Below are 115,343 nucleotides of genomic sequence, written 5' to 3'. Positions count from 1 at the left end.
ACTTTGGAAGATGGAATTGCCACGCTGGGAAACAGGCTTGCTGAAAGTCTTGCAGACATTGGACAAGGTTTAGCGGACGGACTGACCCAGGTACTTATTATCGTCCCGACCTTTCTGCTTGTTTTCATATTTATATTTATCGCCTTTTATTTCATTGGGAAAGACTGGGAGAATATATTTAAAAATATTTATACCGCCACACCCGCCCCTCTCGTAAAAAAAGCTAAAGCATTCAAGATTATGTTTCAGTACAGAGTTTTCGGGTTTATTCAGGCACAGCTTATACTTATGATGGTCGCCTCCATCGTTGTCCTGATCGGCCTCGCTGTGTTAAGAGTCGAGCATGCTCTCACCATTGCTATGATTGTAGGGATAGCTGAAATTTTACCCTATCTCGGATCAGGAACAATTTTAATACCATGGTTTCTTTACATGTTTTTCACTGGAAATATAAGCATGGGTATCGGTTTAGCTGTCGTTTACGGAGTAACTGTCGTTATCAGGCAGTCGATTGAACCTAAGATCTTATCTTCCAGTATGAACTTAAATGCTCTGGCTGTTTTAATTTCGCTATTTGTCGGTTTCCAGATATTTGGAGTCGTAGGAGTATTTCTCGGTCCGCTGCTTCTGGTGATCATCGTCATTCTCAAAGACATCGGCATTGTTAAAGACTTGCTTATTTTTATAAGAGAAGGGTTTAAGGAAGAAGACCCCCCTCTCAGGTTTCCCGGAAAAAATAATTAACTTTTCAACGGCAAGCTTGTCTTTCGCGACAAGCTTGCCTTTTTGCTTAGCTGAACTCCTTGGCCAGGCAGAGAAATTAGAAGAGAAAAAGAAAAGCTTCCCCCGCCTGAAGTGAGGGAAGCTCATATATTAATGGAGACGCTTAGCGCGCTCCGTATTATTACAGCTTGCGGTATAATAGAAATAGAGTAACTATTAGTGCTGTTTAAAGATTGTCTGCCTGCAGGTATTAGCGGTCATGTGAAACCATGTCGTTCCTCTGGTAATGCTGGGACGACCTTTCCGCTTCTGCAATGCGGAATTCTTCTATAAACGTATACAAGATCCTAATCTCTGTTTCTGACAGATCATCTATTAACCGAAGGATATCTTTTTTCGTGACATTCATTGATGTCCCCTCCTTCTTCTCAGGAAGTCTGTTTCTATTATAAGTTTTACCCCAAAATTATCGCTTTCAATCACGAATTTTGTAAAAACCTCTAAATTTATATATCTGAATTATGGTGATTAGTAATAATACAACAGCTGCCGATAAAGCAAAAACAGCGATGCTTGGATATTCATTCCAACGTTCAACCGCGATACCTGTAAATGCCCACACAAATACTAAAGGAAAAACTGTTTCTCCTTGTGACCATATAAACCAGACAGCTAATCCCACCGCTACAATGAGAAGAGTATTCGTCCAGGTTTGCGGTGAAAACAGCAGGCCATCTTCAAAACCTAAAGCATTAAAAAAGATTCCTGTATTAACTATAGTAGCGACTGATACCCATCCAATATAAACGGAAAAGGGAAGCCTCATCCAAATAGTAGTGCCTGAGACAGCAAAAACTCTCCGGTAAATGACTATTAGATTGATTAATAATGCCGCCATAACAAACATCGTTGTAATATAGAACTCGTAATGAAACAGAAACAGCCAGGAGCTGTTTAATATTCCGTTGACAAGAAAAGCATAGCCGACAGAATGATAAGCCTGTACATCTCCTTTTTTAATTGAAAAGAAGGGCCTGATTACCCAAATTGCCAGCAGAATATAAATAACACTCCATATACTGAACACATAGCCGGCAGGTGTAAAGAGAACATTTACCCGTTCTGACAACTGGCCTGTCGTCAGATTGTTAAATGGCAAACTATTAGACAAAGCATTAATAATAACGACCCCAATCAAGGTCAAAAGGTTGATCCATTTGAATACTTTCAGTGTATGCTCGCTGCTCATCGGACATGTCTCCTTTATGTAAATTCTTACAGGAATTTTACCCTTTACATGACCCTTTCAACCTTCCGTCTCATTTTCTTCTTAAGCAGAATGTAAGAGAAAAGAAAAAACCCAGCAGAAAGGGAGCCTTTCTGACCAGGTTTTAATAGTAACAGACAGTTACTCGGTTACTTTTTACTTTTCTCCGCTTCTATTTCTTCCACTTTTACAGATAATTCTTCCCATCGTTCCATCGCAAGCTCCAATTCCTCTTCTACTGCCTTCTGATCGTTAAACAAATCCCTTGCCTTATCAAAATCGCTGCCTGCATTTTCTATATCATGGCCGATCGTTTCAAGTTTTTCTTCCAGGCCAGCAATACGGTCTTCAATCGTCTGCCATTCCTGCTGTTCTTTATAAGAGAGTTTTTTAGGCTTTGGCTGCGGCTGCTTCCCATCAGCACTTGATATTTTATTGCTCTCCCCGGCATGCTTCGGCTGCTGAACAGTTTTTTCTTTCTCAGTCTCAAGCCAGCTGCTGTAAGTGCCAATATAACGGTCAATGATGCAATTCCCTTTAAATACAAGCAGTTTATCAACAACACGGTCGAGGAAATACCGGTCGTGGGAGACAGTTATAACCACACCAGGGAACTGATCCAGATAGTCTTCGAGGACTGAAAGTGTCTGTGTATCCAAATCATTTGTAGGCTCATCAAGAAATAAGACATTCGGTTCTTCCATTAATACTTTAAGCAAATACAGCCGTCTTCTTTCCCCGCCTGACAGCCTGCGGATATGAGTAAACTGCATCGCTCTGGAAAATAAGAACCTTTCAAGCATCTGTTCGGCTGTAATAACCTGTCCGTCTGCTGTATGAACCACTTCAGCTGTCTGTTTGATATAATCGATCATTCTAAGACTGTCATCCATTTTTTCATGGTCCTGGGTGTAATAGCCGATTTTCACCGTCTCACCTGTATGGATCTCCCCTGCATCAGGTTCAATACGCCCGGCCATCATGTTAAGGAGCGTCGTTTTCCCGATTCCGTTAGGGCCTATAATTCCGAGACGCTCCCCGGGAACCACTAAATAATCTAACCGGTCAATTAGTTTCTGCTTCCCAAAAGACTTGGATACGTGTTCAAGTTCTATCACTTTTTTACCCAGACGCGCGGAACCGATAGAAAAGTCCACTTCTCCTGCCTTAGCATCAGGTTTGTCATCCTGTATAGCTTCAACCCGCTGTTTTCTCGCTTTTTGCTTAGTTGTTCTGGCCTTTGCGCCCCGTTTTAACCAGGCCAGTTCCCTGCGGAGCAGATTCTGCCTTTTAGATTCCTGCTGTTCCTCTTCTATCTCTCTTTTTGCTTTATTTTCTAAAAATAATTCGTAATTTCCATCGTACTGGTATAACTTGCCGCGGTCCAATTCAAAAATTCTTTTTGTGACGCGGTTAAGGAAATACCTGTCATGGGTGATAAGCATGATCGCTCCTGGATATTGGGCAAGGAACCCCTCCAGCCATTCAATAGTCAGATTGTCCAAATGGTTGGTAGGCTCATCTAGGAGCAGCAAATCTACAGGCTGAATGAGCGCTTTTGCAATAGCGACCCTCTTTCTCTGTCCACCTGATAAATGTGCCACTTTTTTTGAGAACTCGCTGATTCCGAGTTTAGTAAGGACCGTTTTTGCCAGTGTGTTAGCTTCCCAGGCTCCCAGTTCATCCATTTTTTGCTGCAGCACGGTCAGTTTTTTCTGCGCCTTTTCGTCAGCAGGATCTTTCTCGAGTGCCAACAGACCTTCTTCATAATCTCTCATGACTTTCATCACCGGAGCATCGCCGTAATAGACTTGTTCCAGCACGGTCAGTTCATCATCAAGTTCAGGTTCCTGAGGCAGATATTCCATAGAGAAATCATTAGCGTGAATGATCTCTCCTGATTCTTTCCCTTCTATACCTGCCAGCACTTTCAACAACGTGGACTTGCCGGTGCCGTTCACACCTATAAGACCGATTCTTTCTTTTTTTTCAATTGAAAATAATATATGGTCAAATAATGTTTTTTCCCCATATGTTTTATATAATCCTTCTGCTCTGAACATACTCATTGATTAATCATCCTTCGCTAAATTACTCTTCTACCCATTGTATATGAAAAAAACCTGCGGGGACAGGTTCAGGCTGCTTGAAGCTATGGTAAAATAGATATAATCCCAATGAAACATTTCGTCCCGATCAGCCGTATATCGTATAGCATGGCAATTATTGTTACATATTTAATGAGGTGAAAAAAGATGATACAAATGATTATTTTGAGTCTGCTGCTCTCCTTGCTGTTCCTTCCCCTTCAGCCTGTCTGGTGGAAAATGGCTTATTTCCGAAGATGGTTTCCTTTGCGTTTGGCAGCCGGCTTTATTTATGGACTTATATTATTTTATGGCGGTTTACTGGATCAAAGCGCAACTGCTATAATCTCCGCCTACATTCCCGTAATAGGCCTCGGACTGATTGTAGATAATACTCTCGTTTTTATGTTTGTAAAAACTTTCAGGAAGCAACAGGCCTCAACTGGTGCCGCCATCGGGCTTGTCATTCTGGTAGGTTTTAGTGTTTTCTGGGTCCTTCAGCCTTTATTCCTTGCAGAGGCCAAGTTTTCAATGGCAGATGGTGAAGAGGTAACGGCTGATGAAATGGAGCCGGTTAATGAAGAACACATTCCGGTTGTTTCAAGAAGATATGCTGAATACCGTTCTGATGTCTTAATGGGCCAACTGGATAATCCTGCTTTTTATAATTTGGGGTCTACAAGGATTCAGCGGGTAAATGAGTCACTTTACTGGATTACACCTATCGAGTATGACGGTTTCTTCCGTTGGTACCGCAGTAACCATGCTCCCGGGTATATTATGGTCAGCGCAGAGAATCCCAGGGAAGAACCGGAATTGGTTTTAACAGAAATGACTTACGTCCCGTCTGGCTTTTTCCATGAAAATCTTGAAAGGCACGTACGCAGCCAGCATCCGGATGTCGTAATGCTCGATACGACCTTCGAAATCGATAGCGAAGGAAATCCATATTATATTGTCAGTTTTGGGCATTATACTGAGTTTCGCCGTGTTGCAGATGTAGACGGCGTCATCATCGTAGATCCGGCTTCCGGCGAAACAGAAATGTTCGAAAAAAACGAGGTGCCGGAGTGGGTTAACAGAGTTTATCCTCCTCATATAGCCGAAGAACGGAACGATTGGTTTGGAATCTATAAGCAAGGAATGGTTAACCGGTTCTTCGGAAGGGAAGGGTTAACCCAGCCTACGAGATGGGGCGATGTGGATGCTGTCACAGGTGTGGTAAATGAGGACCTTCAGCTGAGCTGGTTTACAGATCATATGAGGCTGCAAAGTGAAGGACAGGAAGCTTCCCGTTCGATGGTCGGCTTCACCATGTTTGACACCCGGACAGGTGAGTTAAGGTATTTCCGGGACGCAAGCGGATCTCTAAACGGAAGAACGGCAATGGATTTAGCCGAAAGAACCTTCCGCCGCGATGACTATATTGGCGGAACCCCTTCTTTATACAATATTTACGGTCAGTACACCTGGGTCGTCCCTTTGATGGACCGGAATAATGTTCATAGACAGACGATGCTTGTAAACGCCAGGGACGAAAATATTTACGGGTATGGCGAGTCGAAACGGGAAGCCTTCGGCGCCTACCAGCTTGAACTCTCTTCCAGAGTTGACGACGACGTGGTGCCAGGCGAGTACACGGAGATGGTTGAACTGACGGCTGAAGTCGAACGCGTTTATAAATGGGACCGGGAGGACAACGTGACCGTCAGGATTCTTCTTGAAGGGGAAGACCGCATCTTCACTGTTAATGCCTCCTCTTATCCGCGCGCCGTGTTTATTGAACCGGGTGATGAAATTTCGATCTCGTTCATAGATACAGGTGAAGCTGTACAGGCTATTGAAGAATTGGATTATTAACTGTAGACAGATGATATTCAGGAAAAAAGCCGCTGGCATAAATAGTTCGGTTGTGAAGTAGAAAAATTGAATTCACAAGGTAAATATCAAGGTAAATCGCATATTTTCAGACAACAAAATTACACAGAAAAACGCAGAGGTTTTAACATCCTCTGCGTTTTTAAGCGTTGCCCGCGGAAAGCGCCCACCTGAAGTGATGAAATCACTCGTTACATACTTAGCTATTAAAAAAGGCTGTTGAGAAGACTTTCTCAACAGCCTGAGAAAACCCCTGAGAGGCGTTTTCTTAAAATTCAACTTCGATATCCACTGGTTCACCAACATCTTCCCAATCCATATCCATAGGTGCACTCCAAGTAATACGAACGCTTTCCACATCTTCAGCTTGGGAATTTTCTAAAATAAAGAAGAAGCTGCCATCATGTCTAGTACCAGCCATTAGCTCTCCATCGATATGATCTGACATCCACATATCTGACTCTATCTGTTCGCCAGTGCTTGTAGACATAGTAGCTTGGCCAGAAAAGAATGTGATGTCTTCGTCGGCAGTATTTTCAACCACTAAATCCATTTGAATATATTCAAGGTGATCAGTCTCCATAAAGTCTGCTAGGTCATCAGTAAGTTCTCCTGAAGCTGTATTTAATTGTTCGATTTCCATAACGATCGGTCCAGTTTCGATTGTATCAATTTGGTCCTGACGAGCGTGAAGAGTAAAGGTTCCACCATCTGTTTCGATGGTATCTCCAACCTGTGTTTCCCAGGATTCATCAGCGATATCATCTGCAGCTTCTTCAGCCTCATCTTCATCCTCGTTACTATTATTTTCGTTCAAGTTATTTTCTTCATTTTCTTCCTCATTATGATTTTCATTGGTGTTTTCATTGTTATTGAGATTCTCATCGTTATTAACTTCTTCAGCAGCATTGTTGTTATCATTATTTTCTAGTTCGGTATTTGTGTTTTCATCTCCACAAGCTACTACTAATAAAGTAGATAGTGAAAGTGCTGTTAATAATTTCTTCATAATTGATTTCCCCTTTTTATCTTTATATTTATATGTAAATTAGCATGGCTAATTAACACTATAATAAATGAATAATCTACATCATAATACAAATTTATACAATGAAAAGTCAAAAAAAAGAGAAGCTTACTTCTCTTTATTCTGTTTCTTAAGTATAAAAGGAGGTCGCACACCATGACAATCTCTTTTTTGTATTTTAATAAATAAAGTATATTATTAATAACACAATGCTACATGGTGTATAAGTAAGAGCCATGCTGTATAATCTATTTTTTCTTAGTACCTCTTCTCCCTCAGCTAACCCCCATAAAAATCTGAAGTTAAGTTTGAAACACATTTTCTTTGTATCAGAGTTAATTTGAACGATTAGAGGGGATGGGGGAGAACTCACTTTTGTGGTAAATAATACAATTATACAATAACACACAAAAGAAATGGTGTAGTTCACCGTTTGGTTGAAGTGTAATTTTTAAATTCTTAAAATATGGATTTTGTACAAAAAAGGTTGCTCAATATCTGGAACAACCTTTTAACCATGTTTATTTTTAATGATCAACTTATTTAATCAACTTTTTCGCCAGTCACCTATTTAATTTTTGCTTTAATGCAAGGGCTTTTTCCCGACGTTCTTTAAATTTGATTATTTTAATCTCCTCAAGATTTTCTGGTTGGAAGCGCTCAATGGCTTCATCAATAATTGCATTTCATTGTCATAACCTTTGAGCTTGCGATGCGATAGACCATGGCATACGAATTATATAAGGCGGGTGCATTGTAGCCGTTGTAACGCGCTTTATCGAATAATTCAATGGCTAGCTCAACGTTGCCATTTTTTCGCTCTCTGTCGCCTTTTTCAAAGTATGGGATCCCTTCATCAGGTTAAGAGCATATTTTCAAGAGCTTTTACATTAATATCAGATGCCTCTATTCCTACGTCGCCTTTTATATTCGTATTTTTAAGGTGAATATTTTCTTTGTAGATATTTTTAAAAGTGTTTGCCATGACTTCTTTGGAGTAAACCTTAGTTAGATGATCGTTACTTTCAGGGGCATTTTTAGCAAGGTAGGATTGAACATCTATTAAGTGATCCCTTAAATTGTTATACACGCCATCCCCTAAATCAATACGATCAGCCCTTTCTATGTGTAAGCCGTTATCCTCTGGCAGCACAAAATTAACTCTCGTTTTATCATAGCCAATCGACTTAAAGCTAAGTTGAAGTGGGAGAAAACCGTATACGCTGTCAATTCATCCTGAAATTCTTTTATTTGACCGCCTCTCTCTTCCTTACCCCATTAAAAAATCCCCTGCCGGTAAAAGGCAGGGGATTGCTTAATTATTTTTTCTTTTTAAAGGCAAGGGATTTCACTTTGGCGTCAGGCTTTCCTCCGCCTCCACCACGGCCGCGGCGGTCGCGGTCTGATCTCTTTCTTGCTGATGAATTTCGGTTATAGGACTTCTGCCCTTTAGGGCCACCTTGACCGCCCTGTCCGCCGCTGTTACGGCGTTTACTCCTAACAGGTGATTCGCCAGTCAGGCTTACAGGAGTCTGGTCCGGCTCTTTTGTCATTGTTTTTAAAGCGGCAGCCACCAGTGTCTCTGGATCATGTTCTGCAAGCATAGCCCGCGCTGCTCCCATAAGGTGTTCAAAATCACCTTTACGCAGGGATTCCTGCAAATGGTTCACAGAACGGTCCTGCCGTCCGGCCAGTGCCTCTTCATAAGTCGGCATAGACTGCTGCTTCATTTTTTTCTTCGTGTTTTTCTCAATGACTTTTAAATGATCACGCTCTTTAGGGGTTACAAAGCTGAAAGCTATTCCGCTCTTCCCTGCACGGCCTGTCCGGCCGATACGGTGAACATAACTCTCTGAATCCTGAGGCAGATCAAAGTTAAATACGTGAGACACATTGTTAACGTCCAACCCTCTGGCAGCTACATCTGTAGCAACAAGGATATCAATCGCTCCACGTTTAAACTTCCGGATGACCGCATCACGGCGCTCCTGTTTCATATCCCCATGAAGCCCCTCAGCGGCAAACCCGCGGATACCTAATGATTCAGCTACTTCATCAACTCTCCGCTTCGTACGTCCGAATACGATCGCAAGCTCCGGCGGATCGATGTCAAGCATGTGGCATAAAGCGTCAAACTTTTGTTTTTCGTGAACAACTACGTACCGCTGTTCAATATTTTCAACTGTCATTTCTTTTGACTTAATTGCCACAGTAACCGGATCAGCCATAAAGGTAGTGACCACGTTTTTAAGACGCTTAGGCATAGTTGCCGAGAACAGCATCGTACGGCGGTCTTCAGGAACCTCTTTCAGAATGGTCTCGATATCTTCAATGAAACCCATGCTGAGCATTTCATCGGCTTCGTCGAGTACCACCGTATTCATATATTCCGGACGAATCGTTTTCCGGCGCATATGATCCATAAACCGGCCAGGTGTTCCAACAATAATCTGGGGGCGTTTTTTCAGCCCGCGGATTTGTTTAGAAATTTCCTGCCCGCCGTAAATAGCAAGGGAAGTAATTCCTTTTCCTTGTCCCAGTTTATTCAGTTCTTCACTGACCTGGATCGCTAATTCGCGTGTCGGAGCCAGCACAAGGCCCTGCGGGTGGCGCTGGTCTGGCATGACAGATTCAAGAAGAGGTATGCCGAATGCCACCGTCTTACCGGTCCCTGTCTGGGCCTGCCCGATTACATCCCGGCCATTTTTGGCTACAGGAATAACCTCAGACTGAATAGGTGTCGCTTCCGTAAACCCCATCTTTTCAATTGATTTTAAAATGGGTTCTTCAATGTTCAAATCTTTAAATAGTGCCAAGTTTATTAATCTCCTTTTTGTTCATACTTTATCGTTATGGCAAACGCCATAATCCGCTTAGTTAAAAATCATCTGGGTAACTTACCTTTACAGGGAGCACCGTCTGACTGGATACTCTTATGATTAATGCCGTCTTTTAAAAATAATCAGTTATTATTATACTAACCACTTTATTTCAATAAGAAACATCGTCAACCGGAGCTTCAATATAAAACTGCTCAGGAGGCCCCTTCACTTTTCTTATCTGACAACAAAAAACCAGCTCATTCGTTTAAACGGAACAAGCTGGTCTAGTTATCCACGTTTTTAGCTTTTTACGAAAAGAATGAATCTCTTTTTTTTAGATATAATTTATAATCAACTTTTCCACTTTATCATACTTTACGCAAATTAACCAATGTTTTATTGCTTTCCTGACGAATCCGCGTATTTCAAGTCAAGCAAATCCTCAATGTCTTCTTTCCCGAGAGATGAAATCATCGTCTCTCCCGGCTGAATGACCCGGTCCAGTAAATCACGCTTTTTCTCCTGTAATTTATGAATTTTCTCTTCAATTGTTCCAGTAGTGATCATCTTAGTTACCTGGACGACTCGTTTTTGTCCAAACCGGTAAACTCTGTCCGCTGCCTGTTCTTCAACCGCCGGGTTCCACCAGGAATCAAACAGAATAACTGTATCTCCTCCTGTTAAATTCAGCCCTGTTCCACCGGCTTTTAAGGACACAAGAAACAGGTTTTTCTCGCCTTCATTGAACCGGTCAGCGAGGGTGACCCGTTCTTTGCCGGGAGTCGCCCCGTCTAAATAAAAATAGTCCCATCCAGCTTCAGCAAGCCTTTCTTTCATGATCGACAGCATCTGGGTAAACTGGCTGAAAAGAACAATCCTTTTACCGGAATCACGTGCTTCTTCCAGATATTCCATAAGGCGTTCAAGTTTCCCTGAGCCCCCTTTATAATCATCAAGAAACATTCCCGGGTGGCAGCAGATCTGCCGGAGTCTCGTTAAGCCCGCCAGGATCTTCATTCGGTTTTCCTGAAGTGTATCTGACTGGATCGCCTCACTGGCTTCAGACTGAAGCATTTGCAATTGTCCCAGATAGACTGCTTTTTGGTTTCCGGTTAAATGTGTATACTCCACCGATTCAATTTTGTCAGGCAGTTCAGCCAGCACGTCTTGCTTCATCCGCCTTAAAACGAATGGTTTCACTCTTTTGGCAATACGGTTTTCATCCATATGTTTATACACCTGTCTGTTTTTAAAAAGTCCCGGCTGAACGATGGAGAATATCGAATGCAGTTCATCCAGGGAATTTTCTATCGGAGTGCCGCTCAAGGCGAAGCTTTTTACTGAATGAATCATTCGGACGGCCTTCGCTGTAAGCGTCCCTTGATTTTTAACATATTGCGCTTCATCAAGCACCATTGTTGAAAAAGTTTTAGTTTTATAGTGGTCAACATCACGCCTGATTAATGGGTAGGATGTGATCCACACATCACAGTCTTCTGCAGAGTTCAGAATCTCCTCCCGTTCTGCAGAGGGGCCTGAAATGACGGCAGAAGTTAAGTTTGGCGCAAACCGCTCAATTTCTTTTTGCCAGTTATAAACCACACTTGACGGGCAAATAATTAACGCGGGATCTTCGGCCGTCCCATTTTCTTTAGCGGCATGCAAGTAGGCAATTGTCTGCAGCGTTTTTCCTAACCCCATGTCATCCGCCAGTATACCTCCGAATCCGTAATAAGAAAGAGACATCAGCCACTGGAAGCCCCGTTTCTGGTAATCGCGCAACGTGTTTTCCAAATGGGATGGGATCGGAAAATCCAGTTCTTCCGGGTCTGTCAGCCTTTCAACCAGTTTTTTAAATGCCCGGTCTTTCTTCAGCTGAACCTCACTCATCTCTTCCAGCTGAAAAGCACGGTACAAAGGATGCCGGGAACGGGATGACGCATCTTTCGCTGACACGTCAAGGTTTTCCAACAGCTGTTTCATACCTTTAAATTCATCGTTTTCCAAGTGTAAATAGGCCCCGGATGAGAGCCGGTAATATTTTTTATTAGCGAGGAGACTTTGAATGACTGAATTCAATTCTTCCTCCGGTATGCCGTCTACTTCAAAGGCGACCTCCAGAAGATTCAGCTTTTCGTCCGTTTCCACTTTTACGGCAGGACGTTCAGCCGGCTGATGGACGATATTCCTTAATTCAGGTGTGGCGTAGACGTGGAACAGTTCAGAAAGGCGCGGAACGTCTTCCGCCGCAAAATCCAGAATCTGTTCCATCTCATCAAGAAACAGTTCGTTACCATTAAATTTAAAAGGGATGTCTTCAATAAATGACAATAAATAATATTCTTTTTCCATATCCCTTACAATTAATTGGTCTCCTTCACTCGTACTTGGCTGAAAAGGAGACATTTTTACATCCCCGTACTGGAAAGTAACTTCTGCTGTGACTCGCCCTTCCTTATAATCTAAATAAAGCATTGGAACAAGCGGAGACATCTGGATATTTTTACGAATAGAGTGACTGAGAGAAACCTCACCGAGTTCATTCAGACGTGGCAGCACCACCGAGGCAAACGTTTCAAGCTGGCTCTGATCCAGCAGCAGCTCAGCCGGTTCTTCCAGCACCATTTGAAAAAAAATCGCATCAAAGGCTTCCAACTGGGGGCCTTTTAGCTGGTAAAATGTGCCCTGCATGTAAAGCAGCCCGTACTTCTTACCGAAGTAATGGGCAAGATCAGCCCCTGTCCATGTCATTCTGTAAATTCCCGAGCGTTCTCCGTCTTCTTCCACCTCAAACTGAAGCACAGGCGCTGCTTCAGTCAGTTCAATAGCGTTTCTCGAAGAAAAGCCATCTTCGACGATGACCGTTCGATGCTGCAGGAGAGACAGAAATTCAACTGCATATGACGGCGGGATAGTGAATGAACGCTGAGGAGCTACGACACGGCGCCGGTAAGAAAAAGACAGGCTGTCAGAAGCGCCGTGTTTCATTTCAATTATCCGGGACATGAGCCGGAAAATTTCAATGTCCTCTTTTTTAAAGTAATAATCAGACGGATGATAAGTGAACAGCTTTGAAAACTTTATCGCTTCATCCTCTTCCACAGCTCTCAGTAATTCCGGAATGTCTTTTACAATATAAAGCCTCCTCGGTCCTACTTTAAGTTCAATGTCAATAGAGCCGGAAAAACGCTCACTGAACGTGGACTGAAGATTCATTACATACTCCACTTCCAGCGGCTCCCGCTCGTGATAGGTTTCCTGCTGTTTCACGTACAATTGTTCAAAAGAATCAATAAACCGGTTTGTTTTATTTATCTCTGTTTCAGGCAAAGTCTCCTTAACCTGGGAGACAGTTGAATTTTCAGCAGGCGTGCCATTCCCCTCGTCCTTTGTTGAGTTTCTGATACTGAATAAGAGAGCAACAAGATGCTTGCATGGCCCCGGATAAGCCTCATAAGCAGGGCAGGAACACTTGAAGCCGGTAATTTCATATTCATTGTTATAGTTCACCCCGGCCTCATAATCTGACTGTCCTTTAACTAAGGCCTGGTAGGTTCCCGTCCCATTTTTCAAGTTACGGACAGCATTTTTTAAATAATAATTTTCACCTTTATAGAAAGCATTGTCATATTGGCACTCGCGGTATATATCTTTATAAGTTAGCTTTTTCAGGTTCAAACTTTTCACCTGCTTTTTAATTTAATTATCTTTTCATGCGGAAAAACACTATCCCTTCATTTTAACAAACTTTTGTGTTTAAATCGAAATGAGAAAGAATCATTTAGAAAAAATTGGATTTTATAAAAGCCTGTATGTTCCATCTGTTTTAACTTTTTTAATATCATTATAAAAGTTTACCCGCGCCAAATTAAAAATATGGAACTTTCCGGTTATTTCTTCGTACCAGTTTATAGAGACGTTAATCATATTGGAGGAAATATAATGATTATTAGAAAACTGACCTTGCTGGCAGGCCTTTCATTACTTTTTACAGCTTGCACTGATGAAACAAGCACAGATGAAACACCTTTTGAAGACGAAGCGTTGAAAGACGCAGTCGCTGAGGAAGCGGGCGGCAATGGCTTATCAGAGAATGACCTGTCTGATATCCAGTCGCTGGATGCAAGCGGTGCTGGAATAACCAGCCTTGAAGGCATCGGATCTCTCCCGAATTTACGAGACTTTAACCTTTCTCATAATGACATTAATGACTTTTCTCCCCTCCTCTCGCTGGAAAATCTTGAAAACCTTCATGCCGGAGATCTTTTCATTACGGTCGAATCTGAAGGTTCAAAGTTAGAGGTTCTTGAAGAGTTAGAGGAAAACGGAGTAGAAATTGAAGGAAGGACCCGGCTGGCGTTTGAGGATACTTATGACGGCCCGTCCAAAGGAGTCTTTTACCGTGTGGAGGAAAACGGCCAGACCGTTTATTTATTTGGTTCCGTTCATGTAGGAGATGAAGAGATGTATCCACTCCATAACGATATTGAAGAGGCCTTCCAGGAAGCTGATTACCTAGCTGTCGAAATTGATACCGCGGATGTAAATGAAATGGAAGCCTCCCAGGTGATGATGGAGCACGGGACGTATACAGACGGCACTTCGCTCTCAGATGTTGTAGACGATGAGATTTATGAGGAAGCCGCCGACCGCCTTGCCGCCTACGGCCTGAATGAAGCGATGATTAATCAGTTTAAACCGTGGTTTGTTTCCATGATGCTGTCTGATCTCGCATTGGAAGAGACGGATTACAGAAGTGAAGAAGGCATTGATATGCATTTTATCGAGCGCGCCCATGAAAGCGGCTTGCCGGTGATCAGTCTTGAATCAATAGAAAGCCAGATTGAATCGCTCAGTTCAGCTCCAGAAGAAGAGCAAGTTGAAAGTTTGGAAGAAATGGTTAAACAATTCGATATCTATGAAGAAGAGTTAGAGACAATGATTAATGTCTGGAAGGCAGGAAACACAGATATCTTCGCTCAGCTCCGGGAAATGGACGGTGATACCGACCAGCTCGCTATGGATGAACGCGACGAGGATATGACTGCCCAAATTGAAGAATTTCTTTCAGACGACAGCGGCGACACGTATTTTGTAGTCGTAGGTGCCCTCCACCTTGCCGGCGAAAACAGTATTCCAGACCTCTTAACTGAACGGGGATATTCTGTGGAAGCCCCTGAAGACTTTCAATAATTGAATAACGGCCTGCTTCCTAAAGGCTGAAAAGAATAAGGGTGAGCACAATTTGAAACTAACCAGCAACCTGAAAGACGAGGCTGGGACAAAAGAATAGTAATCATAATGTAAGCCGAACAAAATTATCGAATTTTGTTCGGCTTTCTTTAAGAGAAAAGGAGTAATTTCAGTCCGCCAGTCGGACTCTTGCCCAGGGGCTTGTCTTCAGCTAAATTCAACTCAGCCTGGAGCTTCGTTGAATTGGATCTTCAGCCTTACCCCCTGTGGCGTCGCCTCCTTCTGTCCTTCAAACAAAAAGCAGAGGCTATTTAATAATTGGTAAAACTAAAAGTAACCAACCTTATAAGATGTCTGATAAAAATTATTGTTCGTCCTTTACAAACTTGTCTTTAGTTTTGTTCCAAACTCGTATCTTAAATTTCTTTCCGCACAAGAAGCTGCCCTTTTAGACAGCTTTCCGTTTACTTCCTATATACTTTTACACAGCTGCGTCCTTCTTCTTTTGCTGAGTAGAGTGCCCGGTCCGCTTCCCGTACAAGTTCTTCCGGGTTGCCGGCTGGATCAGGAAAGACCGCGGAAACACCGAGACTCACCGTAATAAAACTGGATACAGTCGATTGGGCATGAGGCAGTTTTAAATCTAATACTGTTTTGTGGACGATATCTGCCACTCTCAAAGCCTCTTTTTCAGAGTATCCTGGAAGAATAATAGAAAATTCTTCACCGCCGTATCGTGCCAGAGTCAGAGTTTCATGCTCCAGCCTTTTATTAATTGCTGCTGTTATAACTTTCAGGCAGTCATCGCCTTCCTGGTGCCCGTAGTAATCGTTATATTTCTTAAAGTTGTCCAAATCAAACATAACGAGAGACAGCGGCAGGCCGGCTTCTTCACACTCTGTCCAGGCCGTTTGAAGCTGTTCATCGAAATAACGGCGGTTAGGAAGCCCTGTCAGCCCATCAGATTCCGACAGTTTTTTGAGAAGTTGATTGGCCTTGGTCAACTTACACTCCGTATTTTTTTTATGAGTAATATCTATGATAGAAAAAACCACTTGTTCCGGTTCGCCTTTATGATCGAACAGCGGAGCAGCATTTACAGAAAGAATTTTCCTCTGATTATTATTTGTCTGGATAGTGAGAATATAATCGCGCACCCGTTTTTTCGATGCCATGACTAAAGAAAAGGGCAGATCTTCACTCTTAATCGCATGTCCGTCTATCGTTTTAATTTTCCAAAGCGCACTGTCAAATTGACGCTTAGTAACCTCACTTTCATTGAGAGTTAATATCTCTTCCGCCATTTCATTCGCAAAAATAATTCTGCCCTGAACATCAGCAATCGTGACACCTGAAGGAACGGTCTGAAGAATCTGGGTCAGCCTTTCTTCGCTTTCCATCAGGCGTTTCTCGTAAAACTTCTGTTCTGAAATATTTTGGAACTGGGAAATAAAATAGTACGTTTCCCCTTTATCGTTGTGGACGGCCGAGACGTTCAACAGTACCCAGATTACTGCCCCGTTTTTACAAATATATTTTTTCTCCAGACGTGCCGAATTTTTCTTTCCTGATATAAGCTGTTGAAGCGTCCTCACACTCTCCCTAAGGTCGTCAGGATGTGTCAGCTCCTGAAACGTTTTATGTGTCATTTCATCTTCTGAGTAGCCGAACATGTTACAAAGCTCAGAATTAGCTTCCATAAACTGCCCTTCTGTTGAAACGAGCGCCATCCCAATGGATGAAAAATGGAAAGCTTTTTCAAATAACCGGCAGCTGTCTAAATCTGATCTCATAAAAAACCATTCCCCCTGCTCCCGACGTAGGTATTTATCATTAATTATATATACCTATTCCCTATTTTCAATTTTTAAAGAGTCATTAAATGATAATTTTTATTCTCTAACAAAATGAAAAAGATAGCAGAAACCCGCCAGATTTATCGTCTGACGGGTTTTATGACGGATGTAAGCTTGTTACTCCGGACGGTCCAGTTCAAAAATTTTACCCAGCGGCGCATATTGTTTGCCGCCTAACCTGGCAATTGGTTTAAGTTTTTTCGTATTAACGGTTCCGTCTTCGTAAAGCTGATCATCCACATAGTAACTGACAATCCGGCCGATAATAAAGTCTGTTGCAGAATCCCCTTCTTCGAATACAAGATGCTTTTCCAACGTGCATTCTAAGCGTATCCTGCTTTCCTTAATTGACGGAACTCCCACTTTGCTGCTGACGATCGGTTCAAGCCCCACCTTCTCAACTTCACTCTGGTCAGAAGGCAGGTTCATTGACGTGTCATTCACTTGTTTAACGTTCTCTTCATCTGTAATGTGAACGACAAACTCACCCACTTGCAAAATGTTTCTGGAAGTATCCTTCTGCTGGCCGTTCTTTCTTCCGATTGAAACGGACAAAAGGGGCGGCTGCGCTGAAATAACGTTAAAATAACTGAATGGCGCGGCGTTTAACACTCCTTTTTCAGACATGGAAGAGATAAAGGCGACCGGTCTGGGGGTAACAGAAGACGTCAGAAACCGGTAATTTTCTTTTTTTGATAAGTCTTTAGGATCGATAATTGCCATGTTAATGATCACTCTCCTCTTATGTGTTTACGATACCACTCTTTCGCATTGTCAATTTCCGTTCTCGTCAGCTGATGTCCTTGATTCTCCCAGAATAACTCCACTCTTGCGCCCGCTTCTTCTAAATGTTTCTTTAATTCTTCTGTTTCTTCAGGCGGACAGATCGGGTCGTTCGAACCTGCACCGATATACACCGGAAAACCATCCATTGGCGGAAGGTCTATTCCCCTTCTCGGAACCATCGGATGCAGAAGAACAGCCCCCTTTAATGGCTCATTATAATGGTACAGCAGGCTGGCTGCAATGTTGGCTCCATTGGAATAACCTACAGCAGTGAGCTGGTTACGGTCGAACCCGTGCTCCATGGCTGCCTCGTTTATAAAGTTATAAAGTTCTTTAGTTCTGTAAACTAAATCTTCTTCATCAAATACCCCTTCACGGATACGCCGGAAGAACCGGTTCATACCGTTTTCATCCACATTCCCGCGCACACTTAACACAGAAGCGCCGGGGTCGATCATCTCTGCAACAGGCAGGAGATCATTCTCATCTCCTCCGGTCCCGTGAAGCAATAACAATGTCTGATTATTTCCTTCTTTTCCTTTATGAAAAATATGTTTCACCGTTCCACACTCCTTCATGATTAAGTTAATTTTAGCAGTTTAAGTGATTCTTTAAGTTTGTTCTTGTTCTTTCAAAAAGTAAGTGACTATATTATAGGTGATTTAAAGCTGAGTTTCAAAATATGTGATTTATGACTTGCGGGCAAATAGTATTTTTCCCCCTGGAGTACTCCCCCGGAAGGATTTATTATATTATCTGTTCAATACTCCAGCCTTTTCCTGTACACTAAATAAAGGCTGGATTTATAGTACGTTTTTGGAGGAAAAATTATGCTGCAAGAGGCTAAACAACGACTGAAAGAACATTACGGATATGATGAATTCCGTGACGGTCAGAAAGAAATACTTGAAAAGGTGTTTCATAATAAAAATACGATGGGAGTCATGCCTACCGGAGGAGGAAAGTCGATCTGCTATCAGATCCCTTCTCTTCTTTTTCCGGGAGTCACGCTGGTCATCTCCCCTTTGATCTCTTTGATGAAAGACCAGGTAGATGAACTGCAGGAAGCAGGCATTGAAGCCACATTTATAAACAGTTCCCTTAGTTACGAAGAAGTACGTGAACGGATACAGGGAATCAGGCAGGGTGTTTACCGTCTTGTCTATGTTGCCCCGGAAAGGCTGGAATCTGCAGTTTTTTTAAATATGCTTCAGTCTCTCCCTGTGTCTTTGCTTGCAGTGGATGAAGCTCACTGTTTATCCCAGTGGGGCCATGATTTCAGACCCAGTTACATGAGAATACCCGATCTTGTCTCCCAACTGAACGGAAATCCTGTCGTCCTTGCCCTGACAGCAACCGCCACTCCTGAAGTCAGCAGGGATATCAGCAGTGCCTTGGCCATTAATTCAGAGAATGTGGTACAGACAGGATTTGCAAGAGAAAACTTGTCTTTTCACGTCATAAAAGGAATGGACCGCGACATTTATATAAAAGATTATATAAAGCAAAACGGCACTCATTCAGGAATTATATACGCTGCGACCAGAAAAGAGGTTGAAAGGCTCCATGACCAGCTTAGCAGGCTTGGCGTCTCGGTTGGCAAATACCACGGAGGGCTGACAGCAGATCAGCGCAGAGACATGCAGGAATCATTTGTTTACGATGACACTCAGGTGATGGTCGCAACGAACGCATTCGGTATGGGGATTAACAAATCCAATGTACGGTTCGTTATTCACGCCCAGATGCCCCGCAATATTGAAAGCTACTATCAGGAAGCCGGTCGTGCCGGGCGGGACGGGGAGCCGAGTGAGTGTATTCTTCTCTTTACTCCGCAGGATATCCGTATTCAACAATTCCTTATCGAACAGTCCAATATGGATGAGGAACGAAAAGAACAGGAGCACGCCAAGCTCCAGGCAATGGTAAATTATTGTCATACGGAAAAATGCCTGCAAGCCTATATTCTGCACTATTTCGGGGATGAAGACACTACGGCTTGCGGCCGCTGCTCAGAGTGTGCTGATGACAGAGAGTCTGTCGACGTGACAAGGGAAGCTCAAATGGTTTTTTCATGTATAAAAAGAATGAACGAACGGTTCGGAAAAACGATGGTCACGCAGGTATTAGTCGGCTCAACTAACAAAAAAGTAAAAGATTTCTCCTTTCATAAACTGTCAACCTACGGACTTATGAAAGACCGGACACAAAAAGAAGTCAGCCAGTTTATTGATTACCTTGCTGCCGCCCAGTATTTAAAAATGAGCGGTGGCACCTATCCTGTTCTGCAGCTGACTGAAAATGTGCTGCCGGTCCTGAAAGGAGAAACAAAAGTTAAGAAAAAGCAAGCACGCAAACCACGTGTTATTTCAAAACAGCACCCGCTCTTTGAAACACTTCGCGAGCTCAGATTATATTTGGCAAAACAGCATGAAGTCGCCCCATATATGGTTTTTTCAGACCAGACTTTAAATGATATCTGCGCAAAACTCCCTGAGTCTGAAGACGAACTGCTTGAAGTAAAAGGAGTAGGCCAGGCAAAAGTTGAAACTTACGGAGAGCCTTTCCTGAGAGCCGTCTTTGAATATCTGGATGAGCACCCTGAAGAAAAAAAGAGATTTAAAAGAGCAGCTGCTTCGGTTTCGGAAACGCCTGCCGACGGCATCGGTGTACCAAAAGATAAAACACCCAGCTACTTAAAAACACTGGAACTTTTCGAATCAGGACGCACAGTGGAAGAGATTGCAGAGCTGCGTGGCATAGGCGAACCCACTGTCAAAAACCATCTGCTGCAAGCTGCCGACGAAGGCAAAGATGTTAATTTTAACAGCCTGGTAGACCGCGAACATTTATCCATGGTAGAAGAGGCCGTCGACCGGGTCGGCTTAGAAGACGGATTAAAACCAATCAAAGAAGCACTTCCCGAAGAAGTAGACTACTTTACAATTAAAGTATTTGTGCAGGATTATTTATTAAGGAAGTAATAAGGTTCGGGATGGGTAGGGAGTGTCGGGCAGGTCCGTTACACCTACCTCATTCCCTACACTTTTTTCTTCTTTTTACTCTCTTATACTCCTGTTTTCTTCCTGATCCATCTGTTGGTGCTACACTGGTTGCACCTACCTCACTTCCTGCGTTTTTTTCTTCTTTTTACTCCTCTATCCTCCTGTTTTCTTCCTGATACATGTGTTGGTGCTACACCCGTTGCACCAACCTCACTCCCTATACTTTTTTCTTCTTCTTACTCCCTCATCCTCCTGTTTTCTTCCTGATCCATCTGTTGGTGCTACACTGGTTGCACCTACCTCACTTCCTGCGTTTTTTTCTTCTTTTTACTCCCTCATCCTCTTTTTTTCTTCCTGATACATGTGTTGGTGCTACTCTGGTAGCACCAACCTCACTTCCTGCGTTTTTTTCTTCTTTATACTCCCTCATCCTCCTGTTTTCTTCCTGATACATGTGTTGGTGCTACACTGGTACCACCTACCTCACTCCCTATACTTTTTTCTTCTTCTTACTCCCTCATCCTCTTTTTTTCTTCCTGATACATGTGTTGGTGCTACACTGGTACCACCTACCTCACTCCCTATACTTTTTTCTTCTTCTTACTCCCTCATCCTCCTGTTTTCTTCCTGATACATGTGTTGGTGCTACACTCGTAGCACCTACCTCACTCCCAACACTTTTTTCTTCATTTTACTCCTCTATCCTCCTGTTTTCTTCCTGATACCTGTGTTGGTGCTACACTAGTAGCACCAACCTCAATTCCAACACTTTTTTCTTCTTTTTACTCCTCTATCCTCCTGTTTTCTTCCTGATACATCTGTAGGTGCTACACTGGTAGCACCAACCCTCACTTCCTGCACTTCTTTCTTCTTTTTCCCCCTGCTTTTTCCACAAAAAGCCCCTCATGCTTTTGCATGAGGGGGCAATAAAGTCTATTTTTATAAGAACATGACGAACAGGAAGCCTAACGCTACGGCGACTACACTGGTGACAAGTCCCGGGAGCATAAAGCTGTGATTAAGGACGTATTTTCCTATTTTTGTAGTGCCTGTCCGGTCGAAACTGATTGCTGCGATGATTGGCCCGTAGTTAGGGATAAAGAAGTACCCGTTGACTGCAGGGAACATGGCAATCAGGAAAAGCGGGTTGATGCCAAGACTCAATCCAAGTGGCATAAGGGCTCTGACTGTTGCAGCCTGGCTGTTTAATAAGATTGACATAATAAACAGGGCTAAGGCAAAGATCCACGGGGCTGCGGACACCATGCCCTGGACTGCCGGCTCAATCGTATCCATGTTGGCTTGGAAGAAGGTATCCCCCATCCATGCGATCCCGAAAATGGCGACAACAGCGACAATACCTGCACGGAAAACTGTTCCGCCGGCTACATTTTGCACGTCTGCTTTACAGATGAGAATAATAAGTGCTGCGACTGTAAGCATGATAATCTGAATAGCGAAAGGCATTGACAGCTGTTCGATTTCGCCTTCAACGTTCCATGCTGGACGCATTTCTGGAAAACTTCCTAAGAGAACGATTAATACTGCCCCGAACATAAACAGGGCAACGGACAGTTTTGAAAGACCGGTGATCACCATTTTTTCACGCTCATTTTTAATCGGTGCCAGTCCTTCTTCTAAGCGGCGATTGTATTCAGGGTCTTCATCGAGCTCCGCACCGCGTTTTCTAATGGTAAAAGCCGCTACCATGATACCAATAAATGTAGCCGGGATTGTTACTCCAAGAATCTGAAGGAGGGTAATATCGTAGGGTGACAGTAAAGCGAGCAATGCGACGGTAGCTGCTGATATCGGGCTCGCTGTGATCGCCTGCTGGGAGGCAATAACGGCAATGGACATCGGCCGTTCAGGCCGGACTTTTGACTCCTGGGCCACCTCAGATATAACCGGCAATAACGTATACGCGACATGGCCTGTACCTGCGAAGAAAGTGAAGAAATACGTCACTACAGGGGCCATAAAGGTGATCCTGCCTGGATTTCGCCGTAAAGCTTTTTCTGCAAGAGTGACTAAAAAATTCATCCCTCCTGCCGCCTGCAGGGCTCCCGCTGCCGTAATAACGGCTACGATCATTAGCATGACATCAATTGGCGGAGCCGTGGGCTGCAACCCAAAACCGAATGTCAGTATGGCGAGACCTACGCCCCCCATAACCCCGAGGCCGATCCCCCCGATTCTTGCACCTATAAAAATAGCAATAATAACAACTAAAAACTGTAACCAGAACAACTGACTCACCTTTTCTCTTTAAGTTTGATTTCTAAGATGTTTCGATCATACAACTGTCAGCGATAAAAATGTTGCAAATGCTCATATCTTCACAAAGTTTTCAGAGATTTTGCAATATATCCCTGACGTTCAGATCAGCTTTCCTTCACTGTCATAGATTTTTTTCTGATAGTGAAAATTAGGTGATACAAATTCATCATTATATTCATTATGAAAAATATGTGTTGTCGCGGGGGATACAGGCGGGATCAGCCAGCTCCATTTTCCTGTAAGCGGCCTTCCGGCTTCGGCTTCACGTCTTTCAAAGGTTTTAAACTGGTCAGCAGCTGTGTGATGATCCACAATACTGACCCCATTTTTTTGGAAAGAGTAAAGCACAGCGCGGTTTAACTCAACGAGGGCCCGATCCTTCCATAAAGAAGAAGCTTTAGACAAATCCAGGCCAATTTTTTTGGCGACTTCCGGAAGCTTATGATAGCGGCTTTCATCTGCAAAATTTCTCGCACCGATTTCCGTGCCCATATACCAGCCGTTAAAAGGCACAGCAGGATACTCCAGACCGCCGATTTCAACGAGCATATCGGAAATGGCAGGGACTGCATACCATTCCAATTCTAATTCGTTTATTTCCGCGATGTCAGGGTGGGTGATCGGTACTCGGAGAATGTCTTTTTCCTTCAGTTCACGCCATGAGATTGTACCGTCTTCCAGTTTTATGACGAGTGGAAGGACATCGAAAGGCGTCCCCTCTCCCTGCCAGCCCAGTGACTGGCACAGCTTTGTAAAAGGCACAGAAGCTGGATCTCCTGTCACTGTTTCTCCCTTTTCATACCCAGCATATCTGATGAGCTGATGATTTAACAGTGTAACAGGGGCGGCCCCATTTTTTCTAGGAGCAAAGAAGGTCATAGCAGGTCTTATTTTCCCATTATTGGTTGCAAAGCGGAGATGACTCTCTAATGCTTCAAATACATCTTCTTCATGGCGTAAATCTCGTGCATCCATGACTGTGAGCGTATCCCAGAATAAACGGCCGATACATTTATTCGCATTTCGCCATGCCATTTTTGCCCCGTGTTCCAGCTCAGTAAATGTATGTGTGTAATGGTTTGTCTCCCATATTTCTGTTTTAATTTCTTTCAGCCTGCCCTCTATGTCTTCTTCTTTGTTTAATTCTTTATAACAGAGCGAAATAAAAGCTTTTGCCTTCTCATATAACTGATTCACGCGGCTCCCACCTTCATGATTAATTGGAATCTTTTGTCCATCCATTCTTCATATGATAGTATATAACTAACATAAAATAAAATGTTTTAACCACTGGGGGTGCCGTCTGGCTGAGACAGGCTATGTCCTGATCCCTTTGAACCTGATCTGGGTGATACCAGCGTAGGAAAGTGGAACAAAGCTGGCAACGGAAATATTCTGGCGCTGTTCCATTTTGGACAGCGTCTTTTTGTTTTTTTAAAAAAGAAGAAAGGTGGATGATTATGTTACCAGTACAGCATTTACGGGAGAAAATCCGGGAGACTTCCCCGCTTATTCATAACATCACCAATATGGTAGTGACAAACTTTACAGCAAACGGCCTTTACGCACTCGGGGCAAGCCCTGTCATGGCATATGCGGAAGAAGAAGTTGAAGATATGGCACGGGCGGCCCAGGCGCTAGTATTGAATATCGGGACACTGACTCAGACGGAAGTCGATGCCATGCTTCTCGCCGGTAAGGCTGCTAATAAAGCCGGAACCCCGGTCATTCTTGATCCGGTCGGCGTCGGAGCCACCCCTTTCCGGACGAGAACAGCAAAGCAGCTGCTGAGTGAACTGGATATTTCAATTGTCCGGGGAAATGCGGGTGAAATAGCTAATCTTTCTGAGAACGAGGTAGAAATGAGAGGGGTCGATTCCACTGCGAACCTGGAGAATAAAGCTGAGACAGCGAAACATACAGCTGAAACGTGGAATTGCGTAGTGGCATTAACTGGGGAAACAGACATCGTTACTGACGGAACACAAACGTACACTTTGACTAACGGCCATCCCCTCCAGTCAAAAGTGACTGGTGCAGGATGCCTGCTGAGTGCAGTAACAGGGGCTTTTGCTGCTGTTCATGACTCTCCTCTGGAAGCTGCTGCAGCGGCCGTAAGCTTTTACGGGATCGCAGCCGAAGTGGCTGCTTCAAAAGAGGAAAATATGGGACCGGGCCACTTCCAGATTCACTTCCTTGATGCACTTCACCAGGTAACATCTGAACAAATTGAGAGACTTTCAAACAATTAGAGGAGGAACTGCTATGCTGCCAAAAGCTCTTACAATCGCTGGATCTGATAGTGGCGGAGGCGCCGGTATTCAGGCTGACCTTAAAACATTTCAGGAATTGGATACTTTCGGCATGAGTGTTATCACGGCGGTAACCGCCCAGAATACAGAAGGCGTCCAGGGAGTTTATCCAGTAGAAAGTGAAGGAATCGACCAGCAGATTACTTCTGTGATGGACGATATCGGCGCAGACGCTGTAAAGACAGGTATGCTGTTTGATAAAGAAATCATCGGGATCGTTGCTGAAAAATCCCGTTATTATAAGTGGCCGAATCTGGTTGTTGACCCGGTGATGGTATCCACTTCAGGGTCTAAACTATTAAAAAATGAAGCTATTGATGCGTTAATTAATGAGCTGATACCGCAGGCGGCGATTATTACCCCTAACATTCCTGAAGCAAAGGAATTAACAGGGCTGACAATCCAAACAGTTGACGACAGAAAAAATACGGTTAAAGAAATGTATAAAATGGGCGCTTCAGCCGTCCTTCTTAAAGGCGGACATGAAAAAAATAAAGGTAAAGTGGTTGATCTATTTTATGACGGCCGCACCTTCCATTATCTCTCTGTGCCTGAAATTAACACCCCTCATACTCATGGAACAGGCTGTACTTATGCAGCAGCGATTACTGCCAACTTAGCTAAAGGGCTCCCTCTTCCTGAGGCAGTCAGGAAAGCTAAAATGTTTATTCACGCTGCCATTATGCACGGCTTCTCAATCGGTAAAGGTTCCGGCCCAACGAATCATGCCGCCCTGCGGCTTTACCCGGATACGAGAGTTGAAATGGAGGTCGAAACGGAATGATCAGAAGAGATCCTGTCACCCTGAAAAAAGTATTAAAAGTCTATTTTATATGCGGAACGCCAAACGTCAGCAGACCACTGACAGAAATTTTAGAAGAAGCCGTCCAGGGCGGAGCAACGATTTTTCAATTTCGCGAAAAAGGGGAAAAGGCTTTAACAGGAGAAAAGAAAAAAGAGCAGGCTGCCAAGCTGCAGGCCATCTGCCATGAAAAAGGCATTCCTTTTATTATTAATGATGATGTCGAACTGGCCGTCGAACTAAATGCTGACGGCGTTCACGTCGGTCAGGATGACACAAGTGCACGGGAAGTAAGAGCTAAGATTGGTCCCGATAAAATTTTGGGAGTATCTGCCCATTCACTTACTGAAGCTGTTCAAGCAGAAAAAGACGGTGCTGATTATATAGGCGTCGGTCCAGTTTTTGCCACCTCCTCAAAGGATGACGCTGAAGAGGTCTGCGGCCCCGAAAGAATTTCTGAATTTCGGGAAGAGGGCCTGACTCTTCCCATAGTGGCTATTGGCGGCATTACATTTGAAAACACGCCAGCTGTCATTCGTGCAGGGGCAGATGGCATTTCTGTTATATCTGCGATCGCCTCCTCCGCTTCACCTGCTGATGCGGCAAATAAACTTTACCGCAAAGCGTCCAGCTGAGAGAAGGCTTGTTTTCATTTCCGGAGGTGGGCTAAAATAAGAATACTGGAATACGTTTATAATCAAACTATTCTAGTATTCTTGGAAATTTAAAAATGGAGGGAAAAACTTTGCACATCGGCAAAAGAATTAAATTTCTCCGCAATCAGAAGGGACTTTCCCAAACCAGTATATTTAAAAATATTATTTCAGCTTCCCATTACAGTAATATTGAAAGCGCCCGTTATGAAGCGTCCAGTGATATCCTTTGCCAGATCGCCAGCCGGCTTGAAGTCCCTGACGATTATTTAACTCTTTACAGCCGCCCTTCTCCGTCTTTAGCAAAAAAAATCCAGGAATACGAAAAAGCTGTAAAACAGTCTTTAACCGACGGTGACATGGTATTGGAAAAATATAGAGAAGACTTATTATATATTCCTTCCCTGACACAGGAATTTGACTTTCTTTTAACCCACTCCGGCCATCTGCTTCGCAAAGGCGACCTTTCTGCCGCTGAAGAGAAGTATAAACAAATTTCTTATTACCTGGAAGCTTCCTCAATTGAAAGCCATCCGAAACCAATCCGGTTCAAATTCTATTATGTTTCAGGAATGCTGCATTTTTTAAAGAGAAACTATCCTGAATGCTATGAAAACTACTCGCTAGCCTTAAACGATGCGACAGAAGAAGACGATGAAGCGCGCGTCAGGCAGAATACAGCTCTGCTTCTTTTCCACACCCATAATTATCATCGATCGTTAATCCACGTCAAACAGGCAAGAAACCTGTTTATGAACTTGCATAAATGGCTGGATACCGTTAAAGCAGATACACTTATGGGAATTCTGTATACGGAAAATAAAGAATATGACTCGGCAAAAAAAGTATTATCGAAAGGGCTTGAGTTAGCCAGAGACCGGAATTATACAGAAGAGCAGGCTAATATCCTTCATAACCTGGGCATGTTAAAACAAGAGCAGGGAAAATATGAGGAAAGCATTGCTTGTTTCAAGGAAAGCCTGGAGATAAAAGAGCGCCATTTCTCCAGTAATGATTCTTACCACGTAAACAGTCTTTTTAAATCTTACTACTGCATCTTAGCTGGTTATTTCTCCTCTAAAAGATTAGATGAACTGGACAAGCTGTTAAAAAAAGCAGACAGCTATTGCCATACCGAGCTGCACAGTTACAGAATACAGGTAATGGAAGCAAAGCTGGCTTTCGAACTAAAAGATTTCGAGACTTATGAAAACAAAATGAAACAATCGATAGATTATTTTTTTAAAAACAAGCTATGGGAATATATAGAGGAAATAGCTGAACAATTCAGCAGCTATCTTTCAGATAAAAGGCAGTACAAGAAAGCCGGCGAGTATTTGAAAATTGAATTAGAAGCCGTGAAAAAACTGTATAAGGAGCGGGCTCTGTGATAAAAAAATCACGTAAAACGGTTGTCACAGTCCTTATACTCATGCTTTTATTCACTTTTTCACCAATGGAGGACTCAGCAACACAAGATTATGATGATCCCCGTCCTTCATCATTAAGTATTGGCGAGTAGCTGTATTCATGGCAAGAAAGACCGGCCTTGAGGTTAAACTCAAGGCCGGTCTTTTCGGTTGAGAGCGTAAGGTTGGGGTATTTCGCAGAGGGGATTTTTTGTCGAAATTTGTTATACGGTAGAGTTGCCCGTTTATACGGTAGAGTTCCACTTTTATAAGGTAGAGTTAAACATTTATACGGTAGCGTTCGCCATTAATAACGTAGACTTTCACCTTTATACGGTAAAGCTTCACCTTCACCTCAAAGCAGCCGCCTGCCTAACACCTTTTCAGTCCGCTTCAAGCGGGATATGCTTGCCAGCCACTCCGTCAAAGTAACCGAGATCAGTAAGTTTCAGTTCAGGAATAACAGGGAGGCACATAAAGGAAAGTGCTGAAAAAGGGTTAAACCGGCCGGTAAATCCAAGAGTTTCGAGGCCTTTATCCAGCTCTTTCAAATTGGTGTATGTCTCTTCCACACCGCCCGAGGACATCAGCCCGCCGATGTTTAACGGCAGACGGGCAATGACATGGCCTTCATCAACAAGGACCATTCCTCCATCCATTTTCTCAACTTCCCTGGCAGCTTGCAGCATATCTTTATCATTAGCCCCTGCAACAACCAGATTGTGGGAATCATGCGCGACCGTCAAAGCAACCGCTCCCCTGGACAGACCCAATCCGTTAATAAATCCTAAACCGATATTTCCTGTCATGTGGTGGCGTTCAATTACAGCCATTTTTAAAAGATCCTTTGCTGGCGCCGCCTCAAATAACCCGTTTCTCTGGTCTGGATTAACAATTATTTTTTCAGTCACCAGGCTGTTTGGCCGGAGCTTGATTGCATGGGCTTTTCCTGTTTCTGATACTGGAACAGCCAGACTTTTTTCCGTAATCTCAGGTAAGTTAACGGTTTTCAGAAGATCGTTACCTGGTCTTTTTACAAGCTTTTCATCTGTGAGCATTTTCCCGTCACGTGCAGCGAGCTTCCCGTTTTTATAAACGTCTGAGACGGTAAAAGCCTTCAGGTCATCGACCAGAAGCAGATCAGCGTCAAAACCTGGCGCCACTGCTCCTTTCGTCTTAAGCCCGTAACATTCCGCAGCATTTAAAGTTGCCAGCTGAATGGCGAGAAGGGGATCGAGTCCGTTTTTAACAGCTAATCGGACATTATCGTCTATACTGCCTCTTTCAAGCAGTTCATCAAGATGCTTATCGTCTGTACAGAAAAGAAACCTTCGTGAGTTCCTTTCATTCACCACAGGAATAAGGGCTTCTAAATCCTTTGCCCCCGAGCCTTCACGTATAATGACATACAAGCCTTTGCGAAGCCTGTCACGGGCTTCTTCGGCTGTAGTGCACTCGTGGTCAGTTGAAATTCCTGCTGTGCCGTAAACATTCATCGCGTGAGAGCCCAGGCCTGCCCCATGCCCGTCAATCACCCGGTCACGAACACGGGCGTCGTGGATTTTGGCCGCCATGTCTTCTTCTGCTTCAGCTGTTGACGGATAATCCATCACTTCTGCCAGGCCGAGGACACGGCTGTGGCTGTAAAATCCTTCCAGGTTTGCCGCAGACAGAACGGCACCCGAATTTTCAAACGGTGTGGCCGGGACGCAGGATGGCAAATTAACAAATACATCTAACGGGATACCTTCAGAATCGTCCAGCATAAACTGGATTCCTTTTTCGCCTGTCACATTGGCAATCTCGTGGGGATCCGTTACAACCGAGGTCACTCCGTGCGGCACGACAATATGAGAGAAATGGCTTGGCGGAACCATTGATGATTCAATATGAACGTGCCCGTCAATCAGCCCTGGGACAATGTATTTCCCTCCGGCATCCACTTCTTCCTTTCCTTCGTATTCTCCAATTCCAATGATTTTCCCATCGGTAACTGCCACGTCTGCCGTTTCCACCTCTAATGTGAAGACGTTTACTATTTTGCCGTTTTTAAAAACGAGATCAGCAACCTGTGCTTTATTGGCAGATCTTATTTGATTGATTAACTCTTCTTTATTATTCATCGCCATGACTCCCTTTTTATAAAAAAGCTTCAGGTATTTTCATAACCTGAAGCTTTATAAAAGTAATTGTCTTTATTATACATAATAAGAGGTCAGACATCTATCCTGTTTCACTAAATTGTCAGATCATCTCACACTATTTAACCTGTTTCTTTTTTTAATTGGCTGTTATACAGATCAGCGTAAAACCCGCCTTCTTTCAGCAGTTCTTCATGTGAACCTTTTTCAATCATCCGGCCTTGATGGAGCACGATAATCTGATCCGCCTGCTGGATTGTATTCAGCCTATGGGCAATCACAAAACTCGTTCGTCCTTTCATCAGACGCTCGAGCGCCTCCTGGATTTTAAGCTCGGTAACCGTATCAATACTGCTTGTTGCTTCATCAAGGACTAAAATGGACGGGTCAGAAAGGAGAGCTCGTGCAATTGACAGAAGCTGTTTCTGTCCCTGGCTGATCCCGCCTCCTTCTGCATCAATTTCTGTATCATATCCATCCGGCAGCCTGCTGATAAAAGAATGGGCATTGGCAAGTTTTGCTGCTTCAACGATTTCTTCATCTGATGCATTCAGTCTGCCATAACGGATATTTTCCCGGATGGTTCCTTGAAACAGGAAAGAATCCTGCAGAACAAAAGCCATGTGTTTTCTTAAGGATTCCCGTTTAACTGTTGAAGTATCCGTACCATCTACCAATAATGCCCCTTTATCAGGGTCATAAAACCGTGATAACAGGCTGATCATCGTTGTTTTTCCGGCGCCTGTTGGACCAACGAAGGCAACCGATTCACCTGCCTGCACGCGGAAAGAAATATTTGTAACCGTGTTCTCCTCTTTCTCATATGAGAAAGACACGTCGTCAAACGTGACTTCCCCAGTTACCTCTTCTAATTCCCCGTGCGTCTCTTCATCACTTATTTCATCAGGTTCGTCCATAATTGAGAAGACCCGTTCTGCACCTGCAATGGCCGAAAGAAGGGTGTTAAACTGGTTGGCCAGATCGTTCAGCGGACGTGTAAACTGACGGGCGTACTCTGCAAAGATAACAATCACACCGATTGTAATCATGTCGTAGAGGACAAAGATCCCGCCTACGCCGGCAATAATGGCAAAGCTCAAGTTATTCAGCATGTTCATGAGCTTAGGGATAAACCCGGAAATTGTCTGGGCCCAGAAACCGGCTTTTCTTAATTCGGTATTCCGCTCTTCAAACCCCTCAATTACTTTCTCTTCCTGTGAGAACGTCTTAATAATCCGCTGGCCGGACATCGTTTCCTGAATATACCCATTCAATTCTCCCAAATTCGACTGCTGGGCTTTGAATAGCTTACCCGTCCGCTTTGTAATCCACTTCATGCCGAGCACCATCGCCGGGACAATCGTCAAAGTGATCAGCGTCAGCAGAGGGCTCAGATAAAGCATGACAGAAATAGTTCCAATGAGAGTCAGTATACTGGCGAAAATCTGGATAACGGAACTGTTCAATGTGTTGCTTATATTTTCTATATCGTTAGTCAGCCGGCTCATTAACTCCCCGTGCTTTCGTTTATCAAAAAACGGGACAGGCAGTTTATGAAGATGGTTAAACAGCTGTGTTCGTATAGTAAAAACCGTTTTTTGCGCAATCCGGACCATCCAGAAATGCTGGAGGAACACGGACAAAGAATGGAAAATGTAAATCAGGGCCAGTCCTCCGAGTACCCATAGAAGTGCTGTCGTATCCTGGTTGACAATGAATTCATCGATTGACACACCGACAATAAACGGCCCGAGTAAAGCAAAGAAAGAACTAAAAAAGATCATCAGGAGAACGAGGAACAGTTTTCCCCTGCTCTCAGAAAGGTACTTCCAAATCCGTTTTAACGTCCCCTTCCAATCCTCAGCGCGTTTCTTTGAAGAAGGGGCTCCGTCCGTCTCCTGTTCCGTTAATTTGATTTTTTCATGGCGGAAAGGCTCAGTCAGCTTATCTAACATCTGCTATCCCCTCCTTTCCAAACTGGGATTCATAGATTTTCCGGTAAAGAGGAGAAGTGCTGAGCAATTCGTCATGCGTGCCTTTAGCTGTAATGGTCCCGTCCTCCATAAGAAGGATCTGGTCAGCATTCATGGTCGTGCTCATTTTCTGGGTAATCATCAACGTAGTGCATGAATACTCTTTTAAGGCTTCCAGAAGCTTCTTCTCCGTTTTGACATCCAGGGCACTCGTGCTGTCATCCAGAAGAAGAATTTTCGGCTGGCGAATGAGCGCTCTGGCAATGGATATCCGCTGCTTCTGCCCTCCGGACAAATTGACGCCCCTCTGGCCGATAACTGTTTTTGATCCGTTAGGAAGTTCTGTCACCGCATCATGTATTTGAGCATCTTTTAATGCTTTTGTTATTTCGTCTATGCCGGCATCTTCTTTACCCCAGAGAAGGTTTTCTTCAATCGTTCCTGTAAAAAGCATCACTTCCTGAGGCACATAGCCGATTTCACGACGTAAATGGTTAAGCTTCATTTTACGTATATCATGTCCGTCTATCCGCACCGCTCCGCCGTCAAGATCGTAAAGTCTCGGTATCAGCTGGAACATCGAGGTTTTTCCCGACCCTGTTGCACCTAGTACTGCAATTCTTTCACCAGGTTCCGCCCTGAATGAGAGATTATTCAGCACCTGCTGGCTGGATCCTGGATAACGGAACGAAACATTATCAAACTCAATAGCCCCCTTCTCCACTTTTGCAGCCGGCTCATTTGAGTCAGTATCTTTAAGGTCAGCCTCCGTCTCAAGCACGTCTGCAATCCTTTCAGAGGATGCCCGGGCCCGGGAAAAAATAATAATAATCATTGAAAAGATCGACAGCGCCCCTGTCATACGGGTCACGTAGTTAACGATCGCAACTACTTCACCGACAGAAGCTCCTCCTGTGTTAACCCCAATGCTTCCAAACCAGAGAACTGCCATAATACTTCCGTTCATCACAAGCAAAATGACCGGCATCGTCGTTTCTATCAGCCTGAGCGCTTTAACGGTTTTCTTCCTCAACTCGTCTGAAGCTCCGGTAAACCGCTTTGATTCATGATGGCGGCGGATAAATGACTTAATCAGACGAATCGCTGTTAAATTTTCCTGGACCACATTATTGACTCTGTCTACTCTCGCCTGCACGGCTTTAAACAGGCTGCCCGCTTTTCTGACAAGCCACAGTAAAAACACAACAAGCACAGGGATCGTCAGGACAAGTATCAGAGCCAGCTGAGCATTGACCAGCAGTGCCATAATGACCGATCCCACTACAAGAAGAGGGGCGCGCAGCATAATCCTCAGGCTCATGAATATCGTATTCTGAATCTGGTTCACGTCATTTGTCATCCGTGTCATCAGTGATGAAGTAGGAAACTGGCTGAAGTTTGAAAAAGCAAACGACTGTACTTTATCAAATAGTCTGCTTCTTATATCGAAGCCCGTATTCTGGCTCACATGAGCGGCATAAAACGAATTCGTAATTCCCGCTGCAAAAGCCAGAAGCGACAATCCAACCATCACTCCTCCCCACGTCATCACCACTGAAAGGTCTTCCTGCATAATCCCGTCATCTATAATCCGTGACATAAGGAACGGCTGTACCAGCTCCACAGCCAGCTCAATTAAAGTTAAACTGAGTGCTATAAATACAGCAAACCGGTACGGCCCTAAAAAAGACAATACTCTTTTCATTCCTACCGCTTCCTTCAAAATCTATTGTTCATTTATAAGTTGACTGAGGGCCGGGAGATCTTCCATTGAATGAAGGCTCCTCCGGCGGCCTCAATTTATTCGTCAGTTGGTAATTACTTTATCATACTTTAAGCCAGGCGGCGGGAAATTTGCTTCGGTTTTCGAAAGGGATTATTAACTGAAAGTCTCGGGGGCGGATGCAGGTGAAGGGGGGCGTTCGGGAATTGCGGCGGGAGGGGTAGGATGTGGTATTAATGGAGGCGACACAAAAATATTTTGAATGCGGGGCGGATAAGAGTCACTTAGCTTGTATGTAAGAGGTGAGCGGATTATTTAATGCGGATATGGACCACTCAGACTCGGCTGATCCTTTCGAGTAGACCTTATATTGAATATATCACCCGCTCACGTCCCTGGGCGACAAGTGAGTGGATCATAAAATGCAGATATGGACCACTCAGACTCAGCTGAGGCTCTCCAGTGGACCTTATATTGATTATATCACCCGCTCACGTCCCTGGGCGCCAAGTGAGCGGATCATATAAGGCGGATATGGACCGCTCAGCCTCAGCTGAAACTCTCCAGTAGACCTTATATTGATTATATCACCCGCTCACGACCCTGGGCGACAAGTGAGTGGATCATAAAACGCAGATATCACCCGCTCAGACTCAGCTGATGCTCTCCAGTAGACCTTATATTGATTATATCATCCGCTCACGACCCTGTGCGACAAGTGAGTGGATCATAAAACGCAGATATGGCCCGCTCAGCCTCAGCTGAGGCTTTCGAGTAGACCTTTACGGAATATATCACCCGCTCACGTCCCTGCTCTCCAAGTGAGCGGACCATTAAATGTACTCACCAGACCCACGCAAAAAGAAAAGCACCTCCCGCTTAAAATCTAGTGGGGAGGTGCAGCAAGACACTGCCATATATTACAACATTTTAAGTGACAACCTTATTAGAAGAGGACTATTTCACTTTTATCCTTTAACAGCCCCTTCCATTATTCCTTTAATAAACTGCCGCTGAAGCACTAAGAACAGCACAATGACTGGTACAACCGTCAGGAGGTTAGCTGCCAGAATCTGAGACCATGGGATGGCAACACTTTCTGACGCAATAATCCCCAGCTGCAACGGTAAGGTGTAGTTGGATTCAGACTGCAGTAGAACAAGAGGCATTGTAAAGGAGTTCCAGTTATTAACGAACTCAATTATCACAAGAGTCGTGACGGCCGGCTTCACTAAAGGCACTATGACCTGGAGAAAAATCCTGAATTCTCCGCACCCGTCAATCCTGGCTGCTTCTATTAGTTCATCAGGAATATCATCCATATACTGTTTCATAAAAAATACGCCAAAAACAGTCACACCGAACGGAATTATTAACGACGTTAACGTATCGTACATTCCAAGTGTTGTGATAATAAAATACAGAGGAAGTAATAAAGCTGTTGGCGGTACCGTCATCGTAGCCACAAGCACGACAAGAATCATATTTTTTCCGATAATTTTCTTTTTGGACAAGGCATAGCCTGCCATTGTTGAAAAAATAACAATAAGAACGGTCGTTGATAAACTGACAAAGATTGAATTTGAAAAAGTCTGCCCGAAATTCAAGCGGCTCCATATATCGGCAAAATTACTCCACACAAATTCTTCAGGCCAGAAAGTCGGCGGAAACCTTGTGATCTCTGAATCGCTTTTAACGCTGGAGACGAACAGCCAGTATAAAGGCAGAAGAAAGATCACGCACATGGTCCACAATAGCACTTGCAATCCTGTATTTTTTCTCTTATCCACTGTGATCTCCTCCTATCCTAATTTTTTATCAACTGAACGTTTTTGAAGAAGCGTAATGACGATTACAACCACAAACAAAATATACGACATAGCTGAAGCCGAACCTATCCGGAAATATTGGAACCCTTCATTATAAATCAGGAAAGGCACAGTCGTTGTGGAATCTGCGGGTCCCCCGCCGGTCATGACAAAGACTTCCTGAAAGACATTAAGGGTATCAATCATTAATAACACACTGACAACAAGCGTGATCCTTCCAAGCATTGGCCAAGTTACAAACCAGAACCGCTGAAAGGCGTTGGCACCGTCAATTTTTGCTGCTTCATAGAGTGAATTAGGGATATTTTGTAAACCCGCCAAATAAATCAGCATAAAGTAACCGATCTTTTTCCAAGCGCTCATGATTGCAATAACAGGCATCGCCAAGAGAGAATCTGCAAGCCAGTTTGGACCGGATATATTAAACTGCATAAGCACTGCATTGATCATCCCGCGGTCCCCATTGAATAAAAACATGAATATTAAACTGGCACTAACAACTGAAATGATATAAGGGATAAACAAAACAGTTCTGAAAAAGTTAACACCATTCATTTTCTGATTCAGCAGTACGGCAAGCAATGCTGCAGAAATTAACGTAATGGGGATATATATTATTCCGAAATAAGCTGTGTTAAATAAAGATTTGATAAATAATGAATTATTAAAAACGTCAATGTATTGCTGCAGCCAGACGAACTCCCCCGGCATAGTGAAAAGCCCAATTCCTCTCATCTCCATTGGCCGGATATCCCTGAAGCTCACTAGAAATGCCCAAATGATCGGATATACGACAAATAAAGATAAAATAATAGCTGCAGGCAGTAAAAAGGCTGTCCCTGTCCAATCATTGTTCTTGAGCTTTTGGATTAGCTGATTCACGGTAAGACCTCCTTCTTATGAAGCGCGGACACCTTCTTAGATAAATCGCCTATCCCCTTAAGGACAGGCGATCCATAACACAATCTATTCTAAAATACGATTTCCTTCTTCTTCTAAAGATTCAAGAACTTCATCCGCTGTTTTATTTCCTGTAACAAGCTGGTTCAATAAGCTTTGATAGATTTCTTCTTCCACTTGCAGCCATGATTCGACAGGAGTTGAAATACTTGGATTCTCGAGACCTTCGATAAACACAAGGAACTCCGGATTTTCCTGGAAGTATTCCATGTCAGCCAGGTCTTTTCTCATTGGAACCCGGAATGGATAATACTCGCCATCCTCTCCTTGTTCACCAAGCATGATCATTTCCTGAGCTTCTTTAGAGCCTAAATATTCAATAAGCTGTTTTGCTGCTGCTTCTTTTTCAGGCTCCAGCTCTGTAGGAACAGACAGCATATAAGGTCCAAGTTCTGAAGCGGCCCCTGCCGGTCCTTCAGGCGTAGCAGCTGTTTTTACTTCAAACGGGTTACCGTTTTGCCAAATGTCTGTCACACCCCATGGGCCTTGGAATTCCATAGCCACCAGTTCGTTACGGAAATCTGCCATTACTTCCCCGCCGTCTTTGTTCACTGTATCGGGCGGTGCCACTTCATCGACCAGCTTTTTGTAAAACTCAAGCGCTTCTTTACCTTCTGGCGTATTCAAAGCTACTTTATAATCACCGTTATCATCTTCTGTGACTAATTCTGCACCTGCCTGATGGACAAACATATTAACCATCCACGTAATATCATGAGACTGCTGTCCGACAAGGCCAAGACCGTACTGATCAATTTCACCGTCACCCGTCGTATCTTTAGTCAGTTCCTTCGCTGTTTCGTAAAGTTCATCCCACGTTGCCGGTGGTTCTTCAATCCCTGCTTCTTCAAACATGTCATTGTTATATACTAACTGAATCGTATGCCCGAGCCATGGAAAACCATAGAGGCTGTCTCCTACTGAACCAAGATTCCATAACTCTTCATAATAGTTATCCCTTTCATCTTCAAAATCAGCGGCCATGTCCACAAAGGCGCCCTCTGCTCCTAAGCTTCGAACTTGACGGTACGCCAATTGCATAACTTCCGGTGCCTCACCGCTTAGAATCTGCGTGAGGATACGCTGATTATCCTGTGCACCGCCAACCAGTTCTACTGAAATGTTCTCATTCTGCTCTTCAAAATCTTCAATGATTCGTTGAATGGCTTCCCCGCGACCTGAATCTGTCGCCCAAACAATTTGCATACGAATTGAAACATCTTCCTCTAATTCTTCTGAGGCCGTATTATTGTTTCCGTCATTATTACCATTATCTGCATCCGCCGTGTCATTCCCGTCATTCGTTCCGCCGCACCCTGCCAAAAACAATGTTCCCGCCAGACCGACTGAAGTTAACCATTTGAACTTTTTCACTTGATTCACTCCTTAAGGTAATTTATTTATATAATTGCCATCGATGGCAAAATACACCATTTAAAATCGGTGAGACGCATAGTCCTTCACACCGATTCTCTTTCAATAATTCTTGGTGAAATCATAATCCGTTTCATATTTGATGACCGGCCGTTTAACTGCTCCAATAATATTTTAAAAGATTCAGACCCCATATCTTCTTTAGGCTGATCAATAGTTGTAATGGCAGGCCACAGAAACTCACCCATTTTTATATTGTCAATTCCTAGTACAGCCACATCTTCCGGAATACGCAGGCCCTTTTCCCTGACTGCTCTGTAAACCCCGAGAGCGCGCTCATCACCTGACATAAAAATGCATTGTTTCGGCGAATCTTCTAACAGCCTTAGTGTTTCCTCGTATGCTTTTCCCATACTGGCTACGTCATAATGACATGTGCCCTCAAGCTTGTGCTCTTCACAATAACGGTTAAAGCCGGCTGCTCTTTCTTTATTAACAACAAAGCCTTCATTTCCCAGAAAGAATGTCATTTTCTCATGTCCTTTAGAATGAAGGTACCGGGCTCCAAGATAACCGGCATATTCATTGTCCAAGTCTACAAACGGCGTATCATAACGTTCTCTGTCTTTACCAATCAGCACAAAAGGAACTTCTCTTCGTGAAAGGTATTCAATTCTTTTGTCACCCGGTTTGCTGTCAAACATAATCGCCCCGTCGCAAAGACCGTTTTTCACTAAATAAAATCCGTCGTTTTCATCTTCTTCAAAACTGTCTCCTGAAGATGATGAAATAACCATGCGGTACCCTTCCTTCCTTGCCGCTTTGTGAAGCTCCTGCAGGATTTCATTATGAAACGAACCCCAGTACAGGCCTTCATGACGGTCTATAAAAACGACAATCTGCTTTGTCTTTTTTTCTTTCAGAAGCCGGGCCGGCATATGAACTTCAAATCCCAGTTCTTCAATGATCCGTTGGACTTTTTCCCGTGTTTCTTTTTTTACTTTCGGATCTTTATTAAGCACCCTGGAAACGGTACGCTGGGAAGTGTTTGCTTCTCTTGCTACATCTTTTATAGTAATACGTTTCATTTTTATCAACTCACTTTTTGCCATCGATGGCAAAACTATTGTTGACTAAATGATACCGCTTTCATAATGTTTTGTCAACCTTTCACTGAGAGACTGAGCACTCTTTCGACTGCCTCTTTTAAAGCTTCGTAAGAATAGAGTTTTTTCCCTGTTTCAAAGTTATGAGTCACTACTCTTTCACGATAATCAGGATCTGTTAAGGTTTTGACAAGCTCTTTTGCCGCTGATTCCACTTTATGGTCTTCTACATTAACAAGTTTGTCCTCATTCCATTCGTGTGTATTTCCTAAGGTTGCAAACTGGAACTCTGCCTGCTTTAAATCTGTGACATAAACCGGATATTCATAAATGACCATCGGTTTCTTGGCATAAATTCCTTCAAGAAGCTGGTTGCCCCACCCTTCAAGGATCGATGGATACGTAATAACATCTGCATGGACATAGGCATCCCATAACGAATACATTTTTGTCCCGTTACTCTTAGTCCTCTGTGATTCGATCAAATGATTGATAAATTTCAGTTTAACATTTTTTCTTTCGGCTTTTTCTTTAAGTTTAGTAATATACTCTTCGCTTGCTTCCTCAAGTCCGGCAAGAACATAAACAATCTCACTGTCTTCCGTAAAGGAACGGCCATCATAGAGTCCGTCTGTGGACAGCTTTTTCAAGTTTTCTTCGCTTTGCATTTCAGCGACGACATCAATGCCTAATTCAATCGCCTTTCTTTCTGCTATTCTCGTCGCCTGCAGCACGAGTACATCCTGTTCTTTCAACCCTGCTTTCTTTTTAAAATCAGCGTTGTAGTCATCTTTGGACCAGGGTTCTTCCGAAAAGTCAAAAACATTCGGTACGACTTTAGAAGTAATCCCGCGGCGCTTCATCAACTCATCCTGTGCAATTCTGTTAATAACTGCATGAGTAATTTCAGGCAGATCAGGCGGAAAATAAGTGTTAAGCCATTCAGGGACAAATGAACAGACAGGATTCTCATACTTGTCTCTTTCCCAGTGAAAATCATGGTGGTGGGCAACAGCCTTAATACCCGTCCGCTGCAGAGCTTTGGTAAAGGCGATCCCTGCCGGCAGCCCCCATCCCAATGACCAGATATTATTAGGAATAATCATATCAAGTTCCAGGTCATGTATGGCTTTAATCAGCTTGTTTTCAATACGTTCAGCAAAGTTAAGGATATCTTCTTTTACTTCTTTTTCTGTAGAGTAATCAGTGAGTTTCCCGTAACAGTTCTCGACAAACCGGTTATTTTCCGGATGGAGGTAATGAAGCTCATCAATCACATATGCATCTGATTCTCCTTTACTTCCTGCAATAAAGTACACCCTATGCCCCAACTTTTCAAGAACAATCTTCCATTTCTCCATTTCGAGCGAGACGCCGTCAGTTTCGCCTACTCTGAAATGGGCCAGCGCAATGTTCACTCAGATCACCTCTTTTTACTTTTGCCATCGATGGCAATTATACATGAGAAAACGCTTTCTTTCCAGTGTTATTTTATGGGACCCCTCTCTGAACAGTCAGAGAGGGAGACTTTTTCCAAGATAGATTGTTTTAAATGTCTGGCGGGCCGCATTCTGGAGCAGTGCCCGTCCGTTAACTATCGCTTCCTGAAGAGATATATTTTCATTATTTATTGATACAGGAATAAGTGTGTCGTTCAATTTATCAATTTGTAAAAATTCACCCGTTACAGAGCCGGCAAACAGAATGACCGGTTTATTATATTTTTCTGCGATCTTTGCAATGCCCATAGGGCCTTTGCCGAAAAAAGTCTGTTTATCGAGTTTACCTTCTCCGCTGATAACAAGGTCAGCTGCAGCTATTTTTTCTTCCATGGCTGTCAGATCGGCAATAAGGTCAAACCCGTTTTGTATCGGGGCGTCTAAATAAGATAATAGTGCGAATCCGAAGCCTCCGGAGGCCCCGGCACCAGGAGAAGACTTGAAATCTTTTCCGGTGGTTTCACCGGTAAGTTGTGCAAACTTTGCCATTCCCGCTTCAAAGTAAGGAATTTCTTCTTCTTTTACTCCTTTTTGAGGGCCAAACACCGTTACAGCACCATCTTTGCCTAACAACGGGTTGCTTACATCTGAAGCTACTGTCACTGAAACTGCTTTTAACCTTGAGTCAAGGTGTGACATATCCAAAGAGTAAATTTCTTGCAGGTCTCCTGTGACCCTTTTTATAACACGGCCTTCTTTATCATAAAATTGAACACCCAGAGCCTGTAAAAAGCCAGCTCCGCCATCAACTGTGGCACTTCCACCGATCCCGATAATAATTTTTTCTGCTCCTCTATCAAGAGCAGCTTTCATTAATCCCCCGGTCCCGTGTGTGGAACAGGCATAAGGGTTCCGCTCATCTTCTTTCAGAAGCGTGATACCGGAGGCGGCAGCTGTTTCAATAATCGCTGTCTTTTCTTCTTCATTCCAGGCATAAAAGCTGGTAACCGGACGGCCTAAAGGATCTGAAACGGTATGGAAAACTTTTTCACAATTTAAGGCAGTGACTAAGGCGTCAACGGTCCCTTCCCCGCCGTCAGCCATCGGCGAGAGCTGTATATCGGCGGAGACAGGGCTTTCTTCAATTCCTTTTTTTATGGCTAAGGCGGCTTCTATACTTGTCATTGAGCCTTTAAATGAATCCGGTGCTATAAAAATATTCATGTTAAGCCATCAACTCCCTTTCACCCACACAAACGTGTAAGGCTGCAAGCTAATGGTCAGGTCCTCGGCACCCGGCCATTCCTGCTTGCTTATAAGGTCCTGGAGCTGGCTGTAATTGTTGTTCCAAACTTCCTGCTTTAATGCAATGGTTTGCGTTTCATTGGAGACATTCACCACAGCCGCAATTTCTTCTTTTGAATCTTTGCTTGTTCTTTTAACAGCAAACACATGGTCATTTAAAAATAAGACGTCCTGCTCGCCATTTGGATCGAAAGCTTTTTCCTGCCGGCGGAGCTGAATCATTTGTTTATAGGAATTAAACACCTCATGCCGCTGTGTGCCTGCAGTATCCAGCTCTTTTTCAAGGCTGGAACGGTCCAGTTTTTCTCTGTTAATCGTCCGGAAACGGCCTGTCTGTTTCACGCCTTCATGATAATTGTCCGAGCCGAGAAGACTGTGAACATAAATCCCCGGCATGCCGATTAAGGACAGCAGAATACTCTGGGAAGCTAAAAACCGTTTCACTTTCAGTTTCTGGGCGTCCTCAGGATGGGATAACGCTTCAAAATAGTTGATGTTCAGCTCATAAGGGCTTTGCGTACCGTCTCCATTGTCTTTCATGGAAACATTTCCTCCATGTTCGCGGACTTTTTCAGCCATGGCGTTAACCTGTTCATCCGATAAGATCCCTTTGGCGGGCATCACACCGATCCCGTCATGGGAGGCAAGAAAATTAAAATACGTCGTTTCATCTGATATTTTTTCAAGAGAGTCCGCCCAATTTGTCAGATAGGAGGCGTCCCCCGTATGAAAAGAGTGCAGCGTTAAAGGCGGCAGCGGAAACTGATAGACCATCTGCGCTTCATTGTGGCCGTCCCCAAAATACGAAATATTGTCTTTATGCGGCACGTTTGTTTCGGTAATCATAATCGTTTCCGGCGCCACTGTCTCGAAGACATCCCGGCATAACTGAATAATTTTATGCGCTTCCTCTAAATGGATACAGCTTGTCCCAAGACGTTTCCACATGTACCCTATCGCATCGAGCCGGAGGAACTTGGCGCCTTTTTCCACATAAAATAACAGAAGCTCTATAATAGTCAACAGGACATCTTCATTTTCATAATTCAGGTCAATCTGATCTTCACTAAAAGTCGTCCAAATGTATTTCTTTCCGTGAGCCGTATCAAACTCTGTAAGAAGCGGCAGGGCGCGAGGGCGGGTCACCGTAGTGTAGTCCGCCTCAGGATCTGCTTCAATAAAGAAATCCCTGTAAGTTTCATCGCCTTCAAGATATTTCTGGAACCAGCCGCTTTTCTGTGAAATATGGTTAATCACCGCATCAAACATGATTTCAAAGTCTTCAGCCAAGTCTTCAACGTGGTTCCATTCCCCTAATTCAGGATTTACCTGAAAATAATCTATTACTGAAAAACCGTCATCTGACGAATAGGGATAAAAGGGCAGAATGTGCACCGCAGAAATGACTCCGTATAAATAGCTATTTAAAAATTCATGTAAACTTTTTAAGTAAGGCTTGCCGTCTTCCTGGATCTGATCACCGTAAGTAATAAGCATCACGTCCGATTCATCGACCCATGTTTTGCCCTGCTTCTGAAAAGGGGATCCTTCAAACTTTTGAAGAAGTTCTTCAAGACGCGGGTAAACCTCTCTGCCTTTTTCTTCTCCATAAATTGAAACAAGCTTTTCCTGCATTCTTTTTTTCATTTCACCCGGAATTGGTCGTTTTGCTTCCATGACTTGCATGCCCCTTCCTTTCTTTCGTTAAAACAAGTATATAAGAGAAAACGCTTTCAATCTATGGTATAAAGAACAAAAAAAGAGGGATTTCCCCTTCTCTTTTTGTTCTTCCGGCTAAATATTTACTCTGGTAACCATCTTAAGCGCTAAATAAAACAGCAGGCCTTCACGGAAACTTCTTGGATTATAACCAGTAAGGCTTTCAATTTTTTTCAGGCGGTACTGGAGCGTATTTTTATGTATAAAAAGAGCCTCTTTTGTCTTTTCAATGCTTTGGTCATGCTGAAAAAAGACATCTAATGTGTGAAGCAGGCTTTTATGCTCCTCTTTTAGCATAAAAGGGAAGTGGCGTGTGATAAAATCAATTTGATTCTCGTCGGCCAGATAAATTAACAGGGATTCGGCACCCAATTGATTATAATAAACAAATGGCTGCTGTTTCTGTGTTAATTCAAGTGCATGGCCGGCTTCTTTAAAGGACTGAATGGTTCCCTGGATCCCTTTATTTTTCCCGCCTACCCCGCAAGTCAGCTTAAAAGGAGTTCCTTCTGCACGCCTGCTCATAAGATCAATGAGCTTTTGAGCTGTACTTTCTTCCGTTGCATCGTTAATACTTGGAAGAAAAACAAGCTGATTCGTCCGCCATGAAAGAAACAGGTCCTGAGAATGGCTATCTGACTGCCGGCGGATCCACGTTAACGTATTTTCCATCCATGATTGACGTTCAAGATCCGTATAAAGATTGTTTTCGTCGTTTAACTGAAAAACGAGTGCTGCTCTCGTATAATCGACATTTACATTTAATGTTTCTCCGCGGAGCTTAAGTGTTTGCTCATCTGTGTACTGTTCGAGCAGCCACTCCTGAATGAACGAGTCCTTCGCCTGGGTCTCCAGCTGAAGCGTCCTTTTAATATATGCTTCATTAATCATTAATTCTGTCATTTTTAAAATGATATTTCCGTAGCTTTCAACTTCATCAGGGTGTCCGGTAATCCCTATAATTCCCAGAACGCTGTTTTGGAACAGAATAGGCATGTTTATGCCTTCCTTTGCTCCCTGAAAAGTTTCGTTAGGGTAAATACGGACGGTCCGCTGTTCCTGTATGGCCCGCAACGCTCCTTCATGGAAAGTCCCGATTCTTTCATGGTCTTTACTCGCAATAATGACGCCATCCGCATTCATGACATTAATATTGTAAGGAATAATTTTATCCATTTCCTTCACAGTATGCTGTGCAAAATCAGCAGAAAAAATATCCATGACGCTTGTCCCCCCTTGTCCTGCTCTTCACTTAGGATAACTAATTCGGGTTAAATAATCCATTTGGAAACGACTGGGGTATTCTATTCAATAATAGTGCAATTTTAAATAAGTGGGGGGTGGAAATTTCTGGACGGGGATTTGGAAGCAAGCAGAAGTCGGCAAACCAGGCAAAAAAATATTGTTTTTCTGCTTAAGGTCATCTATCATTAAAGGGAACGTATGCTCTGTTTTAATTTCTTTAATCCCCCCCCGATGATATGTATCTCCTTCTTTTTTAAAAATCTCCCTCTTCTATCTATTCAAATTTCACACAGAGTTAACAACTTAATAAAGGATGATGCCCATGTTTGTAAAAAAACGAGTTCCCTCCTACGAATTGCAGGTTCTTCAAAGTCTGAAACCCCGTATGTATTTTTCTGAAACGCTTCAAAAACGGTATAATTTATTAGTAAAGGGCTTTGAAGGGGAAATATTATTAGACCGCTGGCTGCACACTTTAGCCTTAGAGTCGCTTGTTTTGCCTGATCTGATTTTTGAAGTGAACAAATCTTGCATTCAAATTGATACTCTTTTCATCACTCCTGCTTCCACTTACTTGTTTGAGGTTAAAAACTATGAGGGCGAGTTTAAAATAGAAGGAGACAAATGGCGCACCCGTGCCGGAAATGACATTCAAAACCCTCTCTTCCAGCTGCACCGGTCGGAAACAATTTTCCGGCAGGTCTTGCAAAATCTGAATCTGCCTCCCGTTAATTTGAAACCTCTCGTCGTCTTCCCTAATCCTGAATTTACACTATTCAATGCTTCCCCCGATCTGCCAGTCATTTTGCCGACCCAATTACCCAGGTTTTTTAAAAATATAGAAGCCACCCCGGGTCATTTATCAAAGAACATTCTAAATATATCAAATCAATTATTATCTCAAAGTCTAACTAAATCTCCTTATTTAACGCTCCCGGAATATACTTATTCACAGCTTAGTAAAGGAATTCTCTGCCCTAAGTGCTACTCCAGGCTGAACAAAATCACTCAACGCGAATTAAGATGCGGAAAGTGTCACTATTCAGAAACAGTCCGTGAGGGGGTGTTTCGGAGTGTAAAAGATTTTCAATTACTTTTTCCGGAAAAAGAATTAACAACGGCGGGAATATATGAGTGGTGCGGAGGAACAGCGGCAAAAAAAGTGATTCAAAATACGTTATTTTTACATTTCACACAAAAAGGAAAGCACAAAAAAGTGTGTTATATATGAGAGGAATTAACTTATAATTAGAGACCCGCTCGGACTCCTTGTCGCGGCATGAGTGGCTCGTATCTTCATTTTATCGTCCGCTCATCTGCGCTTACTCTCGATGAGTGGACCTTTTATGTCGTTTATTGACCCGTTCGGACTCCTTGAACCGGCATGAGTGGCTCGTATCTTCATTTTATCATCCGCTCACCTGCGCTTACTCTCTATGAGTGGACCTTTTATGTCGTTTATGACCCGCTCGGACTCCTTGAACCGGCATGAGTGGCTCGTATCTTCATTTTATCATCCGCTCATCCGCGCTTGCTCCCTCTGAGTGGACCTTTTATGTCGTTTATGACCCGCTCGGACTCCTTGTCGCGGCATGAGTGGCTCGTATCTTCATTTTATCGTCCGCTCACCTGCGCTTACTCTCTATGAGTGGACCTTTTATGTCGTTTATGACCCGCTCGGACTCCTTGAACCGGCATGAGTGGCTCGTATCTTCATTTTATCGTCCGCTCATCTGCGCTTACTCTCGATGAGTGGACCTTATTTCTGTTTATGACCCGCTCACCTTCCTGACCTCACGCCGAGTCGCTCTTTTCCTGTCCTGCCCTTCCTAAACGAGCCCTCCCGCTGATTCATTTCAGCCGCCGTGATAAGCCGTGCCAGACGTAGTAGACTTCCCTGGACAACTTGGCCGCATCTTGCTGAAGCCAGCCATGCAAATCACGGAGGGCTCTGTCTTCCGCTTCTGCCGGGACAATTCCTTTACCCATTTCAAGCATAATAAGACACGCCTTGCCGCCGTGCCGTTCTTCTTCCCTCACAAGGTCTGTAAGAAGCTTACTATACTTCCTGCGAAGTTTATCCAGCTGACTGGCTTCTCCGCATCTGAGATCCTCCAGCAGCCAGTTTTCCCACCCCTCAAAAACGAGGCCTGCACCCGGCTGCCAAACGTGTAACCAGTTATCCAAACGATCATCGTTATAGCTCGACAGCCAGGACAGCTCCTGAGAACCCTCATTGAAGAGTTCCTTTACAATTCTTCTTTTTCCGCTGAAGGCACCGCCTGTAACGAGTTGCATGTCCACTTGCCTCCTTCGTAAATGAGCTTTAAATAAAGTGCCTGCCCATGCCTTATAGTGACATGCCAGAAAGATTCGCTTCTCCTAAAGACCGAAACAAGATACCGGATGACTCCGCCGTGCGTCACGGCAAGTGCTCTTGTTTTTCTCCCGGCTGCAACACCTTCCTGTCCGGCCAAAAGATCATTCAGCCACTCGTCAAGCCGCCCTGAAAATTCTCTCCACGATTCACCGGCCGGAATGGGCTGAAGCTGCGGATGATCAATCCACCGGCGGTAATCTTTCAAATTCTTAAGGTCTTCATATGTTTTGCCTTCCCAGTTTCCAAAATCGCATTCTCTTAATCTCTTATCTGTAACCGGATGCACTCCGGGCATAAGATAATGTAAGGTTTCCCGGCAGCGGAGCAGGTCGCTCGTCCAAACCTGGTCAAACTCCATGCCGGCCATCTCTGATTTTAAATCAGCCAGATCATCAAGGCGCTCTTTCATACAAGGTTCGTCTGTATGACCTAAATAACGCTTCTCCTTATTCCACCTGGTTACCCCGTGACGAACGAGGTAAATATCCAAACGAGGAGCAGTCCCCATAGTTCGCCTCCTTCAATTGCAGTACCGGTTAAATCTCCGTTAATACCCTTAAATGTTCTGACTGTCCACCATCCGTACAGACCTATGCCTGCTGCAAACACAGGCAGGATCACCCAATACTCCGGCAGGAAAAAAACAAGCACCGCCGCCGGCAGAAAGGCTGCCAGTAAGTCAGCCGGACCGGTATTCTGTTTCCAATGCCAGGCGAGCCCTTCCTTTTTTGCAGCTGGCAGTAAAATAAGTAAACACGCCGCGACAAACCTGGCGAGTGCTGGAATCATCACCAGAAATAAAAGACTCCCAGCTGGCACCGCTCCTATAAGCATGTATACAAGCATCGTTTTCCAGCCGAGCAGAAAAAACAGCGCAACGATGCCAAAACTTCCGACGTGAGGATCTTTCATTATCTCCCACTTCTTTTTTAACGGGGCATTTGAGCCGGCCGCATCGGCGACATCCATCACGCCGTCCAGATGTAGGCCGCCAGTCAGCCATACCCAGAGAGTGACAATCATTAGAGCCATCATCTCAGCCGGTAAAAATGGGGACAGACCCCAAGATAGCCCTAAAAGAATACCGCCGGCTGCGATCCCCACCAGAGGGTAACAACGGATAGCCCACCGGCTCGTTTCCGGCGTCCAGGGACACTCCACAGGGACTGGAATTCTCGTAAGAAACTGAACTGCCAGTAAAAAGCCGTATACCGGGTTCTTCATCCCGCCTCCCCCTTCCAGTCCAGCGGAAGGCCTGCATTTACTTGTACGGCCCGATCAGCCTGTGACACTATGAAACGGTGAACAGCCTCCAGTTTATAAGTATAATCAGCTATCATCCTGTCGCTTGAAGGCAGATCTTCATTCACATCATTAGAGACAAAAAGGAGCTGCTGTTCTTTCTCTTTGGCAGCCTGAATCAAACCGCCAATAATGTCTGTCAGTTTTGACGTTCGTGTTTCCTTTCTATAAAACAGCATATTATTCAGCCAGACAGTCAGGCAATCAACCAGTAAGACATCGCCTTTTCCGCCTGCCTCTGATACCTGCCTAAGATCCCAGGGAACTTCGATCGTCTGCCATATTTCCGGACGACCGGCCCGGTGGCGCCTGATCCGTTCTGCCATTTCTTCATCAGAAGCTCTCGCTGTCGCTGCATAAATAAGATTGACTGCTCCGTTTTTTCGCTCTGCCTCTTCATAAAGCTCTGCTGCTTTATTTTCGGCATATGTACTTTTGCCGGAACGGGCTCCTCCGGAAATAAACCAGATCATCAGTTATCTCTCCATTCAGCGAGTTTTTCAAGCAGCTGGTCGTTCGCCGGTTTGTCCAGAACAGCAAACCGCAGATATTTCCCGTCCAGTCCATTAAAATTATGTGTGTGGCGGGCAGCGATGCCTTTTTTCAATAAAAATTTAAGCAGCTCATCTGCTAAACCAGGGTCTCTCCTGTCCCGAAGGAGATAGAAATTTACAGACGAAGGTGACATATCAAAATCGAGTGAGGATAACTGGAGCCTGATCCTTTCTAATTCCCCTTTTACATACCGGCTGGACGCAGCTGCAAATTCCGCTGCTTCTTCGCCTGCCAGCACCGGGATCAGCGAACTGGCGAAACTGTTGACACTCCATGGCATCTGCCACTCTCTGACAGCCCTAATGACCTCAGGCGCCCCAAGCATATAGCCAGCACGTACCCCGGGTACCGCAAACATTTTAGTAAGGGATCTTAATAAGATAAGATTGGAAAACTCGTTTAAAAGGGGCGTTAGATCCCCCTCTTCCTTTGGAAGAAAATCCGCGAATGCCTCGTCGATCACGAGAAAGGTACCCGTTTCTTTCCCTTTTTCCAGAAGTATGCGGATATCTGCTTCAGACACTACTGTTCCTGAAGGATTGTTCGGACGGCAGATAAAAACCACTTCTGTCTCAGCCAACTCATCCAGAACCTGATCCAGCGGGAAATGAAACTCTTCTTCGACCCTCAAAAAAACAGGCTTTACTTCAAGATGATAATGGCCGCATGCCCGTTCATATTCCAGAAAGGTAGGTTCAACAATGAGGGCCCGCTTTCCTTCAAAGTACTTTGCAGCTAAAAATACAGCCTCTGCCCCGCCATTTGTTATGAGAACTTGATCTGTCTCTGTGCTGTTAAAGGCTGCTATATGAGAGCGGGCCTCACCGTAATCAGGGTCAGGATAACGCGCAATCGATTCTATACTTTCCCTGAGGTTTTCAGTTACAAAAGACGGAGGGCCTCCAGGATGAATATTCGCGCTGAAGTCCAGTATTTCCCTGCCTTTTGAAAGGTTAAATTGTTTATGTAACACGTCAGGCTGTCCGCCATGTTTAGGCCAGTTCATTCCCATTCTCCTTTCCGGTGATTAAAAAATGATGGCTAATAAAATAAGCAGCAGCAGAAAAACAATCCAGCCGCCATGCATGAATGTGATAGCTCGGTGTATATGACAGCACCTTAGTTTTTCTAGCGGTTCTCCCATAGGCGCCCGTTCCGAAACCACCCCGTTATACGTGTTCCGGCCGCCAAGCTGAACGCCGAGAAGGCCGGCTGCTGCCGCTTCTGACCAGCCACTGTTAGGGCTCGGGTGCTTACGGGCATCTCTCAGCGTCATTTTAAAAGCATGGGTGATGCGTGCTCCGGGAACAAACAGGGCCCCTGCCAGCATAGTCAAAAATGTCAGCCGGGCCGGAAGCCAGTTAAAGAGATCGTCGAGTCTCGCGGCACTCCAGCCAAATGAGTAAAAACGTTCGTTTTTATAGCCAACCATTGAATCCATTGTATTCACAGCCCTGTAGGCCATAGCTAAAGGAGCTCCGCCGATTAAAGCCCAGAATAATGGGGCTGTTATGCCATCCACAGTGTTTTCTGCCACGGTTTCCACAGTGCCACGGACAATGCTGCTTTCGTCAAGATCCTCTGTGTCGCGTCCGACAATCATACTGAGCTGGTGCCGTGCGTCGGCTAATCTTCCCTGCGATAAAGGAACTGCCACATTTAAAGCGGCTTCTTTCAGCCCCTTAATGGCGATCGTGGTTGAAATGAGCCAGGCTTCCAAAACAGTTCCGGCAAGCCAATGGATATTATAAAACAATGAAAGCAATAAAAAAGAAGCACCATACACGATGGTGACAATAACGGCCGTAAGCAGCACGCCTCTTCTTCTTTTTTGACGGCCGGACCCTTTATTAAGCTTTTTCTCCAGAAAAGAAATGAGTTTGCCAAATCCAACGACAGGGTGCGGCAGCCATTTCGGGTCGCCAAACACAAGGTCGAGGAGGACAGCGGCTCCCATTAAAATAATGATTCCCGGCGGGATCAGCATCTCCATTTAAGACCTCCGCTGCCTTTTCTCATATTTACGGACAGCTCCTGTGACCGCGTCATAGACAGCCGTTCCTATCGCTTTCCCGGCAACAGTTCCCGAACCGGCATAAGGGGTCCTTTCGACTTTCTGAGTCGTCCCGATTAACAGGCTGTCAGTAGACGTCCCGGTAGCAATTGTGCCAGTATAAGGATCTTTAATATTTAAATCCTGCAGTGCTTTAGTTTTTGCTTCAGTCGCGGATAGACAGGCGTTGACGAGTGCTCCGTCTGTGAAATGACTGTCAAGGAAGACCATGATATTAATTGTTCCTATTTTTCCTATCTCACTGTCCAGTTCTTCACTTGTAATGTCGACGGCATTTCCCACCCCGGCGGTGACCATGGCCAGAAGCCTGATTCCTTCATATTCTTTTTCAAGCAGCACCATATCTTCAAGCTTCACTGCGGTCATCATACCGGCAGCCTTTTCAGGAGGGATACCCTGGTTTGCCATCCAGTTCGTCATGTCATCGACAGGATCGCCGCCGTCGTAATTCTTATTGACATGAAAATTACAGAAATGGTTTAACCATTGAATTCCTTCTCCAGTCACGCCGTTTGAGATCGTTCTTAACGGGTCATTAAACTCAATATGGATCAGCCCTTCATTTTGCCGCACTCGGTATGAGCGGGAGAAGTGATCTTTTTGCGGGTCTGCCTTCTCCTCAGGTGTCATCAGCAGCTGGGGTTTCGGAACATACGGGTGCGGCTGGGATTTCACATCCACTTCATAGACTTGCCGCAGGAGCGATTCATCCCGGAGAATGTCCACACCTCCTGTTTTCAGGAAACTGCCTTCATGAAGTAAAGCGACTCTGTCGGCATAAAGGGCGGCCACATTTAAATCATGTAAAATCGCAAAGACAGTCAGACCATATTCTCGCTGCCATTCCTTTAACAGGTCAAGCATATGGAAAGAATGTTTCACATCGAGATGATTGGTCGGTTCATCAAGCAGCATAATTTTTGGTTCCTGTGCCAGCGCTTTAGCGAGAAGAACCCTCTGCTTTTCTCCTCCGCTGATTAAACGGAACTGTGTGTCCCGGTATTTTGTTACACCAGTCAGTTCCATCACGTCATCAATGACTTTCCGGTCCTGCCTGGAGAGGCTTTTAAACAGACCTTTTTGGAAGGCATACCGGCCGAGACTGACAATTTCCTCCACAGTAAAATCAAAGGACACGTGGGCTTCCTGAGTAAGTACAGCAATCATACGGGCCTTTTCCAGCTTTGAAAATCCGGACAGAGGCTTTCCATCCACCGTGATTTCTCCGCCGGCTGCAGGCAGAGCCCCTGTAATCAGTTTAAAAAGGGTGGTTTTCCCGCTTCCATTTGGACCTAGAAGACCAAAGAACTCCCCTTTTTCAAGAGAAAAATTTACATTTTGTATCACTGGCTTGTTTCCATAGCCGCCAGTGAGATTTTTAATCCCGATCATGCCGTTTTCCCCTTTCCAAGCCGGTTTCTGATAAGCAGCAATGCAAATACCGGTGCGCCAATTAATGCCGTTATGACACCGATCGGCAGTTCTTTTGGCGCGATAATTGTCCGTGACACCAAATCAGCTAAGATAAGAAATCCCCCTCCTGCCAGTAAAGATAAAGGCAGGACATGCCGGTGGTTAGGGCCGCTGATCAGCCTGACTAAATGCGGAATAACAAGCCCCACAAAACCAATCATTCCTGAGACGGCGACAGAGGCGCCTGTTAATAAAGAAGCACCAAGTAAAATGACTATTTTTCCCCGCTGCACGTTCACTCCAATATGTTCCGCGGCTTCTTCTCCTAAAGCCAGGGCGTTCAGCTCCCTGTAATGAATAAGAAGAAGAAACATGCCGATAAGCATAAACGGCACTATAAGCTGCACATGGCTCCAGCCTCTCATGCCGACACTGCCGTAAAGCCAGTAGATAATCTGGGTCATCGCGTCCTGGTCCCCAAGTGCGATAATCAGGGAAATGACCGCCCCTATAAAAGAACTCATAATAATACCAGCCAGGATAATGGTTTCTATCGCCAGACTCCTGCTCGCAATTTTCACCAGTCCAAAAACGAGCATCAGTGCAAGAAAGCCGCCGATGATCGCCATCACGGGCAACGTAAAACTTCCAAGGCCGAAGATAGTCAGCTGAAAAAATATGACGGTGACAGCCCCTAAAGCGGCCCCGGAAGACACGCCGATAGTGTAAGGATCAGCGAGCGGGTTCCTGAGAAGCCCCTGAAAAGCTGCCCCCGCAAGTGCTAATGAGGCGCCGACACAAAGCGCCAGAAGGACGCGGGGAAGACGAATATTCCAGATGATCCGTTCTTCATTAGCAGGCACCTCGGCCATCAAAGACCAGCCTAGTACATTGTCTGAAAGAATATGAACGACATGTCCGACAGGGATCGAGACACTGCTCCAAATGAGCGAGAGGAGGACAGCACCTAAAACAAATCCTCCACTCAGCACGTACACCCAAAAAATCCGTTTACTTAAAAACGTCCGGATAAACGAGCTCGGCAAGAGTCTCCACTCCTTCAATCAAACGTGGACCCGGCCTCGTCACTGTATCATTATCCACATCATGAATCCGCTCATTCTGTACGGCCGGTACTTCAGCCCACCCGTCCCGTGAGAGGACTTCCTGCTGCGGGTCATCTACATAATAGCCGTAAGTGGTGATGATCACATCCGGATTTAACATGACGATTTCTTCTTCGTTTAAATTAACCCATCCTTCTTCTTCTTCAGCTGCGTTCACCGCGTTAATAGACTCAAGCATTTCATGCATAAATGTGCCTTGCCCGGTCGTAAAAATATCCGGTGACGGCGCGACTTCTACCCAGACTTTTTTCTGGTCTTCTTCAGGTATATCAGCAGCCTGCTCTTTAATTTCTTCGAGTCTCTCTTCCATATCTGCTACTATTTCATCAGCCCGGTCACCCGTTCCTGTAGCTTCGCCTATCATCTGGATTGTTTCATATACCTCTTCAAAAGAGTTTCCGCCTTCAACAACGATGACATCAATTCCCGCCTCTTCATACTGGTTGAGGATATCTGAATGATTTTCCTCATGGTAAGCCTGGACAAAAACGATGTCCGGGTCAAGTGAGAGAATGAGTTCAGGGTCCATATCCTGTGCGCCTACATTGTCAATGTCAGCTGTTTCTTCAGGGTAGTTACAGTATTCAGATACACCGATCAGCCTGTCCCCTGCCCCAAGCTCAAAAAGAATTTCCGTATTACTCGGCAATAATGAGACCAGCGTCTCAGGTTCTTCGTCAATTGTCACTTCATTGCCCGTGCTGTCTGTTAAAGTTACCGGGAACCCATTATCATTTCCTTCTCCTGCCTCGTTTGCATTCTCATTCCCTGCGGCATTTTCTTCGGCGTTATTTTGTACGGCGTTGTTGCCGTCATTCTGTTCATTGCCGATATTGTCCTCTTCATTTCCGCACGCTGTTAGTAAAGTTGCAGCCATTGCTAGTCCTGCAGTTACCTTTCCCCACTTTTTCAACACGTTTTCCATTTCCTGTTCCTCCTGCATATGTAATAAATTTTTGCCACAAAAAAACGCCATTCCTTAAGGAAAAGCGCTGAATGTTTATGTTCTTAATACCGGTGTGTATATACGAGGCACCGGAGCCCAGCCGCCCGTGGACAGCTGAACATGAACGTTAAACATCCCTTTCCTCGAAGGTGTTTAAAAAACAAACAGGCAGGTCTCCTGACTTGCGCCTCAATGGCTCATCTGCCCCTTCCCATGCCTTATAAAAAGCACAGTGGGATGCTTGCAGAGAACCTGAACGCTTACAGTGGCGGGACCGTCCCGGATTTTCACCGGGTTCCCTTTTAACTTTATCCGGTCTGGTAAGACCAGAATAAAGAACCTGATTGCATCTATGAAATTCGTCTTTTTGTTAACAAATTCAGTATAAATGAGTTTTGAAGTATTGTAAATTCAATTATATGTCTTTTCAGAGTTTTGCAGAGCCGGAACCCCTTCATCCGTAAAGACTGCCATATCTTTTAAAATTCTTACCGCCGACTCCAGTAACGGATAAGCGAGAGCTGCACCTGTTCCTTCACCAAGCCGTAAGTTCAGATCGAGTAAGGGGGCTTCTCCAAGCATTTTCAGTGCCACCTTGTGGCCCGGTTCCTGGGAAAGGTGGCTGAAAATCAAATAATCCTTAACGCTGGGTGAAAGTTTTACAGCAAGCAGGGCTGAAATGGTGCAAATAAATCCATCAATAATTATAGGCGTCTGTTTTGAAGCTGCTCCTAACACGGCTCCGGTCATTCCTGCAATCTCTAAGCCTCCAACTGCGGATAGAATATCGACCACATTTTCACAGTCAGGTTTTCGGGCAGCTAATGCCTGTCGGATCACTTTTTCTTTAAGGAGCCGCTTTTCAGGTGAGATACCGGTACCATGGCCGACAATATGCTCAATGTGACCTCCCCTTAACACAGCAAGTATCGCACTGGCAGACGTTGTATTACCTATTCCCATTTCCCCGAGTATGAGAGAACGGGCGCCCTGGCTGATCGCCTCCACAGCCATTTCGATGCCAATTAGGATTGCCTGTTCTGCCTCAGCTCGTGTCATCGCCTTTTCTTTTAGAAAATTACCAGTTCCATAGCGGATTTTTTTATCAATTAAACCTGTGCCTTCTAAGTCAGCTGCCACTCCTACATCGACCAGCTTAAAACAAGCGCCGGCCTGTTTTGCGAGGACGTTTATCGCCGCCCCGCCATTAAGAAAATTATAAACCATCTGCTCTGTCACTTTCTGAGGATAGGCAGATACACCTTCAGTCGCAATGCCGTGATCAGCAGCAAAAACGATGGAAGCGGGAGGAGCCGCCTCAGGTAACGGGTTCCCTGCGATTTCTGCCAGCTTCACAGCCAATTCCTCAAGTCTCCCCAAGCTCCCCGGCGGTTTGGTCAACCGGTTCAAATGAGCCTGCGCTCTTTTTCCGGCCTCTTTATTCACTGGTTTAATTGCGTTAATTGTATGCTTCATTTACCTGCTCTTCCCCTTACCTTCATTTGATACTTTCTAATTTCTTCTTCCAGAAGTTCCATATTCAGGTGGTTCTTTACCGTTCCAGCGAGCCTGGAAAAGGCTTCTTCTTTTATTTGATTATAGGCCGGTCGGCTGTATAACGGAGGCAGCCCTTTAGATTGCCTAAGCTCATTTATCAGAATGCTTCTGAACTGATCATTTTCAAATATTCCATGGAAGTAAGTGCCAATCAGCCGGCCGTCCGGGCTGATATAACCATCCTTTTCCCCACTGTCCAGTTCAATAAAAAAGCTGTTCTCTTTACTCTCGTAAGAAGATATTCCCATATGGATTTCATAACCTGAAACCGGCAAGTTATGGTTTCCGTAACGGGCTTTCCCGCGGGATAAAACTGTCTTTTTAGACGTGAGCAGGACAGTGGACATCTCTTTAATCAAGCCCAGCCCTGAAATGCGTTTACTTGACGATTCAACTTCTTCAGGGTCCTCCAGCTGCCGGCCAAGCATCTGGTATCCGCCGCAGATTCCAATGACACAGGCTGTCTCCGCCAATAACTTGACCTGTTCAGCCATGCCGGCAGTCTGAAGCCATTGCATATCTGAAAGAGTGTTCTTGCTTCCGGGAAGGATAACAAGATCCGGCTTGCCTAAGTCATTTACTGTCCTTACGAAGCGGACCTGGCAGTCAAGCTCCTTCATGAGAGGGTCTGCATCAGTAAAATTAGACACACGGGGATAACAAATGACGGCAATGTCTATTTCTTTATCCACCTCTCCCGCAACCGTCTGATGCTCAAGTGCAAGTGAGTCTTCCGCTTCTATATTCAGATTCGGAATATGCGGAATGACGCCCAGCACCGGTAGACCGGTATATGTTTCGAACCAGTCAAGCCCAGGTTCCAGCAGCTCCCGGTCACCCCGGAATTTATTAATAATAACGCCGATAACCCGGTTCCGGTCTTCCGATTCAAGAAGCTGCAGGGTCCCGGCGAGACTTGCAAAAACGCCTCCTTTATCAATGTCTCCGACTAAAACAACTGGCGCCTTCGCCATTTTGGCAACACTCATATTAACGAGTTCCCGGTCGTTTAAATTAATCTCTGCCGGACTTCCCGCCCCTTCGATGACAATCCGTTCAAATTCCGCTGCGAGCCTGTTATAGCTTTCTTCTATCAGCTTCAGCCCTTTTTTGTAAAAATCCTCCCGGTATTCCCCTGCTTTCATGTTTTTAAAAGGTTTCCCGTGAACGACAATTTGAGAATTGCGGTCTCCTGACGGTTTAATTAAAATTGGGTTCATCCATGTCGTCGCCGGTATCCCCGCTGCTTCTGCCTGCACTCCCTGAGCACGGCCAATTTCTTTGCCGTCTGTTGTAATATAAGAGTTGAGAGCCATGTTTTGAGATTTAAAAGGTGCTGTACGATAGCCCTCATCAGCATAAATCCGGCACAAAGCGGTAACGAGAATACTTTTCCCTGCATCTGAATGGGTGCCTTGAATCATAACCGGTAAACACTCAGCCATAGGTTTTCCACTCCGCGCATTTATTTATAAATCTTTCCGGTACCGCCGGGTTTGATGGAAAATACAGATGAGTATAGCCGGCCACAACGTTTTTCATAAGAATGCCTTCGTGATGGGTTCCGCCTCTTCCGGCAGACCGAAACGCCGAGTCAAGAGGGCCATCCGGGGAATAAGCCGAATAATGAAATTCATGGCCTTTTACGGTTTCTCCGGGTGATAAAAGAAAATTGCCGCTGCCCCCCGTTGCTTCTCTGTACCCGAGCGCCTGAAGACGCCCTGTCATCGCCATTGTGCCGGGAATGACGCCTGCCATCTCATATTGCTCTCCATTCACCGTTTTAATAGAGCGGCTTAAAAACATATAGCCGCCGCATTCTGCAAAAACAGGCATTCCTTTATAAATAGCGTCTCTGACAGACGCTTTTACGCCTTCCTGTTCTGAAAGCTCTTTTGCAAATATTTCCGGGAACCCGCCGCCTATGTAGAGTCCATGGACACCTTCCGGAAGCTCTTCTCCTGCCACCGGTGAAAAATAAACGAGTTCAGCTCCGTACGCTTCAAGCAGCTCTAAATTCTCTTCATAATAAAAATTAAAAGCTGTATCTCTTGCGACCGCCAGTTTGATAACGGGCTCTCTTTTCCGGTTAAATAATCCCGAACCGGCTTCCGGCGCCGGCGCTGTTTCTGCCGCAGCATACAGCCGGTTTACATCTACTGTCTCAGATACTGTATGGCCCAGCTCTTCAAAATAAGTGTTTAACTCGCCCCGTTCCACTGACGGAATAAGGCCTAAATGGCGTTCCGGCATCGTTAACTGGTCATCCTTATTTAAATAGCCGACAACAGGCACCCCGCACTCCTGTTCAATTGCCTGCTTTACAAGCTTATAATGGCCTTCACTGCCCGTCCGGTTAGCAATGACGCCTGCGACGTTTACCTGTCGGTTGAAAGTCTGGAACCCGTGAACAATTGCAGCTGCGCTTCTTGCCATCGCCGAACAGTCTACAACGAGAATGACCGGCGTATCAGTAAGCACGCTGATGTCCGCCGTGCTTCCTTCATCAGAAGCAGGATCTTTCCCGTCATATAGCCCCATCACCCCTTCAATAATCGAGATATCCGCCCCCTTGCTTCCATAGGCTAATACTTCTTTTAAAACCTTTCTCCCTTGCATCCAGCTGTCAAGGTTCCGTGATTTCCGTCCCGTCACTGCTGTATGGTAGGAAGGGTCAATATAGTCCGGTCCGCACTTAAAACCTTGGACTGTATATCCTTTTTGTTTAAAGGCGGCCATAAGCCCGATTGTAAGGGTCGTTTTACCTGCGCCGCTTCCCGTTCCGGCTATGACTAACCGTCTGTCTGACATGTTCAGTCCTCCTGTTTTTGTGTTGTTAGAACTCAATTCCTTTAATTGCCGGATGTCCTTCATCATAATAATGCTTTTCAGGTTCCATCACTGATACAAGATCTGCCGCTTCTTTAACGCGCTCATGTGCGTCTCTTCCAGTCAGTAAGAGGTGCACGTGTGAAGGCTTCTTGTTAATAGTCTCAACGACCTCTTCGAGAGGCAGGACATCATTGACCGGAAAGCTGTCTATAGCGAGAGCGTTATTTATTTCATCAAGAATAACCACATCGTAGTCCCCGCTTAATATGGCCTGTTTTGCCAGCGGCCAGCCTTTTCTCAAAGCTTCCCTGTGTTCTTCAGGGGTCTTCGTCCAAGTAAATCCTTTCCCCAGCTGGACCATTTCTACCCCAAGTTTTTCAAGGCTTTTTTGTTCTCCATAAGTTCTCTCAGGTGACTTAATAAACTGAAACATTTTCACCTTGTAATCATGGCCGGCAGCACGTACGGCCACCCCTACAGCTGACGTTGTTTTCCCTTTGCCGTTTCCCGTATAAACGAGCGTCATTCCGTGACGGCTTTCTTCTCTCATTTTAAATTCTCCTTTTTTTTAAAAAAATAAAAAAACGCTTTCCTTCGTTAAAGGAAAGCGTGAAACGCTCGCTTTGTGCAGCTGACAGTATAAACTCACTGGAAGCCGGACTGGGCAGACGTTAAACACCCTTTCCTCGAAGGAGTTTTAACCGGCAAACAGGCAGGTATCCTGACTTACGTCTTTCCGGAAGAGCCGGCCTTCCCGTGTTTTCAGCACAGTGGCAATTGAAGCTTTCCTAAACGTTTACAGTGGCGGGACCGTGCCGGATTTTCACCGGCTTCCCTTTTAACCTTGCAAACTTTCTTTTTGAAAATGCAAGGGACCTGGTTGCATCGTATTTATTTTATTTAAGTGTAATGAAGAATAAACAGAAACACAACTGTTTATTAAGCCATCATATCATCCTCTTCCTGGGGAGAGAGTGCTGGAGCGAGGGCATGCCCCTCTGAGATTAACGGATAATAATGCTCCACTCTCCTTGAGACAATCCACTGCTGCTGATTATACCAGGCTTCATTCCTTAGAGTTGTGACTTTTTTAGAGGCTGTGCCATTCCTGGCCGCGGCTGTCTTTTCTTTTTCGTAATAAGGGTCGATGGCATAAACCGCAGTTGTAGAAGTCCCATCAGATTTTTCCCAGGCAGCGAATGCAATGTATGCCTGAATACTCATTGCTAAGTTTTCCCACACCGCTTTTAATGTTTTTCTGTCTTTTCCATTTGCATGAAAAGCGTCCTTTATCAACGGTGCATATTCTTCATCAGATTGCTCGCCGGCTAAAAGGGCGACCACATCCGCCCGCTGAATACCGTAACTCGTTGTGACCTCAGGATAGTAGCCTTCTTCTTCAAAAATAACACCGACCCTGCCCAGTCCTTTAATTGGCACTGTTATTAGGTCATCCCCCTGGGTAGCCCACTGCCTTTCCTCTTCTCTTAGATGCGTACTTCTGTGCACATGTTCAATCTCTCCACTGGAATTAATGATCCAGGCTGACAGGTACACGTTACCGTCAGCGCATTCCGGGGCGCTTACCACTAAATTCGCCTCCAGTGTTTTCGCATATATTTGATACTCAGGCAGCCACTCTACCGCAAACCTCTGGGAGAGCAGCACTAACTCTTCGTAAGGCAAATGAGATACAAAGCCCGTGGCGCTTAAAGCTGGAAGAACAAATAATGATTCTACACCTTTATATTTATCTTTCTCCCTGAGCGGTGCGACCTGAGCCGCCCAGTAAGCAAAAAAATCACTGAGTGACTTAAGTTCTCCTTGCACCGGCCCTGAAAGACAATGAATGCCGACTTCTGCCGGATGAAGGGATTTCCGGTAATTCCACGGGCCGATGTGGAGCATAAGACTTTTATAAATATCAGGCCGGCGCCGTAATAACCGTTCCTTATTTGGATTAAGATAATGCGCAGGGTCTATCACAGCGTAAATAATCTCTTCGTTTCCTCCATCAAGCGACGTGTTGGCTTCAACAAGCTTCTCCCCATAAGGAGACCAAATTGCACTGGCCCCTGCCATTTGAAATCCTTCTTCTTCATCAGCCCGGTTGGAACTGACAACATACATGCCATTAAGCGTCGCCCAGCCTTGGAGCATGGAAATGGTCTGGGCGCTGGAGTTTGTCGGAAAAGCAAGAATATCGGCGCCATTTAGTGCTGGTATTCGGGAGCTTTCCATATAAACAGCATCCATGCAAATATTAATAGCGATCTTGCCTATCTCTGTATAAAATACGGGAAAACCCAAATTTCCAGGAGTGGCCCAGTGAGCTTCGGCTTCCCATAAATGAGTTTTACGGTATTTACCTATATATCCTTCCGGACCGATTAACACCGCCGAATTATAAAGAAGGCCTGTTTCTTTATCATACTCAGGCATTCCGAGAACAAGATAACTGTTCCATTTCACGCATAAGCGGTGAAACCGGTCTGTCGTTTCACCGGGAATGGTGTCTGAGAAAGGTAAAATATTTTTACGTTCTTTGTACATATAACCTGAAGTTGCTAACTCTGGTGTGACGATAAGCCTTGCGCCTGAAGAAGCTGCCTGCTCAACAGCTGCCTCCAGCCGCTGTATATTATCTTCCATTTTCCCTAATTGTGGATGAAATTGAATGGCTGAAGCTAAAAAGTTCATAGCCCGTATACCTCCTTTTACGACGATAATCGGTCTTAATTTTCCATTAACCAAAGATATATTTACCATACTCTTATATACTTTGGCAATAGTCTATTTACTCATCATCCCATTAAAAATACGGTTAACGCCAAGTCGTGGCGGAAGGCTTAAGTTTTTTTATCCTTTAAGCCTTTAACAGAACTGTATTATTCGGAATCCAATCACACATTTGTAAAAATTATTTTACATTCGCTCTGCCCTGGTAAAATTTCTTTACAAAATCAGGAGGATTTTTCTGATATACGGAACTTTAAATTGACGAAAAAATAGAATTTTTCCCCGTCACACTTAACTTCTCCTAATTTATGAAAAAATTGGCATTAAACTTGCATTATATAAAAGAGGAAGATTTGGTACGAACTTATGGAGGTGAAATATGAATGAACGGAGCGTTTCAATATTTTATGAATAACCAGGACGAAGTGATCGCTTTGACGTTACAACACATCCAGCTGGTCGGCCTGGCTACAGTTATCGCTATTTTAATAGGAGTGCCGATCGGCATCTACCTCACAACAAATGATGCAGTTGCTGACGTGGTGCTGCAAATAGCGGCGATCATCATGACAATTCCAAGTATCGCTTTATTTGGTCTTATGATTCCGGTCCTGTCTGTGATTAATCAGGGAATTGGATTTTTACCGGCTCTCATAGCGTTAATCCTTTATTCACAGCTGCCGATTATCCGGAATACTTATGTGGCCGTGCAGAATGTAGATCCGAACATGCGTGATGCAGCCAAAGGCATTGGCATGTCTTCCTGGGAACGGATACGCATGGTGGAAATTCCTATAGCTCTTCCTGTTATTATGGCCGGTGTCAGGAATGCTGTAGTTCTTAGTATCGGTATCGGAGCCATTGCGGCATTTATTGGCGCAGGAGGCCTGGGCGTGTTAATAGACCAGGGCATTTCAAGGTATAACCGGGATATGATTGTCGTCGGCGCAGTCGGCGTATCACTGCTTGCAATTATTGCAGATACATTGTTAGGGATTTTACAGCGGGTGCTCACACCTAAAGGAATGAATATAAACGCTTAAATAGTAAAGGAGGCCTGTTTTATGATTGAGTTTAAAAATGTAACGAAAACATATGACGGAAAAGTCAATGCTGTGGATGATGTATCGTTTACAGTACCGCAAGGCAATATTGCTGTCTTTCTCGGACCTTCAGGGTGCGGCAAGACGACACTCCTCAGAATGGTTAACCGCCTGGTCCCTATTACGAAAGGGGAAATATTTATCGATGGAGAACAGACAAATTCTTTAAATGAAATTCAATTAAGGCGGAATATTGGATATGTCATACAGAGTAACGGGTTATTTCCAAATATGACCATTGAAGATAACGTTACTGTTGTTCCTAAACTTCTCGGATGGGATAAAGAGAAAATGCGCAATCGCTTCTTTGAGCTTATGGAACTTATCGGCTTGAAGCCTGATGACTTTCGTAAACGGTATCCGCATGAACTGTCAGGCGGACAGCAGCAAAGAATAGGAATTGCACGGGCTATGGCAGCCGATCCACCCGTCATGCTGATGGACGAACCTTTCGGGGCTTTGGATCCTATCATACGTTCGCACCTTCAAAAGGAATTTTTGCAGATTCAGAAAGAAGTCCAGAAAACAATCCTTTTTGTCAGCCATGATATTGATGAAGCTATAACAATGGGAGATCAGGTCGCTATTTTTAAGGATGGCCGGCTTATGCAATATGATGCGCCGGACGATATTTTAGCAAACCCGGCCAATGAATTTGTCTCTACATTTGTAGGATCAGACCGTGCCATTAAGAGCCTTGGCCTCCATACCGTTGCTGACTTAGTTAATCAGCTCAAAGTCACACCCGTGGCTGCTGATTCGAGACAGATTTCGCTCAAAACAGATTTACGACAGATTTTATCTATCTTCTTTAATGAAGGCTATGAAGAGCTTGTGGTAGTCGATGAGGAAAAGAAACCTATGGGGAGCATTACCATTCAGGATGTCCAAAAGTACCTTCATCAGACTAACCAATCAGCCTAGAAAGGAGGGAAGAAATGACTAATAAACGGAAAATATCAACGTTCATACGCTATTTTTTCTATGGCATCGTTCTTGTCTTCTTCTTGTGGGCTTTTATCCAAGGGCATTTCAGCATCATATTTGAACAGACTGACGAGTTTCTCCGGCTATTACGCCAGCATGTGCTTCTTGTTCTCGTCTCTTCGCTTCTAGCGGTAGGGATCGCCATCCCTGCAGGTATCCTCGTTACGAGGCCTGCTTTTCGTAAACTTGAATGGCCGGTGTTAAACCTGGCTAACCTTGGTCAGACAATCCCGAGTATCGCTATACTGGCTCTCGTAATGACTTATTTAGGAATAGGATTTAATTCAGCTGTTTTTGCATTGTTTGTTTTTTCTATTCTCCCCGTACTGCGGAACACGGTCGCAGGGCTGAATTCAGTAGACCCGGCTTTAAAAGATGCTGCAAAAGGAATGGGGTTTACATCTTCCCAAATTCTATTCAAAGTAGAAATGCCCAATGCTGCCTATCCAATTATGGCAGGAATACGGACAGCAATGGTTATGAACGTCGGTTCCGCTGCTTTGGCTTATCTTGTTGGCGGCGGAGGTCTGGGCGATTTTATTTTTACAGGCATTGTGATGCAAAGTCAGGAATACCTTATTTCCGGCGCTGTACCAGTCACACTGCTTGCCATTTGTATTGACTTTCTCTTGCGCTTTATTGAAAAAATAACAGTTTCCAAAGGGCTTAGGCGCTCTGCCGAAACTGCCGAAGCGTCTTAATATCACTATCTCTACTTTCAAGGAGGAATTATTTATGAAGAAAAGTTTAATGTTATCTGCCCTGGCAGCTGCCGTACTGGCGGGCTGCGGAAATAATGAAGATGCCGGCGGCAACGGGGAATCAAAAGGAAGTATTGAAGTCGGCGGAAAAAATTTTACTGAACAATTTATTCTGGCGAAAATCACATCAATTTATTTAGAAGAACAAGGATATGATGTAACTGAGAATACGAATATGGGCTCTGAAGTTTTGCGCCAAGCGTTAGAAAATGAACAGGTCGATCTTTATTGGGAATATACCGGCACAGGACTCGTAAACTATTTAAATGAGGACCCTGTTGCTTCTTCAGACGAAGCCTATGACTTAGTAAAAGAATTAGATGAAGAAAACGGCATTATCTGGCTGGATGCTGCTGAGGTTAACAACACGTATACCCTGATGATGCGCGAAGAGAACGCGGATGAACTTGGCATTTCTTCTTTAAGTGATCTGGCCGATTATGTGAATAACAATCCCGGCGAATTAGAGTTCGCTTCCAATGCGGAATTTGCTTCACGTGCAGACGGACTTGCAGGGGTTCAGGACACGTATGATTTTGAATTCGGAAGTAACCAGGTTGTTCGTATGGATTCAGGTCTTACTTATCAGGCCTTGGATGAAGAGCAGGTCGACGTAGCAATGGGCTTTGCGACAGACAGCAGAATTAAAGGATTTGATTTACTTGCATTAGAGGATGACGAAGGCTTCTTCCCTGCCTACAACGCCGCACCGACTGTGCGCGAAAGCATCCTGGAAAATCATCCGGAACTGGAAGACACATTACAGGCTCTGTCTGAAAAACTGGACACTGAAACAATGACTGAATTGAATTACCAGGTGGATATGGAACAAAGAAGCGAAACAGAAGTATCCAGAGAATGGCTTGAAGAGAACGGGTTAATTGATTAACTGTCTACAATGTAAGATGTTTTATTTATCTCTCTCCTTCTATATAAGGCAGAGAGAAATACAATGGGATAATATGAGGTGAATCTATTTTATGTGCGGCATTATCGCTGTCACCAAAGAAGTTCCAAAAGAAAAAATGACGAGAGTATTAGATAAGCTCTATCACCGGGGACCTGATGAAGGGGGACAATTAGTCAGGGGCAATTTTCATATCGGCCACCGCCGCCTCTCAATAGTAGGCTTAAACGATGGGATACAGCCAATTTCAAATGAAGCAAAGAACGTGCATATCGTATGTAATGGTGAAATTTATAACTACCTGACTTTAAAAAAAGACTTACAGACTACCGAAACGTTTCACACGCATTCCGATAGTGAAGCCGTGTTAAAAGTTTATGAAAAAGAGGGGCCGCAGGGTGTAGAGAAGCTTGATGGCATGTTTGCCTTTTTTCTTGCGGATGAAACGAACAATACCTTTATGGCCGCGCGTGATACGTTAGGCATTAAGCCACTTTATTATGGGAAAATGACGGACGGGTCAATGGTTTTTTCCTCTGAATTAAAAGGAATTTATGAGTTTACAAACGATGCGAAAGAATTTCCGCAAGGACATTATTATACTCCCGAAACCGGCTTCAAGGCCTACCGCACTATCGAAGCCGGACAGGAACCCGTCCCTGCTGAAAATTTCAAAGAGCACGAAGTCCTTGAAGGCATCCGTAATAAACTAACGGACGCTGTAAGAAAAAGATTTATGGCAGATGTGGAGGTCGGTGTCCTTCTAAGCGGAGGACTGGACAGCAGCTTAATTTCAGCGATCGGGCAACGGATTAAACGGCAGGACCAGCCCTTACACTCCTTCTGTGTAGGAAATGAAGGGAGCCCGGATTTACAAGCCGCACGGGAAGTCGCTGACTACATTGGTACGATACATCATGAATACGTGTATACAAAAGATGAATTAGTAGAAGCTCTGCCTAAAGTAATCTATTATTTGGAATCTTACGACCCTTCTCTCGTCAGAAGCGCTATTCCTACTTATTTTGTATCCAAGCTTGCTTCTGACTATGTCAAAGTTATTCTGTCAGGAGAAGGGGCTGATGAGCTGTTCTCCGGCTATGCGTACCTTCAGGAGATTCAGAATCCGGTGGAATTAAATAAAGAACTTTACCGAATTGTGAATTCTTTGCATAACATTAACCTTCAGAGGCTTGACCGCATGAGTATGGCTCACTCCCTGGAAGGCCGGGTGCCGTTTTTAGATTTGGAATTAATTGATTACGTCCTCTCTCTTCCTGCGGAATGGAAGTTATCGAGCGACGAGTCAATGGAAAAAACTCTCTTAAGAAAAGCATTTAACGGGTATCTCCCTGATTCTCTTCTTTGGCGTAAAAAAGCAGAGTTCTCTGAAGGGAGCGGGGCTTTGGATGTTTTGGAAACCTATGCCAATGAACAAGTGTCAGACCAGGAACTTCAGGAAAGCGGATTAAGAAGCAAACAGGAACATCTCTATTACCATATTTTTAAAGAACATTACCCTCATAAGTCTGCACTGGATACAGTCGGACAATGGGCTGTAATTTAAAAACACTGAAGGGCTGCCAATTTAATAAGGCAGCCCTTTTATTTATATTTTGTCGAATCATGATATGATGAGAGAGTAAGAATATATTTCTATTTAAGGAGAAATGTATGAAAAACTTATTTCCTAAAGGCCTGACGGGGAGGTTTTTTTTCCTCGGTTTATTTTTGATTCTTTTACCCGTCACATTAGTCTTTATTGTTGCTGTAACTGTCTCCCAGGACTATCTGACTGAAAGAACCCATAACCAGACTAACCAGGAAGCATTATACATGGCTATTCAGACTAATCAGATGGTGGAGGATAAAATTAACCGTGTGGAAAGTGCCGTCTATCACTACCGTGATACAGGGAATATGGAAGCCTTACAAGCCTTAGTAAATGAGCTGCATCTCAGTGACCCTTTTTATCGGGGAGCCAATATCCTCGATGCACAGGGAAATATTGAATTTTCCTCTCAAGGTACGAACGTGTCCCCGGGGCTTCAGGCTGTTCTCAGTAATGTAGTTGAAAAAATGGAATGGAGACGTTCCTCCTTCATTTTTACTAATTCTTCTCAAGAGCCTTTTGGCCTTTATATGGCCGTGCCGATACAGAATGAAGATCACTCGCCCATCGAAGGTGTTATTGTTTCAAAAATCAGCTCCACATACTTACATAACTTTTTCCGGACGTTTGCAGATGAAGCGGGAACACGTGCCTTATTGGCAGACAGTCAAGGGAATGTTTATATGGACAGTTCTTACAGGGAAACAGGTGAAAGTATCGCCGGTGAACATTTCTACCGTGATATAAAAAGAGAACGCACCGAGGTGATCGATACATTTTGGCGTGAGGATGAGGTGTTAATTGCCCACCATGCAGTAGACCGCCATCCTTTATATACGGTTATTATTACGGATAAAAATTATGCCTATGCTTCTACAGAAAGATTAACGGAAGTGCTTACATTAGGCTGGATGATTCTTTTCACGTCAGGAATTGCGATGATCATTATTACGCGAAGAAAAATGGTGGTCCCTATAAAAAAACTGACTAAACAGTCCTATGATTATGCTGCAGGTGAAGCCTGGAAAATAAATCTCCTAACCGAAAAAAACGAGCTCAAAACACTTTCTAAATCGATGCATCATATGGCGGAAGATCTGAAAGCGAAAGAACGCTACCTTAAACTAATTCTGGAATCGTTCCCCTATGGAGTGCTTACAATCGATGAAGAAGGTATCGTAACCTCTCTTAATAAAGTCGGAGAACAGTTAATTGAACATTCGAAAAAACAGTTTGTCGGCAAGTCCTACCGCCGGCTCCCTTCTAAAAAGCTCGTTAAACTGTTTGACCGCCACCTGAAGAAATCCAGACTGAACGAAACAGTCACGGACGAGATAAAATACGTGGATCAGACAGGTAAAACGAAACATATGAAACTGACTATTTCTCCGCTGTGGAATGAGAACAATCAATTAATCGGCCAACTCGTCACACTGTGGGATTATACAACGATAAAGGAATTAGAGGGACACCTTCAGCGGTCCGAGCATTTAGCAGCCATTGGCCAAATGACTGCCGGGCTTGCCCACGAAGTAAAGAACCCTCTCGGGACAGTCCAGATGGCTGCAGAAGTGATCCATGAAGAAGTCAAAGAAATCTTTCTTAATAATCCAAGGGACACGGGCCGTTTTTCCATGATTCTTGAAGCAGCCGGGGATATTCAGGACGAAACAAAGCGCCTGGATAACCTCGTAAAAAAATTTTTACAAGTGAGTAAAAATAAAAAATCTGAAGAAAAACTTTTGAAACTAAAAGAAGTGAATGATAAAGTGCTCCACTTACTAGCTCATCAGTTCCGATACTACGATATTGACCTTTATTCAGGCAGGTTCCCTGAGAAGGACCTTGTACTGGGAGACGAAAGTCAATTAATTCAGGCATTTATGAACGTGTATCTTAATGCGGTTGAGGCAATGCAGGAACAGGGCGGAAATTTGCGAGTGGCAGTAAAAAAACAGCAAAACGACCTGATACTAACGATCAGCGATACCGGTGAAGGAATAGAACCTTCAAAAATAAACAGAATCTTTCATCCTTTTTTCTCCAATAAACAGGAAGGGACAGGCCTTGGCCTGTCCATCACCCATGACATTATTAAAGAGCATGGCGGCAGAATTGACGTTGAAAGCGAACCGGGACTCGGGACCACTTTTAAACTGTATTTACCTGAAGCAAAAGAAAGGAGCCCTCATAATGAGTAAATCAATCTTGCTGGTGGAAGATAACAAGAAACTTCACCGGCTTATTCGGCAAACATTAGAAAAAGAAGGCTATACTGTCTACGGGGCCCATAACGGCAAAGAAGCAAACCAGTTAATGAATGACCACTGGATAGATGCAGCCGTCCTTGATATCCTTCTCCCGGATACGACAGGAATAAAACTGCTGGAAGCGTGGAAGCCTTTGTATCCCGGTATACCATTAATACTCTCGACTGCCTACGGGGATGTAGAAGATGCGGTAGAAGCAATGAAACTTGGAGCTTTCGACTATCTGACTAAACCAGTCAAATCAGAAGAGTTAAAGGTTGTTATTGAACGGGCGTTACGCTGGCAGGCTATGAATGAAGAAAACCGTGAATTAAAAAAAGAAATGCAAACCAAATTTCAGCTGCACGGAATGATTGGTGTCAGTGAAAATATGAAACAAGTATTTGACATGATTCAACGTGTGTCCAAACAGGATGTAACGGTTCTTCTGCAGGGGGAAAGCGGTACTGGCAAATCCCACTGCGCTAAAGCTATTCATCTTGAAAGCTCGCGGCAGCACGGACCATTTATTTCATTAAATTGTGCCGCTATACCCGCAAACCTTCTGGAAAGTGAACTTTTTGGATACGTGAAAGGTGCCTTTACAGGAGCAGCGGATAACCGGAAAGGTAAAGTAGAAGCCGCTGAAGGAGGAACATTGTTTCTGGATGAAATCGGAGACATGCCTCTGGAGCTGCAAAGCAAACTGCTTCAGGTCACCCAGGAAAAACAGTTTATCCCTTTAGGGAGTTCTACGACTAAAGAGGCTGATGTGAGGCTAATTGCAGCAACGAACCGTAATTTATGGAAGCTTGTACAGGAAGGAAAGTTTCGCGAAGACCTTTATTACCGTTTAAATATCATCGGGATTGACCTCCCGCCTTTGCAAGAGAGAAAAGAAGACATCCCCTCTCTTATCTATCAGCTTCTTTCAAACTTTGAAACTGAACATCGCAGGGCTTATTCATTATCAGAAGAAACAGTCAAACAGCTTGCGCGCTATTCATGGCCAGGGAACATCCGGGAACTATACAATGCCCTGGCCCGGGCGACAGTTTTATCGGCAGGCTCTGAGCTTGAATTAAAAGATTTCCCTAAAGAAATACAGGAAGAATTGAACCTTTCACGCCCGGCAGCAGAAAAAGCATACGACCATGGGAACCTGAACAGAGATGCTGAATCCCGGTCCCTCCCTGAACAAATGGAATACTTTGAACGGAACGCTATAGAAAATGCTTTAAAAGAAGCAAACGGAAATCAGTCCAAAGCAGCTGAAACATTGGGAATTTCAAGACAAAGCCTGCTTTATAAAGTGAGAAAGTATGACGTTGATCTCGAGCATATTTAACAAGGATACATTTTTTTGGCAGTGACTGGGACAAAATGAGAAGGTAATTGTGAACCACGCACAAGGGGTTAGCCGAAGATCCTATAACCGATGTTGCACTTATGCCTGTTGGGGTAAGCCTTCGCCGAGAGTGAAACGGAATATTAAGGCAAGCTTTCGCCTGGCGAAATGTGATCACTACTCCCTCCCTGTTTTATTTATCAGGTACACCCATATACAAAATTGCCCAAAGAGAATTGTATTCCATGTTTAGTCCAGTTATGATAATCTAGTGTCAGGAAAAACGTTTGCACAACTGTTGCAGCGCCGAAAGCTACTATTTGTTTTCAAAGATGTAAAGAGGTGGAATTAATGGATAGAGTATGGTGGAAAGAAGCAGTTGGTTACCAGGTATATCCCCGCAGTTTTCAGGACAGCAACGGGGACGGCTTTGGTGACTTGCGCGGAATGATTCAAAGACTTGATTACTTGAAAGATTTGGGAGTGGATTTCATTTGGATCTGCCCTATGTATAAATCTCCGTTAGATGATAACGGTTACGATATTTCTGACTATCAGGATATTCTAGAAGACTTCGGTACAATGGCTGACTTTGACGAGCTGCTGCGTGAAGTACATAAACGCGGGATGCGGCTGATTATTGACCTTGTGTTAAACCATACAAGCGATGAGCATCCCTGGTTCATTGAATCCCGTTCCTCCAGGGACAACCCTAAACGGGACTGGTACATTTGGCGTGACGGAGTAAATGGAGAAGAGCCTAACAACTGGGAAAGCATTTTTGGCGGGTCTGCCTGGGAATACGACGAACAGACTGGCCAGTACTACCTTCACGTTTTTTCCCGGAGACAGCCTGACTTGAACTGGGAAAACGAAGAAGTGAGATACGCCCTCTATGATATGGTGAACTGGTGGCTTGAAAAAGGAATAGACGGATTCCGGATTGACGCCATCAGCCATATTAAAAAACGGCCCGGCTTTCCGGATATGCCAAATCTTGAAGGAAATAAATATGTCCCTTCATTCGACATGCACATGAACCAGGAAGGCATCCATGACTTTCTCCAGGAATATAAAGACGAAACTTACGGAAAGTATCCGGACGCGATGACAGTCGGTGAAGCCAACGGTGTAAGTGTAGATGAAGCTCACTTATGGGTAGGCGAACATGGGAAAATGGATATGGTTTTCCAGTTCGAACACCTGGATCTTTGGGATTATGAAGTGGGCGGAGGGCTTGATGTCAGCCAGCTGAAAAAAACCCTCACCCGCTGGCAAAAAGGGCTGGAACACGACGGGTGGAATGCCTTGTTTATTGAAAACCATGATAAAGCAAGAGTGGTCTCCACCTGGGGCAATGACAGGGAATACTGGAGGGAAAGCGCCACGGCGCTGGGTGCCATGTATTTCTTAATGAAAGGCACGCCTTATATTTATCAGGGCCAGGAAATCGGTATGACGAATATTTATTTTGACTCCCTCGACGATTATAACGATGTCGCTGCCATAAATATGTTTGCAGAACAAACAGCAGCCGGTGAGTCTCCCGAAAAAATTCTTGATGTCCTGGCACATACGTCAAGGGATAACAGCCGGACGCCAATGCAGTGGTCAGGTGAACTGAACGGCGGGTTTACGACAGGAAAGCCATGGCTGAAGGTTAACCCGAACTATAAAGACATCAACGTAGAAAAACAGCTGAAAGATGACCGGTCTATCCTTCAGTTTTATAAAGAGATGATTAAGCTTAAAAAGGCTAATGATATCTTTACGTACGGAAGTTACGACTTGCTGATGGCTGAACATACTCAGATTTTTGCTTATAAAAGAGAGCTTAACGGTGAAACAGCTCTCGTTATCACTAATCTGACAGAGAAGGACGCGGTCTGGACGGCAGGTAAAGAGGCGCCTCAAGTATCCGGATCTGATCTTGTACTCTCAAATTATGAAGTGGAAGCGCACAAAGATGTCTCTGAAGTTCCGTTAAAACCTTACGAAGCAAGAGTGTATTTAATCAAATAAATTGGCACACTTACAGCCCGGGCAGTGGTATTCACCGTCCGGGCTTCTTGTTTTATATTCCTTGTTTCCCTGCTTCACTACAGGTCTATTTTGCACGCACCTGTCAAAGCGCCATCTAGTAAGAGTGGGTCATCCCTCCGTCAGCAACAAACATCTGCCCTGTCACATAGGTGTTTAAACCTGAGCCCAGGAACAGAATAATGTTGGCAAACTCTTCAGGTTCACCATACCTGCCGAGCGGAATAGCAGCTTCCGATTGTTCACGCACCTCGTCTGGAGTCAGCTGCAGTTTTTCTGCTTTAGCTGCATCAAGCGTCCGCACTCTCTCAGTATCAATTCTTCCAGGGCCCACCGTATTGATCAATACGCCGTCCGGAGCTAGCTCTTTAGACAGAGTTTTAGCCAGTCCCACTATTCCCATTCGGTAAACGTTTGAAAGCAGAAGGCCGTCAATCGGCTCTTTAATAGACGAAGAGGTAATATTAACAATTCGGCCTTTAGACTGTTTTAAATACGGAAGAGCATACCGGATGGCCCTCACGGTGCTCATTAAAGTGAGCTGATAAGCCCATTCCCAGTCCTCCTCGTCAAGGTCTTCAAATTTCCCCGGAGGAGGTCCTCCTGCATTGTTGACTAACACATCAATTCCGCCAAAGCGGGCCGCCGTTTCATCAATTAATTTTTTTATGTCCTCTTTTTTTGACACATCACAAGGATGATACGCAATTGTTCCTTCTGCAAAGGATGAGAGGTCCTCAGCTGTCTGTTTCACATTTTTCACCGTCCGGCTCGTCAGCATGACATTCGCTCCTGCTTTCGCATAGGCCTCTGCTGCCGCTTTTCCGAGACCTTTGCTCGAAGCAAGTACAAGTACACGTTTTCCTTTTAACCCTAAGTCCATTTAATCAGCTCCTAGAAAAATTAGTGTGATGGATCCTTCCAAACCATATCTACATGGGGAATATCATCTTCCAAATATACCTCTGACACTGGTTTAAATCCGAATGAACCATAAAAGTGCATGGCATATTCCTGAGCCTGCAGTTTAACTTCCTTTTCTTTCAGGTGATTCTTTAAAAAATCCATAGACCGCTCCATTAATTCTCTGCCAAGGCCTGTTTTCCGGCAGCTTTCTTTTACAAGCACACGGCCGATCGATGCCTGTTCATAACTGACACCAGCTGGGAGAAGCCTCGTATAGGCAACCACTTCGCCATTTTTTTTAGCGTAAAGGTGATAAGATGCCTGATCCTTATCGTCTACTTCGGGATAAGGGCAATTCTGTTCTACGACAAAAACATTCACTCTTTCCCTGATCAAGTCGTAAAGTTCATTTGTAGTCAGATCTTCAAATTTTTTTATGTACCAATCCATGCCGAAAAGTACCTCCTGCAGCAATTTGACACAGCAAGCAAAAAAGCCGGTGCATCAGCTTCATTCTATCAATGTTTATGAAATTTTCAAACTATTATAAACCCTTTCGTGCTGAACGTCGTTTAAAAGGGGGTGAAAATAGTCTGGTATAAAATGTTTACAGCTCATTTAAAAGCACCTGCCAGACTCAGGCGGCAGGTGCTTTTAATTACGATAAATAATATAAATGAGATAAATAATGTAGGAACTGACGAGTACGGCTCCTTCCAGCCTGCCGACTTTCCAGCCTGTCCTGGAGAACATGAGGAGTGAAACCGTAAGAATAATCATAAATGTGACATCAACAAATATTCTGCTGTCTATGTTAAGAGGGTTAATGATAGAAGCAGCTCCTAATACAAATAAAATATTAAAGATACAGCTTCCGACAATGCTGCCTAAAGCCAGATCACTGAACTTCCTGATAGCTGCAGTGATCGCTGTAACAAATTCAGGAAGAGACGAACCTACAGAGACGACAGTTAACCCTACAAGTGTTTCGCTCATTCCAAACTGAAGAGCTATATCTGTACTGCTTTCTACGACCCAGTAGCCGCCAAGAACTACCGCTCCAAGCCCTGAAAGTGTAAATAAACTGTTTTTTCCCCACCCGCCCCCAGAGGCTGTGCGCTCATCCACACCCTCGGTTATGGCTTTGTCTCTGTGGTTTCTCGCCAATTCAAATACATAGTACATAAAAATAGTGAAAAATAGTAACAGGACAATACCGTCCCCGCGGGTAAGTATATTAGTTGCCTCCGCATCCACCCACCTGTCAGCCACTAAAGCCAGGATCGCCACACCTGCAAGCAGAGTAAATGGAATTTCTTTGCGGACCGTCTGGCTTTCCACTTTTAATGGTAGAATCACTGCCGTAAGTCCAATGACTCCTGCAATATTAATAATATTGCTCCCTATCACGTTTCCGAAAGTAAGCCCGGGACTGTCTTCCACCGCAGCAATAATACTGACAGTCGCCTCGGGCGCGCCAGTTCCAAAAGCGACAATTGTTAATCCGACCAGTACAGGTGAGACCTTTAAAATACGGGCTATTTCTGAAGCCCCGGTTACAAACCAGTCTGCTCCCTTAATTAAAAGTATAAAACCTGCAACGAGCAAAACATAAACCATGCATCTCACCGTCCTTATCTGTTGCAACGGTTTTATTATGCATGGTTAAACGGTCTTTTATTCTATTCGGTGGAGGAGTGAAAAACCTTCTCCCATGCTAAAAACTCTTTGTAAACAAGGGCAGTTTGACTGTCACAGTCATGCCTTTACCAGGTTCAGACTCAAATGCGAGGGAGCCGTTATGCTTTTTGATTATTTCTTTAACAATGGTAAGACCTAATCCTGTCCCTCCCGAGGCGCGTGATCTCGATTTATCAATCCGGTAGAAACGTTCGGTGAGCTGCTTCAATGCGTCTGCCGGGATGCCTTCCCCGTAATCAATAACCTTTAATACAGCCTCGTCTCCTTCTGTTTCCATTAAGACGTCGATATAGTTTCCTTCTTTTCCGTATCGGACAGCGTTTTCTATTAAATTGACGAGAACTTGTTCAATCCGTTTTTCATCTCCGTTAATAATGGCGCTGTAATCGAGGTCAGTTCTTATTTCCAACTCCTGTCCCCTGCATAATAAATCCAATCGTTCGACTGCCTCTTCTATAAGCTGCGCAAAGGGTATCGGAGCGAGCGACATTGGATAGGAGTCTCCTTCCAGCCGCGCTAAGTCAAGGAGGTCGTGAATCAGACTCTCCATCCGGTTTCCCTCGGCCTGTATTTTTTCTATATATTTTGTATTCAGTGGTTCCCCTTTTCCCTGCTGATCCAGCAGCACTTCCGAATATCCTTTTAAATAACTTAAAGGAGTTCTTAATTCATGAGACACATTGCCGAGAAATTCCTGTTTTTTCTGGTCGGCTTCAGCTAAGGAAGTACTCATGTAATTAAAAGAAGCTGCCAGGTCTCCTATTTCGTCCTTATTAGAAACCTCTATCTTCCTTGAAAAATCCCCCCTGGCTACGTCCTTTGAAATAGCTGTTATTTTCTCAACCGGGTTAATGACGTAATCTGCCACTTTTTTTAAAATAAACACAATGAGTGTAAATGCCAAAGCTAAAACCGCAAATATCAGCCCTTGAACCGATTGGAAAGGGGCAAAAGTAGCAGTAACTGGAGTGGAAATAATGACAGCTCCAAGCAGGGTCTCGTGATCATCCAGTAATGGGTTTAATATAACAAGATAGTCTTCATTGTGGCCTGCTTTGGTCGAAATCAGAGGGTTATTTTCAGACAGGTTCACCATTTCTTCATCAGTCAATTGGCGTTCGGTCTCGTTCAAAGGTATATTTAAAGGCAGCTGTCCGTTTAACAGGTTTTCCGAGTCGTCATATTGTATATGGGCAGCTGCACACCTGGACATAAAGGAAATAAGCTGATGGAATTCTTCCTTTTCCTCATCATCCTGCTCATAGTAAACTTCAGCAAGGACGTCTCCCCTTGCGCTTAACTGGGCGATCTGGTTTTCCATATAATACTGTTCATATAAATAATCTGTCAGCATAATAATTGAAAACATCGTGACACTTGTAAAAGCGATAATGAAAATCCACGTTTTTTTCTTAAGAGACCATGTCATGTTTTCACCTTCTCAAGGACATAACCGACACCATAAACAGTCTGGAAATACTCTCCAGCCTGTTTCATTTTGAACCTTAGTGTTTTCATATGAGTATCGACTGTGCGGTGCCCGCCTGCCGTATAATTCATTCCCCATACCCGGTCCAGCAGCTGTTCCCGGTTAAACACCTGCTCTGGATGATTCAAAAAATGGATAAGCAGATCATACTCTTTTCGGGTTAAGCTGATCAGTTCATTGTTCACATAAACTTTACGGGCACCAGGGTTTACTTCTATAATTCCGTACGTCATCTCGCCTGTATCGTTTTCTTCATTAAATTCGTAGTTTCTCCGCAGCTGGGCTTCAACCCTGGCCAGCAGTTCCCTTGGACTAAAAGGTTTAATAATGTAATCATCAGCTCCCGATTTAAGTCCCTGGATACGGTCATTTTCATCTGACTTTGCTGTGACCATAATGACTGGAATTTTCCTTGTCATCCTCATTTCTTTTAATGCCTCAAAGCCGTTCATTACCGGCATCATCACATCAAGGAGAATAAGATCTATTTTATGGGTGTTAATTATATCCAGGAGTTCACGCCCGTTTTCTGCCGTAACCACCCGGTAACCTTCCTTCTCAATATACTCAGAAATAAATGCCGTCATTTCGGCTTCGTCATCGGCTACCAGAATTGTGAAGTTTCTCTGCCCCATCATACCCACCCCCGTTTTTTACCTGTTACCCTTATCATACGAAAAAATTTATCCCTCTCCTAGCATATCCGTTAAAATGTGCGATAATTGACAAAAAAAGCATATAAGGTTTTTTTAAGTCAGGATGATGCGGCATTAGGGGGATAAGGAGGGTGAGGCAGATGAGGACGCAGCATGTGTCAGATAATGCCGATGAGGCAGGATGATCCAGCACGTGTATATTAGGTGCAAGAAAATAAAGATGCTTGTATTTTTCTTGAAATTCATAACTACAATTAAAATAAAGGCACTCACTTGTCGTGCTGCCTTCTGAGTGGACCTTATTTCCGATATATGAGCCTCTCACTTGGCGTGCTGCCTTCTGAGTGAACCTTATTTCCGATATATGAGCCTCTCACTTGGCGTGCTGCCTTCTGAGTGGACCTTATTTCCAATATATGACCCGCTCACTTGGTTCGGTGCCTTCTGAGCGGATCTTATTTCCGATATATGAGCCTCTCACTTGGCGTGCTGCCTTCTGAGTGAACCTTATTTCCAATATATGACCCGCTCACTTGGTTCGGTGCCTTCTGAGCGGATCTTATTTCCGATATATGAGCCTCTCACTTGGCGTGCTGCCTTCTGAGTGAACCTTATTTCCAATATATGAGCCTCTCACTTGGCGTGCTGCCTTCTGAACGGATCTTATTTCCGATATATGACCCACTCGGCTGCTTATCCACTGACTAAGTGGGTCTTATTCACACTTTAAGACCCACTCGACAACTTTGGTGCTAACGAGTGGGCGATATTTGCCCACCCACTAAAAAGGGGCTATCCTCAAAAGTTTGACTTTATGGGACACCCCCTGAAAATAAGCTTAATCAAGAGAATAACTGCCGTCAGAAGAAATTGAAATCGGTCCGTTTAAATAATATACCTCTTCATAACCGAGGTCTGCGATCTTTTCTACCACCCCGGCTGCCCGCGCACCGCTTGCACAGTGGATAACCAGCGTATCTTTTTTATCATCTGGTAATTTCTCTTCTACACCAGGATCGTTTGCATGAATATCTCCATCTGGAATATGAATAGCGCCATCAATCATCCCGCTGGCTGTTTCAGATTCGCCGCGTACGTCAATCACTGTTGAGCCTTTTTGTACGAGATCATCAAACTCATCTGCGCTGACTGACCGGTCGACTTTTCCGGCTGATACGTCAAACTCTTCTCCGCCGCTTTCCATTCCAAAAACCGGAAGCCCTGCCTGTTTCCACGCCGGCATACCACCGGCAAATACTTTTACATTCGTATAACCGTCTCCAAGTAAACTTTCAGCCAGTTCGTGGCTCTTGTGACAGAAAAAGCCGCCGCAATATACAATGATTTCTGCCTCTTTATTTTCCGGAGCAAACCCGGTGTATTTTACATCGTACTGGGTGTCATCCCAAAAAACAGCGGTAGGAATGTGGGCATTAAAGTAACCTTCATACGTTCTGGCGTCAATTAATAAAACAGGTTCGGTATCCTCTCTGGCAACGTAGGATTCCATAATTTTTTCTTCCACGTAGGACTCATCAACCGTAAAGTAATTCCCTGCCTGCTTCCAGGCCGGCGTGCCCTCCTGATAGACATACGAATTGTCATAGCCGAGTTCCATCGCTTTTTCAGCAGAACTGCCGCTTAAAGGGCAGTGAAGCCCTCCACAGTAAAAAATAAGCATCGTTTCTTTATCTTCCGGAAGCATATCTGTTAAGGAATCAAACTCACTGTCAGGGATGTTTACCGCCCCATTGATATGCCCGGCTGCAAAAACTTCCCTCGGTCTAGCATCAATCAGGGCTACGCCGCTCCATTCAGGAGGCACGTCGTCATATGAATTTCGGTCCTGGCTGGTCGTCTCCTGTCCGTCCAATACTCTCATCAATTCAAGAGTGGTAATATAGTTCCAGTCTTCATTATAAGGAACATGCTCCTGTTCGCCTTCCTCTTCCTCCGTTATGATGTAGTCAGACAAATCCTGTTCAGAAGCGCTTGTGAACGGCTCCGGTTCGGCTGCTTCCAGCTGGGCCTCTGTTCCGCACCCGGCAGCTCCGACCATGAGTAAAGCTCCCAGCAGCAGCCCGTAAATCCGGTTCATTGTCATCACTCCTCTCCGTTTATTATCTCCAATGGATGGATCGACAGCAGGTTTCTCAGCCTTCTAGTAACTTCCTGATAAAAAGGCACCCCGCCTAATTTGTTCATCTCTTTCTCAAAATCTTTTATCCAGTCCAAATGTTCATTATAGAAGGTGACAGCCATACGGGTGTCTTCTCCAAGTAAAAAAGCATAAAATTCCAGTTCAATTACAAGATGGTCAGGCATCATCTTAAATTCTTCTGGCACTCCAAAGCCGTAACAGCTTAGTAAATGATTCATATGAAGCGCGCTGTCTCCCATATAATAGCCTCTTTTTTTCGCAAGCTGTTTAGGAGCATCAGCGTCTGTACTCCAAGGTTTATAAAGAGATTCTACGGGAGGCGAAAAAGGTTTGCTCAACCCGCTGAATGCCGTCATAAACTGTTTTTGCACATTGTTCTCCGCGGTGATCAGCTGCTGAAGAGAGAGTCTGGTAGTTACCGGTAGAGAACAGGATACGAAACCGCGGTGCATCTCTTGTTCAGCTGTTCCGTTCATCACTTCTTCCGTAACCTGTTCATCCGGATATTTATAAAGCTCAGCAAATAAAGTTATGAGCTCCTGATAATGGTTTTTAACTGCGGGTATAAACATCTTTTTCACCTCTGTACTTACGAAATAATTATGCTTTTTTGGCTAATTGAACAGATACAGGAGCCTTTTCATCTTCTCCCTCTTCATGAGGGGCGGTTTCCAGGTTCCATTTTCTTTCACCCATGAGGTAGAGAAGTACCGCTCCTCCGATTGCCCCGGCCATTACTCCCCATTCAGCCCAGGTAATTGTCCAGTCGCGAAACTGCGGTAAAAGTGCACCTTTGACGGGCTCAAGCGGAATCATCTGGCCGGCGAAGACAAGATCAATCCTCATCACAAAGATCCCGACTAGAGCAAAAGCAGCAGCGGCAAAAACTCTCGCCGGTTTAAACCCGCCTGGAAGCGTAAGAATCAGAAGCGGAATAATCATACCAAAACCTAGTTCAAAAAAGTAAAACTGAAAGCTTAGCGGACCTGCTAAGAGTGCCATTATTCCGTCATGTTTTCCAGGTACAGCTCCGTAAACGCCGGTTAATATTTTCCATACTGTAAAAAAGACGGTGATTGAAAGAAACAGGACCATCAGTTTTCCGAGATGGGAAACGATATGGCTTCCTTCCACCTGCATGTCTTCGGTCCTTTTCACCTTGGAAACGAGGAAGTACATAAAGGCAAGTAAAGCAGCGCCTGAAAGTAAAGCGGATAAAATAAAGTAAATAGACATATACGGTCCGGTCCAGTAAGAACGTGCCACTAAGAATCCGAAGACGGCTCCCAGATTACTGTGGGCCGCAATGGCCGAAATCAGAACAAGGATGCCAAACAGCCGCGACTTTTTATGGTCATCTTTCAGTAAAAAGATAAACTCAAATACCAGCAGTACGAGATAAATACCGTACAATAAGCCCATCCAGAAGATCGCCGACTGGAAGTTAGGGCTGAAAAGAATGTGAATCATACTGAAAGGGCTGCCAAGTTCCAGTCCTATTACGATGAATCCCATTAGGAGGGTTATAATTGATCCCAGAACTGCACGTTTGGCAAGTGGTTCAAAACGTTTCATGTGAAAGACGTGTCCGAGGGCTGCAACAAGAGACAGCCCTGTACTCGACACGACGAAGAAAACATACCCTGCAATCAGAGCTCCCCACGGAACATAGTTTGAGGTCCCCATGGAGTGTTCCCCGTGAATGATGATATTGAGCGCGCCGGCAGCCCCAAACAGGATTAAGGCTCCCGAGACGGCATACCAGAATTTATGATTAGTTAACATCTGCCACACCTCACTTTCGTTTTATATAATAAATACGCGGTTTTGTTCCTTTTTCAGTAACCAGCTGGCTTACTTCATGCTGCGCCATTTTTTTATTAATCTCACTGTCAGGATCATCCAGTTTTCCGAAAAGCCTTACTTCGTTCATACAAGTACTTGAGCAGGCAGGCTGTTTTCCTGCTTCCAGCATTTCAGGACACCACCTGCACTTTTCAGGGATCCTCGATTCATTCAGCTGGCGGGCATCGTAAGGACAGGCCGTCATGCAGTACTTGCAGCCGATGCATTTATTTTCATCAATCGAAACGATGCCGTCCTCCCTTTTGAAAGTAGCATTAGTCGGACACACCGTGGCACACGGAGGATTATCGCAGTGCATACATTGGAGCGGCACAATTTCCATGACAGCATTCGGATATTTTCCCCGTTCAATAAATTCAAGCCTGTTATAAGTGACTTCTTCCTCAAGTTCGTTATACATGCTGCATGCAATACTGCAGGCGTGGCACCCTGTACATTTCGATGCGTCTATTAAAAGTCCGTAACGGGCCATTATGCTTCACCACCTTTGCTGACAGTCACGACTACTTCCTGTGACATCGTTGTTCCGGAATAAGGTTCAACCATAGCAGGAATAAAATCATTGTAGTTGACTCCCAGGTTATAAGAAGTTTGTAATTTATCCGAGAATCCGCCATAAGCGGAAGAGATCCATACGCATTCAGGGTGAATCAGTTCAGTCACTTTTACCGGGATGCTTTTAGTCGCCAGATCCGAAGCTATAGTCACCTGATCACCGTCTTTAATGCCAAGTTTTTCAGCTCTTTCACTGTTCATCCACACCGCCGTGCCATTGTACTTTTCAGTGATTTTTACAAGATGAGGGTTGTTGCTTGTCACGTGATGGGAATGATAAGGCTGCTTTCCATGAATCAGCCTGAACTGATCAGCTTTTGACCGGTCCGGTTCCACTTTAGGCGGAATCCATGTTGGTATTCCTTTTTTGCCGTCAATCCGGAACAACTCAGCAGAAAACTGAATTTTACCTGTGTACGTTCCAAGAGCTGGTTTGCCTTGCATATTTACCGGAAATTCCGGTTTAACAGCGCTGGTCTGAAGTTCCACAGTCCCCGCTTCTTTTAATTGTTCAGGTGACACCCCTACAGGCTCCAGCATCGCTTTCATTTCATCGTCTACCGTAAAATCATAAAGGGCATTATAACCCATCGCTTTTGTAACCCCTCTCATGATATCGATCAGAGGTTTTGTATCGTGAAGCGGCTCTGCTGCCTGCTGCCGGATTGAAATCTGTGGATAATCGTGTGAAATATGGCCGGACACCGCTGTCGGAACTTCCGTTCTCTCAAGATAATAACTTTCAGGCAGAATATAATCCGCTGTATAAACAGATGTTTCATTCCAGTCAACCGGGATGGAAACCACCAGCTCCGCTTCTTTTATTTTCTTCTGATACTCTGGATCAGGAGCCGTTCTTAAAGGATTAAAGTGATAAATAAAGACAGACTTAATTTTACCGTCGGCAATCATATCGGGGACCGTATGGGAAATACCGCGGCCCGGCTCTACGGTCATGTATTGGCCTTCTATCCCTGCACCGTCTGCCCGCTGCCCTTTTTCTGTTTCAACAATATCTTTATGGAGATATTCCCCGAAGTCGACATTGGCGCTCGGCATTAAACCGCCGCGTTTATAAAAATTGCCGGCCAGCGCGTTCAAGATGACTCCCATCTGAGCTGTCTGTGTGCTATTAATATAATGGCAATGCAGTCCGTGCCACCCCGGTTCCATAAACGCCTCAGGTGCGTTGGCAGCAAATTCCCTGCTGATCTCCCTGATTTTGTCAGCAGGTATGCCAGTCAGCTCTTCTGCCCACTCAGGCGTTTTATCTTTGTTTTCATGCCAGTAATCGTCAAAACCGTCTACGTACTTTTTGACAAAAGCTTTGTCATAGAGATTCTCACTGATCATCACGTGAGCCATAGCAAGGCGGAGAGCTAAATCGCTTCCGGGTCTTATAGGAATCCAGTCATCGGCAATTTTTGCTATTTCAGAGTATTTCGGGTCAATAACAACGATTTTTGCCCCGTTCTCTTTCGCTTTCGTGATTTGGTTCATACCATTTGGAATAATTCCCCCGGCAAAGTTTCTGCCTTCAAAGATCATATATTTCGCATGGGCATGGTCTCCGTTAAGCATACCGCCAACCATCTGCTGCCACGCATTCGTCTTTGAAGAAAAGCATGTGGAGTAATGCGTGATATAGTTGGATGATCCAATACGATCCAGCAGAGGATCGGCGTACCGCTTGCCCCTGACGCCGTGTTCGAGCCACAGGAAGCTGTTTCCGCCATGTTCCTCATTTATTTTATTCAGCTTTTCCCCTATTTCCTTAAATGCCTGATCCCAGGATATAGGTTCAAATTCACCTTCCGATATCTTTTTCATCGGTCCCGGAACGCGCCCCTTGCCGTAAAGGTCCGCTGCCATTCCATGTCCTCTCGCGCAAAGTCTGCCTTTCGACTTAAGGTGAACAGGGTGCCCTTCCACGCGCCATAAGCGGCCATTTTTCATATACGCGTAAATTCCGCACATGCTCGCACAGCCGTTGCATGTCGTGGCAATTCTTTTCACATCTTCATTCTCTGCGGCTTCTTTAAAGTCACTGATTGAGAGTTTAAACGGGATGGCCGCTGCTGCCGCAGTGACAGCTCCCGCTTTTAGAAAACTTCTTCGCTTCATTTTCATCACGTCTTTTCACTCCTTTCGTTTAACTGCAGCTCGTCTCTACGTCGCCGCCGTCTAAATCGTATTTAAGCTCCTCGACAGGGAGGGTCTCTGTGCCGTCAAAATTAAGCGGACTCTGTCCAATGATGCTTTCATCACCAGCCCACATACTCATCCCGTAAGCCATCGGGACAGCCGGTATTTCCAGCTGATTAAGCAGGCGGTTCACCTGGCTGGCATCGTAGCCGTTATAGCCGATTAATACCGTCGTTTTTTCCGGATCAAGCAGTTTCAGCTGGTCTGCTTCAAATAAATCTGTATACGGAATGTTAATGGCATAAGGCACGTGGCCTCTCTTATAATCGTCTTCATGTCTGATATCAACTAACTGGTATTCTTCAGATTCTTCTTTTTCAACCATTTCTTTGACATCCGGAACGCCTATTACCGCAGGCATGTCTTTATCCAGATAATTTTGTGCCTGGTTCATAACTATTTCACTGATTGTGAGATTGTCCTTGTAAGTCACTTCAGGCAGTTCATAGTCTCCTTCTGTTTCGAAAGAGTGCTTCACAACTTCCAGCTCCGCCGGTGCCCCCGGAATATTGGCGCCAAGCTCAGTCCCTGCGGCATAGCCTCCCATTCCGAATTGAAGCGCTTTCGCTTCATAACCTAAAAGATTCAGCGTCCCCGCCGTCTGGCTTGCCGTGTGTCCTGAGAAACATACCACATAAATTGTTTTATCCTCAGGCAGCTGGTCCAGCATGTTTTCTTTCACCGAAATCCGGTACGGGATATTTACGGCTCCCGGGATATGACCTTTCGCAAAAGTTGATGTGTCCCTCACATCCAGAATGAGAAAATCTGAGCTGTCTTCAAAAATTACCGTCTCATATAACTCTTTAGCGGTTATGATGTCAAAATCCGGCTCCTGCATGTACTCGTACGAATGCTGCCGGATGTCTTCAAAGAACTCTGCCTCAAGAGCCGCTTCTGTCTGTTCCTGTTCATTTGCCGCATCCGCTTTTACTTCTTTTGGCGTTAATGCTTCTTCATTTCCGCAGGCCGATAACACAAGCAGCAGCCCCACTGATAAACCTGCCCATTTAGGTATCATAAATTCAACCTCCCTTTACTATTCCTGATCAAGCCGCCTTGCCGTTATAATTTAAGCTTAGAAAACAATTATGAAATGATCATGAAATCCTTCAGAGCATTCTGTGAACAGCAAACAAAAAAACGCCTCACAAACCGTCGTAAGACGGCCTGTAAGGCGTGGATTAAAAGATAAACGAACGCGAGTCGGGAATTGGTTAAAGTACAAATACGAGAAGTTGTGCGGCGATAGCTACAAAGATAAGTGCAAACGGGTAAGCGGCAGCATAAGCAATAGCAGGCTCATCCCCTTTAGTCAGCTGGTTCACAGCTCCTAAACCAGGCGTACTCGTTAACCCTCCGCAAAGGGCGCCGAGCGAATGAAGAATGCTTAAGTGGAACAGTTTTTTTGCAATCAAAAATCCGGCCAATATAGGCAAAATGGTAATAAGCGCCCCTCCAAAAACAAGACGAAGCCCTTCTGCCATGACGACCTCTACCAGGCCTTCCCCTGCTGTGGTGCCGGCCCCCGCCAGAAATAATACGAGGCCTATGTCACGGATCACCTGATTGGAAGGCTGGAAAAACCGGGCCTGGATAGGTCCAAGTTTTCCGAAGTGGCCGATAATTAAGGCAACAAATAAAGGACCTCCCGCCACACCGAGCGTTAATGTGCCAAGCCCCGGCAAATAGATCGGCATTAATCCGACAAAAATGCCTATAAGCAAAATTAAACTTAATGAAAAAATATGCACATTAGTAACAGCGAGCTTTTTCCTGCTGAAAATCTGTTCAACTTCGTTCAGACGGTCCTCGCTGCTTACGACAGTTAAGATGTCCCCCCGTTCAAGGCGCCAGCCGGGATTCTGATTAAATTCAAAGCCTCCCCGCTCCATGCGCGTGACGGTTACACCGAACCTGCTTCGTAACCGCAGCTCCCTTATACTTTTTCCGATCATGTCTTCCGAATCCACGGTAATCTTTCTCAGTTTAATATGGTCGGCATTGGAGAAATCAGTGGCAACTTTCCGTCCGATATCCTCACATAATTTTTCCAGGTCTCGCAGAATACCTACAGCCACAAGGCGGTCGCCTTTTAAAATGACTGTGTCGCTTAAACTGATAATGTTCCGGTTTCCTCTTATGACCCGGCTGATCACAGCTGAACTATTAGGCGCAAGCTTCAGTTCCTTCAGCGTTTTTTTATGAATATGGTCCTGTGTCACTTCAATAGTCATCGCTTCCGGAGAAGCTTTGTGTCTTACAGGCCCCACTTTCCGTTTTAAATCTTTTTCTAAATCAATCTGCAGCAGCTTTGGGAACAGCTGGACAAACAGAACGACAGCCACCACCCCGAACGGATAAGCAATCCCGTAACCGACTGACGCGAGCGGATCGTTAGTGGATTGGAGTGCAGCAGCAAGACCCGGCGTACTGGTGAGAGCGCCTGTCATCAGCCCGATACTTAAAGCGGGCGACAATCCAAGTACCTTTGACACTAAAATAGTTGTCAAAGAAGCGATCAGCACAATCAGCAAACCAATAATGCCAAAAATAATTCCGGATGTTTTCATCATTCTGAAAAACCTGGGGCCTGCCTGCAGTCCGACAGCAACAATAAACAGACTGAGGCCAAGGTTTTGTACCACCGGCGAGATCTGGTAACCGAAATGGCCGAATACCATGGCCACAAGCAGTACACCGGACGTACCGAGACTTAGCCCTTTTATTGTTGCCTGGCCAAGAAGTGAACCGAGAAATAAAATAACAAAAAGGAGCACAAGCGGCTCTTGCAATAATTGTATGAGCGGTTCCATACTGTTTCCCTCCATCTGTAAATACACTGGTGACCATTTAATGAATACTTTCAATTATAGACCTCCTGCAAATAAAAAAAAGTGTTACCCCCCTGTAAATTAAAGGATTCACACATTTTTAGACAAACGTTCATACAGTTGTCAATGATAGCGCTGTCAATTACTTTGTTAAATGATCAGATAATCCCATGCATTAAAAACTGATTCAAAAGAACAATATAATCACACGTTTTAACGTTTTAGGCAGAGAACAACGGGAGGTGAAGAAAATTAAATACCTTTTAGTACTAGTAGTCCTATTAACCTCTTGTCAAATGGACAGCAGTATTGAAAACGAGCAGGGAGATTATTTGTACAGCCGGGCTCCCGGCTCGTCACCTGATAAAAAAGTCGTTATGGTGATGATTGACTCATTAATGGGCTCCACACTTGACGAGAGCCTGGAGGAAGGCAGCGTTCCCGCTCTTGAATACTTAATAGAGAATGGCCAGTATTATAAAGATTTAGTGGCACCTTTTCCCAGCATGTCTGTTACGGTGGAAAGTACGTTAATTACTGGAGAAATGCCTGATAAGCACAGGGTTCCCGGTTTATCCTGGTTTAAACAGGATGAAGACCGGATAGTGAACTACGGGTCTAATTGGGAATTCTGGCGAGAAAACGGATTATCCCAAGGACTGTACGATGTGCTATATAACCTGAATAATGAGCATCTAAACAAAGATATCCCTACGGTCTTTGACGATCTTGACGCACAAGGTTTTACTTCCGGAGCTGTCAATACAGTTTTGTACCGTGGAAATACGGAACATACGCTTGACATGCCTCCTTTAACTGAGCAATTGAGTGACCTGCCAGGCACTATTGAAACAAAGGGACCTGACAATCTGTCTTTCGGGCGTCTTAAGAAACCTGACGGGTTTGAAAGTGAGGCATTTACAGACGGTATTTTTAACCGCGCAGGCCTGGTAGACAAGTATTCAATGGAAGCTGCCCAGCGCCTTATAAAAAATAATAGGCAGCCGGATTTTCTGCTTTTATTTTTTCCTGACAATGACAAAGAAACCCATAAACATGGGTCCCTCCACCGGGACGGATTTGAAAAAGCCGATGGCTGTTTACAGGGAATCCTTAATAGCTACGGCAGCTGGGAAAAAGCGCTTGAAGAAAATGTGTTTATCATTTTCGGGGACCATGCCCAGAACCAGCTTAACAAAACTGAAGAAGAGACAGCGATTGATTTAGAGAGCCTTTATGGCGATTATTATATTGCTGATTTAGGGGACCCGGTCAGTGAAGGAGACATAGGTTTAGGCGTTAATCAGCGTATGGCCTATATTTATGACTTGCATAACAGAAACCTGATTCCCTCTCTTGCAGGCCGTGCGCTAAATAATCCGGAAATAGACATTGCGGCTTGGCTGGAGGATGGATGGGTTAAAGTCATGAGCCCTGGCCATAATGGAGAGCTGCGGTTTAAAAGAGACGGGGAAATAACAGATAGTTACGGGCAAAATTGGACGGTTCAAGGAAATGAAAAGATCCTGGACCTGAATAAAAAGGGTGAAAGTGAAATAAGTTATGGCGATTATCCGGATGGCCTGAACCATTTGGAAACTGCACTGAAAAGCCATGAACCAGCCAAACTGGTTCTCACTGCCAGACCGGGTCACTCTTTTTACGCAGATGGTATTGCTGTCCACGAGGATGGCGGAGAACATGGCGGGCTCCATAAAAATGACCTCCTTGGTGCACTCGTTATTGCCGGAACTGACCAGGAACCGGCCACCATTCGTATCGTCGATTTGAAAAATTATATATTAAACCTTTTTGAAGATATGGAATAAGGAATGGAAGTAATTACTTTGATGGTGTGGATACATTTTTTCTTCTTTTTTTAACAATAATAAAACTGATGGACTATTCTTTTAAAGGAGGAAGCAGTATGCCAAACCAAAATCCGAATGTCATTAACCAGCAGATGCAACAGCAGCAACAGCAGGGAACCCAATTATCAGAGAACATGCCACCTAATAAAAGCCACGGCGGGCATGAACTGTTCGATGCCCACGAGGTGATCGGAGGAGTCATTGGGACTCTTGACCAGTATGAACTTTATAACCAGCACATTCAGGACCAGCAGCTGAAAAGCATTCTGAACAGGCAAAAAAGCTTTTTAACCGAGTTGTACAATATTATGGTTGAAACGTTAAAAACAGGCCAGAAACCGTCCCAGTCTACAAGTGTTTACCACATGACAGAAAGCAATGATGTGATGTACGGCTTAACACCTAGCACCCCGAAGAAACCTGCCGGATCAGTCAACGAGCTTAAAGATGAGAATATTTCCGGTTTCATGCTTGGTCAGGTAAAGGGACTCGCTTCAATGATGGCAATGACGGCATTAGAAATGACTAATCCGGTGATGCGCCGGGTCACAGCCGACAGTGTACCTAACCTGATCGAAATGAGCTATGAAATGTTCCTTTATCAGAACAGGAACGGCTATTATCAAGTTGCACAGCTTGCCGACCAGGATATGACTCATATGGTTGACAGCTACGCGCCGGCACCTCCTCCGACTTTAAACTAATCAACAAGGAGGATGACTATGCGCAGCATGCGAAAAAAGGAAACGAATAAGGTGTCACCTGAGGTGGAAAGAACAACAGCGCCAGGAATAGATGAGGAAGAAGAGTTCGGGGAAGATGCTACTGAAGACGAACGTCGGAAGGGCGACTCTACTAAGGTCACCCGCCTTATTTATGACGAATACGACCCTTCTTAATGGTAAAGCGAGAGAGCACCGGCAGGTTTGCCGGTGCTCCACTCTTTTTTCCGCCCCCGCCCCGCAGCTCTTAAACGCGCCATACATCTGCAAAACAAGCTATAGACGTATATAAGCAGTCAGCGGGAGATGGTCAGAAGCTTCTCTCATATCTGACACCACCGCCGCCCCTGTCACTTCGACCCCTTTTGTAAATATATAATCCAACGTTAACCTTGGACGTACCGATGGGAAGGTTAAACCAGAACCTGTCCCTGCAGCCTGCCAGGCATCTGTACTTTTTTCGGTTATTTTCCGCCAGTTTCCTGAGCCAGGCAACATATTAAAGTCACCCATCACAATGGAAGGAAATGTGTTTCCGAACATCCGTTGTGCAATAAAATCGGTCTGTATTTTTCGCAAAAAAGGATTAAAGCTTAAATGGGTCACACATACCCTCACTACTTTCTCGTCTATTTGAATGGCCGTTTGAAGAAGAGACCTTCCTTCAAAAACCCCCTTTATAAAGTTAAACGGAATAACCTCCCTTGATAAGATCGGATAACGTGATAACAAGGCATTTCCATATTGCCCTCTCCCTGACATAAATGGAATCTTAACTGTGATTGCGGGGCCGAAAGCGGAGGACATTTCCAGCAGGTCTGCCAATTCAAAAAGCTGGTCTTTAAAATAACTGCGGCTGGAAAAATGCCTGTCCACCTCATTCAGACCGACAATATCCGGATTGGCCAGTTTAATTGCTTTAGCTATTCTCCCTATATTAATCCGCCTGTCCATCCCCAGACCATGGCGGATATTAAAGGTCATGACCTTAATCTCCACTAAACCCACCTCTGATGCTTTTTCCTGCTTAATATGCACGAATGATTACCCTTTCCTGTTACTATCTCCACAGCGCTTATTTTATAAGCAGATAAAAGTGGTTATTTAAATCTTTTTGATTTCTTTAGCCCTTTTTAACAGCAAATCACTAGTTAACTAAACCATTAGACTCAAATTGGAGTCCCAGAGACATATTTAAGTGTAAATAATTTGGAAACAGGGTAGAAAACCTGAGAGAATCTTGATGAAGGAGCGTTTTGAATATGGAACGATATAAAGTCATCTTTGAATTTGAAAATGGAAAAGAGGAAGCAGCGTATTTTACTGAAAGTCCGGTATCCCGGGTAAATGACTGGGTAGAGAGAGAAAGAGGCCATTGGGCCAGGGTTGAAAATTCGCTTATTAATCTTGATAATGTAAATGTGATTAAGGTTGCGTTAGTCGAATTAGATCCTAACGGTAAAGAAGATAAACTGATTGAATGGGTATAAGCTAAAGAAGGGCAGACAACCTGCCCTTTTTTTGTGCACGGAAAAACAGCCGCCCTGAAGGAACTGCAGCGACCGGCACACCAGCAGAATTGTTATAACATTTTTTTAAGAAAAGTAATCCTCCACTTCCCCTCTGTGTGGAAGGGACGGCTGGGCCCCTTTCCGTGTGACAGTGACAGCTGCTGCTTTAACAGCCAAATCAATAGCCTTCCGTTCTGTCAGCCCTTCACTCAACCCTGCAGCCACTGCACCGATAAACGAATCTCCGGCGGCTGTCGTATCTAAAGCTTTTACTTTTTCAGAGGGTATGTGTTCCCTCGTTCCTTCACCCACGCAGTAACAGCCTCGATCTCCTGCAGTCACGATCACTTTTCCAGCACCTGAAGCGAGAAGACGATTAGCTGCTGTATAAATATTATTTTCAGTTTTGGCAGGCAGCCCGGTTAAGGTCTCGAGTTCAATCTCATTTGGAATAATGAGGTCTATTTTTTTTAACAATTCACCAGGGAGATACCGTGCTGGCGCCGGATTTAAAATCACTTTCTTTCCCAGCTCTTTCGCCAGATCAATGGCCATAACGACTGTTTCAAACGGAACTTCCAGCTGAAGAATAATAATTTCCCCCTGCTCAATAACGCCTCGAATGGCATCGAGGTCGTGGGGGCGGAAGTTATTGTTAGCGCCATTAACAAGAACGATGCTGTTTTCACCGGTGCTGCTGACCTGAATAAAAGCCATGCCCGATGGTGAACCGTTTTTTTCAATTTGAATGCCGTCTGTTGCCACACTTGCCTGTTTTAAGCTCTTCAGCAACTCGTCACCGTAATCATCTGCACCTATTTTTCCAACCATATGTACGTCTGCTCCCAATTTACCGGCTGCGGCTGCCTGATTGGCTCCTTTTCCTCCAGGAAGCGCACTAAAGCTTGTGGCGCTTAACGTTTCCCCCGGCTTTACTAAATGATTGACTTCGGTGACCAGATCCATATTTAAACTGCCTATGACCACTATTTTTTTCATGAGCTGAACCCCTTTTTTTATAAAAATATATTATTTAAGTTTGCGGATGCTGTTTTCTAATTGACTGATAAGCCCTTCCCTGTTTACATCCATGGCCACATAAACGTTTGCTCGGGTTCTTGAGAAACGGCGCTGATCCATCACTGTCATACCGGACGTATATTCCCCTTTCGTTTCTACCTGAACGTGAAAGCGGCTGAATTGAAAAAGACCAGGATCAAGCAGAGAGGCAACAGCACAAGGATCATGCAGTCCTTCCACACGGCCTTCCTGAAAATAATAATCAAGCATCGAGGCAACAAGCCGTCCTGTCTCATTCCCTGTATCTCTAATTCTTTCAATGTCTTCCTTGTAAAGAGGGACCTTTTGGGTCACATGCAAGCCGAATAAAGTAACAGGAACTCCTGATTCAAGAACAATTTTGGCAGCTTCGGGATCCACAAAGAAATTAAATTCCGCTGCCGGTGTAATATTCCCTCCCCTCAATGATCCGCCCATAATTGATAACTGGCCGATTTTTTCTGTCAGATGCGGGTAGGTTTTAATTAACAGCGCCACGTTTGTCAGTGGACCGACAGCTATAAGAGTTATTTTTTCAATTGAGTTTTCCAAAACCTTTCTCATAGCCTCAACGGCCGGTTCCGTGCTTAATTCCCTGCCCGGCACATTCATGTCCACATTTCCAAGTCCTGAATCCCCATGGATTTTCTCAGCAAGGACAAGCGGCTTAATGAGCGGTGCCGCTGCTCCTTTAGCCACTTCTATCGTTTCATCCCCTATAAAACTTAACAGATCAAGCGTATTTCTCGTTGTTTTGTCAACTGTCTGATTACCGGCTACAGTAGTAATCAGCTTAACATCCAAGTCTGGGGACGTGACAGCCATAAGAATGGCCATCGCATCATCAATACCTGGATCACAGTCAATAATAATTGGTTTAGACATCCCCAACCCTTCTTTCTTTTAAGTATTGCTGCCCCGTCAATTTGCCGGGGTGTATGTATAGAAGTCTGCTTTCATCTTATCACAGGAAAGGAAAAGAAAAGGTAAACCTCGGATATCAATAGGAGTAGTTCACAGCTAAATAGGGAAGATAAGAGTAACTGAGTCTTAAACAGGAGGAGTGTATTTATGAAAATATTATCTGTTATTGCCGCAGGAGCCGCATCGGCCGGTGCTATTTTTATGGCTGTCAGGAATAATACTGAACCGAAACACCTTGGGGTCAGGGACGGGCGTCTCGCTGAACTTCCATCGAGTCCCAACTCCGTCTCCTCTCAAACGAGTATTGATGAAAAACGGGTCGATCCCTTTCCTTTTAAAGAGGACTTGGAAACTACGCGTTCGTTAGTGAAAACAATTCTGGAAAAGAGAAACCAGTGTGAAATTGTAACTGAAAGTAATCATTATATTCACGCAGTTTTCAAATCAGAGCCTTTAAGGTTTAAGGATGACGTCGAATTTTATTTTGATGAGGCAAACCAACGTGTTGATTTCCGCTCATCCTCGAGGACAGGGTTTTACGACATGGGAGTAAATGAGAAAAGGTATGAAGAAATCTGGAAAGAGTACATGGGAAATTAACGGCACAGCGATCCGCAGTAAAGGTGACTTTGCTGCGGGATCGGGCTAATATATAAAAAGCACAGGCAGGGTTTGCCTGTGCTTTAAATTATGCTTTCTTTTTGTCTGTTGGAGTCTCTTCCATCCGGCTCCGCGGCTCAATATCTTCATGATCGAGACCGTATCCAAGCGAGCCGTACACCATATCATCGCGCGGATCAATCAGTTCTTTCCCTTTGTAATAAATACGCGGTGTCTTCCATAGAGCTTTTAATGCGCTGCTCATCGGCATTTCATGGTACAAATGCGGCCAATTTTTCTTAATATGATCTTTAACCATTGGATAATACTTTGAGCTCATGCTAGGGAACAAGTGGTGTTCCGTATGATACGAAAAATTAAAATGAAGCACATCCACCCACTTAGGAACCGTGACCGACAAGCTGTTTGCTAACGGATCATTTACGGGCACCTGAGGATTCAGCCTATGGTTAGTTGAGATATATCCCATAACAATCGCATTGGCAATTAATAAAGGAACGAAGAAAATGAACATCCATGTCGAGAATCCAACGAAAAACATTAATCCGATCCATGTAGCCCATGGCAAAATAAATTGCATCCAAACTGACCACTGCTTTTTCGGCTTAAATTCCTTTACATAAATGAAGAACATTCTTGTTGAATGCAATGTAAAAGTAAAGGTTAGTGACAAAAATTCAAAGAAGGCTCTTACCGAAAAAGGAAGACGGTAAATGAATTTCAAAACAGAGCTTTTATCGACTTTGTCTTTTGTCAGCCACGTATCCGGGTCGTTCTCTTCATCCTGGGTGTGTACGTGATGAGTCATATTGTGCCATTTACGCCACAGTTTTGGTCCAGTAACGAGGGGCCAGAAGCAGATGCCGCCAAGAAAGTTCCTTAACCAGGCTTTTCTGACAACGGTTCCGTGCAGAATTTCGTGTCCGAGAAAACCGAGAGAAGCAAAACTGGCACCAATTATTAATGATAATCCTAAATTAACAATGAACGGCAAATTAAATAAACCGATCGCAACCATACTTCCTATCGTTATAATCAAGTAGGCGAGTCCGCCTAACAAGCGGGCAGGAACAGGTTTAAACGCTTTTTTTGGCAAATGGGGAGAAATTTTTGATGCGTACCAGCCAAAAGAATGAAGTTCTTTCATGAAGTAAGCCTCCAATGCTCTTTCGATATTTGTATTTTCTGACAATTAATAGCAGGTAAGTTACGTTTATTACTAATGTGCTAACAGTGTCATCATACCAGCTGCGATAAAATAAAGCAATGTGTTTTTATTACCAGGTGATAAAAGTTGGTTCTAAATTTTTAGCTATTAATAATGTTTACTCCGATTTTTTATTAATACATATATATAAGCAGATTGAGGATAATTCGTGCGGTAAATTTACTCTTTTGTGGTAAGTTATAGTAATTTACTAAAAGGAGCTGTTAAACAAAAAAGCCTTCCTTTTTTCAAAGGAAGGCTCTCTACTTATGAGTTTATTACTGGATCCATTCATCGACGAGGTCGCGGTTATCTTCAACCCACTGCTGGGCGCCTTCTTCCTCATCGTCAAGGTCATTTATCACGGACATCAGTTCACCTAATGTTTCGTCATCCATTTCCCAGTTGTTAAGCCATTCAATAACTTCAGGATGGTCATCCTCGAAGCCTTGACGGGACATATAATAAATATCTTCAGGTTCACCAAACACATTTTTCGGGTCTTCTAAATATTTCAAGTCGTAATCAGAAAAAGTCCAATGAGGATTCCAAAGAGTTACTAAAACAGGCTCTTCAGCTTGATAAGCGCTATCAAGCTCAGCAATCATAGCCGGTTCTGAACTTACTAACAAATTATAGTCAAGTTCATATTCCTCAATAGCTTCTTCAGATAATCCAGTCAAACTGGCACCGGCATCGATTCCCACAATCTCCCCGTCAAAAAGATCTACATGGTCATTCAGTTCTTCAATGCTGTCAATATCCATGTATTCAGGTACTACCAGACCAAGGCCAGTACCGGAGAACCAAGTCTCATCATGCAAGTGGATGTCATCCTCGAAGTCCTCATACAGATGCTGGTCTGTTGTCGGAAGCCAGATTTCCAGAGCGAGATCTAAATCGTCATTAGCAATACCTGTCCAGATTGGCGCTTTTTCTGACATCGTTAAGGTCACATCGAATCCCTGCTCTTCCAGAAGTACTTTCCACATATTCGAGACGGCAATGTTTTCAGCCCAGTTATTAAGGCCAATCTCGATTTCCCCGCCTGTCGTTTCTGCAGCCTCGTTATTTCCAGAGTTGTTATTCCCAGCGTTGTTATTATCTCCATTAACGTTAGTGCCATTATCGTCTCCACAGGCAGCTAATACTAATGCAGAAGACAATAAACCACCCATAAGTAATTTACTTTTATTCATAATAAATCCCCTTCCAAGCTTTTTTCTTACTCTCTTACTATTTCACCTAGGAAATTATACCCTTATTGTTGGCTGCCTTCAAATTCCATGAACCTTCACTATGAGGAATAAGTGATCAAAGATTCACATAGTTCCCGTTTATATCAGCCGTTCTCATCTTTATCCCCCTTTACTTAATAAAGAGCGAGTTATCGGCAAAAAGGAACGTAGCAAGAAAATATTTTTTGGATTTATAAGGTAATTTTAGGATGTTTTACCTATAGGGGTCTACCTAAAGGGGTCAGACCCCCCATTTATTTCCACAGAAAGGCCGGGTTTTTGCCAGCTTCAGGCGGAAGGCATAAAGGCGTGTTTGACTGGGGGGAGAAGACAATGGAGGGAGGGGAGTTTTTTGTCGAATTTTGTTATACGGTAGAGTTTCGCTTTTATAAGGTAGAGTTTACTCTCTATACGGTAGAGTGGCACTTCTATAACGTAGAGTGTCCTTTCTATACGGTAGAGTGGCACTTTTATAACGTAGAGTCCCACTTTTAAAAGGGGAGAATTAGGGGAGAACCGGCCCTCTTCCCCAATTTTAATCCCGTACTATATGCCAAATGTCTAACGACTACTTTATTAGCCTGGCAAACCCGGCCTGCTTCGCTCTTAGCTCAAGTTCTGCATGTCTTTTTGCTTTTCTTGTCATCTCCCTCTTTAACTCCTCTTTTGAAAATTTACGTTTAGAAATGCTCACAGTAAAGTTAAACAAATGAAAGATCATGTTCTTCACCTTCTTTTCTTATTTATAATAAATTTGCTTCTGTCTTGTTCTTTTCTTTTGTTATTTACAGTGTAAGGGATATTTTCTTTCTCCGAAGCGACCCGCAGGTTGAATTCCCCTCCAACCAAAGGCTGAAGTTTTATTCGGTCTTTTGGAAGTTGCTGGGGGGACAGACCCCCCAGCAACTTCCAGCACACACTCCCGCTCACTCCCAATAAAAAAGCGGCTCCCATTTCAGGAGGCCGCCGGTTAAACATTACTTATTTGTTTAAGTTTTCCATACAGAAGTGTTTGAGTTTATCCTGTAATTTATCATCTTCCATTGCAAGAGTAAAAGTCGCCTGAATATAGCCCCACACGTCACCAATGTCAAAACGGTTCCCTTCAAGGAGGCGGGCCTGCATGCCCTGGGTCATACACAGCGTTTTTAATGCGTCAGTAAGCTGAATTTCATCTCCCATTCCCGGCTGGGTATTACTCAGGATACCGAAGATTTCCGGCTGTATAATATACCGGCCGACAATCGCCATATTGGAAGGTGTTTTTTCAGGAGCCGGCTTTTCAACAAGGTTATCCAGTTCATACACCGAACCATCTGCTCCGTCTACCCTGTCTCCGGAAATTATACCGTATTTAGAGACATTTTCAGTCGCTACTTCCTGAACTCCTACAATTGACTTCCCATACTGTTCGTATTGCTCTATCATCTGTTTAAGCGCCGGTTTGACAGGGTTATGAATGACATCATCCCCGAGCAGGACTGCAAATGGTTCGTCTCCTGCAAACCCCCTTGCACAGTGAATCGCATGGCCCAGGCCGAGCTGTTCTTTCTGGCGGATAAAATGAATATCCGCCATTTCAGCAATTTCAAGCACTTCTTTATATTGTGCCCACTTTCCCCTGTCTTTCAAAATATTTTCCAGCTCAACGCTATGATCAAAATGATCCTCAATTGAACGCTTATTTCTCCCGGTGATTATCAGTATATGCTCAATACCTGAAGCAATCGCCTCTTCTACAATATACTGAATCGCAGGTTTGTTTATTAAAGGAAGCATTTCTTTCGGCTGAGATTTTGTAGCCGGCAGGAACCGGGTTCCGAATCCAGCCGCCGGTATTACAGCTTTAGTAATTTTTCCTGTCATGCACATTCCCCTCTCCTTTATAAGGCACGTTTTCTTGTGTTTTAATGCACTTAAGCGCCTGTTCTTATGGTTTTACAGGTAAACTTTAACTTTATGCATTCTGCCATCATCATTCAAAGGAACTTCAAACAGGGTATCACCGGTACTTTTTTGTTCTCCATTAATAATCAGCCTGCGGACCATATTTCCGCAGCTGTTTTTGTTGACTACTTCCACATCGTACTGCGAGGCCCCATAGGCATAAGTGAATGAATACCCCGGCCATTCTTCCGGTATGCAAGGGTCAATCACAAGCTTTTCTCCCCTGCGGCGAATACCGAGAATCCACTCAAGCCCTGCCTGGTACATCCAGCCGGCTGCTCCTGTATACCACGTCCAGCCCGCCTGCCCTTTATGAGGGTCGGCTGTATAAACATCAGCTGCCATGACGTACGGTTCTCCTTTATACTCTCTTACTTCATGGTCTGTGCGGGTATGAGTGATCGGGTTCAGCAACTGAAACATTTCCATAGCAAGGTCTTGTTTGCCGAGCTGGCAATAGGCTACAATGCTCCAGATCACTCCGTGGGTGTACTGGGCGCCATTTTCACGAATACCTGGAGGATATCCTTGAATATAACCCGGGCTGTCCTCTGTCTTGTCAAAAGGAGGAGTGAGCAATCGAAGAACAGATAAGTTTCTGTCCACCAGTTCCCGGTTAAATGAATCCATAGCCTGAAGGGCGCGCTTTTTCGGGGCCGCACCAGAAATTACTGACCACGACTGGGCAATCGCGTCGATTCTGCACTCATCGTTTTCATTTGACCCGAGCCAGTTCCCCTGATCTGTAAATGCCCTGCGGTACCATTGCCCATCCCAGCCATGTTCATTTAAAGCAGAGATCAGTTCTTCCCTCTTTTGGCGGAAGTAACTGCTTTTAGCTGCATCATTACGGACGATCGGCATGTCTTCAAAGCGCTTTAAAATATCGCACAAGAACCATCCCAGCCAGACACTTTCTCCGCGTCCCTCTGCTCCTACGAGATTCATCCCGTCATTCCAGTCACCAACACCTATGAGAGGCATACCATGCTCGCCTGTTCGGCTTAATGCTTTTTCAATGGCACGTAAACAATGGTCGTATACAGTGCCGGTTTCTTCTGAAACGACCGTCGGTTCATAACGTTCATGTTCCCCTTCCTGGAGCGGAGCACTTTTTAAAAATGGCACCACTTCATCTGTAATGGAAAGGTCGCCGGTATGCTCGACATACCTGGAAACAGCGTACGGCAGCCATAATAAGTCATCCGAAAACAATGTCCGGATCCCCATATGTGTCTCTTCATGCCACCAGTGCTGCACATCACCTTCTTCGTACTGATGGGCAGCATGAAGAAGGATCTGTTTTCGTGTTAATCCCGGGTGGATATGAAGAAGCGACAGCGAATCCTGAAGCTGGTCCCGGTAACCGTAGGCACCGCCTGACTGATAGAAGGCTGAACGTCCCCACATCCGGCATGCAAGTGACTGGTAGACAAGCCAGCCGTTCAAAAGAATATCCATCTCGCGTGATGGCGTTTGAACATTAATATGCTCCAATGTATTCTCCCAATAGGCTTCTACATCTTTTAAAGCCTCCTGGCAATTGGAATCCTGGCTGTACTTATGAACTAACCGGTCAATTTTTTCTTGTGAGGCATCGCAGCCCAGCAGAATATAGACAACCTTTTCACTATCCGGCTGAAGCGTTATTTTTGCCTGTAAGGCGCCGCAGCTTTCATTAAAGGTTCCTGTCCGTCCTGAAAGCTGTTCACGCTTCATGGCAGCGGGGTCTTCCAGGCTCCGGTTCCGTCCGATAAATTCATTCCGGTCGGCTGTAAACGATTTGTCCTCTGTCCCTCCTTCTGAAAACATCCCCAGAAAAGCAGTCGCCTCGCGAAAAGTTTCCTGGTAGTTATTACGGGCTGTCAAAACTCCCTTATCCTCATGCCAGTCCGTAACGATAAAAGGTGAATTGCTTTGTCGGTTCACTCCTAAAACCCATTCAGCATAATACGTCAACGAAAGCTTCCTAGGTTCCAGAGAATGATTTCTCAAAGTCACTTTTACAATTTTTACCGGGTCCTCTAATGGCACATATACAGTCATTGTATGCGCAACAGCATTTCTTTCATGCTCAAATTTTGTAAATCCCCTTCCGTGAGTAACCACATAAGGTTCTTCCTGCTCGCCTGGGGAAGCAGTTCCGCCCCAAACATCCCCATTTTCCTCATCTCTTATAAAAAGCTTTTCTCCTGGAGGGTCCAGTACAGGATCATTCGACCACGGGGTGAGCTTACATTCCCGGCTGTTTCGCCACCATGTATATCCTGTGCCCAATTCTGATACAAAACAGCCGAAATCAGGATTTGCGATCACATTAATCCAAGGGGCAGGGAGATGTTTATCTTTCTTCAGGATGATACGGTACGTTTTCCCATCTGGCGAAAAGCCGCCCCAGCCGTTATAAAACAGTAAATTAGAGGTCACATTTTTTCTCGTAGGACGTTGCCGAAGGGCGGTGTGCCATTTATTAATTTTTCCGCCAGCAGTCAGTTTCTTCGGAAGTTTCTTTAAGTCCTGATTTTCGATGATCCGAAGCTGCGAACGGAGCCCTGCTCCCCAGCTGTGCAAGACCACTCTTGCCACAGATAAAAATAATGCTTGATCCTGATCATTTAAATGAGCCCCTGCAATGACATGGACACCCGCCGCCCCTTCCCCGAAGCGGTCAACCCCGTGCTCCACAGTCTGCTGCAAGGCTTCCTGCAGTTCCTGGAAGTACCCTTCTTCCAGTTCGTTTAGAATGACAAGGTCAAATAAAATCCCCAGCCGCCGCAAATATTCATGGCCTGTCAGTATTTTTCCTACAAAAGCCATATCGCTCATTGCCCTGACTCTAACCACGGCCACCGGACGGTCTCCCGATATACCGAACTGCCACAGTTTCGACTGGCCTTGTTCATTAGATAAAATATATCTTTCTCTTTCTCTTTTTAGAGGGGGGCTATAAAGCACTCTTCCCGCTAAAATCTGAAAGTCCATCGCTTCTTTAGGTGTTAACTGCAAGTTTCTCAGTTCAATTTCAGTGCGTGTCCAGGCCATCTGGAATGCCCGTTCCACCATCTTATCTGAGCTAAATCTTTGCAAGACATCCACCGCTTCTTCTTCTGTCTCACCTACAGACGTGACAGCAAATAGCTGGATCTGTTCCCCTGAATGAAGAGTGATCCGTCTTCTCATCACAAAAGCGGGATCGGCCACAGAACCCGTTTTGCCTTGCAGTCTTGACCGGATTCCTTGAGGATCAGCCAGCTCCCGTCCACGCCCGATGAAAGTACCCCTGTCTGTTTCATACTCAACCTGGCCTTCTGTTTTTCCTTCAACAGTAAGCGTGTGGGCGGCCCACAGCGTCTGCTCCCCAGCCTCTCTTGGTCTGCGCCCGGCCACCAGGCAGGCATTTTCAGCATCGTAAGAGGTGCGGATAAATAATTTACTGAAAGCGGGATGGGCTTCATCAGCTATAGAATGAGCTAGAGCAAGCTCAGAAAATGTGGTAACTTCAATAATCTTTGTCTCTTCCGCCGTATTTGTCAGCGTCAGCCGCCTGACTTCTGCTGGCCATTCCGGAGAGACACACACTTCCATACTCGTTTCCATTTCGTCCGTTTCCCTTAAAAACAGCGCACGCCCCAGATTAAACTGGACAGACTGCTTCTCAGCTTCCGTCCGGCCCGGCTGGAAAGATGGCGACCACACCTCATCTTTGGACGTGTCCCTGATATAAATGTAGCTTCCCCAGGAATCTTTCACAGGGTCATGGCGCCACCTTGTCACTGCCCGTCCTTCAAACTGGCTGTAGCCGCTCCCTGTATTCGATATCACAGTCATAAACTTACCGTTTGAAAGCGTGCATACTTCCGGAACCGGCGTATGCGGCGACGAATATTCTCTTACAGCCGGCTCGCTTTGCACGGCCTTTAAATAATGCTCGTGTTTACGGTTAATCGCATGGTGGTCAATAACTTTCGGGCGGTTCGGCACCCGTTCCTGCAGCAGCAGCTCTGCCGCACGCAAAGCTTTATTCCGGTGAAACCTTGTAACCATCACATCTTTATGAAGCAGATTCACAAGGGTCAGCAGGCTCATGCCCTGATGGTGAGCCATATAACTTTGAACCACTTTATAGTCACTGTCTTTCGGAAGGCGCTCCCTCGTGAAGTCAATTGCCTCATAGAAGCCGTATTTACCCCGTGCCTCTACTTTTTCCAAGTCATTTAAGGCGTTAAGCCCTTCTTTTTTCGAAAAAGGAAGAGATAAAACAGTCGCATAAGGGGAGACGACCAGATCCTGTTCCAGTCCCCGTTTAAATCCGAGGCCAGGGACACCGAAAGCACGGTACTGGTAATTCATATCATAGTCATAAGCGTAATAGCCTGATTCTGAAACCCCAAAAGGTACCCCTCTCTGGCGGGCGTAGGCGATCTGCCGGCTGACAACTGCCTCATAAGTCGTTTCCCACAAGGACCCTTTATATGTTTTCATAAACATATTCGGCATCAGATATTCAAACATGGTTCCAGACCAGGAAAGAAGCACCGGCTTATTCTCTGCCTTGGTCATTGTCCTTCCAAGGGAAGTCCAGTGCGAGACCGGCACCTGTCCGAGAGCAATCGCAATATAACTTGCCTGCCGGGCTTCAGAAGCCATTAAGTCGTAGAGTACATCATCAAGTTTATGCCTATCCACGTGATAACCGAGCGAAAATAATTTCGCTTTTGAGTTATAGAGCGGCCGGTAATTCGTTTCATCAATAAGCTTTTCAATTCTTTTGAGCAGCCTTGCACCTCTGCTCTCAAGCGCCCCTTCGTGCTTTTTCAACTTAAATTCCTTCAGTTCTAAAGGAGCCAGCTCCTCAGACAGAGCAAGCTGATGCTGCTCATCCCTTCTGTCTCTTACCTGCGGTTCCTTTGCTGCATCAAAAGAATCCAGCCATTCGGCGAGTCCTTCCTTTAAAACGATCAGGCAGCCTGTCAGATTTCCGGAATCGACCGTTGACACGTATTGAGGGTTTAACGGTTTTAAGGTAATCGTATCGTACCAGTTGTACAAGTGGCCCTCCCACTTTTTCAACCGCTCAACGGTATAAATCGTTTTTTCAATACGGTCAATCATCCCGGCCGTATCAATAAATTCGAAATCTCTTGCAGCCAGAACACTGCAAAGGTACAGGCCTATATTCGTGGGAGACGTCCGATGGGCGATTCCTTTAGGCGGGTGTACCTGAATATTATCGGGCGGAAGCCAGTTATCTCCCTCCGTAACAAAATCCTCGTAGAAATCCCAGATTTCCCTTGAGAGGGCTGTAAGTTCTTCTTTTTCGCTTTGTGAAAAGTGAAACTGCTTCTCCGGCTCAGGTGCATCCATCCACTGAATGATAAGAGGAGCAACCGCCCAGATAATAATAAAAGCAGCTCCAAGCGTCTGAACTAAAACGCTGCCTGTCCAGAACACCGCAAAGAAAAAAAGAGCAGTGAGAGCATAACCGCCGTACAGTCCTGATAATACCGGCGCGCCTCTCTTTTCACTGTTACGGTCGACTTCCGCAGCTGGTGTCCACTCGAGCAATCGCCGTTTCGAAACAAACAGCCTGTAGAGCGTACGGATAATCGCGTCCATCAGGACAACGGTCTGATAAGGCATCGTAATTAAAGTGACTACTGCCTGGGCAGCAGAATAAAACAGCCCTTTAGGATATTTGTAAAGGTGGTGCACCATGACGAGCTGACGGATGACCGGCAAAAATAACGTTGCAAGTACGAGCAGCGTCCAAAAGACAGGACTGCCTGGGAAAACAGTCAGCCCACCTAAAAGAATTAAAAATAACGCTGGTACCATCAGGCTGCGCCTTAAATTATCGATAATCTGCCAGCGGGTAAGAATGGACAAATTGGAAGGAACGAGTTCCCCCCTGCGGTTGCGTGATTTTGGCATCAGCCACAACAGCAGCTGCCAGTCCCCTCTCACCCAGCGGTGCAACCGTTTCTGATGGGCAATAAATTTAGCAGGGTGATCATCCACAAGTTCGATATCCGACATGAGCCCCGCCCGCAGAAAACCGCCTTCCAGCAGGTCATGACTCAAAAGCCGGTTATCAGGAATGCGGTCACACAGCACATGGTGAAAGGCGTCTAAGTCAAAAATCCCTTTTCCTGTAAAAATTCCTTCGCCCAACCCATCCTGGTATGGATCGGATACAGCAAATGAATAAGGATCGATCCCTTGATCAGCCGCCCATAAGGAGGCAAAACGGGAGCGGTTTGCTGCTTCATGGCTCATGCCAATCCGGGGCTGAAGTACGCCATACCCTTCAACGACCCTTGTTTCGGACTGATTCAGCTTCGGCCGGTTAAATGGCAAATGCATCGTCCCGATCATTCGGCGGGCGCTTTCAAACGGAAGTTCTGTATCAGCATCAAGTGTAATGATATACCGGATATCTTTAATCTTGCTTGTATCCCCGATCACCACATCAAACGTTGTATCTGTTTTTCCTTTTAAAAGCTCAACAAATTCAACCAGTTTGCCCCGCTTTCTCTCCCAGCACATCCATATGTTTTCTGACTGGTTCCACACTCTCTTCCTGTGAAAAAGGTGGAAAGAGCTGTCAGGGTAAGTCTTATTAAGCCTTGCAATTTCCTGTTGGGCTGTATTTAACAGAGCCCTGTCCCCATCAGCCTGTTTCTTATGGGAATCCTTAAAATCTCCAAGAAGTGCAAAATGAATATTTGAATCTTTATTCGCTAAATAGTGGAGTTCAAGCCGCTCACTTAATTTTTCAACTTCTTCAGGCTGAGACCAGATCACCGGGATAACGACCATCGTCTTCGCGTCCTCAGGCACACCTTCTGATAAGTCATATCTTAGAAGCGGCATCGGCCTTGTCACTCTTTCTATCATCCAGTGAGCGGCGGTAACAGCCCATTCACTTGCCGGCAATAATATAATGATCCCAAGCAGCACCCACTCCACAGGTGTAAAGACCGCCCCGTTCGCTGCCAAAGACGCAATCACCATTCCAGCAGCTAAAAACAGGACAGTAAAGAGAGAAAAGTACGATTGTGAAGCCCTTCTCTTAACGCCGTTTTCAGGAACCGGCTTTGGTTTGCTGCACATTTTTAAGGCTTTTCTTAATGAAGCAAGCCCTTCTGCTTCCAGCAGATAGTAAGAAACAAAAGCAGTTTTAGGTAAATTTTGAACTTGCTGATTTCCTGAGGAACTTGCCACCTCATCAGCTAATTCAAGAGCCTGGGAGGCAACCAGATTTTCCGGCACGCTCATGCGCCTGGCAAGGAACTCTACTTTTTTCCTTAACGTTTCCCTGCTTGAAAAATCCATCCTGGGATAAACCCCGGAAGCTTCCTTCCTTAACGTCTGCTCTACTATACTCAGTTCCTGAAAATCCGCCTGCCAGTCCCATCTCGTCAGCTGCCGCATACTCGTAATAATGTTCCCTGTCGTTACCTGATATCCCGCCTGCAGCTGATATTCATAAGACATAATGTGATCCAGACTTTCAGGGCCGTTTTCCAGCTTGCAAATCAGCCATTCACCTACTGTAGCTGAGTAATCAGCCCGTTCGCGGAGGTGCTGGACAAGATGGACGATTACCGGTCCTGAAAGAGGCATCTCGTAACCTGCTTTTTCAATTACTTCTTTTAATTTTTCCGGAGTCAGGTCTTCAGTTCTTACATCTGAGAGCATGGCTGCCACTTGCTTACAGATCTCATGCCGCTCTTCAACTGGCTTCATTCCTTTCGCCAAATGCCTGATCAGCGCAACCTGCATGATAATCGGCAGCGCCCACACTTCGGCTATCGTCAGAACAGAGACTTCCTGGTAAGCTTTCAGATAGTCCATAAATGAGTCTTTATTTAAGTCTCCGTCTGTCAGATGAACATAATCTTCACAAATAGAAAGAACCCTCAGTTCCCCTGTATTCTTCAGGTGAGGCAGCATCTTTAAATAAGCTTTTGATAAACTATCTTTTATCATCAAAACCTGTTCTTCAATAAATTCTTTATTGTCCAGCAGCCATTCTTCGGCCGGCTGGGCACATTCCGGCTGGTTGCGGCGCAGCTTGTCAACAAACGAACGCAGTTCCTCAATATGAGCCTCGTTCCGTTTCCAAAAATGCGACGGGGTTTTTCTACTCAAATAAGGATCATGCTGCAATGCCGAGTTATGCGCTTCTACCTTCATCTGTTTCGCAGTTAACGTCATGTTATTGCCCCCAAAAAATCATATCTTCAGAAAAGAAGTCACTCTGAAAAAGGGTTTTCATTTTCGGGGGAAATTATTCATTTTTGAAGGTATATTAAGGAAATTTAATTAGTTTCATTAGAGAAATGGCAATGGAACAGGGAACTGGGGAGATAAAAAAATGTAAAAGCAAGGATAGAGGAGAAGAAGGGAAACCCCGGGAAAGTGACTGCTTGGGAAGGAGGGAGGGGCTTATTCCCTGCGCTAAAAAATTTCACCCGGCTTTATTCAGCCGAGCGAAATTTTCTGCAAAGTTCTTCAGAAAAGAGGTTATCTAAAACGTCATTGTTTATTTCGTAATAATTCCATACCCCTTTTTGTTCTTTTAGAATTAAGTCTGCATCTAAAAGAATTTTTAAATGATACGACAGTTTAGACTGGGGAAGATTCACTCTTTCGGTTAAGTCCCCTACAAAAGACGCTCCCTCACTGCATAAAATTGAAAGGATATGGAGGCGTTTTTCATCCGCCAGCGCTTTAAATTTTTTCTGGTAATTTTGCAGGTCAGCATCTTCTATTTTCATATGCGGCTTTTCACTTGTTAATTTCACAATTATCCGCTCCATAATCAATATGCATTTAACAGGATTGTATTATATAACCACATTTTTCTAAAATCAAGGCATATGACTGCCGCTGCTGGATTAACCGTCTAAGCCTTATTTACCAAGTTCGGACCCGTTTTTTTATAACAGCTTGGAGATGTCCGTTTCATCATCACTTAAACTATGAAAGGAAAGCCGGTTAAAAAGGCTTCATAATCACATAAATTGGACAGGTCTTAAGAAGGCATCACTAACAGCAGGCGGAATATAAAGCAGGACGTCTGAAGGGCTGTTCCGCATCACTTACCCGAGTTTTGTTTCAAGCCGGGACGTTTATACATTTAATTTTTTTGAATTCAGCAGGCGGGAAAGAAGCGTCTTCTTATTTGCTGGCTGCTTTCAATTTAAATCAGCTATTTCATTAGGATAAGCTGTAGCGCCGTTTTGCCCGGTGCCAATGTTACAAAAATGCCTTGCGGAAACCGCAAGGCATGGAGCTATCTATTCTCTTTCGGGATTAACGTAAGCATCCTCCGCATCGCCTTTGTGCTCACTGACATTCTTAACCTGGCTGAGCCGCCCGCGCCGATGCTCCCCATGATTTTCGTTCTCTTTAAACTGCCGGCTGTGCTTCTTCTCTTTTTTACCCATCTGAATTGCCCCTTTCCACTGCTTTTTCCTTTAGTTTACCGGAAATGGGGGTTTCCTATTCTAATTGTGAAAATTCACAAAGGGGTCAGACCCCCCAGAAATTTACAACAAAATGCCTCCAGGTGAACTGGAGGCATGATGAAATATTAAGACAACGTGTTTTTAAGCTTATTCATTACCATGTCAATTTCTTCTTTAGTTGTCGTTCTTCCTGTGCTGAACCTGACAGCACCCATGCCGATATGTTCAGGAACATTCATTTCCTTTAATACCGGAGATAATTCTACGCTCCCGGCGTGGCACGCAGAACCCGTGGAGGCGGCTACTTCCGGCATGGCATCCAATACTTCCTGGCCTGTTCTATTGACGAAATTGACACTCAGCGTATTTGGCAGCCTCTCTTCCGGGTGGCCGTTCAAAACAACTTTTTCCCCAAAAGTGTCTTTAAGTTCTTTCCAAAAATAATCTATCAGTTCTTTCGCGCGGCTGTCAGGGAGAATTTTTTCCGCTGTTTCACATGCTTTACCCAGTCCTGCAGCGAGCAGCGTGTTCTCTGTCCCCGCCCTCAGCCCAAATTCATGGCCGGCTCCGTGAATGAGAGGCTCCAGTTCGATTCCGCTTTTTATGTACAAAGCTCCGATTCCTTTAGGCGCGTATAGTTTATGCCCGGCAATCGTAAGCATATCCACTCCTGACTCCTTTACATCCACTGGCACTTTTCCGACGGACTGAGAGGCATCTGTGTGAAAAGCAATCCCATGCTTTGCTGCGATCTCACCAGTTTCTTTAACTGGCTGCAGTGTTCCAACTTCATTATTAGAGTGCATCAGGCTGATAAGAATCGTTTCATCCGTAATGGCCGCCTCAATATCTCCAGGTGACACTCTGCCGAACTCATCGACCCCTAAATAAGTGACTTCAGCTCCCATTTTTTCAAGAAACCTGCAAGGACTAATAATTGCCGGGTGTTCGATTGTTGACGTAATAATATGATTTCCCCGGTGGCGGTGTTTGAAAAAGTAGCCTTTCAAGGCCAGGTTGTTCGCTTCACTTCCGCCGCTCGTAAAAATCACTTCATTTGCTGAACTCCCGATTAACTCTGCCACTTGAATCCGTGCCTGCTGCAGAATATCTTTTACAGGACTTCCCGCCCAGTGTGCTGCGGAAGGATTGCCGTAATAATCTTTTACAAGCGGCTCCATTGCCTCTGCCACTTCCGGGGCGATTGGCGTACTTGCGTTAAAATCGAGATAAATATGAGTCATTAATCAGTGCCTCCTTTTCGCGAGGATATGTTTAAAGAATGTATCTTTTATTCTACCAAATGAACAGATAAGCGGAAAAATCTGCCGTCCGCAAGTTTCGCTGTATTATCGGTTGGTTACTGTTCTTAAAAGCTTATCGGCGTGCCGGAAAATGAGGTGCATACAGTTCTTTTTGTGAAAAATAAACCCTCTCCAATAGTAAAAACATCCCAGTTTTCACTAAAAAAACGTAATATTGTAAGTATTCAGTCATTGTGCTACGCTTATTATTAGAAAGTGATATACCAATGTTTTTAGACCTTACATACATTTCAAAATGCTTGTAAAGCCGCTCGCTGCCAAATGTGCTGGCTTGCGGTTTTATGAAAGCGCATACCTGAACAACAAAAAAATACAGGAATTAATTTAAGGAGGAACTGAGATGCATGTACCTTTAGTTGTGACAGATTTTCTCGACCGGGCCGTTCAGCTTTACGGGGAAAAAACAGCAGTCATTGATGGAGACAGACGGTTGACTTACAAAGAGATGAACGGGAGGGTACAGCAGCTTTCCCGGGGATTAAAGTCACTTGGCATACAAAAAGACGACAAAGTCGCCTATTTAGCACCCAACACCCTTGAAATGCTTGAGGGTTTTTACGGTGTTTTCCAGACAGGCGGCGTAATGACACCTCTAAACACACGGCTCAAACCGGCAGACTATATTTTCATCTTAAACCACAGCGAATCACAAGTGCTTTTTGTTGATCTCTCGCTCTATGACCAGCTGAAGCAGATCAAGGATCACCTGGAGACGGTTCATACCATTATTGTGCACGGAATGGCTGATGATGCAAATGGCGACTTTTCCTATGAAAAATGGCTCGGCCAGTTCGATGATGGCCCGTTTGACCGTGAACCTCTTGAAGAAACCGACATTGCCAGCCTTCTTTACACGAGCGGAACAACCGGCGATCCGAAAGGGGTTATGCTGAGCCACCGGAGCAATTACCTGCATGCTCTCTCGACGATGCATCACTTGGGAGTCAGTGACAGAGACACCCTCCTTCATGTCCTGCCAATGTTCCATGTGAACGGCTGGGGCTCGCCGTTTTACTACACAGCAAACGGGGCAACTCAGGTCATGCAGCGTGAGATGGATCCGGCGTTAATTTTGGAAAATATACACAAAGAGAAAGTGACTGTGGCACATATGGCGCCTACCGTTTTAAATATGATTATGGAGCAAAACGCACATAACAAAGAACCGTTGAAGCTGGAACAGGACATGCGGGTAGTGATTGCGGGCTCAGCCCCTCCTGTCGCTTTTGTGAAACGGACGGAAGAAGAGCTGGGGTGGAAATTCATACAAGTTTACGGTATGACTGAAATCTCGCCATTAATTACAACCTCCCAAATTCGCTCAGAACACCTGGATAAATCTACGGATGAACAATATACTTTAAAAGCCAAAGTCGGCTATTCCATGATTGGCTCTTCGGTGAGGGTCGTAAATGAACTCGATGAAGACGTGCCCTGGGACGGAAAAACGATAGGAGAAATTATTACCCGGTCTAATAATGTGATGGAAGGCTACTGGAAAAATCCTGATGCGACGAGCACAACGATCAAAAACGGCTACCTCTATACAGGGGATATGGCAAACGTGGATTCGGAAGGGTATATAAATATCGTCGACCGGAAGAAAGACGTCATAATAAGCGGCGGGGAAAATATCTCTTCTCTTGAAGTCGAGAGCTGCCTATACGATCACCCTGCTGTTCTCGAAGTAGCAGTCGTCTCTGTGCCTCATGAAAAATGGGGCGAAGTGCCCCATGCCCATGTTGTTTTACGGGAAAAAGGAGGAGCAACTGAAGAAGAACTTATCGCCTTTGCCCAGGAAAAGATGGCCCGTTTTAAAGCGCCCAAAGGAATTACTTTTCTGGAGGAACTCCCTAAAACAGCGTCAGGTAAAATTCAGAAAGTCCAGCTGCGCCAGCCCTTCTGGCAAGACCGCAGCCGCACAGTTAACTAAAGACGGGACCATTCCCATAATTTACCTCACAAAGGGGTCAGACCCCCCATTAATTTCCAAAAACCAGTCCTTTCACGAAGAAAGGACTGGTTTTTTGGCTGTGAGGGTTAAGGTTGCCAGGCCGCCTGCTGCTACGCCCAGCCAGAAGGTGATCAGCCGGAACAGGAGCGTGAAGGCGATAGCCGCTTCAGGTGCTATGGCCATGCCGGCGAGAACGCCAACCATCACTGCTTCGAATGTGCCGAGACCGCCTGGAGTAAGAGGAAGAAGCGCGGCAGCATAAGGCAAAAATACGACGGCCGTAATCATAATAAAAGAGATATCGAGATTTAATGAGAGGCTAAGCAGATAAGCTTTTAAGGGAAAAAGGAACCAGATGAGAGCTGACATAAGAACCTGTTCAGCATAGTCTTTCTTTGTCCAGACGAAAACTGCTTTCCTCAGTTTTTCCGTCCCCTTTTTTTTCATCACATAACATAAGACCAGAACAGCAGCTGTCATGGTGCCCAGTAAATAAATGAAACCGCCTGTCTCATTCGTTATCAATGCAGCGGCCAGGATCAGAAAAGGAATCAGAGCAGCCAGGCTTATCACTTTCTGTACGGAAATGACGCTGATTACCCGTGTCATAGACAGGCCAAATTCCTTTCTTAACAAATAACCTTTAGCTGCTTCAGAACCGAACTTGGCTGACGGGGTAATCCCTTCGGTAAACGCACTGATCAACAGAATCCTTACTGCCTTGTTTAACGGAACATGTCTGTCATATTTTAAAAGCTTGACCCATTGCCGGCCCATCAATAGAAATGTGGCACATTGAATGAGAATAATAAACATGACAGACGGCCAATTAATATAAGCAGTAACCATCCGCCAGTCATTTAAATCAACAGTAACTAATGCCCATAATAATGCTCCCGCCATTATTATAATAAGCATAAGCCTCTTCATCCTGCCTGCACCTCCCTCTTTTTAGCCTTGAACGCAGCTCCGGAAGACTCGGAGGCATCAAAGAGAACCGTTTCTCCAATCATTGTCGCTCCAGTGTGGGCCGCTTTATCTGAACATTCCTCCCCTTTTGCTGAGAGAAGGCAGGAAGGATACTGCTGTTCGGCAAATTGCCGGGGAGTCCGGTATAGAAGCTTCCCTCTGCCGTTCCGGGCCATCAACTCTGTCAAATCCTCTATAATCTTTGCTTGAGGGATCACTTGAAGAGCAAGATGCACCAAATCATAATAGGAAGGATTAACAAAACGCCCGTCTTCAAACACAATGTCAATGTCTCCTTTTTGCAAAGACCATCCTTTTACAAAACGCTCTGCCGGTTCTATGACTTCCGGATCGTTATCTATCACCGTAACTGCGGCACCGGTTTTTTCGGCAAAAAGACAGGCCGTAAAAGGCGTTCTCCCTCCTCCAATGCACAGAACCCGGTCTCCTTCACATACCTTGGCTAAATCTGCTTCCTTGTCTACTATGGGGGCATAATATAGAGCGCCTAAACGCGCGCATACCGGATAATCACAGCACATTTTTTCGCAAAAACGTGTACATGTCTGGATAATTGTCATTTAAAAGCCCCCTCCCATAGTCATCCATTGAAAAAAGTGAATCAGATAGTTTGCCATTCCGCCAACAACAAAGGCAAGGATGATCGTCGCAGCTGAAATTGACAGAGCCCATTTTATTCTGAATTCTTTAATAAGGACGAAAAACACACTCATGCAAGGAATGTAAAGGAGAGCCACTACCGAGCCGACAAACATCTGGGCTAACGATAAGTCCATACCAAGCAGAGGAAGCACGGCCAATTCACGCCTCACGATCCCAAGAATAAGAGCCACACTTGCTTCCGGGGGAAGGCCCAGAAATGACACAACAAGCGGTTCGAGAATAAAACTCACATGGGTTAACACACCGGTTTCGATCGTAAGTGCAGCAAAAAGAATCCCGAAAACCATTGGTATTTCGGCTTCAATCATAAAATGTTTCGTGCGCAGCATCACTTTTTTCCATAGTGCAGAGGCACTTGGCACAAGCAGGTTAGGCACTTCAATCAACACAGGATCGAGCGTGCCTTTCAGGAATTTATTTAAGACCGACCCGCTGATAAACATCACAAGAAAAGACACGAGAAAGACCGCTAACAGCAGCACGAAAGAATGATCGCCAAGAAGGGCAATAAATGCTCCCGTCTGAGCGATGCAGGGTACAGCCAGACTTACCAGAGCAGAAATAATCAGCCGCTCCTTAAGACTCGAAGCTGCCCTTGTCCCGATAATGGCAGGAACCGCGCACCCGTATCCCATGGAAATCGGAATGATCGAATGGCCATGCAATCCGAACCGCCGCAGCAATCCATCTATGAGAATACCTAAACGCGGTAAATAGCCGCTGTCTTCTAAAAACGATAAAACGATATAAAATAAGAACACATAAGGTAAAATTAAGGCTATCGGCCATTCCACCGCTTTAATAAGCACCCCGAATTCGCCGACCAGGATCGAATAAAGGGCCGTCCCTTCTGTCGTCCAGTTTCCCGCCAGCCTTTCCATGAATGGAATATAGTAATTATTTAAGAGCGGGAGAAAGAAAACGCTGCGGACCGCTTTACCTGCTCCGACGACAAATGCAAGCGCCAGCAGAACAGCCAGGATGGCGATGGGAAGCCCTGTTATCGGCTGGATCGTCCACCTCTCCCACTTATCAATTAACCTTTCCTCATACTCAATATAAGTTTGAACTTCTTCGCCAATTAAGACAGGGGGCATTGCGCCAGTGAGCGGCGCCTGCTTTCCGTGTTCGCGTCCGGAGATCACTTTGTTAATCTCAGCAATCAGCCGGTTAAACCCTTTTCTTTTTACGGCCACAGTCGGAATGACCGGAGCCTGAAGAAGGCTGCTGAGCTTTTTATCATCGATTTGAATTCCTTTTTTCTCCGCAACATCCATCATATTTAACAAAAAAATAACCGGCGTGTCTTTTCGCTTAAGCTCAAGAGCCAGTTGAAGGTTTCTCTCTAAATTTGTTGCATCGAGCACACAGACAATCACATCTGCCCCTTCATTTAACATCGTCATCGCAGCTTCTTCTGCTTTAGACACGGGTTTAAGCGAATAAATGCCCGGCACATCGATTAAGACGGCTTCAGGCTTAGCCTGAACCAGGTCCCCTTTCATGGCAGTGACCGTCGTACCGGAATAATTTGCGGTTATAACCCGTTTTTTTGTCAGTGTGGAAAAAATAACGCTTTTCCCCACATTCGGATTCCCCATAAGAAGCACACGCTTCTTCCCTTCAGTTTGTACAGGGTGTTTATTTTCGTGACAGGACACCGCCATTCACCTCCTCCACTTCAAATTGTGAAGCGATATGATAGTCAATGGCTAATTGCCGCCTGCCTTTTGTTTCCACCACAATCGGCCCCCGCCATGGACTTTTCTGTTTTATACAAAACTCTGTGCCGACTTCAATGCCAAGTCCTTCAAGAAGCGGACAATCCGGCAGTTTCTTCACGCGGCACACCGTGGCGCGAGCCAGTTTACAAAGACCTTCGTTTTTCATAATACTTCCCCTCCCCGTGTCGAAAAACGTTCTCATCTAACCCCATTTTAAATGAGAATGATAATCATTCAAGGTGTTTGTTAAACATTTCACAAAAACTTCCCAAGTAATTTATTCCACCTGTAGTTTTTCTTACCGGCTTAGAGATCCCTTGGATAAATAAAATAAAACAACTCCGCTGCCAGTATGGCCGCGAAGGTTTAATTATTCCCTTATTCTTACTCTCTATTAATTCAGTTGAATGTCCTGGGGCTTCCACCTATTTTTTTAAAAAACTCTGAAACTCCCTCTTCTTAAATAGGTGTCAAAACAAGCAATCACTTATTTTCTTCATATATATAATAGTACTCTACAGGAAAGGAGTGATCTGAGTTGGCAGAAAACAAAAACAAAAGGAACGATGGGAGAGAAATTTTATGTATCGGTATCTCGTCTCCAATTGATATTGTACTTTTTGATATTCCACTTCAAATCGAGATCCCATTGGTAAGGTTATCTTCTTCCGACACATTAAGCGACGATGAATGGAAACAGTTATCAAATGAACTTACAGGGTTGCTCGATGCGCTCGGTAACCAGGGAAGCACCGACGGCTAGAAATAACCTGTTAAAAAATCATCCTGCTAATTGGACGGGCCCCTGCCACGATTTGCAGCAGAGCCCTTTAATATAGATAATGCTTATGGGGTCAGCCCCCCCATTTTTTTACAGTGATTTCCTTAATGA

The 115,343-nt window shown here is 44.6% G+C and carries 91 protein-coding genes and 3 riboswitches (2 of these 94 cut by a window edge); of the genes, 25 read left to right on the top strand and 66 right to left on the bottom strand.

What is annotated here, in order from left to right:
• Positions 1-744, top strand: the 3' portion of a protein-coding gene (gene ytvI / locus BMW59_RS06530) for a sporulation integral membrane protein YtvI (protein WP_093049070.1). 411 nt of this gene lie to the left of the window's left edge; the window shows 744 of its 1,155 coding nt (coding positions 412-1,155); its start codon lies beyond the left edge, outside the window; it ends in the stop codon at positions 742-744.
• 229 nt (positions 745-973) lie between these two features.
• Here the strand turns inward: ytvI and BMW59_RS21585 are convergent, their stop codons facing one another.
• The 3 genes from BMW59_RS21585 to BMW59_RS06520 all read right to left on the bottom strand — a co-directional run bounded on the left by BMW59_RS21585 (position 974) and on the right by BMW59_RS06520 (position 4,059).
• Positions 974-1,132, bottom strand: coding sequence for a hypothetical protein (locus BMW59_RS21585; RefSeq protein WP_177174220.1), 159 nt, complete (start codon positions 1,130-1,132; stop codon positions 974-976).
• Between the two features lie 66 nt (positions 1,133-1,198).
• On the bottom strand, positions 1,199-1,972 hold the full coding sequence (locus BMW59_RS06525; protein WP_093049067.1) for a TspO/MBR family protein: 774 nt from the start codon (positions 1,970-1,972) through the stop codon (positions 1,199-1,201).
• A 167-nt stretch (positions 1,973-2,139) separates the two neighbouring features.
• Positions 2,140-4,059 (bottom strand): ABC-F family ATP-binding cassette domain-containing protein, encoded by a 1,920-nt coding sequence (locus tag BMW59_RS06520; RefSeq protein WP_093049064.1) that lies wholly within the window; start codon positions 4,057-4,059, stop codon positions 2,140-2,142.
• A 186-nt stretch (positions 4,060-4,245) separates the two neighbouring features.
• Between BMW59_RS06520 and BMW59_RS06515 the strand changes: the two genes are divergently transcribed.
• Positions 4,246-5,937 (top strand): hypothetical protein, encoded by a 1,692-nt coding sequence (locus BMW59_RS06515; protein ID WP_093049061.1) that lies wholly within the window; start codon positions 4,246-4,248, stop codon positions 5,935-5,937.
• A 286-nt stretch (positions 5,938-6,223) separates the two neighbouring features.
• Here BMW59_RS06515 and BMW59_RS06510 read toward each other — a convergent pair whose 3' ends face one another.
• The 4 genes from BMW59_RS06510 to BMW59_RS06490 all read right to left on the bottom strand — a co-directional run bounded on the left by BMW59_RS06510 (position 6,224) and on the right by BMW59_RS06490 (position 13,482).
• Positions 6,224-6,964, bottom strand: a complete 741-nt coding sequence (locus BMW59_RS06510) for a hypothetical protein (RefSeq protein ID WP_093049059.1) — start codon at positions 6,962-6,964, stop codon at positions 6,224-6,226.
• A gap of 874 nt (positions 6,965-7,838) precedes the next feature.
• Positions 7,839-8,135 (bottom strand): hypothetical protein, encoded by a 297-nt coding sequence (locus BMW59_RS06500; protein ID WP_093049056.1) that lies wholly within the window; start codon positions 8,133-8,135, stop codon positions 7,839-7,841.
• Between the two features lie 166 nt (positions 8,136-8,301).
• Complete coding sequence (cshA, locus tag BMW59_RS06495; protein ID WP_245732976.1) at positions 8,302-9,798, bottom strand: degradosome RNA helicase CshA; 1,497 nt, start codon at positions 9,796-9,798, stop codon at positions 8,302-8,304.
• A 402-nt stretch (positions 9,799-10,200) separates the two neighbouring features.
• Positions 10,201-13,482: a DEAD/DEAH box helicase gene (locus BMW59_RS06490; RefSeq protein WP_143051202.1), complete on the bottom strand. Its 3,282-nt coding sequence runs from the start codon at positions 13,480-13,482 to the stop codon at positions 10,201-10,203.
• Positions 13,483-13,746: 264 nt separating this feature from the next.
• On the opposite strand from BMW59_RS06490, the gene BMW59_RS06485 reads away from it, so the two are divergent.
• Positions 13,747-14,997 carry a TraB/GumN family protein gene (locus tag BMW59_RS06485; RefSeq protein WP_177174219.1) on the top strand — a complete coding sequence of 417 codons (1,251 nt, stop codon included), beginning with the start codon at positions 13,747-13,749 and terminating at the stop codon, positions 14,995-14,997.
• Between the two features lie 464 nt (positions 14,998-15,461).
• On the opposite strand, the gene BMW59_RS06480 is transcribed toward BMW59_RS06485, so the two are convergent.
• The 3 genes from BMW59_RS06480 to BMW59_RS06470 form a co-directional block, all read right to left on the bottom strand.
• A complete protein-coding gene (locus BMW59_RS06480; RefSeq protein ID WP_093049047.1) occupies positions 15,462-16,790 on the bottom strand; it encodes a GGDEF domain-containing protein in 1,329 nt (442 codons plus the stop codon).
• Positions 16,791-16,970: 180 nt separating this feature from the next.
• Positions 16,971-17,588 (bottom strand): flavin reductase family protein, encoded by a 618-nt coding sequence (locus tag BMW59_RS06475; RefSeq protein ID WP_342739752.1) that lies wholly within the window; start codon positions 17,586-17,588, stop codon positions 16,971-16,973.
• Positions 17,585-18,199, bottom strand: a complete 615-nt coding sequence (locus BMW59_RS06470) for an alpha/beta hydrolase (RefSeq protein ID WP_093049041.1) — start codon at positions 18,197-18,199, stop codon at positions 17,585-17,587. The genes BMW59_RS06475 and BMW59_RS06470 overlap by 4 nt, the downstream gene beginning before the upstream one ends.
• A gap of 270 nt (positions 18,200-18,469) precedes the next feature.
• Between BMW59_RS06470 and recQ the strand changes: the two genes are divergently transcribed.
• Complete coding sequence (gene recQ / locus BMW59_RS06465; protein WP_177174218.1) at positions 18,470-20,623, top strand: DNA helicase RecQ; 2,154 nt, start codon at positions 18,470-18,472, stop codon at positions 20,621-20,623.
• A gap of 322 nt (positions 20,624-20,945) precedes the next feature.
• Here the strand turns inward: recQ and BMW59_RS21580 are convergent, their stop codons facing one another.
• The 3 genes from BMW59_RS21580 to BMW59_RS06455 form a co-directional block, all read right to left on the bottom strand.
• Positions 20,946-21,098: a hypothetical protein gene (locus tag BMW59_RS21580; RefSeq protein WP_177174217.1), complete on the bottom strand. Its 153-nt coding sequence runs from the start codon at positions 21,096-21,098 to the stop codon at positions 20,946-20,948.
• 485 nt (positions 21,099-21,583) lie between these two features.
• A complete protein-coding gene (locus BMW59_RS06460; RefSeq protein WP_093049035.1) occupies positions 21,584-22,894 on the bottom strand; it encodes an anaerobic C4-dicarboxylate transporter family protein in 1,311 nt (436 codons plus the stop codon).
• Between the two features lie 129 nt (positions 22,895-23,023).
• On the bottom strand, positions 23,024-24,121 hold the full coding sequence (locus BMW59_RS06455; RefSeq protein WP_281244225.1) for a nitric oxide synthase oxygenase: 1,098 nt from the start codon (positions 24,119-24,121) through the stop codon (positions 23,024-23,026).
• Positions 24,122-24,206: 85 nt separating this feature from the next.
• A riboswitch (TPP riboswitch) is annotated at positions 24,207-24,307 on the top strand.
• Positions 24,308-24,378: 71 nt separating this feature from the next.
• Here BMW59_RS06455 and thiM point away from each other — a divergent pair.
• The 5 genes from thiM to BMW59_RS22210 all read left to right on the top strand — a co-directional run bounded on the left by thiM (position 24,379) and on the right by BMW59_RS22210 (position 28,213).
• On the top strand, positions 24,379-25,176 hold the full coding sequence (gene thiM, locus BMW59_RS06450) for a hydroxyethylthiazole kinase (protein ID WP_093049433.1): 798 nt from the start codon (positions 24,379-24,381) through the stop codon (positions 25,174-25,176).
• Positions 25,177-25,189: 13 nt separating this feature from the next.
• A complete protein-coding gene (gene thiD / locus BMW59_RS06445) occupies positions 25,190-26,020 on the top strand; it encodes a bifunctional hydroxymethylpyrimidine kinase/phosphomethylpyrimidine kinase (protein WP_093049029.1) in 831 nt (276 codons plus the stop codon).
• Positions 26,017-26,673 carry a thiamine phosphate synthase gene (gene thiE, locus BMW59_RS06440; RefSeq protein WP_093049026.1) on the top strand — a complete coding sequence of 219 codons (657 nt, stop codon included), beginning with the start codon at positions 26,017-26,019 and terminating at the stop codon, positions 26,671-26,673. Before thiD ends, thiE begins: the two co-directional genes overlap by 4 nt.
• Before the next feature lie 110 nt (positions 26,674-26,783).
• Complete coding sequence (locus tag BMW59_RS06435; protein ID WP_177174216.1) at positions 26,784-28,082, top strand: helix-turn-helix transcriptional regulator; 1,299 nt, start codon at positions 26,784-26,786, stop codon at positions 28,080-28,082.
• Positions 28,079-28,213, top strand: coding sequence for a hypothetical protein (locus BMW59_RS22210; protein ID WP_281244224.1), 135 nt, complete (start codon positions 28,079-28,081; stop codon positions 28,211-28,213). Before BMW59_RS06435 ends, BMW59_RS22210 begins: the two co-directional genes overlap by 4 nt.
• 270 nt (positions 28,214-28,483) lie before the next feature.
• On the opposite strand, the gene ade is transcribed toward BMW59_RS22210, so the two are convergent.
• From ade to BMW59_RS06380, 11 genes are all read right to left on the bottom strand, one after another.
• Positions 28,484-30,223, bottom strand: a complete 1,740-nt coding sequence (gene ade, locus BMW59_RS06430; protein WP_093049020.1) for an adenine deaminase — start codon at positions 30,221-30,223, stop codon at positions 28,484-28,486.
• A gap of 140 nt (positions 30,224-30,363) precedes the next feature.
• On the bottom strand, positions 30,364-32,196 hold the full coding sequence (locus BMW59_RS06425) for an ABC transporter ATP-binding protein (protein ID WP_093049017.1): 1,833 nt from the start codon (positions 32,194-32,196) through the stop codon (positions 30,364-30,366).
• Positions 32,186-33,919: an ABC transporter ATP-binding protein gene (locus BMW59_RS06420; RefSeq protein ID WP_093049014.1), complete on the bottom strand. Its 1,734-nt coding sequence runs from the start codon at positions 33,917-33,919 to the stop codon at positions 32,186-32,188. The genes BMW59_RS06425 and BMW59_RS06420 overlap by 11 nt, the downstream gene beginning before the upstream one ends.
• A gap of 986 nt (positions 33,920-34,905) precedes the next feature.
• Positions 34,906-35,727, bottom strand: a complete 822-nt coding sequence (locus BMW59_RS06415; protein WP_093049011.1) for a carbohydrate ABC transporter permease — start codon at positions 35,725-35,727, stop codon at positions 34,906-34,908.
• 12 nt (positions 35,728-35,739) lie between these two features.
• On the bottom strand, positions 35,740-36,648 hold the full coding sequence (locus BMW59_RS06410) for a carbohydrate ABC transporter permease (protein ID WP_093049008.1): 909 nt from the start codon (positions 36,646-36,648) through the stop codon (positions 35,740-35,742).
• 84 nt (positions 36,649-36,732) lie between these two features.
• Positions 36,733-38,100 (bottom strand): ABC transporter substrate-binding protein, encoded by a 1,368-nt coding sequence (locus BMW59_RS06405; RefSeq protein ID WP_093049005.1) that lies wholly within the window; start codon positions 38,098-38,100, stop codon positions 36,733-36,735.
• An 86-nt stretch (positions 38,101-38,186) separates the two neighbouring features.
• Positions 38,187-39,188: a LacI family DNA-binding transcriptional regulator gene (locus tag BMW59_RS06400; protein WP_177174215.1), complete on the bottom strand. Its 1,002-nt coding sequence runs from the start codon at positions 39,186-39,188 to the stop codon at positions 38,187-38,189.
• A gap of 74 nt (positions 39,189-39,262) precedes the next feature.
• Positions 39,263-40,624 (bottom strand): glycosyltransferase family 4 protein, encoded by a 1,362-nt coding sequence (locus BMW59_RS06395; protein ID WP_093048999.1) that lies wholly within the window; start codon positions 40,622-40,624, stop codon positions 39,263-39,265.
• A gap of 96 nt (positions 40,625-40,720) precedes the next feature.
• Positions 40,721-41,869, bottom strand: coding sequence for a glycerate kinase (locus BMW59_RS06390; RefSeq protein ID WP_093048996.1), 1,149 nt, complete (start codon positions 41,867-41,869; stop codon positions 40,721-40,723).
• A gap of 9 nt (positions 41,870-41,878) precedes the next feature.
• Positions 41,879-43,627: an alpha-amylase family glycosyl hydrolase gene (locus BMW59_RS06385; protein ID WP_245732973.1), complete on the bottom strand. Its 1,749-nt coding sequence runs from the start codon at positions 43,625-43,627 to the stop codon at positions 41,879-41,881.
• 117 nt (positions 43,628-43,744) lie between these two features.
• Entirely contained in the window at positions 43,745-44,890 is a 1,146-nt protein-coding gene (locus BMW59_RS06380) for a CdaR family transcriptional regulator (protein ID WP_093048993.1), read from the bottom strand.
• A gap of 346 nt (positions 44,891-45,236) precedes the next feature.
• On the opposite strand from BMW59_RS06380, the gene BMW59_RS06375 reads away from it, so the two are divergent.
• Positions 45,237-46,145: a nuclease-related domain-containing protein gene (locus BMW59_RS06375; protein ID WP_177174214.1), complete on the top strand. Its 909-nt coding sequence runs from the start codon at positions 45,237-45,239 to the stop codon at positions 46,143-46,145.
• A gap of 620 nt (positions 46,146-46,765) precedes the next feature.
• Here the strand turns inward: BMW59_RS06375 and BMW59_RS06370 are convergent.
• From BMW59_RS06370 to BMW59_RS06305, 14 genes are all read right to left on the bottom strand, one after another.
• Positions 46,766-47,212 carry a bifunctional adenosylcobinamide kinase/adenosylcobinamide-phosphate guanylyltransferase gene (locus BMW59_RS06370; RefSeq protein ID WP_093048986.1) on the bottom strand — a complete coding sequence of 149 codons (447 nt, stop codon included), beginning with the start codon at positions 47,210-47,212 and terminating at the stop codon, positions 46,766-46,768.
• The gene (locus BMW59_RS06365; protein ID WP_093048983.1) at positions 47,164-47,802 is read right to left on the bottom strand and encodes a histidine phosphatase family protein; all 639 of its coding nucleotides are present in this window, start codon (positions 47,800-47,802) and stop codon (positions 47,164-47,166) included. The genes BMW59_RS06370 and BMW59_RS06365 overlap by 49 nt, the downstream gene beginning before the upstream one ends.
• On the bottom strand, positions 47,754-48,518 hold the full coding sequence (locus BMW59_RS06360; RefSeq protein WP_093048980.1) for an adenosylcobinamide-GDP ribazoletransferase: 765 nt from the start codon (positions 48,516-48,518) through the stop codon (positions 47,754-47,756). The genes BMW59_RS06365 and BMW59_RS06360 overlap by 49 nt, the downstream gene beginning before the upstream one ends.
• Positions 48,515-49,069 carry a bifunctional adenosylcobinamide kinase/adenosylcobinamide-phosphate guanylyltransferase gene (locus BMW59_RS06355; protein WP_093048977.1) on the bottom strand — a complete coding sequence of 185 codons (555 nt, stop codon included), beginning with the start codon at positions 49,067-49,069 and terminating at the stop codon, positions 48,515-48,517. Before BMW59_RS06355 ends, BMW59_RS06360 begins: the two co-directional genes overlap by 4 nt.
• Positions 49,069-50,157: a threonine-phosphate decarboxylase CobD gene (gene cobD, locus BMW59_RS06350; RefSeq protein WP_093048974.1), complete on the bottom strand. Its 1,089-nt coding sequence runs from the start codon at positions 50,155-50,157 to the stop codon at positions 49,069-49,071. The genes BMW59_RS06355 and cobD overlap by 1 nt, the downstream gene beginning before the upstream one ends.
• A gap of 21 nt (positions 50,158-50,178) precedes the next feature.
• Positions 50,179-51,144 carry an adenosylcobinamide-phosphate synthase CbiB gene (gene cbiB, locus BMW59_RS06345; RefSeq protein ID WP_093048971.1) on the bottom strand — a complete coding sequence of 322 codons (966 nt, stop codon included), beginning with the start codon at positions 51,142-51,144 and terminating at the stop codon, positions 50,179-50,181.
• Positions 51,145-52,617 carry an adenosylcobinamide amidohydrolase gene (locus BMW59_RS06340; protein WP_093048968.1) on the bottom strand — a complete coding sequence of 491 codons (1,473 nt, stop codon included), beginning with the start codon at positions 52,615-52,617 and terminating at the stop codon, positions 51,145-51,147. It abuts the gene before it with no gap.
• Positions 52,614-53,684, bottom strand: coding sequence for a FecCD family ABC transporter permease (locus tag BMW59_RS06335; RefSeq protein ID WP_093048965.1), 1,071 nt, complete (start codon positions 53,682-53,684; stop codon positions 52,614-52,616). Before BMW59_RS06335 ends, BMW59_RS06340 begins: the two co-directional genes overlap by 4 nt.
• The gene (locus BMW59_RS06330; RefSeq protein ID WP_093048962.1) at positions 53,650-54,690 is read right to left on the bottom strand and encodes an ABC transporter substrate-binding protein; all 1,041 of its coding nucleotides are present in this window, start codon (positions 54,688-54,690) and stop codon (positions 53,650-53,652) included. Before BMW59_RS06330 ends, BMW59_RS06335 begins: the two co-directional genes overlap by 35 nt.
• Before the next feature lie 171 nt (positions 54,691-54,861).
• Positions 54,862-55,070, bottom strand: a riboswitch (cobalamin riboswitch).
• A gap of 52 nt (positions 55,071-55,122) precedes the next feature.
• Positions 55,123-56,187, bottom strand: coding sequence for a nicotinate-nucleotide--dimethylbenzimidazole phosphoribosyltransferase (gene cobT, locus BMW59_RS06325; RefSeq protein WP_093048959.1), 1,065 nt, complete (start codon positions 56,185-56,187; stop codon positions 55,123-55,125).
• A complete protein-coding gene (locus BMW59_RS06320) occupies positions 56,184-57,713 on the bottom strand; it encodes a cobyric acid synthase (RefSeq protein WP_093048956.1) in 1,530 nt (509 codons plus the stop codon). Before BMW59_RS06320 ends, cobT begins: the two co-directional genes overlap by 4 nt.
• Complete coding sequence (locus BMW59_RS06315; protein WP_093048953.1) at positions 57,706-59,079, bottom strand: cobyrinic acid a,c-diamide synthase CobB; 1,374 nt, start codon at positions 59,077-59,079, stop codon at positions 57,706-57,708. The genes BMW59_RS06320 and BMW59_RS06315 overlap by 8 nt, the downstream gene beginning before the upstream one ends.
• Positions 59,080-59,104: 25 nt before the next feature.
• Positions 59,105-59,650 carry a cob(I)yrinic acid a,c-diamide adenosyltransferase gene (locus tag BMW59_RS06310; protein WP_093048950.1) on the bottom strand — a complete coding sequence of 182 codons (546 nt, stop codon included), beginning with the start codon at positions 59,648-59,650 and terminating at the stop codon, positions 59,105-59,107.
• Between the two features lie 144 nt (positions 59,651-59,794).
• A riboswitch (cobalamin riboswitch) is annotated at positions 59,795-59,995 on the bottom strand.
• Positions 59,996-60,039: 44 nt separating this feature from the next.
• Positions 60,040-61,800: a nitrilase-related carbon-nitrogen hydrolase gene (locus BMW59_RS06305; protein ID WP_177174213.1), complete on the bottom strand. Its 1,761-nt coding sequence runs from the start codon at positions 61,798-61,800 to the stop codon at positions 60,040-60,042.
• A gap of 422 nt (positions 61,801-62,222) precedes the next feature.
• Between BMW59_RS06305 and BMW59_RS06300 the strand changes: the two genes are divergently transcribed.
• From BMW59_RS06300 to BMW59_RS06265, 8 genes are all read left to right on the top strand, one after another.
• Entirely contained in the window at positions 62,223-62,882 is a 660-nt protein-coding gene (locus BMW59_RS06300) for an ABC transporter permease (protein ID WP_218141978.1), read from the top strand.
• A 21-nt stretch (positions 62,883-62,903) separates the two neighbouring features.
• Positions 62,904-63,866, top strand: coding sequence for an ABC transporter ATP-binding protein (locus BMW59_RS06295; protein WP_093048944.1), 963 nt, complete (start codon positions 62,904-62,906; stop codon positions 63,864-63,866).
• Between the two features lie 14 nt (positions 63,867-63,880).
• Positions 63,881-64,630, top strand: coding sequence for an ABC transporter permease (locus BMW59_RS06290; protein WP_093048941.1), 750 nt, complete (start codon positions 63,881-63,883; stop codon positions 64,628-64,630).
• A gap of 34 nt (positions 64,631-64,664) precedes the next feature.
• Positions 64,665-65,579: a glycine betaine ABC transporter substrate-binding protein gene (locus BMW59_RS06285; protein WP_093048938.1), complete on the top strand. Its 915-nt coding sequence runs from the start codon at positions 64,665-64,667 to the stop codon at positions 65,577-65,579.
• 91 nt (positions 65,580-65,670) lie between these two features.
• On the top strand, positions 65,671-67,164 hold the full coding sequence (asnB, locus tag BMW59_RS06280; RefSeq protein WP_093048935.1) for an asparagine synthase B: 1,494 nt from the start codon (positions 65,671-65,673) through the stop codon (positions 67,162-67,164).
• Between the two features lie 107 nt (positions 67,165-67,271).
• On the top strand, positions 67,272-69,410 hold the full coding sequence (locus BMW59_RS06275; RefSeq protein ID WP_093048932.1) for a PAS domain-containing sensor histidine kinase: 2,139 nt from the start codon (positions 67,272-67,274) through the stop codon (positions 69,408-69,410).
• Positions 69,403-70,806: a sigma-54-dependent transcriptional regulator gene (locus BMW59_RS06270; RefSeq protein WP_093048929.1), complete on the top strand. Its 1,404-nt coding sequence runs from the start codon at positions 69,403-69,405 to the stop codon at positions 70,804-70,806. The genes BMW59_RS06275 and BMW59_RS06270 overlap by 8 nt, the downstream gene beginning before the upstream one ends.
• 351 nt (positions 70,807-71,157) lie before the next feature.
• Positions 71,158-72,828: a glycoside hydrolase family 13 protein gene (locus BMW59_RS06265; RefSeq protein WP_093048926.1), complete on the top strand. Its 1,671-nt coding sequence runs from the start codon at positions 71,158-71,160 to the stop codon at positions 72,826-72,828.
• Between the two features lie 115 nt (positions 72,829-72,943).
• On the opposite strand, the gene BMW59_RS06260 is transcribed toward BMW59_RS06265, so the two are convergent.
• The 12 genes from BMW59_RS06260 to BMW59_RS06205 all read right to left on the bottom strand — a co-directional run bounded on the left by BMW59_RS06260 (position 72,944) and on the right by BMW59_RS06205 (position 87,255).
• On the bottom strand, positions 72,944-73,729 hold the full coding sequence (locus BMW59_RS06260; RefSeq protein ID WP_093048923.1) for an SDR family oxidoreductase: 786 nt from the start codon (positions 73,727-73,729) through the stop codon (positions 72,944-72,946).
• Between the two features lie 20 nt (positions 73,730-73,749).
• Positions 73,750-74,202, bottom strand: coding sequence for a GNAT family N-acetyltransferase (locus tag BMW59_RS06255; protein ID WP_093048920.1), 453 nt, complete (start codon positions 74,200-74,202; stop codon positions 73,750-73,752).
• Positions 74,203-74,406: 204 nt separating this feature from the next.
• Positions 74,407-75,372 carry a calcium/sodium antiporter gene (locus tag BMW59_RS06250; protein WP_093048917.1) on the bottom strand — a complete coding sequence of 322 codons (966 nt, stop codon included), beginning with the start codon at positions 75,370-75,372 and terminating at the stop codon, positions 74,407-74,409.
• A gap of 97 nt (positions 75,373-75,469) precedes the next feature.
• Positions 75,470-76,882, bottom strand: coding sequence for a sensor histidine kinase (locus tag BMW59_RS06245; protein WP_093048914.1), 1,413 nt, complete (start codon positions 76,880-76,882; stop codon positions 75,470-75,472).
• On the bottom strand, positions 76,879-77,577 hold the full coding sequence (locus tag BMW59_RS06240) for a response regulator transcription factor (protein ID WP_093048911.1): 699 nt from the start codon (positions 77,575-77,577) through the stop codon (positions 76,879-76,881). The genes BMW59_RS06245 and BMW59_RS06240 overlap by 4 nt, the downstream gene beginning before the upstream one ends.
• 859 nt (positions 77,578-78,436) lie before the next feature.
• Positions 78,437-79,696 carry a respiratory selenite reductase-associated lipoprotein SrrF gene (gene srrF, locus BMW59_RS06235; protein WP_342739735.1) on the bottom strand — a complete coding sequence of 420 codons (1,260 nt, stop codon included), beginning with the start codon at positions 79,694-79,696 and terminating at the stop codon, positions 78,437-78,439.
• A 5-nt stretch (positions 79,697-79,701) separates the two neighbouring features.
• A complete protein-coding gene (locus BMW59_RS06230; RefSeq protein WP_093048905.1) occupies positions 79,702-80,331 on the bottom strand; it encodes a TorD/DmsD family molecular chaperone in 630 nt (209 codons plus the stop codon).
• Positions 80,332-80,359: 28 nt separating this feature from the next.
• Positions 80,360-81,544, bottom strand: coding sequence for an NrfD/PsrC family molybdoenzyme membrane anchor subunit (gene nrfD, locus BMW59_RS06225; protein ID WP_093048902.1), 1,185 nt, complete (start codon positions 81,542-81,544; stop codon positions 80,360-80,362).
• A 10-nt stretch (positions 81,545-81,554) separates the two neighbouring features.
• Positions 81,555-82,097 carry a respiratory selenite reductase subunit SrrB gene (srrB, locus tag BMW59_RS06220; RefSeq protein WP_093048899.1) on the bottom strand — a complete coding sequence of 181 codons (543 nt, stop codon included), beginning with the start codon at positions 82,095-82,097 and terminating at the stop codon, positions 81,555-81,557.
• Positions 82,097-84,313 carry a respiratory selenite reductase catalytic subunit SrrA gene (gene srrA, locus BMW59_RS06215; RefSeq protein ID WP_093048896.1) on the bottom strand — a complete coding sequence of 739 codons (2,217 nt, stop codon included), beginning with the start codon at positions 84,311-84,313 and terminating at the stop codon, positions 82,097-82,099. Before srrA ends, srrB begins: the two co-directional genes overlap by 1 nt.
• A gap of 19 nt (positions 84,314-84,332) precedes the next feature.
• Positions 84,333-85,406, bottom strand: a complete 1,074-nt coding sequence (srrE, locus tag BMW59_RS06210; protein ID WP_093048893.1) for a respiratory selenite reductase-associated lipoprotein SrrE — start codon at positions 85,404-85,406, stop codon at positions 84,333-84,335.
• 196 nt (positions 85,407-85,602) lie between these two features.
• Positions 85,603-87,255: an aspartate:alanine exchanger family transporter gene (locus tag BMW59_RS06205; RefSeq protein ID WP_245732971.1), complete on the bottom strand. Its 1,653-nt coding sequence runs from the start codon at positions 87,253-87,255 to the stop codon at positions 85,603-85,605.
• A gap of 260 nt (positions 87,256-87,515) precedes the next feature.
• Between BMW59_RS06205 and BMW59_RS06200 the strand changes: the two genes are divergently transcribed.
• The 3 genes from BMW59_RS06200 to BMW59_RS21575 all read left to right on the top strand — a co-directional run bounded on the left by BMW59_RS06200 (position 87,516) and on the right by BMW59_RS21575 (position 89,989).
• The gene (locus BMW59_RS06200; protein WP_093048890.1) at positions 87,516-89,048 is read left to right on the top strand and encodes an alkaline phosphatase family protein; all 1,533 of its coding nucleotides are present in this window, start codon (positions 87,516-87,518) and stop codon (positions 89,046-89,048) included.
• Positions 89,049-89,146: 98 nt separating this feature from the next.
• Positions 89,147-89,794, top strand: a complete 648-nt coding sequence (locus tag BMW59_RS06195; RefSeq protein WP_177174212.1) for a spore coat protein — start codon at positions 89,147-89,149, stop codon at positions 89,792-89,794.
• A gap of 18 nt (positions 89,795-89,812) precedes the next feature.
• Positions 89,813-89,989, top strand: a complete 177-nt coding sequence (locus tag BMW59_RS21575) for a hypothetical protein (RefSeq protein WP_177174201.1) — start codon at positions 89,813-89,815, stop codon at positions 89,987-89,989.
• A 99-nt stretch (positions 89,990-90,088) separates the two neighbouring features.
• Here the strand turns inward: BMW59_RS21575 and BMW59_RS06190 are convergent, their stop codons facing one another.
• Positions 90,089-90,811 carry an endonuclease/exonuclease/phosphatase family protein gene (locus tag BMW59_RS06190; protein WP_093049418.1) on the bottom strand — a complete coding sequence of 241 codons (723 nt, stop codon included), beginning with the start codon at positions 90,809-90,811 and terminating at the stop codon, positions 90,089-90,091.
• Between the two features lie 263 nt (positions 90,812-91,074).
• On the opposite strand from BMW59_RS06190, the gene BMW59_RS06185 reads away from it, so the two are divergent.
• Positions 91,075-91,302: a hypothetical protein gene (locus BMW59_RS06185; RefSeq protein ID WP_093048887.1), complete on the top strand. Its 228-nt coding sequence runs from the start codon at positions 91,075-91,077 to the stop codon at positions 91,300-91,302.
• A gap of 105 nt (positions 91,303-91,407) precedes the next feature.
• On the opposite strand, the gene rbsK is transcribed toward BMW59_RS06185, so the two are convergent.
• Positions 91,408-92,322, bottom strand: coding sequence for a ribokinase (gene rbsK, locus BMW59_RS06180; protein WP_093048884.1), 915 nt, complete (start codon positions 92,320-92,322; stop codon positions 91,408-91,410).
• Between the two features lie 30 nt (positions 92,323-92,352).
• Positions 92,353-93,267: a nucleoside hydrolase gene (locus BMW59_RS06175; RefSeq protein ID WP_093048882.1), complete on the bottom strand. Its 915-nt coding sequence runs from the start codon at positions 93,265-93,267 to the stop codon at positions 92,353-92,355.
• 186 nt (positions 93,268-93,453) lie between these two features.
• On the opposite strand from BMW59_RS06175, the gene BMW59_RS06170 reads away from it, so the two are divergent.
• Positions 93,454-93,906 (top strand): DUF1499 domain-containing protein, encoded by a 453-nt coding sequence (locus BMW59_RS06170; protein ID WP_245732969.1) that lies wholly within the window; start codon positions 93,454-93,456, stop codon positions 93,904-93,906.
• A gap of 88 nt (positions 93,907-93,994) precedes the next feature.
• Here BMW59_RS06170 and desB read toward each other — a convergent pair whose 3' ends face one another.
• The 8 genes from desB to BMW59_RS06130 form a co-directional block, all read right to left on the bottom strand.
• A complete protein-coding gene (desB, locus tag BMW59_RS06165) occupies positions 93,995-95,074 on the bottom strand; it encodes a Delta(10) desaturase DesB (RefSeq protein ID WP_093048879.1) in 1,080 nt (359 codons plus the stop codon).
• Positions 95,075-95,412: 338 nt separating this feature from the next.
• The gene (locus BMW59_RS06160) at positions 95,413-96,333 is read right to left on the bottom strand and encodes a glycine betaine ABC transporter substrate-binding protein (protein ID WP_093048876.1); all 921 of its coding nucleotides are present in this window, start codon (positions 96,331-96,333) and stop codon (positions 95,413-95,415) included.
• Positions 96,334-96,940: 607 nt separating this feature from the next.
• A complete protein-coding gene (locus BMW59_RS06155) occupies positions 96,941-97,093 on the bottom strand; it encodes a YrzI family small protein (protein WP_093048873.1) in 153 nt (50 codons plus the stop codon).
• Between the two features lie 260 nt (positions 97,094-97,353).
• The gene (gene galU, locus BMW59_RS06145; protein ID WP_093048867.1) at positions 97,354-98,238 is read right to left on the bottom strand and encodes a UTP--glucose-1-phosphate uridylyltransferase GalU; all 885 of its coding nucleotides are present in this window, start codon (positions 98,236-98,238) and stop codon (positions 97,354-97,356) included.
• Between the two features lie 72 nt (positions 98,239-98,310).
• Positions 98,311-106,539 (bottom strand): glycoside hydrolase family 94 protein, encoded by an 8,229-nt coding sequence (locus BMW59_RS06140; RefSeq protein WP_093048864.1) that lies wholly within the window; start codon positions 106,537-106,539, stop codon positions 98,311-98,313.
• 263 nt (positions 106,540-106,802) lie between these two features.
• The gene (locus tag BMW59_RS06135) at positions 106,803-107,102 is read right to left on the bottom strand and encodes an ArsR/SmtB family transcription factor (RefSeq protein ID WP_093049412.1); all 300 of its coding nucleotides are present in this window, start codon (positions 107,100-107,102) and stop codon (positions 106,803-106,805) included.
• A gap of 522 nt (positions 107,103-107,624) precedes the next feature.
• Complete coding sequence (locus BMW59_RS21570; protein WP_177174211.1) at positions 107,625-107,774, bottom strand: hypothetical protein; 150 nt, start codon at positions 107,772-107,774, stop codon at positions 107,625-107,627.
• Between the two features lie 146 nt (positions 107,775-107,920).
• Complete coding sequence (locus tag BMW59_RS06130) at positions 107,921-109,039, bottom strand: cysteine desulfurase family protein (protein ID WP_093048861.1); 1,119 nt, start codon at positions 109,037-109,039, stop codon at positions 107,921-107,923.
• Positions 109,040-109,460: 421 nt separating this feature from the next.
• On the opposite strand from BMW59_RS06130, the gene BMW59_RS06125 reads away from it, so the two are divergent.
• Complete coding sequence (locus BMW59_RS06125) at positions 109,461-111,053, top strand: long-chain-fatty-acid--CoA ligase (protein WP_093048858.1); 1,593 nt, start codon at positions 109,461-109,463, stop codon at positions 111,051-111,053.
• Positions 111,054-111,125: 72 nt separating this feature from the next.
• Here the strand turns inward: BMW59_RS06125 and BMW59_RS06120 are convergent, their stop codons facing one another.
• Genes BMW59_RS06120 through BMW59_RS06105 form a run of 4 tightly spaced genes read right to left on the bottom strand, consistent with a single transcriptional unit; the run spans position 111,126 to position 114,617 of the window.
• Entirely contained in the window at positions 111,126-111,992 is an 867-nt protein-coding gene (locus tag BMW59_RS06120) for a lysylphosphatidylglycerol synthase transmembrane domain-containing protein (protein ID WP_177174210.1), read from the bottom strand.
• Positions 111,993-112,000: 8 nt separating this feature from the next.
• Positions 112,001-112,624, bottom strand: coding sequence for a class I SAM-dependent methyltransferase (locus tag BMW59_RS06115; RefSeq protein WP_093048852.1), 624 nt, complete (start codon positions 112,622-112,624; stop codon positions 112,001-112,003).
• On the bottom strand, positions 112,625-114,388 hold the full coding sequence (locus BMW59_RS06110) for a ferrous iron transporter B (protein WP_093048849.1): 1,764 nt from the start codon (positions 114,386-114,388) through the stop codon (positions 112,625-112,627). It abuts the gene before it with no gap.
• Positions 114,369-114,617, bottom strand: coding sequence for a FeoA family protein (locus BMW59_RS06105; protein WP_177174209.1), 249 nt, complete (start codon positions 114,615-114,617; stop codon positions 114,369-114,371). The genes BMW59_RS06110 and BMW59_RS06105 overlap by 20 nt, the downstream gene beginning before the upstream one ends.
• A gap of 372 nt (positions 114,618-114,989) precedes the next feature.
• Here BMW59_RS06105 and BMW59_RS06100 point away from each other — a divergent pair, with 372 nt between their 5' ends.
• Positions 114,990-115,214: a hypothetical protein gene (locus BMW59_RS06100; RefSeq protein ID WP_093048843.1), complete on the top strand. Its 225-nt coding sequence runs from the start codon at positions 114,990-114,992 to the stop codon at positions 115,212-115,214.
• 91 nt (positions 115,215-115,305) lie between these two features.
• Here BMW59_RS06100 and BMW59_RS06095 read toward each other — a convergent pair whose 3' ends face one another.
• Positions 115,306-115,343 carry the 3' end of a hydrogenase maturation protease gene (locus BMW59_RS06095; protein ID WP_093048840.1) on the bottom strand. The gene runs 430 nt beyond the window's last position, so only the last 38 of its 468 coding nucleotides appear in the window; its start codon lies beyond the right edge, outside the window — the gene reads right to left on this strand; it ends in the stop codon at positions 115,306-115,308.

Origin of the sequence: Salipaludibacillus aurantiacus (genome assembly GCF_900111295.1) — a bacterium.
In the GTDB taxonomy this organism is placed as follows: Bacteria; Bacillota; Bacilli; order Bacillales; family Salisediminibacteriaceae; genus Salipaludibacillus; species Salipaludibacillus aurantiacus.
The sequence above is the reverse complement of the archived record's forward strand: the minus strand, read 5'-3'. Positions and strand labels throughout refer to the sequence as shown.

Excerpts from the sequence above, each read along its gene's own strand:
- BMW59_RS21585 (WP_177174220.1), bottom strand. The coding sequence starts at position 1,132 with ATGAATGTCACGAAAAAAGATATCCTTCGGTTAATAGATGATCTGTCA.
- BMW59_RS06525 (WP_093049067.1), bottom strand. The coding sequence starts at position 1,972 with ATGAGCAGCGAGCATACACTGAAAGTATTCAAATGGATCAACCTTTTG.
- BMW59_RS06520 (WP_093049064.1), bottom strand. The coding sequence starts at position 4,059 with ATGAGTATGTTCAGAGCAGAAGGATTATATAAAACATATGGGGAAAAA.
- BMW59_RS06515 (WP_093049061.1), top strand. The coding sequence starts at position 4,246 with ATGATACAAATGATTATTTTGAGTCTGCTGCTCTCCTTGCTGTTCCTT.
- BMW59_RS06510 (WP_093049059.1), bottom strand. The coding sequence starts at position 6,964 with ATGAAGAAATTATTAACAGCACTTTCACTATCTACTTTATTAGTAGTA.
- BMW59_RS06485 (WP_177174219.1), top strand. The coding sequence starts at position 13,747 with ATGATTATTAGAAAACTGACCTTGCTGGCAGGCCTTTCATTACTTTTT.
- BMW59_RS06480 (WP_093049047.1), bottom strand. The coding sequence starts at position 16,790 with ATGAGATCAGATTTAGACAGCTGCCGGTTATTTGAAAAAGCTTTCCAT.
- recQ (WP_177174218.1), top strand. The coding sequence starts at position 18,470 with ATGCTGCAAGAGGCTAAACAACGACTGAAAGAACATTACGGATATGAT.
- BMW59_RS21580 (WP_177174217.1), bottom strand. The coding sequence starts at position 21,098 with ATGTATCAGGAAGAAAACAGGAGGATGAGGGAGTATAAAGAAGAAAAA.
- thiM (WP_093049433.1), top strand. The coding sequence starts at position 24,379 with ATGATTATGTTACCAGTACAGCATTTACGGGAGAAAATCCGGGAGACT.
- thiD (WP_093049029.1), top strand. The coding sequence starts at position 25,190 with ATGCTGCCAAAAGCTCTTACAATCGCTGGATCTGATAGTGGCGGAGGC.
- thiE (WP_093049026.1), top strand. The coding sequence starts at position 26,017 with ATGATCAGAAGAGATCCTGTCACCCTGAAAAAAGTATTAAAAGTCTAT.
- ade (WP_093049020.1), bottom strand. The coding sequence starts at position 30,223 with ATGAATAATAAAGAAGAGTTAATCAATCAAATAAGATCTGCCAATAAA.
- BMW59_RS06425 (WP_093049017.1), bottom strand. The coding sequence starts at position 32,196 with ATGTTAGATAAGCTGACTGAGCCTTTCCGCCATGAAAAAATCAAATTA.
- BMW59_RS06420 (WP_093049014.1), bottom strand. The coding sequence starts at position 33,919 with ATGAAAAGAGTATTGTCTTTTTTAGGGCCGTACCGGTTTGCTGTATTT.
- BMW59_RS06400 (WP_177174215.1), bottom strand. The coding sequence starts at position 39,188 with ATGAAACGTATTACTATAAAAGATGTAGCAAGAGAAGCAAACACTTCC.
- BMW59_RS06390 (WP_093048996.1), bottom strand. The coding sequence starts at position 41,869 with ATGAATATTTTTATAGCACCGGATTCATTTAAAGGCTCAATGACAAGT.
- BMW59_RS06385 (WP_245732973.1), bottom strand. The coding sequence starts at position 43,627 with ATGGAAGCAAAACGACCAATTCCGGGTGAAATGAAAAAAAGAATGCAG.
- BMW59_RS06380 (WP_093048993.1), bottom strand. The coding sequence starts at position 44,890 with ATGGATATTTTTTCTGCTGATTTTGCACAGCATACTGTGAAGGAAATG.
- BMW59_RS06375 (WP_177174214.1), top strand. The coding sequence starts at position 45,237 with ATGTTTGTAAAAAAACGAGTTCCCTCCTACGAATTGCAGGTTCTTCAA.
- BMW59_RS06370 (WP_093048986.1), bottom strand. The coding sequence starts at position 47,212 with ATGCAACTCGTTACAGGCGGTGCCTTCAGCGGAAAAAGAAGAATTGTA.
- BMW59_RS06365 (WP_093048983.1), bottom strand. The coding sequence starts at position 47,802 with ATGGGGACTGCTCCTCGTTTGGATATTTACCTCGTTCGTCACGGGGTA.
- BMW59_RS06360 (WP_093048980.1), bottom strand. The coding sequence starts at position 48,518 with ATGAAGAACCCGGTATACGGCTTTTTACTGGCAGTTCAGTTTCTTACG.
- BMW59_RS06355 (WP_093048977.1), bottom strand. The coding sequence starts at position 49,069 with ATGATCTGGTTTATTTCCGGAGGAGCCCGTTCCGGCAAAAGTACATAT.
- cobD (WP_093048974.1), bottom strand. The coding sequence starts at position 50,157 with ATGAACTGGCCTAAACATGGCGGACAGCCTGACGTGTTACATAAACAA.
- cbiB (WP_093048971.1), bottom strand. The coding sequence starts at position 51,144 with ATGGAGATGCTGATCCCGCCGGGAATCATTATTTTAATGGGAGCCGCT.
- BMW59_RS06340 (WP_093048968.1), bottom strand. The coding sequence starts at position 52,617 with ATGATCGGGATTAAAAATCTCACTGGCGGCTATGGAAACAAGCCAGTG.
- BMW59_RS06330 (WP_093048962.1), bottom strand. The coding sequence starts at position 54,690 with ATGGAAAACGTGTTGAAAAAGTGGGGAAAGGTAACTGCAGGACTAGCA.
- cobT (WP_093048959.1), bottom strand. The coding sequence starts at position 56,187 with ATGAAGCATACAATTAACGCAATTAAACCAGTGAATAAAGAGGCCGGA.
- BMW59_RS06320 (WP_093048956.1), bottom strand. The coding sequence starts at position 57,713 with ATGGCTGAGTGTTTACCGGTTATGATTCAAGGCACCCATTCAGATGCA.
- BMW59_RS06315 (WP_093048953.1), bottom strand. The coding sequence starts at position 59,079 with ATGTCAGACAGACGGTTAGTCATAGCCGGAACGGGAAGCGGCGCAGGT.
- BMW59_RS06310 (WP_093048950.1), bottom strand. The coding sequence starts at position 59,650 with ATGAGAGAAGAAAGCCGTCACGGAATGACGCTCGTTTATACGGGAAAC.
- BMW59_RS06305 (WP_177174213.1), bottom strand. The coding sequence starts at position 61,800 with ATGAACTTTTTAGCTTCAGCCATTCAATTTCATCCACAATTAGGGAAA.
- BMW59_RS06300 (WP_218141978.1), top strand. The coding sequence starts at position 62,223 with ATGAACGGAGCGTTTCAATATTTTATGAATAACCAGGACGAAGTGATC.
- BMW59_RS06295 (WP_093048944.1), top strand. The coding sequence starts at position 62,904 with ATGATTGAGTTTAAAAATGTAACGAAAACATATGACGGAAAAGTCAAT.
- BMW59_RS06290 (WP_093048941.1), top strand. The coding sequence starts at position 63,881 with ATGACTAATAAACGGAAAATATCAACGTTCATACGCTATTTTTTCTAT.
- BMW59_RS06285 (WP_093048938.1), top strand. The coding sequence starts at position 64,665 with ATGAAGAAAAGTTTAATGTTATCTGCCCTGGCAGCTGCCGTACTGGCG.
- asnB (WP_093048935.1), top strand. The coding sequence starts at position 65,671 with ATGTGCGGCATTATCGCTGTCACCAAAGAAGTTCCAAAAGAAAAAATG.
- BMW59_RS06275 (WP_093048932.1), top strand. The coding sequence starts at position 67,272 with ATGAAAAACTTATTTCCTAAAGGCCTGACGGGGAGGTTTTTTTTCCTC.
- BMW59_RS06270 (WP_093048929.1), top strand. The coding sequence starts at position 69,403 with ATGAGTAAATCAATCTTGCTGGTGGAAGATAACAAGAAACTTCACCGG.
- BMW59_RS06265 (WP_093048926.1), top strand. The coding sequence starts at position 71,158 with ATGGATAGAGTATGGTGGAAAGAAGCAGTTGGTTACCAGGTATATCCC.
- BMW59_RS06260 (WP_093048923.1), bottom strand. The coding sequence starts at position 73,729 with ATGGACTTAGGGTTAAAAGGAAAACGTGTACTTGTACTTGCTTCGAGC.
- BMW59_RS06255 (WP_093048920.1), bottom strand. The coding sequence starts at position 74,202 with ATGGATTGGTACATAAAAAAATTTGAAGATCTGACTACAAATGAACTT.
- BMW59_RS06250 (WP_093048917.1), bottom strand. The coding sequence starts at position 75,372 with ATGGTTTATGTTTTGCTCGTTGCAGGTTTTATACTTTTAATTAAGGGA.
- BMW59_RS06245 (WP_093048914.1), bottom strand. The coding sequence starts at position 76,882 with ATGACATGGTCTCTTAAGAAAAAAACGTGGATTTTCATTATCGCTTTT.
- BMW59_RS06240 (WP_093048911.1), bottom strand. The coding sequence starts at position 77,577 with ATGGGGCAGAGAAACTTCACAATTCTGGTAGCCGATGACGAAGCCGAA.
- srrF (WP_342739735.1), bottom strand. The coding sequence starts at position 79,696 with ATGAACCGGATTTACGGGCTGCTGCTGGGAGCTTTACTCATGGTCGGA.
- BMW59_RS06230 (WP_093048905.1), bottom strand. The coding sequence starts at position 80,331 with ATGTTTATACCCGCAGTTAAAAACCATTATCAGGAGCTCATAACTTTA.
- nrfD (WP_093048902.1), bottom strand. The coding sequence starts at position 81,544 with ATGTTAACTAATCATAAATTCTGGTATGCCGTCTCGGGAGCCTTAATC.
- srrB (WP_093048899.1), bottom strand. The coding sequence starts at position 82,097 with ATGGCCCGTTACGGACTTTTAATAGACGCATCGAAATGTACAGGGTGC.
- srrE (WP_093048893.1), bottom strand. The coding sequence starts at position 85,406 with ATGATACCTAAATGGGCAGGTTTATCAGTGGGGCTGCTGCTTGTGTTA.
- BMW59_RS06200 (WP_093048890.1), top strand. The coding sequence starts at position 87,516 with ATGGACAGCAGTATTGAAAACGAGCAGGGAGATTATTTGTACAGCCGG.
- BMW59_RS06195 (WP_177174212.1), top strand. The coding sequence starts at position 89,147 with ATGCCAAACCAAAATCCGAATGTCATTAACCAGCAGATGCAACAGCAG.
- BMW59_RS21575 (WP_177174201.1), top strand. The coding sequence starts at position 89,813 with ATGCGCAGCATGCGAAAAAAGGAAACGAATAAGGTGTCACCTGAGGTG.
- BMW59_RS06185 (WP_093048887.1), top strand. The coding sequence starts at position 91,075 with ATGGAACGATATAAAGTCATCTTTGAATTTGAAAATGGAAAAGAGGAA.
- rbsK (WP_093048884.1), bottom strand. The coding sequence starts at position 92,322 with ATGAAAAAAATAGTGGTCATAGGCAGTTTAAATATGGATCTGGTCACC.
- BMW59_RS06175 (WP_093048882.1), bottom strand. The coding sequence starts at position 93,267 with ATGTCTAAACCAATTATTATTGACTGTGATCCAGGTATTGATGATGCG.
- BMW59_RS06170 (WP_245732969.1), top strand. The coding sequence starts at position 93,454 with ATGAAAATATTATCTGTTATTGCCGCAGGAGCCGCATCGGCCGGTGCT.
- desB (WP_093048879.1), bottom strand. The coding sequence starts at position 95,074 with ATGAAAGAACTTCATTCTTTTGGCTGGTACGCATCAAAAATTTCTCCC.
- BMW59_RS06160 (WP_093048876.1), bottom strand. The coding sequence starts at position 96,333 with ATGAATAAAAGTAAATTACTTATGGGTGGTTTATTGTCTTCTGCATTA.
- BMW59_RS06155 (WP_093048873.1), bottom strand. The coding sequence starts at position 97,093 with ATGATCTTTCATTTGTTTAACTTTACTGTGAGCATTTCTAAACGTAAA.
- galU (WP_093048867.1), bottom strand. The coding sequence starts at position 98,238 with ATGACAGGAAAAATTACTAAAGCTGTAATACCGGCGGCTGGATTCGGA.
- BMW59_RS06140 (WP_093048864.1), bottom strand. The coding sequence starts at position 106,539 with ATGACGTTAACTGCGAAACAGATGAAGGTAGAAGCGCATAACTCGGCA.
- BMW59_RS06135 (WP_093049412.1), bottom strand. The coding sequence starts at position 107,102 with ATGAAAATAGAAGATGCTGACCTGCAAAATTACCAGAAAAAATTTAAA.
- BMW59_RS21570 (WP_177174211.1), bottom strand. The coding sequence starts at position 107,774 with ATGGGTAAAAAAGAGAAGAAGCACAGCCGGCAGTTTAAAGAGAACGAA.
- BMW59_RS06130 (WP_093048861.1), bottom strand. The coding sequence starts at position 109,039 with ATGACTCATATTTATCTCGATTTTAACGCAAGTACGCCAATCGCCCCG.
- BMW59_RS06125 (WP_093048858.1), top strand. The coding sequence starts at position 109,461 with ATGCATGTACCTTTAGTTGTGACAGATTTTCTCGACCGGGCCGTTCAG.
- BMW59_RS06120 (WP_177174210.1), bottom strand. The coding sequence starts at position 111,992 with ATGCTTATTATAATAATGGCGGGAGCATTATTATGGGCATTAGTTACT.
- BMW59_RS06115 (WP_093048852.1), bottom strand. The coding sequence starts at position 112,624 with ATGACAATTATCCAGACATGTACACGTTTTTGCGAAAAAATGTGCTGT.
- BMW59_RS06105 (WP_177174209.1), bottom strand. The coding sequence starts at position 114,617 with ATGAAAAACGAAGGTCTTTGTAAACTGGCTCGCGCCACGGTGTGCCGC.